The sequence below is a fragment of the Gordonia sp. LMA167 genome (genome assembly GCF_058130025.1).
Genome location: NZ_CM176708.1, coordinates 4,191,648 through 4,306,651 on the forward strand (window position 1 = coordinate 4,191,648; position 115,004 = coordinate 4,306,651).

103 protein-coding genes and 8 pseudogenes (1 of these 111 only partly in view) are annotated in these 115,004 nt (G+C 63.4%); 50 read left to right on the forward strand and 61 right to left on the reverse strand.

The genetic code is table 11. From position 1 onward, the window contains the following. Positions 1 to 787, reverse strand: partial view of a glycoside hydrolase family 25 protein gene (locus tag ACVT6V_RS19000; RefSeq protein WP_489895464.1) — the 5' portion only. 110 nt of this gene lie to the left of the window's left edge; only the first 787 of its 897 coding nucleotides appear in the window; it begins with the start codon at positions 785 to 787; the stop codon falls past the left edge of the window. Between the two features lie 306 nt (positions 788 to 1,093). Between ACVT6V_RS19000 and ACVT6V_RS19005 the strand changes: the two genes are divergently transcribed. Beyond that, on the forward strand, positions 1,094 to 1,876 hold the full coding sequence (locus ACVT6V_RS19005) for a DUF899 family protein (protein WP_489895466.1): 783 nt from the start codon (positions 1,094 to 1,096) through the stop codon (positions 1,874 to 1,876). Positions 1,877 to 1,923: 47 nt separating this feature from the next. Here the strand turns inward: ACVT6V_RS19005 and ACVT6V_RS19010 are convergent, their stop codons facing one another. Together ACVT6V_RS19010 and ACVT6V_RS19015 are read right to left on the reverse strand one after the other, a co-directional pair. Further along, positions 1,924 to 2,196 (reverse strand): DUF1918 domain-containing protein, encoded by a 273-nt coding sequence (locus ACVT6V_RS19010; protein ID WP_489895469.1) that lies wholly within the window; start codon positions 2,194 to 2,196, stop codon positions 1,924 to 1,926. A 145-nt stretch (positions 2,197 to 2,341) separates the two neighbouring features. Then, positions 2,342 to 3,172 (reverse strand): nucleotidyltransferase domain-containing protein, encoded by an 831-nt coding sequence (locus tag ACVT6V_RS19015; RefSeq protein ID WP_489895471.1) that lies wholly within the window; start codon positions 3,170 to 3,172, stop codon positions 2,342 to 2,344. A 228-nt stretch (positions 3,173 to 3,400) separates the two neighbouring features. Between ACVT6V_RS19015 and ACVT6V_RS19020 the strand changes: the two genes are divergently transcribed. Beyond that, positions 3,401 to 5,098: an HNH endonuclease signature motif containing protein gene (locus ACVT6V_RS19020; RefSeq protein ID WP_489895473.1), complete on the forward strand. Its 1,698-nt coding sequence runs from the start codon at positions 3,401 to 3,403 to the stop codon at positions 5,096 to 5,098. 50 nt (positions 5,099 to 5,148) lie between these two features. Here the strand turns inward: ACVT6V_RS19020 and ACVT6V_RS19025 are convergent, their stop codons facing one another. The 3 genes from ACVT6V_RS19025 to ACVT6V_RS19035 all read right to left on the reverse strand — a co-directional run bounded on the left by ACVT6V_RS19025 (position 5,149) and on the right by ACVT6V_RS19035 (position 7,996). Then, positions 5,149 to 5,781: a dihydrofolate reductase family protein gene (locus tag ACVT6V_RS19025; protein WP_489895475.1), complete on the reverse strand. Its 633-nt coding sequence runs from the start codon at positions 5,779 to 5,781 to the stop codon at positions 5,149 to 5,151. Positions 5,782 to 5,905: 124 nt separating this feature from the next. After that, positions 5,906 to 6,931 carry a YihY/virulence factor BrkB family protein gene (locus ACVT6V_RS19030; RefSeq protein WP_489895477.1) on the reverse strand — a complete coding sequence of 342 codons (1,026 nt, stop codon included), beginning with the start codon at positions 6,929 to 6,931 and terminating at the stop codon, positions 5,906 to 5,908. 156 nt (positions 6,932 to 7,087) lie between these two features. Further along, positions 7,088 to 7,996 (reverse strand): LLM class flavin-dependent oxidoreductase, encoded by a 909-nt coding sequence (locus ACVT6V_RS19035; protein ID WP_489895479.1) that lies wholly within the window; start codon positions 7,994 to 7,996, stop codon positions 7,088 to 7,090. Between the two features lie 186 nt (positions 7,997 to 8,182). On the opposite strand from ACVT6V_RS19035, the gene ACVT6V_RS19040 reads away from it, so the two are divergent. From ACVT6V_RS19040 to ACVT6V_RS19050, 3 genes are read left to right on the forward strand one after another with little or no spacing between them, the layout of a single operon-like run. Further along, a complete protein-coding gene (locus ACVT6V_RS19040) occupies positions 8,183 to 8,563 on the forward strand; it encodes a hypothetical protein (RefSeq protein WP_489895481.1) in 381 nt (126 codons plus the stop codon). Further along, positions 8,560 to 9,288 carry a hypothetical protein gene (locus ACVT6V_RS19045; RefSeq protein WP_489895483.1) on the forward strand — a complete coding sequence of 243 codons (729 nt, stop codon included), beginning with the start codon at positions 8,560 to 8,562 and terminating at the stop codon, positions 9,286 to 9,288. Before ACVT6V_RS19040 ends, ACVT6V_RS19045 begins: the two co-directional genes overlap by 4 nt. Then, the gene (locus ACVT6V_RS19050) at positions 9,281 to 10,135 is read left to right on the forward strand and encodes a hypothetical protein (protein ID WP_489895485.1); all 855 of its coding nucleotides are present in this window, start codon (positions 9,281 to 9,283) and stop codon (positions 10,133 to 10,135) included. Before ACVT6V_RS19045 ends, ACVT6V_RS19050 begins: the two co-directional genes overlap by 8 nt. A 40-nt stretch (positions 10,136 to 10,175) precedes the next feature. On the opposite strand, the gene ACVT6V_RS19055 is transcribed toward ACVT6V_RS19050, so the two are convergent. After that, positions 10,176 to 11,048, reverse strand: a complete 873-nt coding sequence (locus ACVT6V_RS19055; protein ID WP_489895487.1) for a D-hexose-6-phosphate mutarotase — start codon at positions 11,046 to 11,048, stop codon at positions 10,176 to 10,178. A 295-nt stretch (positions 11,049 to 11,343) separates the two neighbouring features. Here ACVT6V_RS19055 and ACVT6V_RS19060 point away from each other — a divergent pair, with 295 nt between their 5' ends. Then, on the forward strand, positions 11,344 to 12,183 hold the full coding sequence (locus ACVT6V_RS19060; RefSeq protein ID WP_489895489.1) for an HAD family hydrolase: 840 nt from the start codon (positions 11,344 to 11,346) through the stop codon (positions 12,181 to 12,183). Positions 12,184 to 12,310: 127 nt separating this feature from the next. On the opposite strand, the gene ACVT6V_RS19065 is transcribed toward ACVT6V_RS19060, so the two are convergent. The 13 genes from ACVT6V_RS19065 to ACVT6V_RS19125 form a co-directional block, all read right to left on the reverse strand. Then, positions 12,311 to 12,658 (reverse strand): hypothetical protein, encoded by a 348-nt coding sequence (locus ACVT6V_RS19065; protein ID WP_489895491.1) that lies wholly within the window; start codon positions 12,656 to 12,658, stop codon positions 12,311 to 12,313. Between the two features lie 220 nt (positions 12,659 to 12,878). Beyond that, on the reverse strand, positions 12,879 to 14,552 hold the full coding sequence (locus tag ACVT6V_RS19070; protein ID WP_489895493.1) for a UPF0158 family protein: 1,674 nt from the start codon (positions 14,550 to 14,552) through the stop codon (positions 12,879 to 12,881). Between the two features lie 68 nt (positions 14,553 to 14,620). Further along, positions 14,621 to 14,881 carry a PLDc N-terminal domain-containing protein gene (locus ACVT6V_RS19075; protein WP_489895495.1) on the reverse strand — a complete coding sequence of 87 codons (261 nt, stop codon included), beginning with the start codon at positions 14,879 to 14,881 and terminating at the stop codon, positions 14,621 to 14,623. 94 nt (positions 14,882 to 14,975) lie between these two features. After that, on the reverse strand, positions 14,976 to 15,596 hold the full coding sequence (locus ACVT6V_RS19080) for a dihydrofolate reductase family protein (protein ID WP_489895497.1): 621 nt from the start codon (positions 15,594 to 15,596) through the stop codon (positions 14,976 to 14,978). Next, positions 15,596 to 16,102, reverse strand: a complete 507-nt coding sequence (locus ACVT6V_RS19085; protein WP_489895499.1) for an SRPBCC family protein — start codon at positions 16,100 to 16,102, stop codon at positions 15,596 to 15,598. Before ACVT6V_RS19085 ends, ACVT6V_RS19080 begins: the two co-directional genes overlap by 1 nt. Before the next feature lie 3 nt (positions 16,103 to 16,105). Further along, the gene (locus tag ACVT6V_RS19090; RefSeq protein WP_489895501.1) at positions 16,106 to 16,447 is read right to left on the reverse strand and encodes an ArsR/SmtB family transcription factor; all 342 of its coding nucleotides are present in this window, start codon (positions 16,445 to 16,447) and stop codon (positions 16,106 to 16,108) included. A gap of 81 nt (positions 16,448 to 16,528) precedes the next feature. Continuing rightward, entirely contained in the window at positions 16,529 to 17,626 is a 1,098-nt protein-coding gene (locus ACVT6V_RS19095) for an alpha/beta hydrolase family protein (RefSeq protein WP_489895503.1), read from the reverse strand. Between the two features lie 146 nt (positions 17,627 to 17,772). Further along, complete coding sequence (locus ACVT6V_RS19100) at positions 17,773 to 18,672, reverse strand: SMP-30/gluconolactonase/LRE family protein (protein ID WP_489895505.1); 900 nt, start codon at positions 18,670 to 18,672, stop codon at positions 17,773 to 17,775. A gap of 53 nt (positions 18,673 to 18,725) precedes the next feature. Further along, on the reverse strand, positions 18,726 to 19,130 hold the full coding sequence (locus ACVT6V_RS19105; protein ID WP_489895507.1) for a VOC family protein: 405 nt from the start codon (positions 19,128 to 19,130) through the stop codon (positions 18,726 to 18,728). Positions 19,131 to 19,329: 199 nt separating this feature from the next. Further along, positions 19,330 to 20,655, reverse strand: coding sequence for a flavin monoamine oxidase family protein (locus tag ACVT6V_RS19110; protein ID WP_489895509.1), 1,326 nt, complete (start codon positions 20,653 to 20,655; stop codon positions 19,330 to 19,332). 24 nt (positions 20,656 to 20,679) lie between these two features. Beyond that, positions 20,680 to 22,029: a flavin monoamine oxidase family protein gene (locus tag ACVT6V_RS19115; RefSeq protein ID WP_489895511.1), complete on the reverse strand. Its 1,350-nt coding sequence runs from the start codon at positions 22,027 to 22,029 to the stop codon at positions 20,680 to 20,682. Positions 22,030 to 22,348: 319 nt separating this feature from the next. Further along, on the reverse strand, positions 22,349 to 22,966 hold the full coding sequence (locus ACVT6V_RS19120) for a TetR/AcrR family transcriptional regulator (RefSeq protein ID WP_489895513.1): 618 nt from the start codon (positions 22,964 to 22,966) through the stop codon (positions 22,349 to 22,351). A 105-nt stretch (positions 22,967 to 23,071) separates the two neighbouring features. After that, positions 23,072 to 23,446, reverse strand: a complete 375-nt coding sequence (locus tag ACVT6V_RS19125) for a VOC family protein (protein WP_489895515.1) — start codon at positions 23,444 to 23,446, stop codon at positions 23,072 to 23,074. A 113-nt stretch (positions 23,447 to 23,559) separates the two neighbouring features. On the opposite strand from ACVT6V_RS19125, the gene ACVT6V_RS19130 reads away from it, so the two are divergent. Further along, a complete protein-coding gene (locus ACVT6V_RS19130) occupies positions 23,560 to 24,294 on the forward strand; it encodes a DUF6319 family protein (RefSeq protein WP_489895517.1) in 735 nt (244 codons plus the stop codon). A gap of 112 nt (positions 24,295 to 24,406) precedes the next feature. Here ACVT6V_RS19130 and ACVT6V_RS19135 read toward each other — a convergent pair whose 3' ends face one another. Together ACVT6V_RS19135 and ACVT6V_RS19140 are read right to left on the reverse strand one after the other, a co-directional pair. After that, a complete protein-coding gene (locus ACVT6V_RS19135) occupies positions 24,407 to 25,192 on the reverse strand; it encodes an NAD(P)-dependent oxidoreductase (protein ID WP_489895519.1) in 786 nt (261 codons plus the stop codon). Continuing rightward, positions 25,107 to 25,451 carry a carboxymuconolactone decarboxylase family protein gene (locus ACVT6V_RS19140; protein ID WP_489900887.1) on the reverse strand — a complete coding sequence of 115 codons (345 nt, stop codon included), beginning with the start codon at positions 25,449 to 25,451 and terminating at the stop codon, positions 25,107 to 25,109. The genes ACVT6V_RS19135 and ACVT6V_RS19140 overlap by 86 nt, the downstream gene beginning before the upstream one ends. A gap of 56 nt (positions 25,452 to 25,507) precedes the next feature. Between ACVT6V_RS19140 and ACVT6V_RS19145 the strand changes: the two genes are divergently transcribed. Next, on the forward strand, positions 25,508 to 26,389 hold the full coding sequence (locus tag ACVT6V_RS19145; protein WP_489895521.1) for a helix-turn-helix domain-containing protein: 882 nt from the start codon (positions 25,508 to 25,510) through the stop codon (positions 26,387 to 26,389). A 97-nt stretch (positions 26,390 to 26,486) separates the two neighbouring features. On the opposite strand, the gene ACVT6V_RS19150 is transcribed toward ACVT6V_RS19145, so the two are convergent. Together ACVT6V_RS19150 and ACVT6V_RS19155 are read right to left on the reverse strand one after the other, a co-directional pair. Beyond that, the gene (locus tag ACVT6V_RS19150; protein WP_489900889.1) at positions 26,487 to 27,269 is read right to left on the reverse strand and encodes an MFS transporter; all 783 of its coding nucleotides are present in this window, start codon (positions 27,267 to 27,269) and stop codon (positions 26,487 to 26,489) included. Positions 27,270 to 27,403: 134 nt separating this feature from the next. Further along, positions 27,404 to 27,862, reverse strand: a pseudogene (locus tag ACVT6V_RS19155) (MFS transporter); the annotation flags it as partial. A gap of 253 nt (positions 27,863 to 28,115) precedes the next feature. Here ACVT6V_RS19155 and ACVT6V_RS19160 point away from each other — a divergent pair. Continuing rightward, the gene (locus tag ACVT6V_RS19160; protein ID WP_489895523.1) at positions 28,116 to 29,555 is read left to right on the forward strand and encodes a hypothetical protein; all 1,440 of its coding nucleotides are present in this window, start codon (positions 28,116 to 28,118) and stop codon (positions 29,553 to 29,555) included. 318 nt (positions 29,556 to 29,873) lie between these two features. Here the strand turns inward: ACVT6V_RS19160 and ACVT6V_RS19165 are convergent, their stop codons facing one another. Together ACVT6V_RS19165 and ACVT6V_RS19170 are read right to left on the reverse strand one after the other, a co-directional pair. Continuing rightward, entirely contained in the window at positions 29,874 to 31,220 is a 1,347-nt protein-coding gene (locus ACVT6V_RS19165; protein WP_489895525.1) for a permease prefix domain 1-containing protein, read from the reverse strand. Further along, the gene (locus tag ACVT6V_RS19170) at positions 31,220 to 31,579 is read right to left on the reverse strand and encodes a PadR family transcriptional regulator (RefSeq protein WP_489900891.1); all 360 of its coding nucleotides are present in this window, start codon (positions 31,577 to 31,579) and stop codon (positions 31,220 to 31,222) included. The genes ACVT6V_RS19165 and ACVT6V_RS19170 overlap by 1 nt, the downstream gene beginning before the upstream one ends. 211 nt (positions 31,580 to 31,790) lie before the next feature. Here ACVT6V_RS19170 and ACVT6V_RS19175 point away from each other — a divergent pair, with 211 nt between their 5' ends. Beyond that, positions 31,791 to 32,633 carry an SDR family NAD(P)-dependent oxidoreductase gene (locus tag ACVT6V_RS19175; RefSeq protein ID WP_489895527.1) on the forward strand — a complete coding sequence of 281 codons (843 nt, stop codon included), beginning with the start codon at positions 31,791 to 31,793 and terminating at the stop codon, positions 32,631 to 32,633. Positions 32,634 to 32,741: 108 nt separating this feature from the next. On the opposite strand, the pseudogene ACVT6V_RS19180 reads toward ACVT6V_RS19175, so the two are convergent. Beyond that, positions 32,742 to 33,755 (reverse strand): annotated as a pseudogene (locus ACVT6V_RS19180) (FUSC family protein); the annotation flags it as partial. 115 nt (positions 33,756 to 33,870) lie between these two features. On the opposite strand from ACVT6V_RS19180, the gene ACVT6V_RS19185 reads away from it, so the two are divergent. After that, positions 33,871 to 34,770, forward strand: a complete 900-nt coding sequence (locus ACVT6V_RS19185; RefSeq protein ID WP_489895529.1) for a LysR family transcriptional regulator — start codon at positions 33,871 to 33,873, stop codon at positions 34,768 to 34,770. Between the two features lie 133 nt (positions 34,771 to 34,903). Here the strand turns inward: ACVT6V_RS19185 and ACVT6V_RS19190 are convergent, their stop codons facing one another. Then, on the reverse strand, positions 34,904 to 35,626 hold the full coding sequence (locus ACVT6V_RS19190) for a flavodoxin family protein (protein WP_489895531.1): 723 nt from the start codon (positions 35,624 to 35,626) through the stop codon (positions 34,904 to 34,906). A gap of 160 nt (positions 35,627 to 35,786) precedes the next feature. Between ACVT6V_RS19190 and ACVT6V_RS19195 the strand changes: the two genes are divergently transcribed. Together ACVT6V_RS19195 and ACVT6V_RS19200 are read left to right on the forward strand one after the other, a co-directional pair. Then, the gene (locus ACVT6V_RS19195; protein ID WP_489895533.1) at positions 35,787 to 36,710 is read left to right on the forward strand and encodes a dienelactone hydrolase family protein; all 924 of its coding nucleotides are present in this window, start codon (positions 35,787 to 35,789) and stop codon (positions 36,708 to 36,710) included. Positions 36,711 to 36,791: 81 nt separating this feature from the next. Beyond that, a complete protein-coding gene (locus ACVT6V_RS19200; RefSeq protein ID WP_489895535.1) occupies positions 36,792 to 37,127 on the forward strand; it encodes a glutaredoxin domain-containing protein in 336 nt (111 codons plus the stop codon). 547 nt (positions 37,128 to 37,674) lie between these two features. Here the strand turns inward: ACVT6V_RS19200 and ACVT6V_RS19205 are convergent. The 3 genes from ACVT6V_RS19205 to ACVT6V_RS19215 form a co-directional block, all read right to left on the reverse strand. Continuing rightward, entirely contained in the window at positions 37,675 to 38,265 is a 591-nt protein-coding gene (locus tag ACVT6V_RS19205; RefSeq protein ID WP_489895537.1) for a hypothetical protein, read from the reverse strand. A 74-nt stretch (positions 38,266 to 38,339) separates the two neighbouring features. Then, positions 38,340 to 39,269, reverse strand: coding sequence for an exodeoxyribonuclease III (locus ACVT6V_RS19210; RefSeq protein WP_489895539.1), 930 nt, complete (start codon positions 39,267 to 39,269; stop codon positions 38,340 to 38,342). 103 nt (positions 39,270 to 39,372) lie between these two features. Then, the gene (locus ACVT6V_RS19215) at positions 39,373 to 39,846 is read right to left on the reverse strand and encodes an SRPBCC family protein (RefSeq protein ID WP_489895541.1); all 474 of its coding nucleotides are present in this window, start codon (positions 39,844 to 39,846) and stop codon (positions 39,373 to 39,375) included. 111 nt (positions 39,847 to 39,957) lie between these two features. Between ACVT6V_RS19215 and ACVT6V_RS19220 the strand changes: the two genes are divergently transcribed. From ACVT6V_RS19220 to ACVT6V_RS19235, 4 genes are all read left to right on the forward strand, one after another. Then, on the forward strand, positions 39,958 to 40,422 hold the full coding sequence (locus tag ACVT6V_RS19220; RefSeq protein ID WP_489895543.1) for an SRPBCC family protein: 465 nt from the start codon (positions 39,958 to 39,960) through the stop codon (positions 40,420 to 40,422). A 172-nt stretch (positions 40,423 to 40,594) separates the two neighbouring features. Next, entirely contained in the window at positions 40,595 to 41,530 is a 936-nt protein-coding gene (locus ACVT6V_RS19225) for an NADP-dependent oxidoreductase (protein ID WP_489895545.1), read from the forward strand. Positions 41,531 to 41,636: 106 nt separating this feature from the next. Continuing rightward, on the forward strand, positions 41,637 to 41,972 hold the full coding sequence (locus ACVT6V_RS19230; RefSeq protein WP_489895547.1) for a hypothetical protein: 336 nt from the start codon (positions 41,637 to 41,639) through the stop codon (positions 41,970 to 41,972). Positions 41,973 to 42,089: 117 nt separating this feature from the next. Next, complete coding sequence (locus ACVT6V_RS19235; RefSeq protein WP_489895549.1) at positions 42,090 to 43,517, forward strand: carotenoid oxygenase family protein; 1,428 nt, start codon at positions 42,090 to 42,092, stop codon at positions 43,515 to 43,517. A 187-nt stretch (positions 43,518 to 43,704) separates the two neighbouring features. Here ACVT6V_RS19235 and ACVT6V_RS19240 read toward each other — a convergent pair whose 3' ends face one another. After that, positions 43,705 to 45,381 carry a PHA/PHB synthase family protein gene (locus ACVT6V_RS19240; RefSeq protein WP_489895551.1) on the reverse strand — a complete coding sequence of 559 codons (1,677 nt, stop codon included), beginning with the start codon at positions 45,379 to 45,381 and terminating at the stop codon, positions 43,705 to 43,707. 293 nt (positions 45,382 to 45,674) lie between these two features. Next, positions 45,675 to 45,890, reverse strand: coding sequence for a PIN domain-containing protein (locus ACVT6V_RS19245; protein ID WP_489895553.1), 216 nt, complete (start codon positions 45,888 to 45,890; stop codon positions 45,675 to 45,677). Positions 45,891 to 46,427: 537 nt separating this feature from the next. On the opposite strand from ACVT6V_RS19245, the gene ACVT6V_RS19250 reads away from it, so the two are divergent. After that, positions 46,428 to 47,009 carry a dihydrofolate reductase family protein gene (locus ACVT6V_RS19250; protein WP_489895555.1) on the forward strand — a complete coding sequence of 194 codons (582 nt, stop codon included), beginning with the start codon at positions 46,428 to 46,430 and terminating at the stop codon, positions 47,007 to 47,009. A gap of 43 nt (positions 47,010 to 47,052) precedes the next feature. Here ACVT6V_RS19250 and ACVT6V_RS19255 read toward each other — a convergent pair whose 3' ends face one another. Then, complete coding sequence (locus tag ACVT6V_RS19255) at positions 47,053 to 48,555, reverse strand: protein adenylyltransferase SelO (protein WP_489895557.1); 1,503 nt, start codon at positions 48,553 to 48,555, stop codon at positions 47,053 to 47,055. 922 nt (positions 48,556 to 49,477) lie between these two features. Further along, complete coding sequence (locus tag ACVT6V_RS19260; RefSeq protein ID WP_489895559.1) at positions 49,478 to 50,242, reverse strand: class I SAM-dependent methyltransferase; 765 nt, start codon at positions 50,240 to 50,242, stop codon at positions 49,478 to 49,480. A gap of 421 nt (positions 50,243 to 50,663) precedes the next feature. On the opposite strand from ACVT6V_RS19260, the gene ACVT6V_RS19265 reads away from it, so the two are divergent. Beyond that, complete coding sequence (locus ACVT6V_RS19265; protein WP_489895561.1) at positions 50,664 to 51,302, forward strand: LysE family translocator; 639 nt, start codon at positions 50,664 to 50,666, stop codon at positions 51,300 to 51,302. A gap of 84 nt (positions 51,303 to 51,386) precedes the next feature. Here the strand turns inward: ACVT6V_RS19265 and ACVT6V_RS19270 are convergent, their stop codons facing one another. Next, positions 51,387 to 52,094 carry a GntR family transcriptional regulator gene (locus tag ACVT6V_RS19270; RefSeq protein WP_489895563.1) on the reverse strand — a complete coding sequence of 236 codons (708 nt, stop codon included), beginning with the start codon at positions 52,092 to 52,094 and terminating at the stop codon, positions 51,387 to 51,389. A 281-nt stretch (positions 52,095 to 52,375) separates the two neighbouring features. Between ACVT6V_RS19270 and ACVT6V_RS19275 the strand changes: the two genes are divergently transcribed. From ACVT6V_RS19275 to ACVT6V_RS19330, 12 genes are all read left to right on the forward strand, one after another. Continuing rightward, positions 52,376 to 53,449: an LLM class flavin-dependent oxidoreductase gene (locus ACVT6V_RS19275; RefSeq protein WP_489895565.1), complete on the forward strand. Its 1,074-nt coding sequence runs from the start codon at positions 52,376 to 52,378 to the stop codon at positions 53,447 to 53,449. A 74-nt stretch (positions 53,450 to 53,523) separates the two neighbouring features. After that, positions 53,524 to 54,141: a cysteine hydrolase family protein gene (locus ACVT6V_RS19280; protein WP_489900893.1), complete on the forward strand. Its 618-nt coding sequence runs from the start codon at positions 53,524 to 53,526 to the stop codon at positions 54,139 to 54,141. A gap of 44 nt (positions 54,142 to 54,185) precedes the next feature. After that, positions 54,186 to 55,298, forward strand: coding sequence for an alcohol dehydrogenase catalytic domain-containing protein (locus ACVT6V_RS19285; RefSeq protein WP_489895567.1), 1,113 nt, complete (start codon positions 54,186 to 54,188; stop codon positions 55,296 to 55,298). A 197-nt stretch (positions 55,299 to 55,495) separates the two neighbouring features. Continuing rightward, positions 55,496 to 56,902: an MFS transporter gene (locus ACVT6V_RS19290; RefSeq protein ID WP_489895569.1), complete on the forward strand. Its 1,407-nt coding sequence runs from the start codon at positions 55,496 to 55,498 to the stop codon at positions 56,900 to 56,902. Between the two features lie 7 nt (positions 56,903 to 56,909). Then, complete coding sequence (locus ACVT6V_RS19295) at positions 56,910 to 58,736, forward strand: FAD-dependent oxidoreductase (RefSeq protein ID WP_489895571.1); 1,827 nt, start codon at positions 56,910 to 56,912, stop codon at positions 58,734 to 58,736. Positions 58,737 to 58,781: 45 nt separating this feature from the next. Further along, positions 58,782 to 59,726: a 3-carboxyethylcatechol 2,3-dioxygenase gene (locus ACVT6V_RS19300; RefSeq protein WP_489895573.1), complete on the forward strand. Its 945-nt coding sequence runs from the start codon at positions 58,782 to 58,784 to the stop codon at positions 59,724 to 59,726. Positions 59,727 to 59,782: 56 nt separating this feature from the next. Next, the gene (locus ACVT6V_RS19305) at positions 59,783 to 60,649 is read left to right on the forward strand and encodes an alpha/beta fold hydrolase (protein ID WP_489895575.1); all 867 of its coding nucleotides are present in this window, start codon (positions 59,783 to 59,785) and stop codon (positions 60,647 to 60,649) included. A 22-nt stretch (positions 60,650 to 60,671) separates the two neighbouring features. Further along, positions 60,672 to 61,475, forward strand: coding sequence for a 2-keto-4-pentenoate hydratase (locus tag ACVT6V_RS19310; protein ID WP_489895577.1), 804 nt, complete (start codon positions 60,672 to 60,674; stop codon positions 61,473 to 61,475). A 16-nt stretch (positions 61,476 to 61,491) separates the two neighbouring features. Further along, complete coding sequence (locus tag ACVT6V_RS19315) at positions 61,492 to 62,439, forward strand: acetaldehyde dehydrogenase (acetylating) (protein ID WP_489895579.1); 948 nt, start codon at positions 61,492 to 61,494, stop codon at positions 62,437 to 62,439. Further along, positions 62,436 to 63,506, forward strand: coding sequence for a 4-hydroxy-2-oxovalerate aldolase (gene dmpG, locus ACVT6V_RS19320; RefSeq protein ID WP_489895581.1), 1,071 nt, complete (start codon positions 62,436 to 62,438; stop codon positions 63,504 to 63,506). The genes ACVT6V_RS19315 and dmpG overlap by 4 nt, the downstream gene beginning before the upstream one ends. Before the next feature lie 550 nt (positions 63,507 to 64,056). Further along, the gene (locus tag ACVT6V_RS19325) at positions 64,057 to 64,242 is read left to right on the forward strand and encodes a WhiB family transcriptional regulator (protein ID WP_489895583.1); all 186 of its coding nucleotides are present in this window, start codon (positions 64,057 to 64,059) and stop codon (positions 64,240 to 64,242) included. 165 nt (positions 64,243 to 64,407) lie between these two features. After that, complete coding sequence (locus ACVT6V_RS19330; protein ID WP_489895584.1) at positions 64,408 to 65,685, forward strand: MFS transporter; 1,278 nt, start codon at positions 64,408 to 64,410, stop codon at positions 65,683 to 65,685. A 63-nt stretch (positions 65,686 to 65,748) separates the two neighbouring features. Here ACVT6V_RS19330 and ACVT6V_RS19335 read toward each other — a convergent pair whose 3' ends face one another. Beyond that, entirely contained in the window at positions 65,749 to 66,645 is an 897-nt protein-coding gene (locus tag ACVT6V_RS19335; protein WP_489895586.1) for a LysR family transcriptional regulator, read from the reverse strand. Between the two features lie 152 nt (positions 66,646 to 66,797). Between ACVT6V_RS19335 and ACVT6V_RS19340 the strand changes: the two genes are divergently transcribed. The 8 genes and pseudogenes from ACVT6V_RS19340 to ACVT6V_RS19375 all read left to right on the forward strand — a co-directional run bounded on the left by ACVT6V_RS19340 (position 66,798) and on the right by ACVT6V_RS19375 (position 76,422). Beyond that, complete coding sequence (locus ACVT6V_RS19340) at positions 66,798 to 68,111, forward strand: MFS transporter (RefSeq protein WP_489895588.1); 1,314 nt, start codon at positions 66,798 to 66,800, stop codon at positions 68,109 to 68,111. A gap of 204 nt (positions 68,112 to 68,315) precedes the next feature. After that, positions 68,316 to 68,360: pseudogene (locus ACVT6V_RS19345) on the forward strand (hypothetical protein); the annotation flags it as partial. 62 nt (positions 68,361 to 68,422) lie between these two features. Next, positions 68,423 to 70,489 (forward strand): sulfatase-like hydrolase/transferase, encoded by a 2,067-nt coding sequence (locus ACVT6V_RS19350; protein ID WP_489895589.1) that lies wholly within the window; start codon positions 68,423 to 68,425, stop codon positions 70,487 to 70,489. A gap of 481 nt (positions 70,490 to 70,970) precedes the next feature. After that, the gene (locus ACVT6V_RS19355) at positions 70,971 to 71,456 is read left to right on the forward strand and encodes a hypothetical protein (RefSeq protein WP_489900894.1); all 486 of its coding nucleotides are present in this window, start codon (positions 70,971 to 70,973) and stop codon (positions 71,454 to 71,456) included. 318 nt (positions 71,457 to 71,774) lie between these two features. Then, the gene (locus ACVT6V_RS19360) at positions 71,775 to 73,862 is read left to right on the forward strand and encodes a CocE/NonD family hydrolase (protein ID WP_489895591.1); all 2,088 of its coding nucleotides are present in this window, start codon (positions 71,775 to 71,777) and stop codon (positions 73,860 to 73,862) included. Between the two features lie 41 nt (positions 73,863 to 73,903). Then, complete coding sequence (locus tag ACVT6V_RS19365; protein WP_489895593.1) at positions 73,904 to 74,533, forward strand: TetR/AcrR family transcriptional regulator; 630 nt, start codon at positions 73,904 to 73,906, stop codon at positions 74,531 to 74,533. A 4-nt stretch (positions 74,534 to 74,537) separates the two neighbouring features. Further along, positions 74,538 to 75,833, forward strand: a complete 1,296-nt coding sequence (locus ACVT6V_RS19370; protein WP_489895595.1) for an alpha/beta hydrolase — start codon at positions 74,538 to 74,540, stop codon at positions 75,831 to 75,833. A gap of 331 nt (positions 75,834 to 76,164) precedes the next feature. Next, entirely contained in the window at positions 76,165 to 76,422 is a 258-nt protein-coding gene (locus ACVT6V_RS19375; RefSeq protein ID WP_489900896.1) for a HepT-like ribonuclease domain-containing protein, read from the forward strand. Positions 76,423 to 76,431: 9 nt separating this feature from the next. Here ACVT6V_RS19375 and ACVT6V_RS19380 read toward each other — a convergent pair whose 3' ends face one another. Next, positions 76,432 to 77,154, reverse strand: coding sequence for a hypothetical protein (locus ACVT6V_RS19380; RefSeq protein WP_489895597.1), 723 nt, complete (start codon positions 77,152 to 77,154; stop codon positions 76,432 to 76,434). A 289-nt stretch (positions 77,155 to 77,443) separates the two neighbouring features. Here ACVT6V_RS19380 and ACVT6V_RS19385 point away from each other — a divergent pair, with 289 nt between their 5' ends. Next, positions 77,444 to 77,605, forward strand: coding sequence for a hypothetical protein (locus tag ACVT6V_RS19385; protein ID WP_489895599.1), 162 nt, complete (start codon positions 77,444 to 77,446; stop codon positions 77,603 to 77,605). 176 nt (positions 77,606 to 77,781) lie between these two features. Here ACVT6V_RS19385 and ACVT6V_RS19390 read toward each other — a convergent pair whose 3' ends face one another. The 10 genes and pseudogenes from ACVT6V_RS19390 to ACVT6V_RS19435 all read right to left on the reverse strand — a co-directional run bounded on the left by ACVT6V_RS19390 (position 77,782) and on the right by ACVT6V_RS19435 (position 87,977). Next, on the reverse strand, positions 77,782 to 78,876 hold the full coding sequence (locus ACVT6V_RS19390; RefSeq protein ID WP_489895601.1) for an alkene reductase: 1,095 nt from the start codon (positions 78,874 to 78,876) through the stop codon (positions 77,782 to 77,784). 157 nt (positions 78,877 to 79,033) lie between these two features. After that, the gene (locus tag ACVT6V_RS19395; RefSeq protein ID WP_489895603.1) at positions 79,034 to 79,480 is read right to left on the reverse strand and encodes a pyridoxamine 5'-phosphate oxidase family protein; all 447 of its coding nucleotides are present in this window, start codon (positions 79,478 to 79,480) and stop codon (positions 79,034 to 79,036) included. A gap of 798 nt (positions 79,481 to 80,278) precedes the next feature. Further along, positions 80,279 to 81,043: a class I SAM-dependent methyltransferase gene (locus ACVT6V_RS19400; protein WP_489895605.1), complete on the reverse strand. Its 765-nt coding sequence runs from the start codon at positions 81,041 to 81,043 to the stop codon at positions 80,279 to 80,281. A gap of 116 nt (positions 81,044 to 81,159) precedes the next feature. Beyond that, positions 81,160 to 82,143 (reverse strand): ornithine cyclodeaminase family protein, encoded by a 984-nt coding sequence (locus tag ACVT6V_RS19405; protein ID WP_489895607.1) that lies wholly within the window; start codon positions 82,141 to 82,143, stop codon positions 81,160 to 81,162. Positions 82,144 to 82,166: 23 nt separating this feature from the next. Beyond that, on the reverse strand, positions 82,167 to 82,397 hold the full coding sequence (locus tag ACVT6V_RS19410) for a hypothetical protein (RefSeq protein ID WP_489895609.1): 231 nt from the start codon (positions 82,395 to 82,397) through the stop codon (positions 82,167 to 82,169). Positions 82,398 to 82,418: 21 nt separating this feature from the next. Further along, positions 82,419 to 83,504 carry an IS630 family transposase gene (locus tag ACVT6V_RS19415; protein WP_489895452.1) on the reverse strand — a complete coding sequence of 362 codons (1,086 nt, stop codon included), beginning with the start codon at positions 83,502 to 83,504 and terminating at the stop codon, positions 82,419 to 82,421. A 45-nt stretch (positions 83,505 to 83,549) separates the two neighbouring features. After that, positions 83,550 to 84,245, reverse strand: a pseudogene (locus ACVT6V_RS19420) (ABC transporter permease); the annotation flags it as partial. Next, positions 84,242 to 85,366 (reverse strand): ABC transporter permease, encoded by a 1,125-nt coding sequence (locus tag ACVT6V_RS19425; protein WP_489900897.1) that lies wholly within the window; start codon positions 85,364 to 85,366, stop codon positions 84,242 to 84,244. The pseudogene ACVT6V_RS19420 and the gene ACVT6V_RS19425, both read right to left, overlap by 4 nt. 62 nt (positions 85,367 to 85,428) lie before the next feature. Further along, a complete protein-coding gene (locus ACVT6V_RS19430; protein WP_489895611.1) occupies positions 85,429 to 86,970 on the reverse strand; it encodes an ABC transporter ATP-binding protein in 1,542 nt (513 codons plus the stop codon). Between the two features lie 8 nt (positions 86,971 to 86,978). Then, complete coding sequence (locus ACVT6V_RS19435; protein ID WP_489895613.1) at positions 86,979 to 87,977, reverse strand: BMP family ABC transporter substrate-binding protein; 999 nt, start codon at positions 87,975 to 87,977, stop codon at positions 86,979 to 86,981. Between the two features lie 168 nt (positions 87,978 to 88,145). On the opposite strand from ACVT6V_RS19435, the gene ACVT6V_RS19440 reads away from it, so the two are divergent. Further along, a complete protein-coding gene (locus ACVT6V_RS19440; RefSeq protein WP_489895615.1) occupies positions 88,146 to 88,877 on the forward strand; it encodes a GntR family transcriptional regulator in 732 nt (243 codons plus the stop codon). Between the two features lie 50 nt (positions 88,878 to 88,927). Here ACVT6V_RS19440 and ACVT6V_RS19445 read toward each other — a convergent pair whose 3' ends face one another. The 3 genes and pseudogenes from ACVT6V_RS19445 to ACVT6V_RS19455 form a co-directional block, all read right to left on the reverse strand. Further along, positions 88,928 to 89,422 (reverse strand): nucleoside deaminase, encoded by a 495-nt coding sequence (locus tag ACVT6V_RS19445; protein ID WP_489895617.1) that lies wholly within the window; start codon positions 89,420 to 89,422, stop codon positions 88,928 to 88,930. Positions 89,423 to 89,772: 350 nt separating this feature from the next. Further along, entirely contained in the window at positions 89,773 to 90,369 is a 597-nt protein-coding gene (locus ACVT6V_RS19450) for a hypothetical protein (RefSeq protein ID WP_489900898.1), read from the reverse strand. Between the two features lie 129 nt (positions 90,370 to 90,498). Further along, positions 90,499 to 91,000, reverse strand: a pseudogene (locus ACVT6V_RS19455) (transposase); the annotation flags it as partial. Between the two features lie 316 nt (positions 91,001 to 91,316). On the opposite strand from ACVT6V_RS19455, the gene ACVT6V_RS19460 reads away from it, so the two are divergent. Next, a complete protein-coding gene (locus ACVT6V_RS19460; RefSeq protein ID WP_489895619.1) occupies positions 91,317 to 91,547 on the forward strand; it encodes a toxin-antitoxin system protein in 231 nt (76 codons plus the stop codon). Continuing rightward, positions 91,537 to 91,890 (forward strand): type II toxin-antitoxin system PemK/MazF family toxin, encoded by a 354-nt coding sequence (locus ACVT6V_RS19465; protein WP_489895621.1) that lies wholly within the window; start codon positions 91,537 to 91,539, stop codon positions 91,888 to 91,890. Before ACVT6V_RS19460 ends, ACVT6V_RS19465 begins: the two co-directional genes overlap by 11 nt. Positions 91,891 to 92,128: 238 nt before the next feature. Here the strand turns inward: ACVT6V_RS19465 and ACVT6V_RS19470 are convergent, their stop codons facing one another. Then, positions 92,129 to 93,010 carry an aminoglycoside 6-adenylyltransferase gene (locus ACVT6V_RS19470; RefSeq protein ID WP_489895623.1) on the reverse strand — a complete coding sequence of 294 codons (882 nt, stop codon included), beginning with the start codon at positions 93,008 to 93,010 and terminating at the stop codon, positions 92,129 to 92,131. Positions 93,011 to 94,035: 1,025 nt separating this feature from the next. Here ACVT6V_RS19470 and ACVT6V_RS19475 point away from each other — a divergent pair. Continuing rightward, on the forward strand, positions 94,036 to 98,664 hold the full coding sequence (locus tag ACVT6V_RS19475) for a B12-binding domain-containing radical SAM protein (RefSeq protein ID WP_489895625.1): 4,629 nt from the start codon (positions 94,036 to 94,038) through the stop codon (positions 98,662 to 98,664). A gap of 70 nt (positions 98,665 to 98,734) precedes the next feature. On the opposite strand, the gene ACVT6V_RS19480 is transcribed toward ACVT6V_RS19475, so the two are convergent. Then, positions 98,735 to 100,510 carry a tetratricopeptide repeat protein gene (locus ACVT6V_RS19480; protein ID WP_489895627.1) on the reverse strand — a complete coding sequence of 592 codons (1,776 nt, stop codon included), beginning with the start codon at positions 100,508 to 100,510 and terminating at the stop codon, positions 98,735 to 98,737. A 345-nt stretch (positions 100,511 to 100,855) separates the two neighbouring features. Then, positions 100,856 to 101,209, reverse strand: a complete 354-nt coding sequence (locus tag ACVT6V_RS19485) for a hypothetical protein (RefSeq protein ID WP_489895629.1) — start codon at positions 101,207 to 101,209, stop codon at positions 100,856 to 100,858. A gap of 1,083 nt (positions 101,210 to 102,292) precedes the next feature. Between ACVT6V_RS19485 and istA (ACVT6V_RS19490) the strand changes: the two genes are divergently transcribed. Continuing rightward, positions 102,293 to 103,819: an IS21 family transposase gene (gene istA / locus ACVT6V_RS19490; RefSeq protein WP_489895631.1), complete on the forward strand. Its 1,527-nt coding sequence runs from the start codon at positions 102,293 to 102,295 to the stop codon at positions 103,817 to 103,819. Further along, positions 103,816 to 104,598, forward strand: a complete 783-nt coding sequence (istB, locus tag ACVT6V_RS19495) for an IS21-like element helper ATPase IstB (RefSeq protein WP_489895633.1) — start codon at positions 103,816 to 103,818, stop codon at positions 104,596 to 104,598. The genes istA (ACVT6V_RS19490) and istB overlap by 4 nt, the downstream gene beginning before the upstream one ends. A gap of 569 nt (positions 104,599 to 105,167) precedes the next feature. Here istB and ACVT6V_RS19500 read toward each other — a convergent pair. Then, positions 105,168 to 105,521: a hypothetical protein gene (locus ACVT6V_RS19500; protein ID WP_489895629.1), complete on the reverse strand. Its 354-nt coding sequence runs from the start codon at positions 105,519 to 105,521 to the stop codon at positions 105,168 to 105,170. A 358-nt stretch (positions 105,522 to 105,879) separates the two neighbouring features. On the opposite strand from ACVT6V_RS19500, the gene ACVT6V_RS19505 reads away from it, so the two are divergent. Beyond that, positions 105,880 to 106,362 carry a hypothetical protein gene (locus tag ACVT6V_RS19505; RefSeq protein WP_489895635.1) on the forward strand — a complete coding sequence of 161 codons (483 nt, stop codon included), beginning with the start codon at positions 105,880 to 105,882 and terminating at the stop codon, positions 106,360 to 106,362. Between the two features lie 503 nt (positions 106,363 to 106,865). Here ACVT6V_RS19505 and ACVT6V_RS19510 read toward each other — a convergent pair. Beyond that, positions 106,866 to 107,073, reverse strand: a pseudogene (locus ACVT6V_RS19510) (ATP-binding protein); the annotation flags it as partial. Positions 107,074 to 107,149: 76 nt separating this feature from the next. Here ACVT6V_RS19510 and ACVT6V_RS19515 point away from each other — a divergent pair. From ACVT6V_RS19515 to ACVT6V_RS19525, 3 genes are read left to right on the forward strand one after another with little or no spacing between them, the layout of a single operon-like run. Next, positions 107,150 to 108,217, forward strand: coding sequence for a tyrosine-type recombinase/integrase (locus tag ACVT6V_RS19515; protein WP_489895637.1), 1,068 nt, complete (start codon positions 107,150 to 107,152; stop codon positions 108,215 to 108,217). Next, entirely contained in the window at positions 108,214 to 108,525 is a 312-nt protein-coding gene (locus ACVT6V_RS19520) for a helix-turn-helix domain-containing protein (protein WP_489895640.1), read from the forward strand. Before ACVT6V_RS19515 ends, ACVT6V_RS19520 begins: the two co-directional genes overlap by 4 nt. A 22-nt stretch (positions 108,526 to 108,547) precedes the next feature. After that, positions 108,548 to 110,173: a tyrosine-type recombinase/integrase gene (locus tag ACVT6V_RS19525; RefSeq protein WP_489895642.1), complete on the forward strand. Its 1,626-nt coding sequence runs from the start codon at positions 108,548 to 108,550 to the stop codon at positions 110,171 to 110,173. Between the two features lie 65 nt (positions 110,174 to 110,238). Here the strand turns inward: ACVT6V_RS19525 and ACVT6V_RS19530 are convergent. The 5 genes and pseudogenes from ACVT6V_RS19530 to ACVT6V_RS19550 form a co-directional block, all read right to left on the reverse strand. After that, a pseudogene (locus ACVT6V_RS19530) lies at positions 110,239 to 110,475 on the reverse strand (ATP-binding protein); the annotation flags it as partial. After that, positions 110,454 to 111,963 (reverse strand): annotated as a pseudogene (istA, locus tag ACVT6V_RS19535) (IS21 family transposase); the annotation flags it as partial. The pseudogenes istA (ACVT6V_RS19535) and ACVT6V_RS19530, both read right to left, overlap by 22 nt. A 326-nt stretch (positions 111,964 to 112,289) precedes the next feature. Further along, the gene (locus tag ACVT6V_RS19540) at positions 112,290 to 112,655 is read right to left on the reverse strand and encodes a helix-turn-helix domain-containing protein (protein ID WP_489895644.1); all 366 of its coding nucleotides are present in this window, start codon (positions 112,653 to 112,655) and stop codon (positions 112,290 to 112,292) included. Then, positions 112,652 to 113,722 (reverse strand): tyrosine-type recombinase/integrase, encoded by a 1,071-nt coding sequence (locus ACVT6V_RS19545; RefSeq protein ID WP_489900900.1) that lies wholly within the window; start codon positions 113,720 to 113,722, stop codon positions 112,652 to 112,654. The genes ACVT6V_RS19540 and ACVT6V_RS19545 overlap by 4 nt, the downstream gene beginning before the upstream one ends. Before the next feature lie 614 nt (positions 113,723 to 114,336). Next, a complete protein-coding gene (locus ACVT6V_RS19550; protein WP_489895646.1) occupies positions 114,337 to 114,978 on the reverse strand; it encodes a nucleotidyltransferase domain-containing protein in 642 nt (213 codons plus the stop codon). Positions 114,979 to 115,004 lie beyond the last annotated feature (26 nt).

The following is a 115,004-nucleotide window of genomic DNA, read 5'->3' on the forward strand; positions in this document are numbered from 1 at the left end:
CGCGGGCCGCGCGTTCCACGTATTCCTCGTGGATACGGGCGTCGATATTGAGCACGAACCCGGCCAGCGTGTCGATCGGCTCATCGGTGGTGCGGTACTTCGATCGGCTCGGGAACTTCATGCCGAGTTCCTCGTCGGCCATGGACATGGTGGCACCTCCGAACATGCGGTTGAACTCGTCTCCCGAACCTCGGAAGGCGTTGACGTCGACGGATTGCCCCGACACGCTGCCGGTATCCGAGAACTGAAGGATCTGAACAGGTTTGCCGCCGACATCCGCCCAACCCGCATGCCCGTCGCCGGGGTAGAGGTTTCGCGGTGTGTTGTGTCCGAACACGTAGTGGCTGTTCCAGATCGAGACCGGCAGTCCGGTCAACCGTGGTGCCCCCATCCACTCACGCCAATACCAGCGCGGTAGATAGATGGGTAACAGACGGGTGAATCCGGCTGCCCGGTAAGCGGATATGCGGTGGTAAAGGTCGTCGAGAGAGCCTGCGTTCGCGGTGTCTTCGTAGTCGATCTGCAGTGGGAAGTCCGTCGAACCGGCGTGTGATCGCAATAATCGTGCTTCGGCTTCGGGGTCGGTGTGCGTGCGGCAGAAGACATAGCCGCCCCATCGTCCGGGGAACCAGCGTCGCATCTCCGCCTGTGCGCGTGGCCAATACGGGTCACGATAGCTGTCACCTTCGGTGACCTTGTGCGTGGCGAAGGTGATGCCTTCGCCCTTGGCACGAGCGAAGTCGAAGTCCCTCTGGTGGTTGGAGACATCAATCCCGAAGAACGTCACCGTTGGCCTCCACAGAGCACTCGTGCACCCGCCGATCGATGGTGAGGACGAACCCGGGAGTGGATCGGCGGGCAGATCCTCTCGTCACGGCCGGAAGTAGACGAAAGCATGTTCTGCTGCTGAGGCGTGTGGTCAGCCTCCCTGCGTACTGAAAGTGCCGTCGCAGCGACATCATTCGGTACAAACAATCCTACGCTCTGACAAGCAGTCGCAGCCGCGATGAGTTTTCGCCTGGTCGTGGGTCTGTCCCGCTGAAGGGCTTCGGCGCCGCATGCCGTCGCCTGCACGAGCCACCCGGAGGAGACCATGACGACCACACCGAACGATCCGGCGGCTGGAATGCGCGGCCGCCCACCCATCGTCGACCGGACCACCTGGCAGAGTGCCCGCGATGATCTGCTGGTCCGCGAGAAGGCTCACACCCGCGCGGGCGACGCGATCGCGGCAGCACGTCGACGACTGCCGATGGTGGAGTTCGACCCGGCCGTCGACGTCGTCGGACCGGACGGTCCGATCCCGTTCCTGGACCTGTTCGGCGATCACGACGAGCTCGTGGTCTACAAGCACATGTGGTACGACGGTGCCCCGCATCAGGGCCAGTGCGAAGGCTGCACCACGACGGCTTGGCATCTGAAGGACTCCGTGTATCTCGATGCGCGCGGAGTCTCGTTCGCGATCCTGACAACCGGACGGTGGGACGAGGTCGCTACCTATGTCGCCTTTCTGGGCTACGCCCAGCCTTGGTATTCGGTGCGCGACGTGGACGACCCGATCGGCGGCGAGATGGGCTATCTGACCTGCTATTTGCGAGACGGCGATCGCGCGTTCCTCACCTACTCCACGACAGGCCGCGGGAACGAGCGCGTCAACGGCTCCCTGGGCCTGCTCGACATGACGCCCTACGGACGCAGCGAAGAGTGGGAGGACACTCCCGACGGCTGGCCCGAGGGTCACAGCCCGTGCTGGTCATGGCGCTCGGACGTGGATGGGAACGCAACCTGGGGGCCGACCAGCCGACCGGTGCCGCAATGGAGTCGACCCGGCGCGACAGCGGTGGATACACTCGGAAGGCCGGGCCACCCTCACTGACGTGTCGGCGCCGATCGACGACGGCGCGTCGACGAGCTCATCGTCTGTCAGTTGTCTCCGTGCTGCCGATGCGCGAGCTCTTCCTGCAGGTGCGTCGCTCGTTCTGCCCGAGCCGCATTGTGGGCGTCGACCTCGTCAGCGGTCCAGACGATCGAATCCGGCCCCGGATAGACAAGTGCGGTGTGGCCGGAGCCTTCCCACCGGACAAGGTAAGGAGGCGACCCATCGGCCGACCTCACCTCGAGGATCAGACCCATCTCCGGTTCCTTGCCGAGCACCGCCTGCTCGACCACGAGCCAGTTTCCCGGTTGCGCATGCATCACGCCTCCTTGTCCGAAATGACTGATGAGACCAGCTTCCCGCACACTCTGCGGCGACATGCCGCAAACAAGCAACAAATGCCGGAACGAGGGGGTATGCGAGCCGGCGCCGGAGTGTCCGAGCGATCGGACGACCGACGTTGGACTACCTTGCGTGCCTCACCACCAGCGTCTGGACCTCACCGATGATCGTGCGCGTGGCCGCGATCGCGGACCGCAACTCCTCGTCCGACGAGCCCAACGAGCCAAGGATCTGTGCCGACCTGCCGGCAAAACCCGGCGGAGCCAGCTCGAGGCGCGCCACAGCCGGTATCAGCCCCTTCTCGTTCGTCACCCATCTCCGGTTGTGTGCATGAAGCACATGCGCGCACAGCATCAGCGCCCTCGTCAGGCACAGGCAGACGTAACCGGTGTCCTCGCGAGTCGTTGCCTTCGCAGCGATCGCCACCAGGAAATCCGCCTCCCACAGCAGGTGGCACATGGCGTCCCGCAGGGCTCGCGGATACCGCTGCATCTCGCGATGCAACTCGGTCAGGACTCCTGACGGATCGACGAGAACGACGGCGAGCGCGAGCTCACCCGCGTAGGCAACGTCGAGGAAGCCGAGTGGGTGGCCGACCTGCATGTGAAAGGCGAAGTCGCCGTTCTGCGCTCGTGTCCACTGCTCGCGAACCCGGCAGACATTCCGGAGCAGCCAGTCGACCGGAACCTCGTCCACGCGGAGCCAGCCACCGCCGTCGACCCACGGCCCCCACCCTCCGGGACCCACGATCTCGGCATCGGGTCCCGACCATCGTTTGCCGACAGCTCGTAGGGCGGTGAGGTCGAGCGAGGCGTCGTAGTAGATGCCGAGATCGACGTCAGAAGACGGGAGAGCGTCGCCGCGAGCGCGACTTCCACCAAGGGTGACGCCGACGACCCCGTCGACGGCGATGATGTCCTCGACCATCTGTCGGACAACCGCATCGGACAACATGGGCAACCTCGCCGGGTCGGAGTTCACGTAGCGCACAAACTACCGTCCGCTTGGACCAGGCTCCACGGATTTTGTTCCGCACTAGGCGGTCAGCGAGATCGGGTGCTGCAGTCAGCCGGCAGCAATTGGATCTGAAATCGATCGTGAAAGCCTCTTGCACATCCCCTCCGGATGCCATAGACTCGAACGTACGTTCGACCGCGAGCCGATCAGGGGGAGGTGTAGCTCATGGATTCCGACCGACCGACATCCGACGATTCACACTCCGACGATTCCCACTCCGAGGTGGTGGCGCTGTACCGCGAACTGCACGACGTCCTGGATCGGATCGCGCAGGTCGACACCACGCCGGCCTCGGATGTGGAGGTCGTGGAGGTGGCCGACGCGCACGAGCGTGCCGTTCGTCGGATGAGCGGCCTGGGCCATCACCGCTTGATGGATGTCTCCGATCGAGGCGCCTTCACCAAGTTCGGGTATCGAAACCTGACCGATTTCCTCGGCGACCGCCTCAAGATCAGCGAGCCGCGCGTGCGACAGCGACACACCGCCGCCCTGGCACCGAGATTTTCGATGCAGGGCGAGAAGATGCCTCCCACCTGCCCGAACACCGCCCAAGCGCTGATCGACGGCGCGATCAGTGTTGATCACGTCGACATCATCCTCAAGACGTTGCACCGGATTCCGGCCGCGCTGCCGGTCGCGGTCAGCGCCGCCGCCGAAGCCGAAATGGCCGACATGGCAACCAAATACTCCACCGATGCACTCATCGAGATCGGCAAACGCATCCTCGGCCACGTCGACCCCGACGGCACCCTCACCGACGACCGCGACCGCGCCCGGCAACGTCGACTCGGTGTGGGCAAACAAGACATGCAGGACATGAGCAAACTCGCCGGCCTGCTGGACCCGAAGACCCGAGCCATGCTCGACGTGGTCTTGGCCAGCTGGGCGGCTCCCGGCATGAACAATCCCGCCGACGACACCCCACTGATCGGCAGCACAGACGACGTCATCGATGCCGAACAACTACGCCAAGCCGTCGAACGCGACCACCGCTCCCAGCCGCAACGCAACCACGACGCACTGGCCGCGCTGCTGCGCCACGCCCTTGATGGCGGCATCCTGGGGAACAGCCACCGCGGACTGCCGCCGCACCTGATCATCAAGATCACCGAATCCGAACTACGCGAACGCGCCGGCGTCGCCACCACCACCAGCGGCGCACGCCTGCCGATCAGCACCCTGATCGAACTGGCCGCCCACTCCCAGATGCACCTGGCCGTGTTCGCCGACCACACCGGCGAACCGCTCTACCTCGGCACCGCCAAACGCCTGGCCAACCAAGCCCAACGATTCATGCTCTTCGCCCACGGCGGCGGCTGCTCCTGCCCAGGCTGCACCCGCGCCTTCGACACCGTGGAAATCCATCACGCCGAACGCGACTACGCCGACGGCGGCACCACCGACATCAACACCCTCACCCCCGCGTGCGGACCCCACAACCGCATGGTCGGCACCAAACCCGGCCAATACACCACCGACATCATCAAAGACGGCCCCAACACCGGCCGCGCCCAATGGACACTGAACACCGACGGCACCACACCACCAAACCCACCACGCATCAACGAACTACCCTTCATCGGCGAACTCTTCGAACGACGCCTCCGAGAACACACACCCGACCGAAACCACCCGGGCACCCCACTGCAGACGATCATCGACGAGATCAACCAGACCCGACCCCAGACAGACCAACCTGCACGCACCCCCACTCACCGCACGGCCGAACAGACACTGGCCGGGGCCCTTCTCGACCAACTCCTCCAACGCGACCCCATCAGCAACGCCGTCGCACACGGATGGACGATCACCGACTTCGGCCCCGAAGGGTACGACCTATCCGACCTCGAACTCGCCGGATGACCGGTGGAACCGAGCAGGGCAGCAAGACGTGACGTGGTCCTCCCGCGCCGTCAGATCCCCCGATCGGGCGCACTCATGTCGCCTGTGCCGGGCGTCCCGTCGGCAAGCGCGTAGCGCAGTAACACGACACCTCGGGGCGAGGTGACGGCCGGCTCGACGAGAGTGAGATTGGTGGGGACGCTGCCGCCGTCGAACACCTTCTTACCCGTGCCCAGAACTATCGGGTGCACCCACAGGTCGAGAGTGTCGAAGAGCCTCTCGCGCAGTAACGTCTGCACCAGGTTGAGGCTCCCGGCAACGCTGATGTGCTCGTGTCGCTCTCGCAGTTCGCGCACTTCGGCGGACAAGTCGGGCCCGAGCTGACTGGACCCGGCCCAGTCCAACGTCGGCCGCCCACGCGACGCGACATACTTCGGGATGCTGTTGAACAACGTCGCGATCTCGTTGTCCTCGTCACCCTCGTATGCCGGCCAGTAGCCGGCGAAGATGTCGTAGGTCCGGCGGCCCAGAAGCAGAGCGTCGGTCCGCTCGTACGCTGCGCCGACCTGCGCTCCGGTGACCTCATCCAGCAGCGGCGCCTGCCAGCCACCGAAGCCGAATCCGACCGGGTCCTCGTCCGGTCCGCCCGGAGCCTGCCCGACGAGGTCGAGGGTCGCGAACAGCTCGATCTGGATCAGGCCCATCGTTCCTCCAAGAATCGTGATGGTCGCGCCGCCGCACGCGTGGTGCAGATCTCGCCAGGATAGGCGCGACGCCATGGAGCGCGGCAGGGAAACAACGATTCACCGGCCTCGTCCGGACGGACTCTCAGCGGCTCCCGTCGTCTCGGTCGTCGGTGTCGTCTGTGGCACGACCTTCCTCGGGCGATCCACCGTCGGCAGGGTTGTCGAAGGTCACGTCGATCTCCTGAAATCCCTTGCTGCGCTGCGCTCGTGCCTGCGCCGAATATGCAGCCTCGTCTCCCGGCGTGAGAATGACGTTGTCCGTGAACGGCGTGAGCAGCGACCGTGGGTAGAGGTTGTCCACGCGCACCGCGTTGAACTCGAGACACACGACGACCATCACGGCGGCCACGTAGAGGAAAGCGAGGAGCCCCAGCACCACCGCGAACACACCGTTGGTGGCGCTGGCATTGGCGATGACCCGTTGCACGAAGACACTGCCGAATGTCTGCAACGCCTGCCACCCGACGGCGGCAACCAACGCTCCCGGGAGAACATCCCGGATGCTGACCGGACGCGCGGTGCCGAATCGGAAGCCGACCACAAACACCGCGCTGTAGAGGATCACCGGTCCGATGAGCGCCAACAGTCGACCGTTGCCGGGGAGGTCGAGTGCAGCAGTCACGCCGTTGAGAATGGTCAGTCCGAGGATGGCCAAGCCCACCGTGGACAACAGCATCGCACCCTTGATCCGCACCTGGATGGGATTGGGTCGGTCGTTGCGCGGCACCGTCCACACGATGTTCATCGCGTTCTGGATCGCGACGGAGACACCCAGCGCGCCGTAGATCGCACTCACCACGCCGATGGTCACGGCGGTGACGCTGCCACTGAGCTGTCCTGCTTCGCCCAGCTGCTCGCCGACGACGGGTATCTGGGACAGCGCCGAATCGACGATGCGCTCCTGGAGTTCGGGGTTACCTTCGAGCAGCAGACCGAGCACCGAGGTGAACACCAACAGCAGTGGGAAGAGCGAGATGAAGCCGTAGTAAGTGATGAGTGCGGCGAGGTAGCCGCCTTGATCGTCGAAGAACTTGTAGGCCACGGCCAGTGGGAATCCGCTCCGCGGGTGCCGGCGCTGGAAGTCGTCGATGCGGTAGGACAACGACACCGGCGCCACCTTCCCTCGAACACGCGCGAACTGAACGCCGCACCGTCTGACCGGCACCGTCACGGATGCCGTCGCAGCGCCGAGTCTACGGCGCTTTGCCACCCTGAACGCTCAGTACACACCTGGCATCTGACTGACCCACAGATCACGACTGACTCAGGAGAGGTAGGGGACGACCGAAGTCCCGAAACGGTGCAGCTGATCGATCGGATCTCCGACAGGCCAGACGAACACCGCATCGACGCCGGCGTCGGCGTATCGCGCCAAAGTGCCGAGGCATTCCTCGGCCCGCCCGATCAGCACTTGTCCGGCCAAGATCGCCGGGTCCCGGCCGAGCATTCGCGCCACGGCATCCAGCTTCGCCCGGGCCTCTGGCGCCGACTCGGTGACCCAGGTCCACATCGTCGCGAGGACGATCGGAAACTCCTCGACGTTCCGCCCCAGCGAGGCCAACGAATCGTGGATGATCCCGCGTCCGACGGATATCCGCTCGGGCGTGGTGTTGTACGCCGAGGCCAGCCATCCGTCACCGAGACGGGCGACCCGGGCAAGTCCAGCTCGCGAACCCCAGCTACCGATCCAGATCGGGAGCGGCTGCGGCGGCCGAGGTACCAATACGGGGACGTCGTAGAAGTGTCCCGAACCCATTGCCGGCGCGTCGGACAGGGAGGCACGAAGGACGCGCACCGATTCATCGAACCGGGGCCAGCGCTGGTCGAACGGAATCCCGACCGCCGCGTAGTCGGCGCTCGAGGAGCCCGGACCGACACCGAGCACGAACCGACCACCCGACAACGAAGCCAGTGCCGACGCCGCTTTCGCCACCATCGCCGGTCCCCGGATCACCGGAAGCGTCACCGTCGTCGCCAACGTCAGACCGGCACTCTCCTGAACAACACTCGACAACGCGACGAGTCCGTCAAGCCAAGGCCGAGCGAAGACCACATGATCGTTCGCGCTGATCGCCCGGAAGCCCGCATCGCGTGCGGCATCCACGAAGCCCGTCAACGAGGGACGCTTCGAAATGTCGAGGTCGATCAGCGGCAGGTGCGCACCGAACCACACCGTCAAAGGGTAACGGAGGCAGCCTCAGCAGGTTCCGAGTTATGCGATCGCTACCCGCAACACGGGTATCAGCCCGATACCGGATTCGAGTAGGGCGCTACTCGCGTAGAGAGCATGATCTCCTGTCACGCTCAGACACAGTGGAGCGCTCGGCCAGACCGGGCGCGGAGAAGGATCGTGGTGACCATGACCGCTGCCCAGATATCAACGCGCCGAGATGAACTCGAGCTCGCTCTGCGGCAGGAGTTGCCGATCTCGATGCGCCACGCCGACCTCGCCGTGCTCACCGACCAGGAGCTGGTCGGCGGCCGGCGCATGCTCGCCGCGCTGCGCACCGAATGCGGCTGCCGAGCAGGCGAATTCACAATGATTGCGGCCCTCGCAGTAGCGCTCGGCCACATAGCGCTCGGACACGGCTCGAGCACGGCGGCGGGCGTGGTGGCCGCGGTGGGCGAGGTCGTGCTGGCGCTGGTCGCCGGTGGCGGAATCGGCAAAGCCGCCGGGATCCTCACCGCTCGTATCCGATACGTGCACCGCAGTCGCCACCTTGTTGGAGGTCAACGATGAGTTTCTTCACCGACGTCCTACGCGCCGTCTTCGACAGTTCCTCGATCGGCCCGCATACGACTGCCGAGCGTGATCGCGCGGTCGTGGTGCCGGATGATCTGGCGCGATGGGTTCGTGCGGCATTCGCGGCGGACGGCGAGGATGAGGAACGGCGTCTGATCGATCATCTCGCCGCGGATGCCGAGCGCACCATCACCGACGTTGCTCGCCTCTACTGGCGGCTCGGCGACGAGGACGCTTCGCTTCGGTGGGCGTTGGTTCATTGCGCGGCACAATTGCGTTCACGCTCTGCCACAGGGTTTCTGACCGATGTGCTCGACACCGATATCCCATCGGAACAGTCGACGGATGTGCATCTGTACTCGACCGTGGCCGAGGAGGTGGCCCAACGGATGCGAGCGATCGAGGGACTGGCGGATCTGCTCGACACGGACGACCGGGCCGTCGAAGGTTTGTTGCGGGCGCTGCGGCACCCCGTTTTCGCGATCCGCGCGACGACGTACCTCGCGGTACGCAACCGGGTGGATCCGGCGCGGCTCGACGACGCGGTCGCCGAATCCGATCGCGAGGAGTTGAACGGGCTGCGTCGGATTCGCGTCGCTGAGCTCAGCGATTTCGGCGAACTCGAGCGCGTCGACCTGCCACGTCTACCGGGACCGTCGGAGCACGTGCGCAGCACCGGACCCAGACGCACACCGACGATCAGAGGAGGCGATCATGGCTGACTGCAAATACACCGTGGGCGATCTGGACGCCAGCGGCGACAACCTGTACGGCACCCGGATGGCGAATCAGCCATTCATCGACTGGGCGTGGCCCACCTGGCAGTTCGCCTACCCGTGGTGGCAGGACGGTTGGGGTTGGGACGACTGCACCAACCGGCGCAAGCCGCTGGGCCGTACCTTCGCCGCACTGCATGCGCTGACATACTCCACCGCGAACAACTGGTCGGCCACATTTGGTCCGAACATGCTGGAGTGGGGTGCGCGCTGGGCGGCCGGACAGATCCAGGGCTACGAACTACGAGCGCGCTGCGGAACGAAGGTCGCCAGCACGACCGGTCAACAATGCGCCGCCGGGCACACCGCGAGCAGTCGGGTCTGCGACGCCGTCGAGCAACAGGCCCGACGTGAGTGCCGCAGCTGGTTCTTCCTGTTCAGCTGGATCTGCCACCTGTTCGTCACCGTGTGGGTGTGGGTGTGCACGGCCTGGAGCACCATCACCACGTGGATCTGCGACGCATTCACGGCCAAGCACATGGATCTGCAGAACACCGCCTACTTCTACGGAAAACCGGTGGTCGGACGCGCATCGACGTTCATCCACGAATGCCGTCATATCTCCGGCAAACCACACAACGCCAACTTCCCATCAGGATCGGTGTACGGGAAGGGATCTGGTGCTGACGCGGACTGGGAGTACGAAGGTGCGTGGCGCTGGCAGGCGATCTGGCTCGCGTGGTACGCCGAGACGGCGATCGACTCGACGGCGGCGCTCCGGACGCGGGCGCGCGACGACGCCAACGTGATCATGCTCGGCGCCTTCGCCAAGAGCCCGGGCTTCACGTTCTGACCGCGGTGCCGCGGGCAGGGAAGTATCGGCGGGGCCGATCTCACTCGAGCGCCGACACCGCGATCGTCTGCCACAGCGTGCGGTCGGCGCCGCCGGGTATTTCGAGGAGATCGGGTCCGACGTTGGCGGCCTCCACGCACACGAACTCGCGCCAATGCGGACCCACATCGGCCATACCCGACGCACCGTCCTCGCCCGGATTCCACACCACCGCGCTCCGGCCGCCGCGCACGGAGACCTCGATCGCGCGGCGTAGACCCGGATCGACGAGTCGGTAGTTCCCGCCCGCTCCCGGGTAGACCCGGTCGCTGCGCGGGTCGTCATCAGGCAGCGTCCAATCGCCGTGCTGAGTCTTGGTTCTCAAGCCGTCGAACTTGTCCAGGTAGGTCAACCCGCCGAGCCCTTCGACGCGGACCTCACCGACGTCGGAGACACGGAAGTAATTGTGGAACGCCTCGGTCATGATGACGCTCTCGTCACCCGGGTTATGGGTGTGCAGACCTTGTTCGAGGGTGGCGCCGACACGAACTGTCATCCGTGGCCGCAGAGGTAGGCGATCGAGGCCGTCGGGTGTGAACTCCAACTCGATGACGCCGGATTCGGTCGTCCGGCCGGCGGTCATGCTCCATCGAGCAGTGCGCGCGTACCCGTGCGACGGAACGTCACCGACCTGTCCTTCACGCCCGAAATATGGCCAGCACAAGGGTATTCCGCCGCGGATCGGAGTCGGGGGAGACGCGAGGAGAGGAGACACCCAGAGCGTGTCCACGGCCGCGTCCGCCGGGATGAACGACAGCACTTGGCCGCCGAAAACAGAGATCGCGGCCGTGGAGTGCGGGGTCGTCACGATGATCGCGTCGAGTCCGTGGACCGTGCCGTGCCGCACGCCGTCGATGTCACCAGATGCCGTCACGGTCCCAGCATGGCACAGCACGGACGCGACAGGCTCGCAGCGTGAGCGGTCACTTCGACGAGGCGGCCGGCGCGAATGGCGATCTCCACCCCCCTCAGGCCGGAATCTGTCGAGGTCGCCTGTCGGGCCGGCGTACCCCGGCTGAACACTGCCGCACACTCTGGGACAAGGCAGAGGTAAACGGACCGGTGAACGGGCTCGCCGCTGGGCAGTTCGCGACCGATCCGGCCCGCGTTCACACGGCAACACGACGATCCTTCGCTGCCGACGCAGCCCTCTGCGATGATTGTCAGCGATGAGTACCCCTCTGCCGCCCGTACCCACCGACGTGCGTCTCGTCGTCAGCGACATGGACGGCACACTGCTCGACGAGTCAAAGCGCATCCCTGAGTCACTGTGGCCGTTGCTCGACATCCTCGGTGACCGCGGAATCGTGTTCAGCCCGGCCAGCGGCCGGCAGGCGGCGACACTGCTGCACCAGCTCGGCCATGCGGTTCCCGGTCTCGTGGTCATAGCGGAGAATGGTGCGGTTGTCGCCCGCGACAGCGAAACGCTTCGCGTCACCCCGCTTGATCACGAAGCCGTCGGCACCGTGCTCAACCGCGCACGTGAGCTGGTTGGCATGGGTGTCTCTGATCTCGGAATCGTGTTGTGCGGACCCGACGGCGCATTCATCGATCGAGCCGACGACGCCTTCCTCGAGCAAGTCGTGCCCTACTACTACGCACACGAGATCGTGGACGATCTGAGCGCCGTCGACAGCGAACTCGTGAAGGTCGCGGTCTACGACTTCGGCAACATCGAGGACGTCACCGCGCCGGAGATCGCGGCGTTGGGTGGCGCCATGGAGGTGGTCGTCTCCGGCCGAAACTGGCTCGATGTCATGGCACCCGGCGTCGACAAGGCCGCTGCGGTGCGCGCCGTCCAGGAGCGACTCGGCATCTCGCCGGCACAAACCATGGTCTTCGGTGACTATCTCAACGATCTCGCGATGCTCGACACCGCCGACTGGTCGTACGCCGTCGCGAATGCGCACCCCGGCATCGTCGAAGCGGCCCGCTACCTGGCTCCCTCGAATGCGGAGAACGGGGTGGTGCGGACGGTGCGTGCCGCGCTGGGGTTGTCGGACCTGTGATCACTGGTCCGACCGCCGCATCTCGACGTCCACCCACGGTGTCGTTCACATCCGCTTGAGCCAGATCCGGTAGAGGTGGCCCTCGCCAATTCGCATTGACGGTCCCAGCCGTCGCAAACAGCGCATGTCAGTCGACAAGCGACACCGGCGTTGACACGGGTGGGGTAGCGGGGCAGCCGACGTCGTTCGGAGACTGCGACTTCCGAGATCCTGTGCGGCCGTGGTGGCGGAGATACCAGACCAGCATCAGACCGGACGACGTGCCGTGAAACCCGTGGAGCACCCAGATCGGACCGGGCGGCAGGCTGAACACGTAGATCGCGTAGACGGCGTTGCCGACGTTGGCCAGCACGATGTTGCCGATGCTGTAGGAGGACAGGTCGCGGGTGGTACCCGCTTTCCACAACATGGGCAGCGTCGAGACGACGAATACGGCCGTCGAGACGCTACCGGCGAGTGTTGCCACGGCCATCATGGCCGGGCTCCGGTCACCGGATTCACCGCAATCTGGTCGGCAAACGCTGACGTGTTCATGCCTGGGACTCCCATCCGATGTGTGCGTGGTGTGGCGGTACGTGATGACAGACCCAGGATCGGTCGTCGTACGCCACCCCGACATCGGGAGCCGTTCCCCATTTATCGTCAGCGTGGGAGAACCCCGTCGCGACCCTAAACAGGGAGCCGGCATGCTGACGTCACTCGTCAGAGCGAGGGAGTTGCACACGGTAGCCCTGTCTCGTGAGCCACTCGCGGGCTCGGCCGCGCTGCCGTTCGTCGGAGAACATTTGGTACCGGGAGAATTCGTCCGGCGACTCCCACAGAACATCCTTGAAACGTCGGAACGCCCCCTTACCGATCAAGGCGTTGCGCAGGTGTTCCACCAACGCCGGATCGGCCACCGAAGCGACGAAGTCCTCCATGTCGCGGTAACCGTCGCGCGACCCGATGCACTCGACCTCCAACCAGCGGTCAGGGTCCTCGAGATCGTCCTCGCTGAATTCATCGGTGACGCCAAAGTCCAACAATTCGTCCGGCCAGGTCTGCCCGGTCTGGAGGTCTATGCGGCCGCCGCCGTGCGCGATGTCACCTTCCAGCGACGACGAAAGTTCCTCGAGATCGATCGGCAACGGACGCAACATCAGGGTGGTCGAGTTCAGCGTGGATTGCATCTGCTCGGCCAGTTCGGCGTCGCCCTCCCAGCCACGGACCTCGAGGGCCGCCACACACTCGCCGGCCACCTCCCGGGCCCCCGCGACGTCGTCCTGGACGGCCTTCATCAGTGCGTCGCCGACGTGTTGGAGCGCGGCATGAAATGGTCTCGACCGCAACAGATCAACGAGCTCGGCACCACCGGAGTAGATCGCACCTCGCAGCGCCGTCACCGACGCATCATCCCAGGGCGGCGACTGTGCGGAGCCATCCCGTGACCCTCCGGTGGCTCCCGGGTATCCGTTTTCCGCGTCGGCGATCCGTTGGTCCAGCCATGTTTCGATGTCGTCGACGGCCACCGCGGCCACCGGCGTCGGATGCGCGGTGAAGCCATGTGGTGCGTCCGGATACACGCGGAGGTCGACGTCGCAGCCGGCGACCGAGAGCCGGGTCGCCATCGCCATGTTGTCCTCCAGCAAGATGTCTCGCTCCCCGATGACCAGCAGCATCGGCGGCAGCTCGTGGAGGTCGGCGTAGATGGGGGAGACGTCGCCGACGGTGCGGTCAGACACCTCACCGGCGTATGCCTGCAGGAAGTACTCATCGGCTATCCGACGTCCCGCGGGTGTGGTGCCGCTCAGATCCCAGGTGCCGAACTGCAGTGCAGCACCGACGATCTGATCCGCCATCCCCGCGTCGCGCAACCTCACCAGCGTGGTCATGGCCAGGGTGGCCCCGGCGGAGAATCCGCCGAGTGTGACGGTCGGAGTCCCGAATCGAGTCTCGGCGAGGTTGACGACCCAGAGCGCCGCCGTGCGGCAGTCATCGGGGGCGGCCGGCCACGGGTGTTCGGGTGCCAGTCGGTAGTCCACGCTTACCACGGCGATCCCCAGCGCCTCGGCCAGCTTCCGGTTGCGCGTGTCGTCGTCGGCCGCGGCACCCATGTAGAAGCCACCGCCGTGAAAGTCGAGGTGCACGGCACGGGCCGGCCCGCTGCGAGGTGTGATGATCCGGATCGGCACACGACCAGGTCCGACCTCAGCGATCTCTTCTACGACCTCGTCGTCGGTCGCGGTCGATGTTCGCCGCGCTCGGGCCTCTCGGAGCTCATCTGGGCCGTCAGGTCCACGGCCCCTCGGTGACGTGCTGTAGAAGGTTCTCGTCTCTTCCAGCGCCGGGTCAGACACGGGTACCATGACGTCGTTCAGCCTCAACCGCATGTGTCCTCCTCGCTGTTCCACGGTACTCAAGAACCCCTCGAGATCGAAGGCGACCCGGGCCCGCGCCGTCATACGTCGGGCGCAAACCGACGGTAGATGAACCAGGAAGACGCCCCCACGATAGGCACCACGATGATGACCGTCATCCACAGCGCGCGCCGCGACCCGGGCATCTCCTTCTTGGCAAGCGAAAACATCGCCGAGGTGGCAGCCACAATCCACATCAGGAGTGCGATCGGTCCGAAGAATAAACCGATCAGGAATGTGCCGAAGCCCGGCATACAGTTGTCCATGCCGGCGTCGACGCAGTCCTGTATCCCCGCAGCCACCTGCTCATGCTACTGATCTCCACACCGACTACCGTGCCGCTTCGGACAGATGGTGACGTCGACGGCACCGCGGAACCGCAGTAGCTTGCCTCGGCTACCGACGGCTGACCGCGTAGGTCAGGTGGGTCACCTGCCGCGTCGCCTCGGCGCGGACCTGCTCGAGGGCAAGACTGTTCGCCTCCACGTGCTCGAACAAGCGTATCCCGGAGCCGAAGAGCATGGGGGAGAGCGCGATCGAGAACTCGTCGATCCGGCAGGCGTTGAGGTACTCCACGATCGTTGCGCCTCCGCCCGCAATGCGGACGTCTCGCTCAGCGGCGGCGTCGCGGGCCTGATCGAGCGCGGTCTCGATGCCGTCGTTCACGAAGTGGAAGGTGGTCCCACCCGCCCGCACCCAGGGCTCACGCTTGTCGTGCGTGACGACGAAGACCGGTGTGTGGAACGGCGGCTCCTCCGGCCACGCGTGCTCACCGGCATCGAACATGCGTTTACCCATCACGCTTGCTCCGGTGCGTTCGAATGTCTCCTGCAGGATGTCGTTGTCGCGCCCTTCATCGCCGCCCTCGCCGAGCTTCAGATTCTCCCGGAAGAACCGCTGCGGGAAGATCCACTGCTGCAGTTCCATCCACTGTGGGCCCATCAAGTCCTCGGCGGACTCGGGCGCCACGAACCCGTCCACCGACATCGTCACGCTGAAGAAGACCTTTCCGGCCATCAGTCGTCACCTACTCGCCGACCGATCACGGCGACATAGTCGGCGAGGTGACGCAGGGTCTGCTGACCACCCTCGATTGCGTGATACTTCTCGACTGCCTCGTCGCGCGACTCCTTGGTGGGAAACACCGTCCGCATCTCGATCCGGGTCGCCGGTCCGTCGGATGCGAACGTGAGAACGGACTCGAACGCGTTCGGGTCATCACGGAACTCACCGTGGCGCAGTGTGATCCGCTCCGGTGAGGAGATCTCGATCCAGGAGATCCACTCCGGGTAGTCCGTCCCGTCCGGTCCATGCATCACGAACTCCCACTCACCCCCGACGCGGAACTCGAATGCCCGGGTGGTCGTGGTGAACCCGTCCGGTCCCCACCATTGCGCCAGATGCCTGACTTCGGTGAACGCCTCGAACACCAGCTCTCTCGGGGCACTGATGACCCGAGAGATCACGACCTCGCGGTCCGCTGTCGCCGATTGTGCCGGCGCGTTCCGTGCAGTTGCTGCCATCGGTCACTCCTGTTTCCGTGATTGCTTGAGGTCTTGTACGTACGCGTCCAAGCGGTCGAAACTCTCGTTCCAGAACTGCTCGAACCCTCCGGTCCACTCGTGCACCGGGCGTAATCCTCGTGCGTCCAGGCCGTACAGGCGTTGTTTGCCCACCTTGCGGTCCCGCACCAGCCCGACCTCACGGAGCACCCGGAGATGTTTGGACGCTCCCGGCTGCGCGATCCCCAGCTGCTGGGCCAACTCGGTCACCGGTCGCTCACCCGCACGCAGCAGCACGAGGATCTCCCGACGTTGCGGCTCGGCGATCGCGTTGAAGACGTCCGATGTCGTCGCTGCTCGTGCCATTCTCCCATCATATTCCCATATCGGAATGCGTCAAGCCCGGATCGCCGAACGGAGGACCGGATGTGGCCGCGTCGGGAACCGTCAGGTCAGCTGATCGACGAACCAGTCAGCGGTGAGCGCGTCGCGTTCCTCGGCGTGGTTGTGCAGGGCGTGGTCGCCATCGGGCCAGATCTGCAGATCTCCCTGACCACCGGCCGCGTCGACGAAGGGTTGCTGGATGTCGGGTGAGACGACCAGCGGGTCGCTGCCGCCATGGAGGACGCGGACCGGACAACCGATCGGGTGGGCATGCGGGTCGAAACGCAGTTCGGTGAGCACGCGATCAACCTCGTCGGGGTCGGAGGTGCCCAGGGCGGCCGCGAATTGTTCACGGATACTGCGGAACTCCGGCAACGTCGGCGCGGCGGGCGCACCGTTGACCACGCACGCGCGGATTCGGTCGTCGGCGGCGGCCAGGTGGGCGGCGAAGAGGCCTCCGGAGCTGTTGCCCTGCAGGCCGATCGCGCCGCCGAGCCGCGGGTCGCGTGCCACGACCTCGACGAACCTGGCAAATCCTTCGACGACCTTCGCGTCGATGAACAGTCCGTCTCGCAGACGTGGTTCCCCTTGGCCGGGCCCTTCGGCGAGCAGGCACGCAAGTCCGCGCTCGGCCAATGCGTCGGCCGACCGCAGATACAGTGCACCCCAGCCACTGAGTCCGCCCCACATGATCACCGTGCCGTTGGCGGTGCCGGTGTCGGGTAATCGCAACCAACCGACGAGATGGCCATTACGGTAGGGCGTTTCGATCCGCTCCAGTACGGGGGGCCGCAGCGAAACCAGCTGTCGGACATGATCGACGTATCGGCCGTAGAGCGAGCGCTTGAGGTCGGTATCGGCGTTCTCGGCCATCTGGGCGAATGCCGCGGCGCCGACAGCCCATCGTTGCATCAGCTCCGCTGTGCGGTTCTGCCCTCGGGCCAGAGCCTCCGCTGCCGCGCCGGCCCGCCGGTCCGCCAGGCACGATGCCGTTTCGGACCAGTCCGTGCCTGACGCGGTTTCGGCGAGCAGCGTGCGTGCGTCGGAGGGGTTCATCCCGCCATCGGTCAGCCGGCTGTACGACATCGCCCGATGAAGCGCGGCGGTGGCCGCACCCATGTCCTCGATGGCCGCCCCGCTGCGCTCACCCGGCGAGGTCATGGCGACACCCCCGTCGTCGGCAACTCGTCTCGCGTGGCCACCGCGCGAATTCTACGGCTCGCAGACCCGACCTCGAGCCGGAATGCGGGGGTTGATTCGATGGCGACCTGGTCACCTCCCTCTCGGTGATAGCTATCGACGACCGCCTACGGTCGCCCGGCATGCCCGACCGGGACCTCGACGGCGCGGATCGTCGCCTCCCGAGCGGCCGACCGTGCATGCTCATCGAAATCCGGTGCGCAGCAGATGAACAACGTGGTATCCGCGCTTCCACCGAGCATGCACGCAAAGGCGCCGGTGTCGAGTGCGACCTCATCGACGATCTCACCGCCCTCGCGGACCCGGATCACCCGGTTGCCCACGGCATCGGCGGCCCACAGGCACCCGTCGGCATCCAGACCGCAGCCGTCAGGCGCGACCACAGCTCCCGCCAGCACGTCGCCGAGTACGTTCGTCGCCGGTGGATCGCCGAAGGTCGCCCAATCGCGCCGGGAACCCAATGAACCGTCCACTGCGATGGCGAACGCACTGATCCGGTTGCCGAGGGTCTCGTCGACCAACAGGGTGGCGCCGTCGGGCGTCACCACGCTGCCGTTCGGGAAGTAAAGCCCTGCCGCAACCGTAGTGACAGTTCCGTCCGGGTCGATGCGCAGCAGATCGGCGGCCTCGAGGTCGGCGCCGGCCATGAGGTCGAAACCGAAATTCCCCAGCCATGCACGGCCCTGTTCGTCGACGACCATGTCATTGGGGTGTCCGGTGACGTGGCCACTCACGTCGGCATGCACCGCGACCGCGCCGTCGGGTTCGACCCGCAGAACCTTCCGGTCCTTCATCGACACCACCAGCAGTCGACCATCCGGAAGCCACCCGAGCCCCGACGGCTGTGCCGGCACGTCGAGCTCGGTGCGCAGATCCGTCCCGTCGGCGTTCACCGAATTCACGGTGTGGGTGTAGAAGTCGACAAACCACAGACGATCGTCATGCCAGCGTGGGCATTCGGTGAAGGACATGCCGGAAACCACGGTGCGGATCTGCGATGAACTCATGGAGCGACCATAGGCAGGCGTGGCGGCCGCTCGATGGTCATTCGACCTGGTTCTCAGTCCGCCGCCATCACTGTCTGGTCCATCCACATGATCTGCCATGAGTGACCGTCGAGGTCGTCGTAGCTGCGGCCGTACATGACCTCGTTACCCTCGGCGTCGCCGGGCTTGCCTCCCGCGGCGATTGCTCGGTCGACGAGTCGATCGACGGCCTCGCGACTGTCGACGTCGAGGCAGACAACGCACTCCTTGCTCATGGTGGCGTCTGTCGTCTGCACTGGGTGGAACGTGTCGAAGAAATCGCGCTGCAGAAGCATTGCGACCAGATTCTCACCGAGTACGACAGAGACCGCTCTGTCGTCGGAGAAGTTCTCGTTGAACGTATATCCGAGCTCGGCGAAGAACGCGCGCGAACGCGCGACGTCGGCCACGGGCAGGTTCACGAACATCATGGTGTGCATCGGGTTTCTCCTGGGGTCTGCGACGTCCGCTGGTGAACATCGTCAGTGAGGTGGACACCGGACTGCGGCGAAACTCATCGGAGTTGTCGATCGTCGGCTCACGACAACGGGCGGCGATCGGCGGCGAATGCGATGCCCGCACGCATCATCGCGAGTTCTGCATGGATTCGCGGTCGCCAGGGTCGATCAGTGAGCCGGCTCAGCGATCGCTCTGTTCGGACCGTGTAATCTCGGCCACCACACGCTGCGCGGACTCGAGGGCGCCTTCGATATAACCGGCGTGTTCGGCGGCGGTCTCGGTTCCCGCCCAGTGGATGTCACCGACCGGGAAATGCTCGACGGCGTAGAACCCTTCGCGCGTCCCCAACCGAGGCAGGGACGCGTATCCGCCACCGACGAACGGGTCCAGATGCCATGCCTTGTCGTGCCAACCAATGGGCCGCCGTATACCTGCCCCCAGGGAGCTTTCGAGTCGGTCGAGCAGCAGGCTCATGCGTTCGTCGACGGGCAGATCGCCGACACGGCGGGCCCCGGAGCCACCGACGAGCAGGGTGAGATGACCCGGACCGTCCGGTGGTGAGGAATCGAAGACGGCGCAGCCCGGATCGCCCGACACGATCATTTCGGCTTCGGTGTGATCGCGCCAGAACGGCGTGTCATACACCGCGAGCGCTTTGTACACCGCACCCATGTAGGTGTTGCGGTGCAGTCGGTTTCGGCTGTCCGGCAGCGGGGGATCGAACGTTATCCGGGCTGCGATCGGCGGAGGAACCGTCACGACGACCTTGGCGGCGGTGATTGTCGCATCCGCCGTCGCAACGGAGACTCCGCGGTCGTTCTGCGCAATCGCGGTCACCGCACTGTTGAGGTGCACCCGGTCGCCCAGCCTTTCGGCGAGTCGGCCGGCGAGTTCACCCGCACCCTCGACGAGTAGCGAATCCTGAGCACCGCCAGTTGTTTTCATCATGGTCATCAGACCACCCTGGAAACGGATGAGCTTGAGGAACGCCGTCAACGACAGCTCGTTGGTATCCGCGCAGCAGGTGACCGCGATGACGACGTCGAGTATTCGTCGCGCACGGGCCGACGGAATGCGGTCCAGCCACTGCCCGATGGTCATCGTGTTCTGTTTGTCCCCGGTCGGCAGATGCGAGGCCAACTCGAACCCCACCAGAGTCGCGTTGGCTGCCAGCATCGCCGGGGAGATTGCGCTGATCGCGCCGTCGTCGTCGGCCACCATCGGCGACTTCGGACTACGCATCTGATATTGCGTGACGCCCAGCTCAGCGGCCAGTTCTTCAAACCGGTGGTGACCCTTGCCGACCCACTGGCCCCCGAGGTCGACAGCCGAGCCGAGGGCAGTGGTCTCCACCATGACACGCCCGCCGACCCGGTCAGCCGCCTCGAATACGACCACATCGATGCCCCTGTGGTGCAAGTCGTCGGCAGCGGTGAGACCGGCGATGCCGGCGCCGACCACCACCACCTCAGCGTGCCGGGGGAGTGGCGAACTCGCGGAATCCATCAGTGCTTCCCGGTGCCGGCGCGGTCAGTTGCTGCCGTCGAGGATCTCGGCGGCAGCGCGATAGCCGGATCGGACGGCGCCGTCCATGTAGCCATTCCAGATGTCGGAGGTCTCCGCTCCGGCCCAGTGGATACGACCGACCGGAGCGGCGACGGCCTTGCCGTAGTTGGTCCACACACCGGCAGCGAGTCGGCCCCCATAGCAGCCTCGGGTGAATTCCTCGGCATTCCAGTCCAATTCGATGATCTCGATCGGATCCGCAGCCCGCTCGCCGAAGTACTTGACCAGATCGCCGAGGATCAGTTCGCGACGCTGCTCCGCAGTGAGCTCGGCAGCAGCACGGGCGTGGCGGCCTTCGAGGAACCCGACGAGCACGCCACAGGAGTCGTCGTGCGGCGAGTTGTCGAGTACCACATTGAACGAGTCATCGAGACTCATCACCAGTCCGTTGAGGCCGTCCTCCCGCCAGAACGGCGTCGGGTAGGCGATGTTGACCTTGATGACCGACCCGGCGGGAAACTGTTGGGTGACCCCATCCCGGGCGGCGGGCAAGGGCGGCGAGTACCGCAACCGCCCTGCGAGGGTCTGCGGGATGGCGACGACGGCGTGGTCGGCGGAGACCTCGCCGCCATCGAAGGTGACGATCACACCGGTGTCGGTCTGGGCGACACCGGTGACCACAGTGCCCAGGTGCACCGCATCGCCGAGGTCGGCGGCCATGCGTTCGGAGATCTGGTGGGTTCCGCCGACCACGCGAGACTCCTGGGCGCCGCCGGTGGTGGAGAGCAGGACCTCGAGGCTCGTCCCGGACTTCATATAGAAGAGAAAGTGCAGCAGGGACAGTTCGTGTGATTCTGCGGAGAACAGGGCGGGTACGACCAGGCGGAAGAAGCGGATGACGACGTCGTTGGCGGTTTCGGCGACCAGCCACTGGTCGAAGGTCTGCCGGTCGAGGTCCTCGGCGCCAGTGGTGGTCCACGGCGTCGCCAGCTCGACACTCTCCGCGAGTACTGTGATCGTCTCCCAGAGCCGGCCGATCTCGGTGACGTCGGCTTCGGCCAGACCGAAGCTTTCGTCGGTGTATCGGTGGGCTGCCCCGTCGTAGTAGGTGATGGCCGCACCGGTGTCGTAGGACTGATAGGTCTTCAGCCCGAGTTCGGAGATCAGCGCCAGAACGGTGTCCTGCGTGGGGCCCACCCACTGGCCGCCCATCTCGATCGGGACGCCGTTGCCGAAGGTGGCGCCGTGGTTGCGCCCGGCGACGCGGTCGCGTGCTTCGAGCACCGCGACGGTCTTTCCCGCCCGCGTGAGTCGGCGGGCGGCCGACAACCCGGACAGGCCGGCTCCGACAATGACTACATCGACGTGATGCATGGTGAATCTCCTTATACAACAAAGTGGTTGAGTGGCGGATGACTCGCGACTGGAACTGTCGATCCTGGAGCCTGGGTGATGCCGCCGCCCGTCTCGTGCATGCCCGATGGCCGCGGGCGGTATCCGGCTCGCCGCGATGAACCTGTTCTCAGTCATACAACCGACTGAAAACTAGACTAAGGGAGGTTCAGGTGATCTGCAATACTCTTGGCGAAATTTGCCGATGCTCTCGCCCACCGACGTCCGGGGTTTGTGCCGGCACCATCGGGACGGCACGCCGCGCGCCTGGGCGCCGCACCGTTCGGCGGTGCCGATTGGGTCAGTGCTTGTTCGTCGTCGCCGATCGCGGTGCCGCGAGTCCGACGAGCATCTCGGTGATCGTGTCCAGGTCTTGGTCGGCACGTTCGTCGTCAGGGTCGCACACGTATTGCAGGATGAGCCCGTCGATACAGGCCACGATGATGCGCGCCAGTTGGGGGAGCGGTATCGCAGACACTTCACCAGCCGAGGTGGCCGCTTCTGCACACCAATTGGCCACGACGTCGGCATAGGACTCGTACTGCCATCGGGCGAGTTCCTCTTGCCCCTCGGTCCGCAGCGAGTAGGTCGTCAGTTCGTACTGCATGACCTGCAGATCTCGATTGGACACCAGTCGCTTCCAAAAGGCCCGCACCCCGTCGCGAATCGCATGGGCGAGCCCATCACCGGTGTGCGCAGAATCGGCGAACACGTGGCCGATCTCGGTCACCACGTCCTCGATCACTGCGCGTAACAGCAATTCCCGGGAGGGGAAGACATACTGCAATGTGCCCAGCGGAACGTCACCTTCGGCGGCGACCGCGCGCAGCGGCGTGTTGGCGACACCGTCACGAGCCAACACATCACGCGCTGCTGCGACCAGTTGTCGGCTGCGAACCGCCGCCTCGACACGCGCCATCGGCTGCCCTTTCGCCCGGTGACCTGGCTGTTTCAGTCAGTTGTATGACTGCGAATGTAGGCCCTCGGAGCGCCCGCCACAACTCATCGGTACTTCAATCCAGCGTCAGCCCCCGCCATAGGGGCGCGTGATGATCTCGAGGCTGTGCCCGTCGGGATCACTCCAATAGAGGCCTCGGCCACCGTCGTTGGTGTTGATTGTGGCGGGTTGTCGGTGAAACGGATCGGCCCAATAGTCGAGACCACGATCGACGATCCGGTCGTGGATCGCGTCGAATTCGGCCTCTGTGACGAGGAAGGCGTAGTGCTGGGGAGTCACCCGCTCGGCATCGGCGTAGTCGAGCGAGAGTCGGCCGACCTGGACAATCTGGAACGGCCCGAACGGTTTCGGCGTCGGCAGGTCGAGGATGTCGGCGAGGAACCGGGCGGACACGCGACTGTCGCGTGCGTACACGATCGTGTGGTTGAGTTCGACGGTCACGGACGACACCTCGCTCGGGGATCTGGCGATCAGACCTGCTCGTGGTGGCACCAGTTTACCGGCACCTCCGTTCCTGATGGCCACATGTGCGATTCTCGCACATGTGTGCGAACATGGTCAGCGTGAATTCGCGCAGACCGATCGGTTTGACTCCCGACGACCTCGAGTCTCTGTCCGCGGGACTTGCCGCCGGCAAACGCGTCACCGTCTATCTCCGTGATCCGATGCCGTCGTTGGACCTCGATGCCGGCGCGTCGGCGCGCGTCGTGTCCATCGAGGGATCCACGGTCACGGTGAGCCCGAAGGGGGTCGACGATCAATTGCCGTTCGAGCCCGACGAACTGCTGAGAACACGTGCCGCAGCAACGTCCGCCACGTCGGCGAGACGGCGACCGGCCAAGGCGGCGTCCACGTCTGGGCCGATCGCCAGGTCATCAAGAACCGTTGTGACCGAACCGAAGCCGACGCCCGAACCTGCACCGCCCACCGCACCCGCACCCGCACCGCCGAGACCAGTGAAACCGAACCCCGTCCAGGCGAAAGCGCCGCGACGTTCCAAGGCTCCGGGCGCGCCGGTCAGTGTGACCGTCACATCGACAGGGGAGAGCACGTGGACGGTCTCGGTATCCCACGGCGCCAAGAAGCATGGCAAACCCACCGAGGTGACCGCCGACCGGGTCGCGCGAGCTATGCGCGAGCTCGGCGACGACGCCGCGATCACCGCGGTCGACGGGGCGATCGAGTCGGCGCGTGCGGCCGCCCAGAAGAGAATCGACGAGCTCAGCCGCGAACTCGAAACTGCACGAGCAGCGCTGGCTCATCTCGACAGCAAGGTCACCGATAGCTGACAGCGGCGGGTGCAGCAGAGCCGGATCGCGTTACCTGATGCGCACCCCTTGCGGGCTGCGCAGGTGTCGATCGGGCAGTTGTCAGACGAGACCCTTTGTCAACGTAGCCCTTTCACGACGTCACGGACGCCAGCAGTGAGCGTGCACCAAGGATTGCTCCCTCTATGTCGTCACCGAGAGTGTTGTCGGGCAGCGCCCCGATCTCATCACTCAAGAGATCGACATCCTTCACGAGTAGGTCGTACTGGACATCGATGAAGTTGTCGCTCATCCAACTCTGGCCTGTCGAGGCACCGATCACGTCGAGAAGACTCGTCGCCGGCGTCCCCAGTTTCTCCGCGAGACTCAGCATTCGTGCTGTCGCCGCGAGATTGCACGTTGCCAACGCGTTGTTGAGCAATTTGACCAGTGCGGGCTGTCCGTAGGATTCCAACCGGAAGGTGCGGCCCGAGATGTTCTGCAGGAGAGCATCCTCGGCAGCGGAGGTCGGAGGGCCACTGAGAAATATCGACAGGGTGCCTTCGCGAGCACCTCGCGGTCCGCCCGATACGGGTGCTTCGAATACGCGCCAACCTTCGGGTGCGCACGACATGATTCTCCGCGCGTCGGTGGGAGCGAGGGTGGTGTGGACGAACACTGTCAGCGGTCGCGCGGTATGTGCGGTCAGCGCATCCACGACGGCGCTGACCTGATCAGCCAGGCGCACTGCGATGTGGACGCTGTCGACCGTCGTCCACTCCACTTCTGCCACACTGGTGGCTGCCGGCGACCCGGTTTCCGCGGTCCACTCACGGACCCGCTGAAGGTCGAAGTCACAGCCATAGACCGGCTGTCGCTGTTCGGCAAGATGTGCGCCGATGTTCCCGCCGATGGGGCCGAGACCGATGATGAGATGCATGTGCCTCTCCGATTCTGTAGATGCCCAGCCCTCGCTCGGCCATCACCTGCTGCAGGAGCGTGAGGGCGTTGAGCACGCGGGGAAAGCCGACGTACGGGATGCAGTGAATGAGAGCACCGACGATTTTCTCTCTCGTCAGACCCACGGTGAATCCCGTGTTGATGTGCAGTTTCAGTTGCGGCTCGGTCCCCAATGCCACCAACGTGGCGATGGTGATGAGCGTTTGTTCCTGTTGGCTCAGACTCTTTCGCGAGTAGATGTCGCCGAAGGCGCCGGATCCTCGACCAGTGGCAGACCAATCTCAGCGACTCGCGAATGACACTCTTCCTCGCCGATGGCGATGGCCGGATCGTGTCTCGCCGAATCGTGGACGCCCAAGACCAGAAGGCACTCGACAAAGCCAATGCCGCAGAGGGTTTCGACTTCTCCGAACAGGCTCTCGGTACCAATGGCCTGGGTACACCCATCGAATCGAGAGGAGTCGTCTTCGTCCGTGGCAGCGAACACTTCAACGACGGCTTGTCCAGCCTGGCCTGCGCCGGCGCACCGATCAGACATCCGATCACCGGCCGAATAGTGGGTTCGCTGTCCATTGCCTCCCACGTCGACTCCGCAAGTCCGCTCATGGTCGCCATGGTCCGCCAGGCCGGACACGAGATCTCCGAGGCGCTCGAATCGATGGCGGATTCGCGAGACCTCGAACTCGCCCGCACGTATCGCAGTTTCCGGTCATCCACGCACCCCGTCCTGGTCATGAATTCGGGAACGGTGATGACTGACCTTCCGGCGCTCGCCCACTTCGACGCCGATGCTCACGCCCGCCTCTGGGACACGTTCCGCAGGCAGCACTGGGATCAGGACCGTCTCCAGCTCGAACTCCCGTTGCTCGGCGCGCAGGCTACCGTGCGCCGACTGGGTCGATCGGGAGCCGATGCGATCTTCGCTCTGGAGTTCACCGAGACAGACGACGGAGCGGACCGACAAGACGCCGATCATCAACCAGTCCGGCTTGGCTCCCTGACGGACGAATCCGATGCCCGCCCCACCCCGTTCAGCCGCTACGAACAGGCCGAGCGGGATGCAATCAGTGCCGCGCTCAGCGACGCCGGCGGTAACAGATCCCGTGCCGCAGAGTTGCTGGGAATCGGTCGAACAACCCTTTACCGGAAAATGCGTGCCCTGAAGATCAACTCGTAAGAGTTGTCACAGGTCAGTATGCGCCCGCCATGGCCGCGCGACGCGAGCTCCGACAGCGGGAAGCGCTGCCGGAGCTCTCGCATCACGATCGGGCGTATCAACCTCTGAGCGCAGAAGCGGGGCCCTCGACCGGCACGACAACCGAATCGGCTGCCGCCTCGCCGAGCAGTTCGGTCCTGCTCCGCCCACCGAGTAGTTCGGTTGGAGTCAGGTATGTCTCGCGCATTGCAGCGACTGCCAGAGCTGCGATCGCTGTGGCGACGGCTCCGAACACTGCGACCGGCACCCATCCGGAAGGGCCCTCTGCGAGGATGACCGCGGCGATCAGCGGTGCGAATCCGGCGAGGAGGTTGCCCAGTTGGTTGCTGACGGCCATCCCGGTGAATCGTACTGGGGCCGAGAACTGTTCGGGGAAGAACGACGTCCAGACACCGTTGTAGCACGTGAAGAACAGTGTCATGTTGATGAAAGCGAACACCGCGATCAACGGCACGTTTGCCGACGAGATTGCCCACAGGTACCCGAAGATGCTCAACCCGCATCCGCCACAAGAGATCAGCATCGCCGGCTTCCGGCCGATCTTGTCCGACAGATGCCCGGCCGCGGGAATCCCGATGATGGTCAACGCGATTGCAGCGGAGATGATCGCAAGCATCGCTCCCTTGTCCACGCCTGCTGATGTTGCGTACGAAAGGCTGAACACCGAGAACAGCGTTTGAATCGAAGCCATGAGAGTCGCCCCGGCAACGCAGATCACGTCGCGACGATGGTATGCGAAGACGTCACGGAGTGGTCGTCTGCGCACCTGATCGGCACTCTTGGCCTCGACGAACGCAGGGGTTTCATCGAGGCGGCTGCGCACGTAGTAGGTGATGACCACGACAGCTGCGCTGAGCCAGAACGGAACACGCCAGCCCCAGGCGTAGAGCGCATCATCAGGCAACAGTGCACAGGCAGGAAGACCACCGTTGCCAACGAATTGCCCACCGCGTAGCCGACCATGACGAAGCTCGCGAAGAAGCCACGGCGGCCCGCCGGCGAATGCTCCACCGTGAGCGTCGATGCCCCTGCCGATTCGGCTCCGGCCGAGAAGCCCTGCACGAAACGTAGTGCCACCAACAGCGCAGGAGTGAGAGCTCCGACCTGACCGAAGGTCGGAAGGCAGCCGATGGCGAAGGATGCGGCACCCATCATCAGCACCGTCGCCAGCATGACTCGTTTGCGCCCGAGACGATCTCCGTAGTGACCCATCACGACCGCCCCGACCGGCCGGGCGACGTATCCCACCGCGAACGTGGCGAATGACGGGATCAAAGCCACCGCGGGGTCACCCGAGGGGAAGAACAGCACGTTGAACACCAGGGCGGCTGCAGCGCCATAGATGAAGAAGTCGTAGTACTCCAGCGCACTGCCGAGCAGTGCGGCAGTCGCAGCGCGCCGGGGAGTCATCACCGGCGACGATGAGCTTTTCATTGATTCTCCTAGTTGTAACGGGGGTGATTCAAAGCTAGGAGTGAGGGCCCGGTCACAGTTGTTCCGATCTGAAACAGGTCCTCGTCGATTGGGAACCAGATGGCGCCATGGCAACGTATATCGATTGGCTACTTCACAAGATGGTTGGTCAGTGCCACGCTGGAGAGTGTTTCGAATTTCTCAAATACGAACGGTAGAAAGGTTTTTTCAGCGTAATCAACAAGAGCACGACTGATCTGTTGAGGAGGAAGTCATGGCTCGTGTGGAAGGTTTCGAACCAGCGCACAGTGGACAATCACCCACCGACCCCTGTGGGGTCTGGGGTGACTCCGACACTGGCGCAGGAGTTTTGGGTACGAGCGGAGTTCTCCCGGCGGGGGAGTTCAACCCGCCGACCGGCACCGCCGGCGTGGAAGGACATGGTGTCGACAGTCTCGGAGTGTACGGCCGCAGCCAGAACGCGACCGGCATCCTCGGCGTCACGTTCTCGCAGGAGGGCGGAGCCTCGGGGGTCTTCGGCTCCAGTGTCGCCGAGGGTAACGGGGTGACGGGTTTTGTCGGCAGCGCCACGGGAGTCCGTGGATCGAGCGTTCGCGGCGGTGGCGTGCACGGGAGTGGCGCCACGTACGGTGTGCAGGGCGAGACCTTCGGCGGCCGCAACGCGGTCGCCGTCGAAGGCCGCGCCGGCAGCGGCCTGGGCGTACGCGGAAAGAGTCAGTCCAACAGCGGCGTCGTCGGCGTCACGACCGGCTCGGGTTACGGCACCTTCGGGCTCCACTTCTCGGAGGACCCGGGTACCGGGGTCTTCGGCGAAAGCGTCCTGGGCGACGGCGTGGAAGGTCACAGCTTCACCCGCTTCGGTGTGCGCGGCGAGGGAAGAGGTGGTGGGGTCCACGGGGTTTCCACGTCCACCGACCCCGCCGCCGCCGGGATCGTCGGCGAGAACCCGAGCGGCTATGCCGGGACCTTCTTCGGCGACGTCCGCGTCACGGGCTTCGTCTCCAAGGCGGGCGGCGGTTTCGAGATCGACCATCCAAGCGATCCGACCAACAAGTACCTCAGGCATTCGTTTGTCGAGAGCCCGGACATGCTGAACGTGTACAGCGGCAACATCAGCACCGACGACGACGGCGCGGCCAGTGTCGAGCTTCCCGACTACTTCGAGGCACTCAACGAGGACTTTCGGTACCAGCTGACTGTCATCGGCGAATTTGCGCAGGCCATCGTGGCGCAGCAGATCGCGGACAACCGATTCGTCATCAAGACCGACCGACCGAAGGTCCGGGTCTCCTGGCAGGTGACCGGAACACGAAAGGACAGGTGGGCCGCCGCTCACCGACTCACCGTGGAGGGTGACAAGCCCGCAGCGGAGAAAGGCCGCTACCTACATCCGGGATTGTGGGGACAACCCGAACACGGGACCACCGATCCAGAGTCCAAGCTCGAGAACCATCAGCGGCAACTGACCCAACTGATGCCCGAACATCTTCGACACCGCGTTGAACCGGCTCTACGAGAGGCCGAGCACAGCGATGGCAGCGCGTTGCGGCGGCTCGTGGCGGACATGGTGGCGGAACTGCATCCGCAAGCGAGTGAAGAAAGGGAGCGCGTTCTGCGTGGTCGTGTCGAGGAGGAGCTGCGGAGGGTCCACGAGGGACTGGGCGGGGTGACGCCTGGTGGATCCGGCGCCTGACCGATGAGTTCCGCATTCGTATGAATCCATTTCCGATCTAACTGCTGCGTTCGTACGAGGTCGGCGTTCTGCCTGATGTTCGCCCGAAGCCCGCGACCCGCTGACTCGGTGGAGGCCGCGCCCGGCACGGTCGTGCTGTGCCGAGCGGCCGTAGCCGGACGTGGGGTTGACCATCGTCTGGGGTAGCCATCACGCCTCGTGGTGGTCGGCGAACTGCGGGTCAGGCGTCTACGAGACCACCGACAGCAAACATCGCCGATGCAGTGGAACGGCGGTTCGCGCGATCATTGACTGACTCTGTCCCCGTTCCGACCTCGTTCACACAAAGTCGAAGATCGGTGGGAGACAAGCCACCACGAGCGCCGCCCAGATGCAGAAGACCGGCAGATAGCGCGTCTGCCAACCTTCCATCGCGCTGAATCCGCAGCGGCCGCGGAGGAAACCGAGGAGCAGCCATGCCGACCAGCTGAGGTTGACCAGCAGGACGACGTTCATGCCGAGTGCGGCCGCCTTGTTGGGGGTGAAACCCCACTCCGCGATCCTGCTGAGCATGACGACCAACATGAGCGCGTCGACCGCCAGAGCACTGCCGACCAGGACCAGTTGCAGACGGTCGAACACATTGGGCGCCAGCAGCGGGTCGCGGGCCGAGATGGCGTACAACAGCAATCCGAAAACGAGAACGAGGATGACGTCCATCAGGATCAGCAGGTTGCGGTCGACATCGACGACGCTGCCCTTCATCGCGAGCGCGACCAGTAACACCAGCAGCATGAGAGTCGTCAGCGGGGTGAACACTCGTGTGAGCACGGGGGCGATGTTCTCCACCACATTCTGTTTGGCCTCCACCAGCCATGCGGCGATGATCATCGCGCCTGCCGCGCCGAACGGCACGATCCAACCCTCGGCCGCCCACTCGACATCCATGCCGAGAGCGTCGAAGGCCTGGATCGTGAGCGCGATCAAGACCCCGCCGCCGAGACCGAGCAGGACGAGATAGACCAGCCATTCTCCGGTGAATCGAATGAAATCCATTCGCCGCCGGTCGGATCGCCATTGGCCACCGACATACGCGATACCGACGACGAACCACAGCGCGATCGGCGCGTGCAGCGCCGCAATCACTTCCGTCGCACCCTCCGCGGCGAAGGGGTACACGTTCAGTACGATCGCGGCAACCGCGAACGGCAGCAGCAACGCCGCGGCGCCGCGCGGTGTCATCTGCCGCTTCCAGGCGAAGTATGCCGCGAGGAAGGGCAGCACGAAAAGGCTCGCATTGCGGGCGAATACGTCGTCTGCGAGTGTCGCCGAACCGATCTTCAGAGCGATCGCCGCAGCGCCTGCGAGCCCGATTGTCACCATCAGTTCGCCCTTGGGACGGCGGCCTTCGGCGTCGGCAGGCTCGGGCATCAGCACGAGCTGTTTCCAGAGGCGATCAGAATGCTCGCGCGCGAACTCACGCGATATGGCGTTGACGTCGCCCATGCGTTTGACCGCGACGAGAAACGCCTCATCGGCCATCAGCCCGCCGGCGGACAAGTCTGAGATCTGGTCACGCAGATGGTCTTCCATCTCGTCGACGTCATCGGCCGATATCGCACGGTGACGTTCGACGAAGCCGCGCCACTGTCCGATCTGCGATTCCAGGCCGGAGTCAGCTTCCATCAGGTCCACCCCTCGGCAGCCGGTGGCAGCTGGACGCTCCGCCACACCTGATCGAGGGCATCGGCCACGACATCCCACTGAGCGCGCCGTTCGGCCAGCATCTCGAGGCCTGCGGCGCTGATCGCATAGTGTTTGCGGCGACGGCCGCTGTCCGAGACGCCCCACGACGCCGACACGAAGCCCAGCCTCTCCAAGCGATGCAGCAGGGGATACAACATCCCATCCGTCCACTGCATCTGCCCGCCGGAGAGTTCGTTGACCCGCTTCAGGATCGCATAGCCATAAGACTCGCCGTCGGCGAGAATTCCGAGCACCAGCGGGGTCGCCGAGGCCGCCACGAGGTCCTTGTCGATGAACATCTGCGCTCCCATACCTAGAACAGTGAGGGTAGCAGCTCTAGGTATCGGTCGTCACGGACCCTGGCCATCGGCGACGAGGTGCGGTGGGATGGCCGATGTCGACCGGTCGGTTCCGAACTTTTCGGTCATGACACTCAGTCGGGAATGCTGGTTAGTGTGAGGATGCCGGCTCGGGTGCCGGTGGACGCCGATGCCGGATCAGGGGACCACGATGACGAAGACCGCGGTGATCACGGGTGGCGCCGGTGGGATGGGACTGGCCACTGCAAAGTTGATGGGCGGCGACCATCGGATCGTGATCGCCGATGTGGACCAAGAACGCCTCGACGCCGCGGTCGAAGAGCTGACCGCGCTCGCTATCGACGCGAGTGCGGCGAAATCCGACATCACCGACCGCGCATCGGTGGACGCCCTGTTCGATGAGGCCGAGTCCGGTGGTCATGTTCGTGCGGTCGTCCACGCCGCCGGCGTCTCGCCCCAGATGGGCGATGCAGCGTTCATCGCCCGCATCAACGCCGTCGGTACGGTCAACGTCTGCGAGTCGTATCTCCGGCTCGCCGGGGATACAGACGCGATCGTCAACGTCGCCTCGATCGCCGGGCATATGACCCCCGGGTTTCTCCAGCCCACCCGGACCTTCAAGCTGGCCCTGACCGATGTCACGAAGTTCGCCGAGAAAATCGAACGGTCGGCGAATCTGTTGCCCAACTCGGCCCGTCCAGGGGGCGCGTACAGCACGAGCAAGGCGTTCGTCATCTGGTATTCCCGGCAGATGGCTGCCGCTTTCGGCGCGAAAGGCGCACGCATCCTGTCGGTCTCGCCTGGATCATTTGATACCGCGATGGGGCGGCTCGAGGAGAAGTCCGGCTCCGGCAAACTCGTCCAGTACGCCGCACTCAAACGATTCGGCACTCCCGAGGAGGCCGCCGCCGTTCTGGCCTTCACGGCGAGCGAGGAACCGGGGTACCTCACCGGCACCGACATCCTCGTCGACGGAGGCGCCACAGCCGGTCTGACCCTCAAGGGCATGATTGCCATGGCTCGCGGCGACTGACGCGCGACGACGGAAGGTCGCTCGGTCGGCCATCCGCCTTCCACTCACCGGCGGTCGCTTCGCGTTTTGCCGATGCCCGCGAACGAGCACTGCGGCCGCCACTCCCACCACGACACCGATCACCGTATCGATCCCGCGCGCCACCAACAGCGCTGTTGCGTCGCCGGGATCAGCGAGTTCAGTCATCAGCATGACGACCGGGGTGAAGAAGCCGATCGCCACGGCGTAGTGGCGTGTCATGAACAGTTCGGTCGGGAACAGCAGCGTCATCATGATCGCAGCGATTGTGCTCGGCCCGAGATCACAGGTCAGCAGGATGGCAGTCGCGACCAGACCCGCGAACGTCCCTTCGGTACGGTGGATCGCGCGGACCAGCACGAGTCGAACCTCGCGTTCGGACGGGCGCCCGACGTCCATCGCCCCCAGCGGGACGGCCGCCGACGCCATCGCCCAGTTCACGTGATCGAAGCCGAAGAACATTCCGAGCCCACCCGCGGCACCCACCGCGACGGCGTATCGCGCCGCGTGCACGAGCGAACCACGCGGCAGTCGCCGACGTGCGCGGTGCGTCGTGTGGGCGTTCCGAGGCGCCCCGACGAGTCCGATCACCAGCGACAACGCCGCCGCGGCCACGCAGATCCCGATCGCGGAGGGCGGAGCCGCCAGAGACGGCGGAACGGTGGCAGTGGCACCGAGCGCGAAAAGGAAGAAGAACGGCCCGGCCGGCCGCAGCTCCAGTGCGTCGGCGATCACCGAGGCCGAAGCGGCGAACACGACGCCGACGACAACCACCACCCACATCAACGCCGACGACGAGCCCAGTAGAACGCCGAGCGACACCCCCGCGGTCAAGAGCACCGCTGCCCGGACCTGCTGGCCGATGCGTTGCCCACCGGTGCAGGATCGTCCGTACATTCCCGCAAATGATCCGAACGCGGCGTAGACCATCAGCTCTGGGCGCCCCGCGGCCAGCAACGCGACCCCGGGGACCGCGAGTCCGACTGCGACGCGCATGGCATGGCGTCTGTCGGCGGTGTCGGGCCGAATGGCCGTGGGCATCGTGAGTGCTTCCACGAGATCGTCGTTCTCCCATCCGGCGTCACCGATGTGTCTGCGGCTCATGTGCGCCCGATGCGCAACTCCTCGACAAATGTTCCGCCATCAGGCGACACCACGTCCAAGTGATAACCCCACTGAGCCGATCGGCGGCGCCTATCGCCCGTGGTAGAACGGTTTCATGCTGTTTCGTCAGCTCGAATACTTCGTCGCGCTCGCGCGGGAGCAACATTTCGCCCGCGCCGCCGCTGCCTGCTATGTGTCACAACCGGCACTGTCGGAGGCCATCCGCAAACTCGAACGGGAACTCGGGGTGCCGCTGGTGCGGCGGGGATCGAGTTTCGAGGGCCTGACTCCCGAGGGAGAACGGCTCGTCCTGGGTGCTCGGCGCATCCTCGCCGAACGTGATTCCCTCGAACACGAGGTGGCGGCAATGCACACGGGCCTCACGGGCGAGATACGGATCGGCGCGATTCCGACCGCGACCACCAGCGTCGCCGACCTCATCGGACCATTCTGTGCCACGCATCCACTGGTGCGTCTGCGACTGGAAACAGCGTTGCGCTCCGACGAGATCATCGAGCGGATAAACCGATTCGAGCTCGACGCGGGGGTTGTCTACATCGACGGTACCGATACCGCGGGTCTGGTCACCACAAGCATCTACGACGACCACCACGTGCTCCTCGTCGCCGAGGATCTGATCGCCGGGGTGACCGGACCGGTCACCTGGCGGGACATCTGCGAGTTGCCGATGTGCCTGCTGCACAGAGGGATGCGCGGCCGCGATCGTATCGAGGAGGTCGCCGCGCAGCATGCGGTGACCATCTCACCGCGTCTCGAGGCCGATTCGATCGCCACGCTGCTTGCCATGGTCGACCACGGCGGGTGGGCGACCATCGTCCCACGCGCCTGGGCCGATGCCCGGTCCACAGAGGGCACCCGGCGCGTCTTCGAACTCGACGGCGCCCCGCTCGGCGGCCGCATCGCGCTGGTCCGGGCCGCCGGAGACCCGGCGTCGGTGCTGGTGAAGGCGCTCGAGGAGGTCGCCGTGGCCACCAGGTTGTCCCCGCCGGGGTGAGTCACGCCTGCCCGTGATCGGAATCGCCTATCGTGACGTCGAAGCCATTTCTCAGACGAACGCTCTCGACGAATCGCGAATGAAGGACCTTCATCCGCGATTCGTCGGCGTTGCGGTGACCGGCGCGCTCGGCCTACCGGTATTCCGGATTCTGGAAATCGTAGCGGCACCCCGCGTCCCAGCCCGAACGGATATTCCCGTACGCGGGGACACCGCCGGCATCTTTGAGCACCCGCGCGAGGTGGATCAGGTTCCAGGTCATGAATGTCGTGTTGCGATTGGTGAAATCGTTCTCCGGGCCACCAGAGCCGGGGTCGAGGTAGGAGGGGCCGGGGCCGGCCTCACCGATCCAGCCGGCGTCGGCCTGGGGCGGGATCGTGTAGCCGATGTGCTGCAGCGTGTACAGCACGTTCTGTGCGCAGTGCTTAATGCCGTCCTCGTTGCCGGTGATGAGGCACCCGCCCACTCGGCCGTAGTACAAATACTGTCCGGCATCGTTGAGTAGATGTGATCCGCCGTAGAGCCGTTCGTGCACTTTCTTCATCACGGAACTGTTGTCGCCCAACCAGATCGGTCCAGCCAAGACGAGGATCTCCGAGGCGAGCACCTTCTCGAAGATCGGGGGCCAGTCGTCGGTCGCCGCGCCGTGCTCGCGCATATCGGGCCAGACCCCGGTGGCGATGTCGTGGTCGACGGCCCGTACGACCTCGACGTCAATGCCATGGGCGGCCATGATCCTCGTGCTGATATCGATCAGGCCCTGAGTGTTGCTCAACTCGGGCGACGGCTTCAGCGTGCAGTTGATGAACAGCGCCCGCAGGTCGCTGTAGTCGGCGGGCGGATTCGGCTCTGACATGGTCCCGATTGTCCCGCTCCGGGACGCGCGACATGCCAGTATTGCGGAGATAATTCCGCTGCCGGGGCCCGAGTCCGGACCGACACTCGTGCACTCGCCAGAAACCGGGCCGCTGCGCAAATCGGGCACGACGGCCGACGCGCGAGAGAATACTGGGGTTGTGAGCCCGCTGCATCGCTACATCGCCGAGGAGATCGCCACCGATCACGCCGACGGTCTGCTGACACGTCGCGAAGCGCTGCGCCGATTAGGACTGATGGGCTTGTCGGCAGTCGCCGCATCGTCGCTGCTCGCGGCCTGCGCCGGCGACGACAACGGCGGATCTGCGTCGCCCAGCAGCCCGGCGCCCAAGGCCACAACGACCGGTAGTCCCCGCGCGGACGCACCTGGAATGGATACCGCAGTGGCCACCGAGCCGATCACCTGGGCAGGACCGCGCGGTGAACTGCAGGGCGCATGGGCGGCCGCCGCCGATCCGCGCGGCGGCGTGGTGGTCATCCACGAGAACAAGGGCCTCAACGACTGGGTCCGCTCGGTCGCCGGCCGGCTCGCCGGTGTGGGTTACTCAGCCCTGGCGGTCGACCTGTTGTCCGAGGAGGGTGGCACGGCAACCTTCGACGACCCCGCGGCGGCGACGGCCGCACTCGGCAACGTCGCCCCCGAACGGCTGATCGCCGACGTCGGGTCCGCCCTCGGCGAGACCGCCAACCGCTTACCCGACAAACCGCTCGCCGTCGTCGGCTTCTGCTTCGGCGGTGGAGTGACCTGGCAGCTGCTCGCGGCCGGCGAACCACGCGTCGCGGCCGCCGTGCCGTTCTACGGCCCTGCCCCGGACAACCCCGATTTCTCCGGATCCCGTCAGGCTGCGGTTCTGGGTTTCTACGGCGAACAAGACGCCAGGGTCACCGCCACCCAGGCCACCGCGCAGCAGGCCCTCGACAACGCCGGAATGGTGAACGATCTCGTGGTGGAGCCGGGCGCCGGACACGCCTTCTTCAACGACACCGGGCCGCGCTACAACCCGACGGCCGCCGCCGATGCGTGGCAACGGCTCCAGGATTGGTTCGCCGAGCACCTGGGTTGAGGGTCGTTGTAGACCGCAGCACGGCTGCCGACGACGGAACGGTAGTCGTTTGGTCGGGGTCGAAATGAGAAAGGACGACCTGTGCACAGCACTGATCATGTCGACGGCATCGAGGTCCTGTGGCGTCCCGGCTGCCCTTTCTGCGTGCGCCTGCGGAGGGGTCTGCGTCGGCGCGACATTGCGACCACGGAGTTCAACATCTGGGACGACGAGAACGCCGCCGGACGCGTCCGCGACGTCACCGGCGGTGATGAGACGGTTCCGACAGTATTCGTCGGGACGGTCGTCATGGTCAATCCGAGTGTCCGGCAGGTCGTCGCCGCCATCGAATCGGAGTTTCCCGATCGCACCCACGAGTTCCTCGGCGAGCAACGAGGCCCAACACGAAAGTCGTGGTGGACGCTACTGCAGCGCTAGGGGCAGCCGAATCAGCGCGCCGTACAAATGATTCGATGATGAGAACACTGGCAGATCACCAGGTGGAGTACGCGTCAGACAGGTCGACGCGCGGCACACCGTCGTCGCGGGAAGCAAACCCACCGATGGCGGTTCGGGACGCGCGGTGGTCGCAATTGGCGGCGTTCAGAGATTGATCTGTGGGATGCAACCGAGGCTGCCGAAGAAGAAGTAGCCCGGAGGCAGAGCGGGTCCGGAATCAACGGGCTCGCAGGTGATTGTGAGTGCGGATGCGGGTGCCGCTCCACAGACGAACAAGGCACTTGCGGTCAGCAAGACAGTGGCGAGAGCGCGCTTCATGTGACATCTACTCCTGCGTGATGAGAAGAAATGGTCGGCGCCGGTGCCGAGTGGTGCCTAGATTAGAGCATTGCGCGGCGCAATTTCGTCGTCCACATGGGCGACTCCGGCATCGCCTCGGCGATGCCGGGTGCTGACGCACGGCCGCAGATGTGGGAAGTGATCGATGCGAATCTCGGCCGATGGGTCGGACACAACATCGACGACTTCAGGCCGGCTCCAGCGCGCGCTTGGCCTTCTCCAACGCAGCGAGCGTCCGCAGCACGAACTCACGTTTCGCGGTCAGCTCGGACACCTTGGCCTTGCCGCCCAGACCGGCGTCCTTCTGCGCGGCAGCAAGTCGGTCCTCGATCTCGGTGAGCTGCGCCAACAGGCCCTCGGCCCGGCTCGCGAGCTCGGCTCGGTCGGGCCGAGAAATGTCCGACGGTCGAGTCGCCGTCGACGTGGCCTTCTGCGCCCTGCCGGTCGCCGCCTTCACATCGGCCTTCGGGGCGGTGGGCGCGGATCCGGGGGAACGCTGCCCAGACCGCGATGTGCGGCGCGGGGGAGTGTGTGTTCGGATCCGGGTGAGCTCCGCCGACGCCTCGCGAGCTGCGACCCGATGCTCGCGCTCTTCCTCGTCGTCGGACTCCACGGACCCGCCCAACGGTCGCAGACCGTAGTAGCCGACGAACTCGCGCGCCGCAGCGATGGTTTGTTCCGCGGTGCGGCAGCGCGCGCACCGCGGTTCATTGCGAAGGTCCGCGACGTCGTCGTCGGACGAGCACCACACGCATATCCGGGAAGTGACGTCGGTCATGGGGGCATCGGCAGCGCGGGGGATCACGGGTGAAGAGAGTACGACACAAAGCTTTTCACATCGAAATCGGGGCTTCACTCACACCGGTGTTCCGGTGTGAGATCGGTGGGCTCGACGTCAGCCGTGCGCTCCCGGTAGGTCACCACGAGCGGGGCGTGATCGGACAGGCGCTCGGCCGGGAGCGGTTCTTTGTCCACCACGACCTCGGTCGCGCGGCGAGCGAGATCGGGTGTGGCGAGTTGGTGGTCCACGCGCCAGCCCACATCCTTGGTGAACGACTGTCCCGCCCAACTCCACCACGTCAATGGCCCCGGACGATCTCCATGCACCCGTCTCACCACGTCGACGAGCCGACGGCTGCCCAGGATCGAACTGAACCAGTCACGGTCTTCGGGCAGGAAACCGTCCATGGTCCGAGCGGCACGCCAGTTGGTCACGTCGTGCTGTGTGTGCGCGATGTTGAGGTCGCCGACCAGGAGGAACTCGCGCCCCTGGCGCAGCGCCACGAGACGGTTACGGTTCAGTTCGCGGGTGAACGAGGTCAAGAACCGCTGTTTGCGCGCATACTTCACGCCGCCGTCCGGCTTGTCACGCATCGCTCCCGACCGCTGGCGGTCCGCGGGCAATCCGCCCTTGGGGAGGTAGAGGCATGCGACCGTCACGGGTCTGTCGGCGAGGTCGACCTCGATGTATCGGCCGTGCGTGGCGAACTCGCGGAGCCCGCGTGCTCGCGGCGGATCGGTCACCCACGTGCGCACCGCCACGGGAGGCAGTCGTGTCAGCACGGCCACACCATTGCGGCCGGCCACGGATCCGACATCCGCCGCCACCGAATAGCCCGGGAAGTCACCGAGCTCGGACTCGCGACAACGCAATTCCTGAATCGCGATGACATCAGCCGACCGCGCTGCCAGCCAACGATCGAAACCGCGACGTCGCGCCGCCCGGATCCCGTTGACGTTGAAAGAAACGACCGTGAACGAATCGGTGGTTGCGGGACTCACACCGAAACTGTGCCGGATTCAATAGAATGCCGAACATTGAGGGGCTCTCAGATCCTGCGGGATACCGCCGAACGACGTCAGTCGTGAGGCTCGCGCCGCCAGGTTATGTCGCTGGATTCTCGACCGTCCGTGCCAGGATTCCGAGCGTCGCACGCAACGCTGCTTCGGGGATGATCGGGAAGATGTCCATGTCGCGGTAGCGGCCGTCGATCTGGCTCCAGTCGTAGTACGACGTCGCGCGGGTCCCCTCCTCGGTGGGTTCGAGTCGATAGCCATAGATGTGTTTGATCGGCGGTTGAATGGCTCCCGAGATCGTCCACTCGAGGAGTGAATCCTGTTCGTACTGCGTGATGATCACGGTGACGTCGTATTTGCCCATCGGGATGTCGTTCAGCGACTCGCGATCCATGTGAACGACGAATGTGTCGCCGGCGGCGCGCACCGGCTCGCCCTCGGCCGATTGCAGCATGCCCGAACTGTCGATCTGGACGTGGCCTTCCGGCCGAGTGAGAAGGTCGAACACCGCTGCGGGTGGTGCGGCAATCTGTCGGGCAACCTCGAACCGTTCATTCGTCATTGCACCGACCCTGCCAGATCCACGGTTCGCACACGAGCGAATGCCCACCGATGGCGGCCGCCACGTCGGAGCGTCGTTGCCAACGCTCACATCTTTGGGCACGGTGGAGGGATGAGTGGACAAACGAGCGTCACAGTGGAACGTGTCATCGACCTGCCGGTCGACACGGTGTTCGAGGTGTTGAGCAACCCGGAACATCACCCTGAACTCGATGGTTCGGGATTCATCCGCGGGGTTGATCACGCGGACCGAATTCAGCACGTCGGCGATGTATTCACGATGAACATGAACGGCCCGCACATGGGCGGCGACTACCAAACCGACAACCACGTCACCGGTTACGCCAAGGACAAGCTGCTGGCCTGGCAGACCGCGCCGGCCGGTACCGAGCCGCCCGGATGGGAATGGGTGTGGGAACTCGAGTCGCAGAATCCCGACAAAACGCTGGTGCGCCACACCTACGACTGGTCCAAGGTGACCGACAAAGATCTGCTGGCGCAGGTGAAGTTTCCGTTGGTGACCAGAGATCAGCTCGAGGAGACACTGGGCCGCTTGGCCGCCGCCGCGAACGGATAGTTGCCCCGCCCACGTCCTGACGGCGAGAAGCGTTCGATAACTGCGCCTTTCGCGCACGAATCTGCGACACCTTGTGCACAGTGGTCGGCAGGCCGGTTCGCCGATGACGGACGCCGAAAGCCGTTCCGGTCACAGTGGGAATCGATCCGGTGGCGGCGCCGTTGGTGCCACCATGCGAGCAATCACGTACTCCCGCTTCGGCGGACCCGAGGTCCTGGCGCTCACCGAGCTCCCCACGCCCAAGGTGGGGCCCGACTCCGTCTTGGTGCGCGTGCAAGCGACCAGTGTCAACCCGGTGGATTGGAAGGTCCGCGGGGGCTACCTCGACCAAGTGCTGGACACCGTGTTTCCCGCTGTCCCCGGCTGGGACGTCGCGGGCATCGTCGAGCAGGTCGGCCTGGATACACCCGAGTTCGAGGTCGGCGACGAGGTGTTCGGCTATGTCCGCAAGGATCTCGTGGGCGGGACCGTCGCCGGCGGCACCTTCGCCGAGTTCGTCGCTGCGCCGGTACGCACCCTGGCCCGTAAGCCGGCTGCCTGGACGTTCGAGGAAGCCGCCGCGGTTCCACTCGCCGGACTCACCGCCTACCAGACCATTCGCCGGGCCGGCCTGCAGCCGGACCACACGGTGCTCGTCCACGCCGCCGCCGGCGGTGTCGGATCGTTCGCGGTGCAGGTGGCCCGGTCAATCGGTGCACGGGTGATCGGCACGGCCTCGGGCAACAATCACGACTTCCTGCGCGGGCTCGGCGCCGAACCGGTGACCTATGGCGACGGACTCGCCGATCGCGTGCGCGCGCTCGCCCCAGACGGTGTCGACGTGGTCCTCGACTACGTGGGCGGTGACGCGCTCGACTCGGTGCCCGACGTGGTGCGCGACGGCGGCACGGTCGCCTCGATTACCGATGCCCGGGCCCGTGATGAGTTCGGCGGCCACTACGTGTGGGTCCGCCCCGACAGCAGCGACCTCGCCGAACTCGCCCGCCTCGGCGATGCCGGCAAGCTGAAGCCCGAGATCGCGGAGGTGTTCGACCTCGCCGATGCCGCCGCCGCCCACGAGCGCAGCGCGTCGGGTCACGTGCGCGGCAAGATCGTCGTTCGGGTGTGAGTTCACGAAGTCGTGGTCGCGCCCGCCGCCCCAGGCCGGTAACACGCATCGGCCGGAGAGCGATCACCTGGTCACATGACAACCTCGACGATGGGCAGGGCCGACGGTGGGTAACGGCAGAAGAATCGCGGCCGGATTGTCCACGCTGGCAATAGTTGCGGGTGCGGGTGCCGTGACGGCGGCACAAGCTGCTGCAGCACCCATGGGATGTTCGGTCTACGACTATCGACACGGCGTGTCCGCCAACTGCCCGCCCGGGCGGCCATACGTGGTGGAGCTGGACTGCCTCGGTCTCGGCCGCAACACCGGGGAGACCACCGGCGTGCGCATTCTCTACCACCGCACCAGCAAACCCGCCGACCGGACCGGGTTCGCGGCAGTGGACTGTGGTCAGGGTAGCTACATCGGGATCGGCCTCGTCTCGAGGGCGTGGATCCGATAGGGCAGACGTGGCCCTGGCAACTGCATCGCCGGGTAGCTCACACCGGAGTAAAGTCCGGGAAAACAAGCCCGTCCTCGTCTGTCACCAGAGTGTGACGGTTCCGCCGAGGAGTCAGCCATGTCCACCGCCGTTCCCGGGTCCGCCGCCTCGTTCGCCGACGTCACCGACTACGTCTCCGGCCCCTATGCCCCGGTCGCCGACGAGATCACCGCCTTCGACCTTGCGGTCGACGGCGAGTTGCCGGCCGAGCTGAACGGACGCTACGTCCGTAACGGGCCGAACCCCGCCGATCTGAGGTCTGTTGATCTGCGCGCGCACCACTGGTTCGTCGGCGACGGAATGGTGCACGGCGTCCGACTGCGCGACGGCCGCGCGGAGTGGTACCGCAACCGTTTCGTCGGGTCGGCGAAGCTTTCCGCCGCCCGCGGTCAGCCCGATATCACCGGCCCCGACTGGAGCGGAAATCCACTCGGCCCCAACACGAATGTTGCCGGTTTTGCCGGCACGACGTGGGCGGTGATGGAAGCCGGCGCCTGCCCGGTCGAACTCGACTACGACTTGGAAACCCTGGGTCGCAATGACTTCTACGGCACACTGCCAGGAGCGTTCACGGCACACCCGAAGCGGGATCCGCGCACCGGCGAGTTGCACACGATGGTCTACGCGTGGGCGCAGTGGATGGATCACGTCCAGTATGTCGTCGTCGGCGTTGATGGGAGAGTGCGGCACACGCTCGACATTCCGCTACCGGGTATGACGATGCTCCACGACATGTCACTCACCCCACACTGGACGATCATCTACGACCAGCCCTGCACCGTCGACATCGACGTGGCCATGACCGGTCGTTTTCCGTTCCGATGGAATCCCGATTACGGCAACCGAATCGGCCTGTTGCCACGCACCGGGGACGGCGGCACGGGAGCCGGCGCAGCCGACATCGTCTGGGTCGATATCCCACTTGGCTACGTCTTCCACCCCATGAACGCGTTCGAGCGCGATGACGGCACTGTGGTGATCGATGTCTGCAACTACCAGAAGATGTTCGCGCGAGATGTCTTCGGACCGTTCGGCGACGGGCTCAGCCGACTGGAGCGCTGGGAGGTCAACCCTCGCCGACGATCCTGCTCCGTCTCCGTCGTCGACGACACGGCAAACGAGTTCCCGGTGCACCGCGGATCGGTCGGACTTCACGAACACCGGTACGGCTACTGCTCAGCACCGTCCCTCGACCGTTCGCAGGGCTGGCCCACCCTCAAGCACGACCTGCTGACGGGCGAACGGCGCGTGTTCGATCACGGCCCGGGACGGGCCGCCGGAGAACCCGCCTTTGTGGCGCGGTCGGAGGGTGACGGCACCGAGGACGACGGATGGCTCATCACCTTCGTCCACGATGTCGCGGCTGGCACGGCCGAGTTCGTCGTGATGGACGCCCAGGAGTTCGACCGCCGCGGGTACGTGGCGCGAGTTGCGCTGCCACAACGCGTTCCGTTCGGATTCCACGGCAATTGGATCAGCGACGAATCGGTTCCGCCGCCGGATTGAGGTGCGCATCTGCTATCAGCGGCATCGGGGCAATTGAGACGAGACCGGAAGCGACACAAGGTAGGTCGAGTCGCTGTATCAAACAGCGGCCGTGACCCCGGGGTGGCGATGGGCAACTGTTGAACTACAAGTGCGTCCACCAGGCATGCGAGCAGAGCGCCGTCGCTGTCCGCGACGACTGTTAGATCTAGTCGCGGACATACCGCCCAGGGGCCGGATCGAGTACCGGGTGTAAGGAACTACCGAGATCCTCGCCGGCACTCACCCGCGGGCCACCTCGCTGGCTTACCCAATCGGCCCAGACTTCCCACCAGCTGCCTTTCTCACGGGTTGCCTCATCGAACCACGCTTGCGGGTCGGGGCCAGGTCGCTTGCCAGTCCAATAGTGCGCCTTGGGGTTTCCAGGCGGATTCACCAGACTGGCGATATGTCCGGAGTAACTGAGAACGAATGTGATGTCGTCACCACCGAGTAACTGAGTGGTGCTATAGCACCCCCTCCACGCGGTGAGATGATCGGCGATCGCCCCGGATACGAAAGTGGGTATCTCGATGCGGGACAGGTCGATCGGAGTGCCGAGCACCGTGAGAGCTCCTGGGGTCGCGAGCAGATTGCCGCTGAAGATGTCCAGGAATTGACGATGCAATGCGCCCGGCAGATTGGTGCCGTCCGCGTTCCAGGCCAGGATGTCGAAGGGTGGTGGTTTCCGGCCCATCAGGTAGTTGTTGACCACGTAGTTGAAGACAAGTTCGTCCGGACGCATCCAGGTGAAGGCACTCCCCATGTCGCGAGCGCTGATCAGTCCCTTGCGGCGCGAGCGGGATTTGGCGAACGCGAGCAGTGCTGAGGAGCGGTAGGTCGAAAGCTGCTCGCTGTGGCCGAAATCAAGCATGGTGACCGCGTACGAAATGCTGTTCACCCGGTTATCGCCCTCGGCGGCGAGATGGTTGAGCAGCAGGGTGGTGATCAGACCACCCGCGCAGAATCCGATGAGGTTGACGTCATCGCTGCCGGTGACCTCACGGACTTCGTCGATCGCCCGTGACACCCGCCCGGCGTACGTGTCGAGGTTCCAGTCGCTCTGCTCTGCCTGCGGATTACGCCACGACAGCATGAATGTCTGCAGACCCCGCGAGACCGCGTACTCGACAAAGCTGCGCCCAGGCCGAAGGTCCAAGAAGTAAAAGCGACCGATCGGTGGCGGCACCACCAGTACCGGCCGTTCGTGCACGGTCTCGGTGGTGGGTCGGTACTGCAGGACCTCGGCGATCTCATCACGGGCGATCACGGCACCGGGAGTCAGCGCCAGGTCGGCACCAACGGCGAACGCACCGGGTTCTATCATCGACGGCATACCGCCGTTGTACCGCACGTCGGACACGTAATGACCGATGCCACGCGCCAGGCTCAGGCCGGCCGTGTCGAACGCTTCCTTGAGCGCGGCCGGATTGGATGCCAGGAAGTTGGTTGGCGCGACAGCCGAGGTCAGTATCGAGGCCGCGAACTTCGCCTGCTGGCCGCGTGCAGGCTTGTCACCCTTATCGGCCCATTCGTCGACAACCTCACCCAGCGCGCCCGTCGAGGCCAGGTAGGTCTGCACGATCCGGTGAAAGACCGGGTTTGTCTTCCAGGCGGGATCGGCGAAGCGTCGATCTCCCTTGGCCGGCGCCACCGAGGAGCGCCCGACGGTGATCTTTGCCAACTCACCTCCGAGTCGCAGCCCGGTGCGAGCCACCACTCTGCCCTGTCCCATCGCGCTGGCGAGGGCGCGCCACACCTCCGACGACCCGGGGGGCAGACCGACGTCGTCGCCTCCACCAATGGCTTCCTCAGTGCGAGAATCTATTTCGGTCACGGTGCCCATGGCGACTTTCCTTTCGGGCGTACTGATCGTGGGGTTGCGCCCTCCTTGTGAAGGCTACCGTCGGCAACCGGGCAGCTGCGGCGTTTCCAGACCCTCGGCACCTCCAAACTCTTTCGAAGAAGCCGCGTACAGTGCTGGGCGATCATCGACAACCCTCGAGCGAGTGGAAGCGAGCAGGGGAGTGGCGAACCGCAAGTCTCTGACCTGCAGCTCGCCAATTCGGGTGAAACAGGAGGAACCTGATTCTCGCCACGGATCGGTCGCGAATGTTCGACAGCCCGTTCACGGAACGATCAATGGTGGAGAACCGTCGCTGATCTGGGGACGGTGAAGTGGCGATGATCGAGAGTGGCGACCGTCCTGGTCCGGTACACATCGGCCGAGACGATGTTCGACGCGTCGGCGAGTCCCACGGGTTCGTCGGATGCATCGATCAAAATCGAGACGGCCTCATGCTGCGGTTCAGCTGCGTCGAAGTAGGCCAGCACTGCGCTCGTGTCGACGATCACTCGCCGAAACCCCCCGCAAATCGTCGACACGCTCGGGCAATGGGTTCATTGCCCGAAACAACGCACCTCGAGGCCGAGGGGTGTTCCCGCTCAAAATTTTTCGCAATGCCTGAAGCGCGATCTCGGCCTCCGGAAGCGATCGCCGGGACGCTTCGAGCTCGATGGCCCGCTTCAAGTCATCCGTGAGGTACGAGGTCGTTTTGACCTTTCCCTACATGGTAGTACCTGCGGTTTACCGCAGACGCTGAATTGAGTCCCATCCACCCGGACATTCCCATTCACACGGTTAGACTGTCGGAGGACATCGGGAACTGCCCACGGGCTGGATTGAGGTGCGCAAAGCATCGACCATGCGGTACACCCGGTCGGGCATGGCGGCGGCCGCGGTGGGTGTCACCGAGCACTTCACGCTGCTCAGTCACCGTCCGGTTGGTGGCGGTTCACCGGTGACTGTCCGACTTGCACGATCCAGCTACTCCGATGCACCGGCGTGCAGCCACGTACCGCTGACAGCCGACGAAACTCGAGGAGTGTCCCATGGGCACAGTAGTCATGTACGGCTCGGTGTCGGTCGACGGTTTCATCGCGGACGAGAACGACCAACCCGGCCCACTGTTCGAGTGGTTATCCGCCGGCGATGTTCCCCTCGACGGGAGTGGCATGTTGAACGTGTCGCAGACGTCCTACGACTACATTCGACCGTACTGGGATCAGATCGGGGTCACCATCGTCGGCCGCCACGTCTTTGACATCACCGATGGCTGGGACGGGGTGCCTCCGAGTGGCATCGACCACGTGGTCGTCGTGACGCATCGACCGGCGCCTGACGACTGGAACCTCGAGGCGCCCTTTCACTTTGTCGACGGCGTCGACACGGCCGTGGCCACAGCACAGGAACTTGCCGGTGACCGGATCGTCGAGGTTGCCGCGGGCGAGGTCGGTGGCCAGGTGTTTACCGCGGGCCTCGTCGACGAGGTGCGCATGGACGTGGTACCCATCGTCCTCGGGGCCGGCAAGCGGTACTTCGGGTCGGTCAACGCGCAGCAGCTACTGGAGGATCCCGACGCGGTGATTCCGGGTAACCGGGTGCTGCACCTGCGCTATCGGGTACGCCGCTGACGCAGGTCGACGCCGCGACACCGTCTGATCGTCCGAGGGAACATCACGTTCCGCAGAACGTCTGGAATGTGTTGGTGAACGATTCGGGCGCCGGCGCAGCGAAAGCTTCCCACTCGCCGCGATGCTCGAAGGGGTGAGTTACCGCCGCCAAGAGTAGCTCGAACGGGGCCATATCCCCGTGTGTGGCCGCGCTCAGCGCAGCGTCGAGGTGGTGATTGCGTGGAATGTAGAGCGGGTTGATGCGGTCCATCGCGTCCGCGGTCTGATCACGGTCGCGACCGAGACCATCCAGCGCGGTGTGCCACCGGTCCAGCCACGGCGCACTGTGCTCACTCGGTATCAGCGCCGCCAGAGGGGAGTCGTCACCGCGCAGTTCGTCGGCGAGCGCGCGGAAGGTTCCGGTCCAATCTGCGCGGTCATCCCTCATCAAGAGCAGCAGATCATCGATCAGGTCGCTGTCACCGACGACGCCGGCCAGTCCGATCTTCGCATGCAGGCCCTCAACGAGGTGTCCGGTGTAACGATCATCGAACGTGACCAGGACTGCGGTCGCCGCGTCGATCGCCTCGTCCGGTTCGGCACCGATGAGGGTCAGCAGTGTCTCGGCGAAGCGTGCGAGATTCCATTTCAAGACGGCCGGCTGATTGCCGAAGGCGTAGCGGCCGCCGTGATCGATCGAACTGAACACCGCCGAGGGGTCGAAGGCATCGATGAAGGCACACGGGCCGTAGTCGATGGTCTCGCCGGAGATCGTGGTGTTGTCAGTGTTCATGACACCGTGGACGAAGCCGACCAGCATCCACTGCGCCACCAAGGCAGCCTGCCGATCGAGCACCGCGTCCAGGAACCTGAGGTACCGATCGCCGCCCTCGGGGAGGTCGGCGAGCTCGGGATAGTGGCGCGCGATCGCATAGTCGGCGAGTGGCCGGAGAAGCTCGGACTGGCGGGCCGCGTACTCGAAGGTCCCGACACGCAGATGGCTGGCCGCGACCCGGGTGAGCACCGCGCCTGGTTCGATCCCCGTGCGGTGGACACCACGTCCGGTCGCCACGACCGAGAGGGAACGCGTCGTCGGAACTTCCAGCGCGTACATGGCCTCGCTCACCAGGTACTCGCGCAGCATCGGAGCCACCACCGCGAAGCCATCCCCGCCCCGGGAGAACGGCGTCGGCCCGGAACCTTTGAGCTGCAGGTCAACTCGATGTCCGCCGGCGTTGACGATTTCCCCCAGCAGCAGGGCCCGCCCGTCGCCGAGTAGCGGCGCGTACCCGCCGAATTGATGTCCGGCGTACGCGGTGGCCACCGGTGTCGCGTCGGCGGGCGCTGCCGCGCCGGACAGGATCGCCACACCGTCGGCGGACCGCAGGGTCGCTACATCCAGACCCAACGTGGCGCCGAGTTCCTCGTTGACGACGAGAAGCGTCGGCTCGGGTACCTCGGCGCCGCGCCAGGGCACGCTCAGCGGCGACAATCGGTCGGCAAATGTGCGCTCGAGACCGGTGATGGCCGAGCTGGTGCGGGTGGGGGAGTCGGACGGTGCTGGCACAAGTTCGAGGGTAACCCTGGACTGGGAGGTTCGGTCCAGCCGCGCGAGTTGTCGTTCGCAACGAGCGGTGACGCATGCCAGTTGCGGCGTTTAGAAACTGATCTGCGGAACGCGACCGAGGCTGCCGAAGAAAAGGTAGCCCGGCGGCAGCGCGGGTCCGGAAGTAGTGATCTCGCAGGTGACTGTGAGTCCAGATGCGGGTGCTCCACCGAAGACAAACAAAGCACTTGCGGTCAGCAGGGCAATGACGAGAGCGCGCTTCATGTGGAATCAACTCCTGCGGAGGCGAACAGGTCGGCGCCCTGCGCCGAGTAATGCCTAGGTTGGTGCGGTGCGCGGCTCAGTACAGCAACCACGCCTGCGCAGACACGCTACCGCTGACACTGAGCACCCCTGCGATGTGCAGGTCGGCGAGTCAGACGGTCGCATCGCGAGCAAGCACCTTCAGTAGCTGTTTGTGTCGTTGTCCGCCACCGAAATCGCAAGCTACAAATAGGCGGCCTACGCGTTGTCCGGGTGAGGGGTATTCGAGTGCTGAACAGCATGATTGAACTCTGCAGTGGTTTCGCAAGGAACGGTCAACAATCCTTGATCTCGAGCAATGATTTCAATTTACAGTTCACCCACTTCACCATGGTAAACATGTTCCATCGGGGGTTCTTCCGCTCTGGATTGCACGAGTACGTCTCCGCCGACTGTGCGCTTCGGTCGATCAAAGATGTTGCAGTGCAATCCCCTTGGAGACGTGCTGGGCTGCCGATGCAAGTGCGCAATCGTTCATCATCGAGAAAGGCACCCCATGCTCATCCAAATCGTCGAGGCGATCAAGACCCTTCACGTCGGCGCCTATGACCTACTGCTCGCGGTCCTCTCCACCGGTAGCGCCGGTAGCAGCTAGACCTTCATGTACTGGCCGGCACGATCAGCCGGTCACCGATCCGCACGCGCCGAACGCCACAGCCCGGATCTCGAAGGGGCCCAAGCCCAGTCGTTCGACACACGCCTCACGCAGCTGCCGGCGTTGGCCGTCGTCGAGCGCCGCAATTGATTCACCTATAGGTCCGACGGCATGCTGGTATGGCTCCCACCATTCCTCAAAGTCCTGATAGCCGACGGCGACCGGGAACTCGGTCACCTCGACACAACACAAGCCACCGTCGGCCAAAATCCGCTCCAGATCTCCTGTCGCACCACCGGGTAGGCGAGTCTCGTCACGTAGCGGAAGGTCCTGCTCAGCAAAGGCCGACCACAGTGGCGCCATAGGGGCGCGGCGACCGGCAAGGTCCCACACCGTCACAGCCACCAAGCCACCCGGGCGGGTCACCCGAGCCATTTCCACCACACCCGCCACCGGATCAGGCATGAAATGAACCACGAGACTGGCGCCGGCCAGGTCGAACGTGTCGTCGGGAAAGGGCAGTGCGCTCGCCGTCGCCTGCCGCACATCGACACCGGGTATGGCATCCCGGCACGCCGCGACAAACGACGGCGACGGATCCACCGCGCAGACTGCCTCAACACCGAGCCGACGGGCCAGCACTTCGGTCCACTGCCCCGGACCGCAACCGACATCGAGCGCCCGCTGCCCGGGCGCCAGCGGTAACCAAGCGGTCAACGCATCGGCCAGTGGCCGCGAATAACGGCCCATGAACTGGTCATACGCCTCCGCAGCGACGTCGAAGCTCATGCAGAACACGCTACGCCCGCGCACCCGAATAGGACAGAACGAACGCACCGCACTACGAGTGCGGAGAGCATCACCGAGGCGACCAGGACTGCGGGAGATACGTGGCCACCTCCGCATGGGAGCGATGCTCGAGCGCTGGGCCCATGACGACAACGCGTACGAAAGGGAAGGCGTTCTTGCCGATTGGACGGCTACAACGTAGCGACCCTCCGGTGACGCGCATTCCTCGCGACTGATCGCCGGGGGAGCACTCCGGCCTGCACGACGGTCGTACGGGGAATCACGTCGGGTTCGAGCATATGGATGGCCGGTCGAGCATTCCTGTTCTTACCGATCGACACCGGTGGCCGCCCATGGTGCTTGCCGGCGAGCGGAATACGCTTGCCCTCACTCACTTGCACGAAACGAAAGCAGATGCAGAATGATCACTGTCGCAACTGCGGCCGCGTTCGCCCTAGCGTCGCTCGCGCTCATTGCTGTTCCATGCCCCAGTGTTCTGTTCACCATCAGCCGCTCCCTCGCCTACGGCCGGCGCGGAGGTCTGCTGAATGTCCTTGGCAACGGACTGGGACAAATTCCTTTGGTCATCGCGGTCGCCGCAGGGGTCGGCGCGATTGTCGCAAACTCCATCGTCGCACTGACAGTCATCAAGTTTCTGGGCGCCGGATACCTGGCATACCTCGGCGTGCAAACCATTCGACACCGGAACCGAACGGTAGCAGTGAGCGACGACGAGCCGCCGGTTGTGTCAAAGAAGAGGCTTCTGCTGCAGGGCTTTATCGTTGGAGTCACAAACCCGAAGTCGATCGTTTTTCTCGTTGCAATCCTCCCACAATTCGTCGACCCATCCCGTGCGCAGGTGCCACTCCAACTGATTGCGCTTGGAATCATCTTCGTATTGGTCGCCATCGCAATCGATACGATCTGGGCTCTCTTGGCAGGCGGAGCGAGAGCGTGGTTCGCCACGTCCCCTCAACGCACGTCGCGCATGACAGGCATCGGTGGCGGCCTGATGATAGGCCTGAGCGCAGCGCTTCTGTTCTCCGGTAACAAGCGGTAGCACGAGAAACACATGCGGCCGCGACTGCCGCGAAGAAACAATGATTGGCCACAGTGCAGGGTGGTGGCGGAGGCAGCGTTCCGGTCAGGCCGACTCAGTATGCCGCTCGCCGTCGATGATCTCAACGGTACCGATGATATGTCGTCGCATAGCATCGCGCGCCTTCTCCGAATCTCGATCGGTGATCGCCGCCGCAATCTCGTCATGGTCGCATTGACGCTGTGGCAATGCGCTCGACAACGGGTTGGCGATGCCGCCGGTGTTGATCAGGAAGTCGGACAAGTCCCACATGCGTTGGCTGGTTTCTTCCATGATGCGCGAGTGGGCCATGGAGTGAATGACCCTGTGAAACTCCCTGTTGTGGATGCGGTAGCCATGGGCCCGAGTGTTCGGGTCGTTCGAGCTCAGCAAAGCATCGACCTCGGCCGAGACTCGCTTGAGGGCGTCGAGCTGGGCATCGGTGCGCCTGGTCGCGGCCACGGCGGCGATTGTGCCTTCGAAATCACCAAAGAGGAGGTAGAAGTCTTCAACCTCGCGGTGAGAGTAGCTGATCACCTCGATGCCGCTCTGGGGGATGATCGCGACGAGCCGGTCAGCAGCCAGTCGTCGTAGTGCGTCCATGACGGGTTGCTTGCTGACGTCGAACTCCCGGCGGATCTGCTCGACGACGATGCGTTCACCAGCGGCATACGTGCCTTCGAGGAGGCGGGTTTTCAGGACGTCGTAGAGAACGCTCGACAGGCGGGCACCCGACAGACGAGCGGCGGTCGGGTCGTGTGGCGGCGTGGACATTGCGCTGGCCTCCTCGCTGGATGAGCGGTCGATGTCGCCAACGGTAGCGGCTCGGTGACGTACCTCGAGTACACCATCGGTCAGCGTGGCGAATAACTGGCATTCTAGCCACTTGTGGTGCCGGTCACTATGAGTTACCGTCGTCTAGAACGCTAGCATTCCAGATTCGCAGGCTAGCGGTTCAATCCCGTCGCCGCTCAGGGTGATGGTCAATACACCCGCGGACGATCGCTGATTCGGTTCTCCGGCGTCGAGCCGCTTCACCTATCGAAGGAGAAGCCATGCAGTTCAGCATCGGAACCTGCGCAAAGATTGATCAGGTCGCCATGGTGCGACAGGCCGAGGACCTCGGGTTCACTCACTTCGGCGTGGGGGAGGGCCCGCTGCTATTCAGTGACCCATATCAGTTCCTGGCGTTGGCGTCGCAGCAGACCTCGACGATCCAGCTGGGCACGATGGTCACCAATCCTTTGACCCGGATCCCGCCGGTGACGGCGAACTCGATGGCCACTCTCAATGCCCTGGCACCAGGTCGCACATTTCTAGGTATCGGAACCGCCAACAATGCATTGCGTTCGATGGGCAATCGGCCGGCAACGATCGCTGAAATGTCGCATTCGATCGAGGTGTCGCGCGAGTTGATGGCAGGCCGTCGGGTGGTGCACAAGTGGCTCGGTCAGGATCGTGAGGTGGAGTTCCTGGACAAGGAGAGCGGCTTCTACAACGTCACTGACCACATTCCGATCTGGGTGGCCGCGGGCGGCCCCCGCGGGTTGGCCGAGGCCGCCAAGTATGCCGACGCCGTGGTGTATTGCCTGGGTCCCAACGTCGACATGATCAAGCTGATCCGAAGCAAACTCGACAAAGCCGTCGCCGACGCCGGGCGCTCACCAGGTTCGGTGAAGCTGGTATCGCTGTCGTGGTTTTACCAGTTGGACAAGGGTGAAACGTGGGAAGACGGTGTCACCAACGGGTTCGGATCCGGCCCGATCAGCTCGTGTATCACCAACGCCGGGTTGATGAACGAGCATCGTGACCAGCTCGGCGATGCGATCGTGAACGCCTCGATAACTGCCGCCCAGCAGTACCTGGGCGACCCGACGGCTGCAGATCAGCCGCACTACCTCGAGGTGTGGGCGAAGTACCTGCGCGGGCTCGATCCGCGTCACCGCCCGATCATCACCAAGGAACTCGTCGACTACTGGTGCCTGTACGGCTCGCCGGCCGAGCTGCGCGAAAAGAGCGCCCTGATGCTCGAAGCCGGCGTGGATGTCTTGCAGGTGTTCTTGTCCAACCCGTTCACCGCGGTCCGCGACATCGACAACATCGGCAACTCGATCATCGCCCACGCCTGACTTCTGCGGCGGTTACCGATTCCTCGAACTCAGTTCACGTCGAACAACTCTCGAACAGGACACCTTTCATGAGTATTGACCTCGATCCCCGTTCCACCGCACTCCTCGCGGTACACCTACAGGGCGACGTCGTCGGCCCCGACGGTGCATTCAGTAACTTCTTTCACAGCCAGGTCGTCGAGCGCGACGTGCTGGCGACGATTGCCTCGTTGGCCGAGACATTCCGCTCGGCGGGCAGCCCGGTCGTGTACACGCGGGTCGCCTGGAAGCCGGATTTCTCTGACCTGCAAGTTAATTCACCGATCCTGGGCATCGTTTCGCAGTCGGGCTGCCTCAAGGACGGCAGCGATCTGGCCGCGATAGTCGAACAGGTCGCGCCGACCGCCGGCGACGTCGTGGTCACCCACACTCGCGTCGGAGGCTTCCAGGACTCCGATCTCGATCAGGTACTCAAGCAGCGAGGCATCGACACCGTGGTCTTCGCCGGTGTGGCGACGAACTTCTCGGTGGAGGGAACAGCACGCACCGCCAGTGATCTGGGCTATCGCGTGGTGATCGCCGAGAATGCATGCTCGGCCGCCGACGAGGCCACCCATGCCGCCAGCATCGCCTCGCTCGGGTTGCTCGCCGAGATCGCGAGCACCGGCGAGGTTGTCACCGCGCTCAACGCCAATAGCTCTACGTCCACCTGATCCCGATCGCGACCGTTCCCCACTGACATAAGGAGATTGTCCGCATGACCGAAACGATGCTGGCCGCCCGACTGCACGATCACCACGCCCCCATGCGCGTTGAATCGTTGCCGGTGCCCGAACCCCGGGCCACCGACGTGCGGGTCGAGGTCAAAGCCTGCAACGTCGTGCCCAACTTGCGCAACGTGTTGGCCACATATGCCGAGTGGTTCCCGTACCTGCCACTGCCGCAACTGCCCGCGGTATTCGGCCTCGACTCGGCTGGCGTGGTCAGCGCGGTGGGCAGCCACGTCACCGACGTAGCCGTGGGCGACCGTGTCTATGTCAACCCGGGTCTGAGCTGCGGGGCATGTCGCGCGTGTCGCGCGGGCTCCGACCAGAACTGTGACAGCTACACCTTCATGGGCTACTTCGCCTTCGGCGAACGGGGCCAGCAACTCTTCGACGCCTATCCCTACGGGGGACTCGCCCAGTACCTGACTGCACCACAACGCAATCTGGTGAAACTGCCGGATTCCGTGTCATTCGAGGAGGGCGCACGCTTCGGCTATCTGTGCACCGCCTATTCGGCCCTACGCAAAGCCGATGTCGGCGCGGGATCGACCGTGCTCATCGATGGCATCTCCGGAACCCTCGGCCTCGGCGCCTGCCTCAACGCCCTTGCCCTGGGTGCGACCCGCATCTTCGGAACCGGCCGCAACGAGGAACTACTCGCGGACGTCAAAGCCATCGCACCCGAGCGGATCGTCGTCACCAACGACCACACGACCGGCGAACTCGCCCGATGGGTTCGCGAACACAACCACGGGGAGGGCGTCGACGTCGTGATCGACTGCCTCGGCCCGGGTGCCGCGGTTACCTCGTTCACTGAAGCGCTGAGCGCGCTGCGTCGCGGCGGCGTGGCCGTCGACATCGGCGGCATGATGGAGCGAGTCGAGGTCGACATGTTCGCCATGATGTGCGCCCAACAGAGCCTGCTGGGCAGCCTCTGGTTCAGCACGGCCGAAGCCCAGGAGATGGCCGAGCTCGCCGGCGTCGGCCTCTTGGACCTGTCGGTGCTCGAGCATCACCCGTTCCCGCTGGAGAAGGTCAACGAGGCCCTGGACTCACTCCCTGAGCGTCACGGCGGCTTCACCAATTTCATCAGCGTCCCTTAACACCATCCGCCGATCCAAGCGCGGAAGCGGCACCGGTCTCACTCACCTCACGTCAGAGACTTGCATCACGCATTACGAGCACGTAGCGTGATTACTAACCGGCTAGCATGCTAGTTATCAAGGAAGGCCACCATGGCAACTCACATTCTTTTCGATGTCAAGGCAGACGGCGTCGTCCAGCTCGTAGGGAATCTCCGATGACCGCGACATCATCCTCGTCACCGTTGAAGGTGGCGATGGCGAGCTTTATCGGTACGACGGTGGAGTACTACGACTTCTTCATCTACGGCACCGCCGCCGCACTGGTGTTCCCGAAACTATTCTTCCCCAACACTTCTCCGGCAGTGGGCGTATTGCTGTCGTTTGCGACCTTCGGTGTCGGCTTCCTCGCCCGCCCACTCGGCGGGGTGATCTTCGGCCATTTCGGCGACCGGGTAGGCCGCAAACAGATGCTGGTCATCTCGCTGGTTGGCATGGGCACCGCCACCGTGCTGATGGGTTTGATGCCCACCTATGCCCAGATCGGAGTCGCTGCCCCCATCCTGCTCACCGTGTTGCGCTTGCTGCAGGGCCTGGCGGTGGGGGGAGAGTGGGGCGGTGCCACATTGATGGCCGTTGAACACGCACCGAGTGCCCGCAAGGGCTTCTTCGGCTCTTTCTCGCAGATGGGCGCGCCGGCAGGCACCGCACTGGCCACTCTGGCGTTCCTCGCGGTCGCGCAACTTCCGGACGATCAGTTCCTGTCATGGGGCTGGCGGGTTCCCTTCGTGTTCAGTGCCGTACTGATCGGGATCGGCCTGGTCATTCGCCTGTCGTTGACCGAAAGCCCTGACTTCGCGAAAGTCCGCGACAAAGCCGCAGTGGCGAAGATGCCCATCGTCGAGGCCGTGCGTCGGCACTGGCGCCAGATTCTCTTGGTGGCGGGCACGTACCTGAGTCAAGGCATCTTCGCCTACATCTGCATGGCATACCTGGTCTCCTACGGGACCGCTGTCGCCGAGATCGACCGTACCCAGGCCCTGCTCGGCGTCTTCGTCGCCGGCGTGGTCGCGGTGGCCCTCTATCCAGTGTTCGGCGCTCTCTCGGACACCTACGGCCGCAAAACCCTGTACCTGATCGGTGCGGTGGCGATGGGTGTGGTGATCGGACCGGCCTTCGCACTGATCAACACCGGCAACCCGTGGCTGTTCATGGTCGCCGAAGTCCTGGTGTTCGGCATCGCAATGGCTCCGGCAGCCGGGGTCACGGGATCGCTGTTCACGATGGTGTTCAGTGCCGATGTCCGCTACAGCGGGGTGTCCATCGGTTACACCCTGTCGCAGGTACTCGGCTCAGCATTCGCCCCGATGATCGCAACCGCCTTGTTCGCGGCCACCGGGACCAGCACGGCGATCGTCGCCTATCTGATTGCCGCATCGCTCATCTCGATCGTCTCGGTGTGCCTGCTGCCCGGCGGTTGGGGACGTGACGGCGCCCGCCGCCAACTTCAACATGACCGTCAGGTCAACACGGTGTCTCCTTCCGGCCTGCCGGACGCCGAGGCCGCCTTACCCGCTCGCTCAACCGCATCAAGTCCCGCCCTGTCCCTCCCCACAGAGAAGTGATCTCGTCATGAATTCTCCGAACACCAGACCGGCCGACGGTTTCGATACCGACGTACTCGTGGTGGGCACCGGCCCGATGGGGTCGGCGACCGCGCTGGCCCTGGCCACCTACGGCGTGCGGGTGCACGTGGTCAACCGCTGGAACTGGCTGGCCAACACCCCCCGCGCTCATATCACCAACCAACGCGCCGTCGAGGTCTTGCGTGACCTACAGGTCGACAAAGAGGCCGAGAAGTACGCCACTCCATGGGAACTGATGGGCGACACGCTGTTCACCACCAGTCTCGCCGGCGAGGAGATCGCCCGGCTGCGTACCTGGGGGACCGGCGATGACCGGGTCGGAGACTACATCCAGCACAGTCCGTGCAGTCTGCTCGACATCCCGCAGCTCTACATGGAGCCAATCTTGTTCAAGAATGCCGTCGAGCGTGGGGCGACAGCGACGTTCAACACCGATTACGTCTCGCACACTCAGGACGAGCAGGGTGTAACCGTGCAGCTCGTCGACAACGTCTCCGGACGCGAATACAGCATGCGGACCAAGTATCTGGTCGGCGCCGACGGCGCCCGTTCGCAGGTCGCCGAAGATATCGGCCTGCAAATCGAGGGCGAGATGGCCCGGGCGGCCACTGCCTATGTGCTCTTCCACGCCGACCTCAGTCGCTATGTTGAGCATCGGCCCAGCATCTTGCACTGGATCCTCACCCCCGGTGGCAGTTTCGGTGAGATCGGTATGGGTCTGCTGCGCGCTATCCGCCCGTGGGACACGTGGATCGCCGGCTGGGGATTCGACATGGCCGACGGCGAACCCACGTTCGAGCCTGACGACGTGCTGGCCAAGGTTCGCACCCTCGTCGGAGACCCGGACCTGCAGATCGAGATCGAGTCGACCTCGGTGTGGTACGTCAACCAGGCAGTCGCTACCACCTACTCCAAAGGTCGGGTGTTCTGTGGCGGCGACGCCGTGCATCGCCACCCGCCGAGCAGCGGACTCGGATCGAACACCTGCATCCAGGACGGATTCAACCTGGCCTGGAAACTGGCATTTGTCCTCAACGGCTATGCCGCACCGAGTTTGCTTGACACCTACAGCGACGAACGCCAGCCGGTGGGCGCGCAGATCGTCGCCCGTGCGAACCAGTCCCGCAAGGACTACGGACCCCTCAACGCGTGTTTCGCCACCGATGGCACCGACGACCCGGTGGCCGCCGGACTGGCAAAGGTCCGCGACCCAGGACCGGACGGCGTCGCCGTGCGAGACGCACTGGCCGATGCACTCGAGGTCAAGAACTACGAGTTCAACGCACAAGGCGTGGAACTCAACCAGCGCTATACCTCGGCGGCCGTGGTACCCGATCGCGACGCCGGTGAAGAGCAGTGGCTGCGCGACCCCCAACTGCACGTCCAACCCACCACGCGTCCGGGTGCCAAGATCCCACACGCCTGGCTCGTCGACGACCGAGGACAACGAGTGTCCACCCTCGACGTCACCGGCCGAGGCAAACTCAGCCTGGTCACCGGACTGGCCGGTACTGCGTGGGCCAACGCCACGGCGAAGCTTGACCTGCCATTCCTGCGGACGGTTATCATCGGTGCTCCCGGTACCGCAGACCCCTACGCCGCTTGGCATAAGGTGCGCGAGATCCACGAGGCCGGAGCTCTTCTCGTCCGGCCTGACGGTTACATCGCCTGGCGACACAACGCCCCGGTCTGGGATGACCACGACGCGTTCGAGCTCCTGTTCACCGCGCTGACCGCCGTGCTGGGTACCAGCCCCGACGACACCACTCCGGATCTACACCTCACTGTCGACCCACCTCTGGCCGTTACGTAGTCCCTCCTGAGCAGATCGAATTCAGTAGCCGGAAAGGAATCCTTCATGTCTGTCGCGTTGTGCGCCTTGTCGCACTCCCCGCTGATGGGCCGCAATGACCCTGCCCGCGAGGTGATCGCCGAAGTCGACGCCGAACTCGCCGCGGCGCGGCAGTTCGTCGCCGACTTCGACCCCGAGGTCGTCGTCATCTTCGCTCCCGATCACTACAACGGCGTCTTCTACGACCTGCTGCCGCCGTTCTGTGTCGGGCGGGCGGCGCTGTCGGTAGGTGATTACGGCACCCAGGCCGGCCCTCTCGATGTTGACCGCGTCATCGCTCACCACATCGCCGAGCACGTCCTCAACCGTGGTGTCGATACCGCTCTCTCGGAGCGGATGCACGTCGATCACGGGTTCGCTCAGCCGCTCGAGTTGCTGTTCGGCTCGATCGCTGCGGTGCCGACGGTGCCCATCTTCATCAATTCCGTCAGCACCCCATTGGGCCCTGTGCAACGCATCCGGCTGCTCGGCGAAGCGGTAGGCAGCGCCGTTGGCGGCCTGGATAAACGGGTCTTGCTCCTCGGTTCGGGGGGACTGTCACACGATCCGCCGGTCCCGCAGTTCGACACCGCGACAGAGGAGGTACGACAGCGCCTCATCGACGGCCGCGATATTACCGACGCGCAACGCGCTGCGCGTGAGGACCGGGTCATCACCGCCGGACGCGACTTCGCCGCCGGCACCGCGACCCTACAGCCGCTGAACCCGTTGTGGGACAACGAACTGCTCGACATCCTCGCCGGGGGCGACCTGACCCCGATTGACGCCTGGAGTGTCGCCGACTTCGTCGCGGCCGCCGGCAACTCCTCCCACGAAGTGCGCACTTGGATTGCCGCCTATGCCGCTCTCTCGGCCGTCGGACCCTACGAGATGGTCTCGCGCTACTACCGCGAGATCCCCGAGTGGATCGCCGGGTTTTCCATCACCACCGCGACCCCAACCCACCCCTGACACCACCAGCAGTGACACCCGGCATTCGGCGGGAACGCACAGCAAGGAGCATGATCATGACAAGCACCGTCGACATCCCCGAGTACACCACCGATGCCTTCTTCGGTCTCGCCGACAAATGGCTGCCCACCGCCCCGGGCGAGCTGACCCACTACCACGAATTGGGCACCGGAACCCCGATTCTGTTCCTGCACGGTTCAGGTACCGGGGTGACCGCGGCCGCCAACTGGTGGTTGAATCTGCCGCAGCTCAGCCAGTATGGGCGCTGCATCGCCATCGACTCGATCGGCTACGGCCAATCCGTTGTTGCCGAGCACACGGAGTACGGCATCCGCGAATGGGTGCGTCACGCTGTGCGGGTACTCGACGCCCTCGGCATCGAGAAGACCTGGATCGTCGGCAACTCTCTCGGCGGCTGGCTCGCGTTCCAATTCGCCATTGACTTCCCCGAGCGCCTGCTGGGCATCGTGTCGATGGGCACCGGCGGCGCCAAACTAACCGGCGCACTCAAAGGCCACTCCACCCCAGATCTGTCCGAAGCAGGTGTGCGCCGCACCCTCGAGCAGTTCGTGGTCGACAAGTCATTGGTCACCGACGAGCTGGTGTCGCTGCGCTACCAATCCGCACGCAACGACACTGCGACGGATCGGCTCAAGGACGTTGTCGCCGCCCGTGACCGCGACCGCACCCAACTTCCGTTGGACTTCGACGTGCTCGCGCGCCTCGACATCCCAGTGCTCCTCATCCACGGTGTCCAAGACGTGGTCATCCCCGTCTCACGCACCTGGGAGTTGCTGAACGTCATCCCGCACGCCGACGCTCACATCTTCAGCCAGTGCGGACACTGGTCGCAGGTCGAACGTGCCGACGAGTTCAATGAGCTCCTCGGCCACTACCTCACCCGCCACCTCGCCGACCACTGACCGCCGTCCAGAAAGCGCTGCCATGACTGTCAACTCCAAGCCGCCCATGCGGGTACGTGCCGCCGCAGATCGCCTCAGCGAGGCGGAAGCCACCCGGGTGCCGTGCGCCCCGATCCGCGACCTCATCGACATCAACGAGATCGACGCCGCCTACACAGTGCAACAGGTCAACGTCGCCGCCGCCCGCCGCGCCGGGCGGCGGGTCGCCGGCCGCAAGATCGGATTGACCTCACCAGCGGTGCAACGCCAGCTCGGTGTCGACCAGCCCGACTTTGGGGTGCTTTACGCCGATATGGATGCTTCCGACGATGCGCACATCCCGATCAGCCGGCTGCTACAGCCCAAGATCGAGGCCGAGGTGGCGTTCGTCCTCGGTGACTCCGTGACCGTCCCCGTCACCGCGGACACCGCACGGAACTACGTGTCAGAGGTCATTGCCGCGTTCGAGATTGTTGACTCGCGCGTGGCGGACTGGGACATCACCTTGGCCGACACCATCGCCGACAATGCCTCCTCCGGTCTCTACGTGCTCGGCGACCGTCTCGGCGTCGCCGTCGCCCCGGATCTGGCCGCGGTCACCATGACCGTCGCCGACAGCACCGGCACCACTGTGTCGCAGGGGAGCGGTGCGGACTGTTTGGACAGTCCCTACAACGCGTTGGCGTGGCTGGCCAACACCGCGCTGCGCTTCGACGACCCGCTGCTGGCCGGCGACGTCATCCTCTCCGGCGCGCTCGGGCCCATGGTGCCGGTGACCGCCGGAGAGCGCTACACCGCCACCATCAGCGGCATCGGCACGGTCACCGCCGCCTTCTCCGGCAACTGACAAAAGGAACATGCTCATGACGAAAACCAAAGTCGCCGTGATCGGTTCGGGCAACATAGGCACCGACCTGGTCATCAAACTCAAGCGCATCGCCCGAAACGTCGAGATCGCCGTACTGGTCGGTATCGACCCTGCATCGGACGGTCTGGCTCGTGCCCGCCGCCTCGGCATAAGCACCGTCGACAGCGGCGTGGCAGGACTGATCGAGCACCCCGACTTCGACCACATTGACATCATCTTCGATTCCACTTCGGCGAAAGCCCATCTTGCGAACGCTGAAGCGCTCAAGCCTTACAACAAACGACTGATCGATCTGACCCCGGCGGCGATCGGACCGTACGTGGTGCCGCCGGTCAACCTCGAGCAGCACCTCGACGCACCGATCGTCAACATGGTCACCTGCGGTGGACAGGCCACCATCCCGATCGTGGCCGCGATCGCCGCCGTCACCGACGTGCACTACGCCGAGATCGTCGCCTCCATCGCTTCGAAGTCCGCGGGACCCGGCACACGAGCAAACATCGATGAGTTCACCGAGACCACCGCCAAAGCCATCGAAGTCGTTGGCGGCGCAGCACATGGCAAGGCCATCATCGTGCTCAATCCAGCCGACCCGCCATTGATCATGCGCGACACCGTCCTGGCCCTGGTCACCGATCCCGACCAGGACGCCATCCGCGCTTCGGTCGACACCATGGTGGCGCGGGTCGCCGAGTACGTGCCCGGTTACCGCCTCAAGCAACACGTCCAGTTCACCGAAGTCGACCCTGCCGACAACCTGACCACGCTCACCGGCGGTCACCCCATCGACGAACCGGTGTGGAAGGTAACCGTCTTCCTCGAAGTGGAAGGCGCCGCACATTATCTGCCTGCCTATGCCGGCAACCTCGACATCATGACCTCTGCGGCACTACAGGTCGCCGAGCGGATCGCCGAACAACAGTCTCTGGAGCTGACACGATGACCGCCACTTCCGCCACCGACACCGGCACTGGTGCGACCGCCGACGACGGCACCGCCCTCTATATCCAGGACGTAACCCTGCGCGACGGCATGCACGCCACCCGCCACCGCATCACGCCCAAGCAGGTCGCTGCCGTCGCCGCGGCGCTGGACGCCGCCGGCGTCGACGCCATCGAAGTCACCCACGGCGACGGTCTGGCCGGACACAGCCTCACCTACGGCCCCGGCAGCAACACCGACTGGGAATGGATCGAGGCCGCCGCCGAGGTCGTGCACCGCGCCACCCTGACCACCTTGCTGCTCCCCGGCATCGGCACCGTCGCCGAACTCACCCGCGCCCACCAGATGGGAGTCGGATCCGTGCGGGTGGCCACCCACTGCACTGAAGCCGACGTGGCTGCCCAACACATTGCCACCGCCCGCGAACTCGGCATGGACGTGTCCGGCTTCCTGATGATGTCGCATCTCGCAGAGCCCGCCGAACTCGCTCGTCAGGCCAAACTGATGGAGTCCTACGGCGCCAACTGTGTCTACGTCGTCGACTCCGGCGGCCGACTCACCATGAACGGAGTACGCGAACGGGTGCGCGCCTACCGAGACACCCTCGACGCCGATACCCAGATCGGCATCCACGCGCACCAAAACCTGTCACTGTCGGTGGCCAACTCAGTGATCGCCGTCGAAGAGGGCGCCATCCGCGTCGACGCCTCGCTGGCCGGCCACGGAGCGGGAGCTGGCAACTGCCCGATCGAACCATTCATCGCCGTCGCCGACCTGCATGGCTGGAAACACGGTTGCGAGCTGTTCCCGCTGCAGGATGCCGCCGACGACATCGTGCGTCCGCTGCAGCGTGACCGCCCGGTTCAGGTCGATCGTGAAACCCTGACCCTCGGGTATGCCGGTGTCTACTCGAGCTTCCTCCGCCACGCCGAGAGTGCCGCCCGCACTTACGACCTCGACACCCGCGACATCCTGATCGCCGTGGGACAACGGCGTCTGGTCGGTGGCCAGGAAGACCTCATCACCGACATCGCCCTCGACCTCGTCGCTCAGGGCCAGCAGGATTGACCCTGTCCAGATGAGCATCAACGCGGACCTGGGGGCGGGATTGCGGCCACGCTCGGCAGAGCCTAACTGGCTCCCTCCGCTCGGGCCGGAGTCGCGATCGGCGTCCCGCTCACCGTCGCCATGGTGAACGGCTGGCAACAGTGGGTCGCCTATCTGACGCTGGGCACGCTCGTGGCACTGTACGGCAAGAATCTTGCGTACCGGGAAACGCGGCGTCCTATTGACCGGAATCGGTGCGGCACTGAGGTTGCCGTGATGATCGGTACCGCCACCTCAAGCCTGTCCAACGGCTACCTGCGGCTACTGAGCGGTGCGCAACATCAGTCTGTCCGGCACGGCAACCGACCCGAAGATCTGATGCGCGTTGCGGCCGTCGGTCAACAGCACTTCGAGACATGGAGAACACTGCGCATGTTATCCGGCACGGCCCGTCCGCCTGGGATGAGTACTCGACAGTTCGAGACGATAACTCAGCGGTATCAGCGCGGAGTGAACGATGTACCGCCAGCCGCAGTCAGCGCCAATTGGGAGTGGCACAACTTGACGCGGCGTGTCGCGCGGTCTACCCGTACAGAAGTTCTTTCCCGCATCTGGCCTGAAGGGCTATCAACGTCGGCGCGCAGACTACGCCGCCAAGCGCATCTGCCACACGTGTCCGGTGATCGCGGACTGTCGCGCGCACGCCCTCAGTGCCCGCGAACCGTGCGGCATCTGGGGCGGATTGGCGCCAAACTAGCGCGCTGTGATCACCGAGCATGCCGTCCCCGATGGGCAGTCGACGACCTCACCTGTTCGCCCTCAGATGCACGGAGGAGGACCCTCCCGTGACTACAAATCCCGCATCGCGACGTCAGCTGGTTAGAGCCATCGGCGCGTACATCGTCGAGGATCGATTGTGCCGATGACCGGCGGTGACCCCGCAGCGGTCACGACACCAAATGGTGATCGATTGCCGGCTCGCCGGCGGTGGGTGATACAAGCCGCGACGTTGCTCGCGGTCGTCGGTTTGAGTTTGACGTTGAGATCACCGATCAGCAGTCTGGCGGTTGTGCTGCCTGACGTTCAACAATCGCTTGAATTGTCGCCGCTGTGGATCAGTGTGCTCACCAGCATGCCCGTGTTGTGTTTCGCCGGCGTCGGCCTGTGGTTGGGTGCACGTATCATCCGAATTGGTGTGCACCGCTCGGCCATCGTGGTCCTCGGTGTGATGAGTTTCAGCCTCGCCGTGCGGGCGATGGCCAGCAATGGTGCGGTCATGGTAGGAAGCACAGTGCTGGTTCTATCGGCCATCGCCGTGGGCAACGTACTGATACCCGCAGCGGCCAAAGAGTACTTTCCCCGACGCGCCTCAACCGTCAGCTCGGTGCTTGCCGCTGCCATCATCGGCGGATCGACGCTGGGCGCCGCCCAAGCCGGGTGGATACAGCAGATCTGGGGGTGGCGACTTGCGCTGGCCAGTGTCGCGGTTATCACCGCAGCGACCCTTCTCCTGTGGGTTCCGCTGGCACGGAAGGGTCGTCAAGAGTTCGTAACACGACGTGTGGCCACCCGAACTCGCGAGCTCACTTCGCTGAGACCTGTCTGGCTGCTCACAGTGTGCTTCGGAATGGTGACCGCCCAGGCCTATGCGCAGCTGGGCTGGTACCCGACCATGTTGATCGACATCGGCCTCGACCGCGCCTCGGCGGCCGGCCAGCTTGCACTGTTGACCGGGATCGGTATCCCGACCATGGCGTTGCTACCAGTTATCACCCGGCTTATGGGCCAGCGCGCTACCATCGTGTTCCTGGCGACTTCCACCTGCGCTGGATGGCTCGGCATCCTCTGTGCGGCAACTACGGTCACATGGCTCTGGTCGATGTTCATCGGGTTCGGAGCAGGCAGTTTTGCGTGGACGTTGACAATGATCAGCCGCCACACCGAATCTCCCGAAACCACGGCGCTCCTTTCCGGTTTCGTTCAAGGCGTGGGGTTTCTCATCGCCATCGTCGGGCCGTTCGGGGTCGGGCTACTGCACGGCACTACGGGAGCATGGACTGCGGCACTGTGGCTGCTTGTGGTGATCGGGGCCGGTATCGGCGTGACGGGAGTAGGAATAGTCCACAAGTGGTCTGTGGAGGACTTGTTGTCGCGACGTTCGACTGGCATGGCTGTTTCGTCTGGGCAGCCGGACATCTGACGAGAATGAGGCTTCGCTGTCAGAACTCTCGCGGAGGTAGCTGCTCCGTCATCGGCGTCGACCTCAGCGGCCGGCGAACGCGGTCGTTGCCCACGCCACCAGAGCGTCGACCTTCGGAGAACCAACGTGCAGCGGAGCGTGAGCGACCACAACGGAGTTCTTCGGGAGCGGGTCCGTGATCGGTAGATACACGAGGGGGAGGCGTTCACCTGAGGAGTCTATAAATGGCCTGCCCATCAGGAGCGAGAATCCTTCCTGCCGTGCCACCAATTCTCGGACCGTTTCGACGTTGTTGCTCACAATCCGTACTCGTGGCCGCACGCCGACTTGTCGCAGCAGTGATTCCGCAATCTCACGCGTCGGGTCGAATCCGAGGAGTACCGCCGGTTCGCCGTCGAGCATACGTAGATCGATCGATGCGAGTCCCGCGAATCGATGGTCCGCGTGGACCACCACATGCAATCGAATCGGAAGCATTTCGTGGGTGGTCACTGCCGGGAGTGCCTGGGCAGCGTGAAGGAAGCAGACATCCAGCGCGCCATCGAGTATGCGTTCCTGAAGGACTGCCGGGCCGGATTCGGTGAGCTCGATGTCCAGTGCCGAGTGCTTCGACCCGAAACCTTCGACGAGCTCGGGGATCAGCCATGGTGACAGTGGGTCATAGCAACCAACTTTCAACGTACCGATCAGTTCACCACGCATTTGCTGCTGCGCGAAGCTCAGCGCCTCGGCATCAGCGAGAATACGGCGGGCTCGTTCAACAACCCACGCACCCGCCGGTGTCAACTTGGTGCCGCGCGCTTTCGACCGAAGAGCCACTTGCACCTGGAGACTCCGTTCGAGCTGGTCAAGTGCGATCGAAATCCCACCGGGCGACACGTGGCATGTGCGAGCCGCCGCGCTCAACGAACCCGTGTCCGCGAGTGCCACCAAGTACTCCAGTTGACGCAACGTAACCATCTTTTCAATATTCCTTAAGAGTGAGCCGACTTATTGCATGTTTTCGAAAAGAGCGATCTGCGCCATAGTCAGTTTGGCAACGAGATGGACACCATAGGACAGGGATTGAACTCATGCTCCGGACTTCACAAGCGCCCGCCCCTGGAAACGATTTGACCGACACCCCAAACGACGAGAGTCTCAACACCGCTCACATGCGGAAGATCCTCGCGTCGAGCTTCATCGGCAGCGTGGTCGAGTATTACGATTTCCTGCTCTACGCAACCGCAGCCGCGATCGTGTTTGGTCACGTCTTCTTCAGCGATCTGTCGCCGGCGGTTGCGACGTTCGCGTCCTTCGGGACTCTGGCGGTCGGGTATCTCGCGCGCCCACTCGGTGGTGCGATCTTCGGCCATTTCGGCGATCGGGTCGGGCGCAAGAAGATGCTCGTCATCTCGATGCTGACCATGGGAATTGCGACCACCTGTATCGGCCTGCTCCCCGGAAGCGCGACGATTGGAGTCGTCGCGCCGATCCTTATGGTGGTGCTACGGCTTGTCCAGGGCATCGCCGTCGGCGGTGAGTGGGGTGGGGCCATGCTGATCGCGCTTGAGCATGCACCGAAGAGTAAGCGAGGGTTCGCGGCCAGCTTCGCAAATATGGGCGCTCCGGTCGGAACTATGCTGGCTACCCTCGTGGTAAGTGCGATGACATTGTTGCCTGATGCGCAGTTCATGTCGTGGGGTTGGCGAATCCCGTTCCTACTGAGCATCGTCCTTGTCGGGATCGGGCTCGTGGTGCGGCTTTCGGTTGCTGAGTCCCCGTTGTTCCGTGAGATCGAGCAGGAGCACAAGCTACGAAAGCAACCGTTGTGGGACGTGGTCACCAACTACCCCCGAAACCTGTTGCTCGGCATCCTTGCCGGTATCAGCATCTGGTCAACCGCCGGAATGGTCACGGTGTGGGGGGTCACCCTCGTCGTCGACGCAGGTGCAGACAAGACAGGCGTGCTCAATGCCAAGGCGCTTGCCGCAGTGGGTGCATTGGTCACCGTGTACATCGGCGCCAAGCTCAGTGATCGTTTCGGCCGCAAACCAGTGATGATCGCCGGCGCCGTTGCGGGAGCCGTACTGGCACTGCCGATACTCTTGCTCCTGAATGCCGGAACGGTGGGGTCGTACGCTGCGGCCGTCGGCCTCGGGCAGCTGGTGCAAGGCCTGATCTTCGGACCGTTTGCCGCGTTCACCGCCGAGCTGTTCCCAACCCGTGTCCGTTACACCGGGGCCTCGATGGCATTCCAGACCGCTTCCACGGTCGGCGCGGGGTGTACACCTGCGATCGCCGCGGCAATCATGCTCGCAACCGGAGGCAACATCACTGTGGTGGCCGGCGTGTGGATTGCGAGTTTCGTCCTCACCATCGCCGCGGTCTTCATTGCCGGCGAAGGCCGAAACCGAGACTTGGAATCAACTGCCGGCTACCGGTGACGGTAGAAACAGGAAAGAAATCAGGTATCTCACATGACCAGCAGCCATAGCGCGCCTGACTCCGTCCCCCCAGTTGGCAGCCGCGGCTACGAATCCTTCACCGGGATCGTCAATGAACTCGCCTCCCAATCGCAGCCGGCCTGGCCGGCCGACGTCCGCACTCCGTCCGGTACCCCTAACATCATCATCGTCCTTCTCGATGACATGGGCTTCAGCGATATCGCCCCGTTCGGCAGTGAGATCGACACGCCGTCGGTCTCCGAGATCGCCGCGAGCGGCTATCGACTCACCAACTATCAGACGACACCGGTATGCTCGCCGGCACGCGCAGCCCTGCTGACCGGACTCAACCCTCATCGAGCCGGCTTCTGGTCTGTCGCACACTCCGACCCCGCTACCCTGGTGCCACACTGGAACTCGGCGAGAGCGTCCCGACGCTCGCCGAGTCTCTGCGGGCGCATGGCTACGCCACCTTCATGGTCGGAAAATGGCACCTCACCAAAGAGTCGAAACTCCATGACGCAGCCGACAAGTCGTCGTGGCCGATCCAGCGCGGCTTCGACCGCTACTACGGCTGTATGGACGGATTCACCCAACTCCACCACCCGCACCGCCTTATCAGAGACAACCACGCGGTACAGATCGACGAGTTCCCCGACGACTACTACCTGACCGATGATCTGACAGACAACGCCCTACAGATGATCGACGCACTCCGCGCCAACGACCCGTCCAAACCGTTCTTCCTTTACTTCGCACACCAGGCCGTGCACGGACCGCTGCAAGCGAAATCAAGCGACATCGACAAGTATCGGGGGACCTACGCCGCGGGTTGGGATGCCATCCGCGAGCAGCGGTTTAACCGCCAGATCGACGAAGGGCTGTTCCCACCCGACACCACCTGCGCGCCACGGAACTCCGAACCCGGAATGGATATTCCAGCATGGGACGACCTCACTGACGAACAACAAGATCTATACGCGAGGTACATGGAGGTCTACGCGGGCACGGTCGACAATGTCGACCAGAACCTCGGACGGTTGATCAGCCACCTCAAGGAGATGGGGGAGTACGACAACACGATCATCGTCTTCACATCCGATAACGGTGCGACCGGAGAAGGTGGCGAGGAAGGCACTCGCAGCTACTTCAGTCGTTTCGGCCAAAACGCCGGTGTACCAGCCGACTGGCGCGTCGACGTGCCGCGTGACCCACAGTTGATCGGTGGACCACAAACCTGCGTGCACTACCCGCGGGGTTGGGCGTACGCCTCGAACACGCCGTTCCGGCTGTACAAGGGGCACACCTATGCCGGAGGTATACGGGTGCCGATGGTGCTCTCGTGGCCCAAAGGCCTACCGCGCGATCCCAGCGATAGCGGAGTCCGTGACCAATACGCCTACGTGTCAGATCTAGGACCGACTTTGATGCAGTTGGCGGGGGTGAAGCCGTTGTCCGAGCGGCATGGTCATGCAGCCCCCGAGATCGACGGTGTGCCGTTCGATGAAACCCTGCGAGACAGCGAAACGACGACCGGCCATCCGGTTCAGTACACCGAATACATGGGCCGGCGGGCTCTGCTCGATGACAAATGGAAAGCCTTGACCGCTAAGGGTTACGGTCCGGGTTGGTCAGAGGACAGATGGGAGCTGTACAACGTACAGGATGATCCGACCGAGACCATGGACCTTGCCGACCGCCATCGCGAGATTGTTTCAGAACTCTCCGAACGGTGGCGCGAAGCAGCCTGGCGCAACACCGTTTTCCCACTCAACGATGACGGATCCATGTCGAGGCAACGGCCACATACCGAACTGCGGCTTGAGGAGCCGGTCACGCTCTACCCCAATACACCAACCCTGGAACGATTCCGCTCAGCCAAGCTCATCAAGCTCCGTTCGTTCGACATCATCGTGGAGTTCGAAGCCGACACCACATCGCGCGGCACGCTCGTCGCACACGGTGACCAAGGCGGCGGATACAGCCTTGCCGTCGAGTACGGTCAGGTTACCTTCTCCTACAACGAATACGGTCGGATGACCTATCGTCAGATCCCACTTGACGGCGGCGGCGTCCACACGTTGTCGGCCTCATTTCAAGCCCAGCCCGACCTGACGTGGCAGGTGATACTCAGACTCGGCACCCGCACAGCGAAGGTGGACAGGGTGTTTCAGCTGTGTGGAATGGCACCATTCGCTGGGATCAGCGTCGGAGTAGACCGAGGAGGACCCGTCGACTGGAACACATACACACGGTTTCGCAGCTTCCCGTACACTTCCCGAATCCATTACGTGCGCTATGTTCCGGGCCCCAAAGCCGACTACAACCCCGAGCAGATCGTAGAAATCGAGCGTGCCTCGATTTCGATGTACGAGTGATGCCTATCGCAGGGCAGTCTCATGGCCGTACCGCCGGGATGAAGATAAAGCCGGTGGTCTGTCGAACGCTATGCCGGTGATGAGCATGCCCACAAAAGAGAAGGCCCTGGTTCCGAGCTCATCGATCGTCAGAACTCGGCCGACCAGTGGGGCGGGACACCTGCCTGCAGCGCTCCGATCCACGTCGTCACATCTCCGCGGAACGCCCGGACTCTCGATCAGCCGACAACCGAACCACACGCGCCGAACGCTACAGCCCGGATCTCAAAGGGCCCCAAGCCCAGTCGTTCGACGCACGCCTCACGTAGCTGCCGACGTTGGCCGTCGTCTAGTGCCCGAAGTCAGTTCATCGAGCACAACGCGATCGAGGTGAGGGCCACGGTGAGTCACCACGAGGTAGTCGAGGTCCGCCAGGATATAGGGTGGTACGACCAGCGATTCGGAGGACTGGCTCACAGACAGGAGACATGACGTGGCCGACATGCAGTTGCCGACCGAATGGCCGTCGAAGGCTCGAGTCATCGCACAGGCCACCGAGCTCGGCATCGGTGCGGCGCGCGCACATGACCTCGACGGTTTCGCAGAAGCAGTCAAGTCGCTCGAACTCCACCCGGAAGCACGAGACATACACGCTCACATGATCCGGGAGCTCGTCGAGACCCAGTATCAGGACGGTGTGAGCGGTGATGACCTTTCCGAGGTACTGACCCGCACGGCCCGCGATGCCGGTGCCTGGAATGCGCCCGTCGATCCGTCGGCCGTGGTGGTGGTACTCACTGGCAGTCTCGCTGTGGGCCAACGTTCTGACGATGACGGCCCGGCAACCGACATCCCGCCGGCACGGCTCAACAGCGCCGCGCTCCTTGTGATCGCCGATCTGGCGGCCGGTGCAGCACTCGATCATCGTCCGTATCTGATGCGCGCCATCGAAGAGATCCGCCGCGCCCAGACGGTGGAGATGCCCTGAGTGGTCGCCCGCGGTCTTGGCAACCACGTCCTGTCAGCAAATCTGCAGGATGCGCCACGTCAATAACTCCGCGACTCAACGGCTCGATCCGAGAGTCTCGGCGACTGATCCTCGGAATCCCGTTGTCTAACAGGCAAAAGGCTCGTCGATCAGGTCACGCAGATCGCGGCCGCCGATGACGCCGCGGATGACCCGGCGCAGTAGCGGCGAGCTCGCAGGCATTCGGTCACGAATCCCTCGGGCGAGTGGCTGAAGCCAATTCCTTCGCACTTGTAGGAAATTCCTACGCTACTGAAGGAATCGAGCTACTGTCAGACAGTGACCACCACGCGTGGGCCTGACACCGGGAAAGGGCAGCGGCCCCGGGCCGCGGGCCTCTTGGCGATGAGCCTCGTGACGATCAACTTCATCATGATTCATTTGACGACGGCGCCGGCCCCGTCGCAGGCCGCGCCATCGGCCGCTGATACCGACCTCGCGGCACAGTGGACCGCGACCGCGGACCGGCCCCAACAATATCCCGGGGTTCACGTCGACTGGGATGTGCCGATCCGGATGAGTGATGGAACCGTCCTGAAGGCCAACGTGTATCGACCGATGGACACGTCCGGACGCGTGGTCACCCGGCAACTGCCGACGATCATCACTATGACGCCGTACACCAAGCTGCTCTATATGGTGATGGAATCGGCCACGTCGATCCCTGGTCTGTACGATCCGATCACCCAGGTGGTCAATCGGTTCGACCTGTTCAATCTTGGTGGCACCCCTCTCTCTGGGATCGGCGAGCAGATTCGCGTACTCACCGGCGGCGTGGCCCGCACCGTCGCAGTGGATCGTCAATTGGTCAGATCCGGTTATGTGCAGGTCGTGATCGACGTCCGCGGGACGGGATTCTCACAAGGAGTGTGGAACGGCGCGGGTGAGCGAGAGCAACGCGATGTCGCCGAGGTCAGCCAGTGGGCGGCACATCAGCCGTGGTCCACGGCGACGGTAGGAGCAACGGGCCTCTCCTATGGCGCAATCAATGCGCTTCAAGGTGCCGAGCAACCGAACTCGGCGATCAAGGCGGTATTCGCAGCGGCGCCCGGTAGCGACATACTCCAGGATGTCATCGCGCCCGGCGGCGGAATTGCTGTCGGCTTCATTCCGATGTGGGTGGGCGCGGTCAACACCCTCAAGTGGTTGCCCGATCTTCAGTCGATGGTGACCGGACGATTCGATTGGAGATGGCTCGCCGATCGCGTGTCGAGCCCGATCACCTTCTTCGATACCTTGCTGCGCGCATTCTTCACCGCAAGCGTCAAGAACATCCCACCCGACGTCGAACACATCATCGACCCCAACCGTCCGTTTCGACAGGGGATTCTCGGACATCCGGAGCGGATAAGCGTACCCACGTTCCTGGTCGGGGGGTGGCATGACCTGTTCACCAATTCCGAACCCGACATCATAGCGGCCATGGGGTTGCCACCGACACAGAAGAAACTCCTGATGGGCGACTGGTACCACTCGACCATAGGCTCGGGCCTCGGTTCCCCTGGCGCCCCGCCGCGTCTGGATGTCCTTCAGCGCGCTTGGTTCGACAAGTGGCTCAAGGGCATTGACAACGGAATCGACCGATACACCCCGGTCACGCTTTACCAGCAGGGCGGCGCTTGGACGAGTTCGTCGAGCTATCCGCGGTCGGGAATGACCTACACGCGACACTATCTGAGCGGCCTACCGAGCAAGACCACCGGCATTGTCGCTTACGACGGATCGCTCTCGCGGACGAGACCCGGCCATCGTGCGCGTGTGGTCGTGTCACCGGGATTGTCCACCCTGTGTTCCCGCGATGCGGCTCAGGGCACCGCTGGCGCGGCCGGTTTCGTGGACGGGTGCGCCAAGGATGCCCGCATCTCCGAAGTGGCCGCGGCAACGTTCACGTCGAACCCCGTGACCGCACCGACGCTGATCTCGGGACCGGCGAGCCTGCACCTGAATACCCGTCTGGAGACCACCGACGGCTACTTCACCGCCACTCTGAATGATGTCGCACCCAACGGGCACTCCACCGTCGTGACATCGGGTCAGCTGACCGCATCCTTGCGTGCGATAGATGATGCACGATCGACGCGATCGGCAAGTGGTGACTTCACCAAACCGGTGCCGTATACGACACTCGCGGATCGGCAACCGGTTGTACCCGGTCGTCCGACGATCCTCGACATTGCCTTCAATCCAACCGATCTCGTCCTATATCCGGGTCATCGTCTACGAGTGGACGTGTTCGCCTCCAATTTTCCGAAGGGAATGATGATCCCCGCACTTCTCCTCGAGTCGCAACTGCGCCCGCAGACCATCGTGATCGATCCCCGTTCACCGAGCTTCGTCAATCTCCCCACCAACCGTCCGATCGCCTAAAGCCCCAAATCACCGCAGGAAGGATTGGTGAACTGCTCTCCATGACAAGTCGAACCACCGCGCCCCGACAACGCGCTGCACACCTTGGCCCAGAACGTCGGCGTCCACTCGTCCTCGACGCTGCGCTCGAGATCGCCTTGGAACAAGGCCTTCCTGCAGTCAGCATCGCGGAGGTGGCAGCAAAGATGGGTGCCACACGACCCGTGGTGTACGCCTGCTTCCCTGGCCGCGAGGAGTTGCTCGACGCCTTACTGGACCGCGAGAAGGGTGTGCTGGTGGACGAAACCCTTGCGGCCCTGCATGGTGCACGCGGCGACAATCCCGTGGATGCGTTCATCAACGGCTACCGGGCGCTGCTGACCGCTGTCGACAAGCGTCCGGCGGCTTGGCGTCTCATCTTCGATGCCCACCCGGAGTCCGCGGCCGGGAGGCGAGTGGCGGCCGGACGCAAGACCGTATTTGACGCCGCGACGGCGTGGATCGCACCCGCAATGACGCGTTGGTGGCACACCGAGCACATCGATCGCAAGCTGCCGGCGTTGATCGAGCTGTTCATGGCGTCCTGCGATGCCGCCGTCCGGGTTGTTCTGGACGAATCGAATGACCTCGACGTCGAGCAAACCGCTGACCTGTTCGGCACCATGATGGCCCACGGATTCGAAAAGGCTTGAGCCCATGACACACAGACGCATCGGCGCAGTAGCACGGTGGACGCCCTCATCACCTTTACGCGCGGGACGTCGACGCATCGGGACGGTGTCGTTGTTTCTGTTGGCGAGCCTCCTGGTGGTGGCCAACGGGGGAGCGAATGCGTTGGCCGCGCCGTCCGACCGCCTCATTGACATCACGATTCCGGGACAGCCAGGCCAGATAGCGGACGCATGGCTGGGATCAGTGCTGAATGCGGAACACGCAGCCCCTTACCCGGGACCTCCACGAGCCAAGGTCTTGTTGCCCAGCGGATACACGCCCGCAAAGAAGTATCCGCTTCTGATCCTGCTCGCCGGTGCCAGCAGTAACTATCGAACATGGTCGGACCCCGAGCTTGGTCGAATCGAGACCACCGCGGCCGGCTTTCCCGGCATCATCGTGATGCCAGAGGGAGCGACCGGGTTCTACACCGATTGGTGGAATGATGGCCGAAGGGGTCAACCCTCCTGGGAGAGCTACTACCTCGACGTGGTCATTGCGGAGATCCTGAAACGCTTTCCCATCCGCGAGGAGCGGCGGTGGCATGCGCTCGCAGGGGTTTCGATGGGCGGCCTCGGGGCCGCCTACCTCGGCGGACGTCTCCCGGGCTTCTTCGGTTCGATCGCGACCATCTCCGGGGTCACCGACCTCGAACTCTTCCCGGGTATGTCGAATGCTGCCGGCCTCGTCTCTCAGGTCAATGCGCGCAAGCCGTTCGACCTGACCCAGGTCTACGGCCCTTTCGGTGGGTTCTATGCGCATGGGCACAATCCCGTCCGGCTCGCGGCCAATTTGACGAACACACGCGTATTCGTCGCAAGCGGTGACGGTACCCCGACCAGCGACGGCGAGCCCAACGACAACAACATCCTGAGCGACTACCCGGGTGAGGTCGGATTGATCCGGCCCGGATTCGAGTCGTACACCAAGGAGTTGCGCGCGGCCGGCGTACCAGTGACGGCCCAATTACACTCAGGTATCCACGATTTCGCCAATTTCCGGCGGGAACTGCGCAATGCCATCGCGTGGGACCTCTTTGCACCCGTTCCAGAGAATCCGAGCGTCTGGGTGAACGACACCGTCGCCACGCGGGGAGAACTGTGGGGTCACACGTACCGATTCGACAAACACCCGAACCGCATCGTTCGTTTCGCGCGACACGAGAATCGATTGAGTATCTCGGCGGCCGGATCGCCGGTCACCATTACCGGTCCACGCGACTGTCGCATACACATACCGACACCGGCGTCGATTGACATCGCACGACTTGCGTGTCGCTGACGTCCGGTTCGAATGATCAGATCCGTCACGCCAGGGTCTCGAGCACAAAGGGTGTCGGATGAGTTCGCCCATATTCGAGCAATTCTTCCAGTCACAGTCTCCAACGTTGTACCTGTCGCCCTTCGGGATCGCGGGGAATGGACGCCGCAGAGCTCAGTAGACGCAGTCCCAACTGGCTGATGCGTGCGGGATGGCATACCTCTGTGACACCCGACGACAGCATGGGTGATCCACTACGCGAGCGGTATGGGGATCGTGTTGTCGACCGTCTCGACGACCTCATCGAATACTGCCGCGAAGCCCGGCATTTGGTCGACGACGGGAAACCGTTCTGCTCACACAGTGGCGTCAGCAGCGCGCCGCCGAAGCCGTCGTCGGACGGATCGGAGAGGCCACCAGCCATTTACCCGTGGAGTTCAAAAACGCCTACGCGGGACCGCCTTGGGATCTGATCATCGGAGTACGAATCGTCGTCGACCATCGGTACCGGATCCTGGACTACAACCAGGTCTGGACAGCGTTAGAAGCAGCCGACGCTCTGTGTCGATACATCGAAGACGACGTTCTAGGCGGCTCTCGCCAGATCTAGGACCAGTTCTCAGGCAGCGTCCAGCATGGCGATCGATCCGTCGACGCAGCGAAGACTCTTGTGCTGCAGCGCGGTTCCGATTCTCGCCAGCAGCGCGACACAGGGCCAGAGCGCTTCGTGTACATCGACGCCTCGGACTGCGGTGACGTCGAAACATGTCACCTCGGTGAGGGTGGACGTCCGCCATCCGTCGCCGCGCAGCCATTGCAGATCACGACTGCGCGTGAGTGGGGCCAGCATCAGTCGGCGCGGCTTGTCCGCCGTGTCCGCACGCGTGCCACCGTGCTCCGGTGTCTTCGTCCACCACAGCATGCCGTCGACGTCGACCTCGGGCATCGTCGGCCCGCCGGGAAGGCTCTCGCGAGCCCGGACCGGAGACTTGCTGAAGATGAACAGTCCGGACCCGCCTATGGCCATCAGGCCCCGCGCGTCTCCTGCCGAGACCTCGATCGAAGTGAGCGCGTCGTTGACTGCTTCGGGCACCCAAACCGGCGTCAGCTCACGCAGCACCTCAACCGCTGTGGTCGCGTGCAGCAGGTTCCCGCTCAGCATGCGGTAGAGCGAGTCGTTGTCCAGTTGCTGTGCTACGACCTCATCGAAATCGGCATCACCGGGACCGTGCCCGGCGTCGGCAAGTGCGTTCAACTCAGCGTCGTAGGCGGTGTCGCGCGCGCCGACCATACCCAGGTATGCCGACCATTCGAGAGACAAATCGCGGTATGCCTGTGCCAACTCTCGGTGTATCCGGGGCAGATTGCCGGACAACCACGGACGTGAGCGATCAACCTCGCGCGTGCCCTGCGTGCGACCTCGTCGGCCCGGTCTTGGTGTGCGGTGTTGCCTCGACATGTGCCAACAGTAGGTGCATTGATCATCGGGACCCTGGCTCTCTCCACAGGCCTGCCGTCTATCCACAGCACTGTGAACGAGCAGGGGAGAGGCCAACGGCGAGGCGCCGACCCGTCGGCGCGCCGATGTGTGCGGGGTTTGAGTCCGCCGGTGTGCGGGTACGAGTCTTCTCATGAGCGACAAGAAGACCGACCCACACACCGAAGACGTTGGCACCGGGCCGGAAGGCGCAGAATCTGACGTGCAGTCCGATCCAGCCGCAGGCGAAGCGTCCGGTGACTGGACCGGCGAAGGCGGCGCCACCGAGGATGGCCCCGCCACCGACAACGACTGACCGCAGGCATTGCAACACTCCGCGCAGCCGCGCCGAGCAAACCGCACCGGCCGCGGGCTAGGCACTTCTCGTTCTCAGCTATGCGGTGCGCACAGTCTTCGTGGCATTACCGCGGTCCTGGGCGGTTATGAACTGCGCTGCGCGGTCGAGCCGGCCGACGTGTGTTGCCGTTCGAGTCAGGCGTTCTGCCGCGTCAGCGTCGGGTAGTCGATGTACCCCTCGGGGCCAGGGGCGTAGAACGTGGCCTGGTCGGGCTCGGCGAGTTCCGCGCCCTGCTTGAGTCGCTCAACGAGATCGGGATTCGAGATGTACCAGCGACCCACGACAACCGCGTCGGCAACGCCGTCTGTTACGAGCTTCTCGAGCTGAGCAAAGTCGGATTCGACCGCGAAACCGGTGTTGATCAGGAACGGGGCCGTGATCTCCGGACGCAGCGTTGCGAGCACCGGGTCCTGCGGCTCGATGAGTAGGTGGACGAAGGCGAGAGGAATGCCGGAAATCGCCCGCAGCAGTGCTCGATGTACCGAGACGGTGTCGGCCTCGTGCATACCGTTGGCCTTGTGCCCCGGGGAGAGGCGGATGCCGGTGCGGTCGGCACCGATTTCGTCGACGACGGCGTTGACGATGTCAACGACGATGCGTGCCCGGTTCTCCGGCGCGCCGCCGTACCGGTCGGTGCGCTGGTTGGTGTCGTCACCCAAGAACTGGTGCAGCAGATAGCCGTTGGCGGCGTGGATCTCGACTCCGTCGAGGCCGGCGTCGACGGCACGTCGGGCTGAGCTGCGGAAGGCGTCGACGATGTGGGAGATCTCGTCGGTCTCGAGGGCGCGCGGCGTTACCAGCGGAACGCTTCCGTTGGGTCCGTGGGCCTTGCCAACGGCGGCGATTGCCGACGGGGCGACGGGATCGCCGCCGGGCAGGTCGGGGTGGGCCACGCGGCCGACGTGCCAGAGCTGCACGAAGATCTGGCCGTTCTCGCCGTGGACGGCATCTGCGATTTCTGCCCACTTGGCCTGTTGGACGTCGTTGTGGATGCCGGGGGTGTTCATGTAGGCGCCGCCGGCCGAGGCGCTCGACTGGGTGGCTTCGGCGATGATGAGCCCTGCGCCCGCACGCTGACCGTAGTACTTCACCTGCAGGTCGGTGGGCGTCCCGTCTGATTCGGCGCGCAGACGAGTGAGCGGAGCCATGAAGATGCGGTGTGGTGCACGGACGACGCCGGACGAGAACGGCTGGAGCAGGGGCGAATCAAGATTCAGGTTGTAGCTCATGAGTGAGTCAACACACCCGCGCCGTACCGCAATCCCTATTGAGGCACAGGTCACGCCGGCCGGTTCGCGCGCCTGGTACCGACGCTCGACGCGCTGATGTCACGGCTTCTCCGGCCTTGATCACATCGTGGCGCGCCTCCAACGCCTCCTCGAACGGTCAGAAGGTCACACGCCGGATGTGATCGGGGTGGATGACCACGCGGACGAAATCCTCGGCGAGAAGTTCCTCGAGGTCAGCGGCGCGGACGGGATCTTCGAGATTCCAATAGCGGTCGGCCAAGCGCGCAGCGAGTTCGTGTGCACCGTCGGACTCGATCGTCACAGACCCCGCAACAGAGACCCATCGTTCACGCTCGTCGGCGGGTGCCGCCACCACAAGCGAGGCGCGCGGATCACGCTGGAGACGGCGGACCTTGACCGAGTCGGGTGGTGTGAAGATCTCGACGGTGCCCGTGGCGGTGGCGTCGAACCAGACCGGACGCGGTTGGGGAGGGGTGGGCCCGGAGGCAGCGGAGAAGAAGCCAAGAAGTGGACGCGCGAGGAATTCAAGATCGTCGTCGGTCAGCGAGTCCGCGGCGTTATTGCTTTCGGTCGTGTCACTCATTGTGGTGTCAACAGTTCGGAGGATGAAGGGATTCCGTCGGGGCCGTGAGCTGCGCTAAGTCCGCGGGCGCGCCGCTGCGCGATTGCGGCAGAGGTCGATGGTGTTGGCCACCACTCCCCGTGGGGTGCACTCGACGATCGACACGTTCGGCTCCGCGGACCGCGCCGGAGTTCACCCGGCTGGTGATGATTCGTTCGGCAACTGCACTGACCGCATCGGCAGCGCGAGTCAACGGGTACTCATCAGAGGACACGATCGCAGCCGTGAGCCTGACAGGCGGGTCGAGCAGCATGGGTTGAGCCATCGTCGGTGTGCTGTCGTCGAGGTCGTCCTTTGGGATCAGGGTGACTAGTTGCCCGGATCGCGCCGCGGAGATTGTGTCGGAATAGATGGTGAGTAGTATTCGACTGCTGGACAGCAATATTGAACTCTGAAGTGGTTTCGCAAGGAACGGTCAACAATCCTTGATCTCGAGCAATGATTCCAATCTACAGTTTCACCCACTTCACTATGGTAAACATGATCCATCGGGGGTTCTTCCGCTCTGGATTGCACGAGTACATCTCCACCGACTGTGCGCTTCGGTCGCTCAAAGATGTTGCAGTGCAATCTGCTTGGAGACGTGCTGGGCTGCCGTGCAAGTGCGTAATCGTCCATCATCGAGAAAGGCACCCCATGCTCATCCAAATCGTCGAGGCGATCAAAACCCTTCACGTCGGCGCCTACGACTTACTGCTCGCGGTCCTCTCCACCGGTAGCGCCGGTAGCAGTTAGACCTTCATGTACTGGCCGGCACGATCAGCCGGTCACCGAGCCACACGCGCCGAACGCTACAGCCCGGATCTCGAAGGGGCCCAAGCCCAGTCGTTCGACACACGCCTCACGCAGGCGCCGGCGTTGGCCGTCGTCGAGCGCCGCAATTGATTCACCTATAGGTCCGACGGCATGCTGGTATGGCTCCCACCATTCATCGAAGTCCTGGTAGCCGACGGCGACCGGGAACTCGGTCACCTCGACATCACACAAGCCACCGTCGGCCAAAATCCGCTCCAGATCTCCTGTCGCACCACCGGGTAGGCGAGTTTCGTCGCGTAGCGGAAGGTCCTGCTCAGCAAAGGCCGACCACAGTGGCGCCATAGGGGCGCGGCGTCCGGCAAGGTCCCACACCGTCACGGCCACCAAGCCACCCGGGCGGGTCACCCGAGCCATTTCCACCACACCCGCCACCGGATCAGGCATGAAATGGACCACGAGACTGGCGCCGGCCAGGTCGAACGTGTCGTCTGGGAAGGGCAGTGCGCTCGCGGTCGCCTGCCGCACATCGACACCGGGTATGGCATCCCGGCACGCCGCGACAAACGACGGCGACGGATCCACCGCGCAGACTGCCTCAACACCGAGCCGACGGGCCAGCACTTCGGTCCACTGACCGGGACCGCAACCGACATCGAGCGCCCGCTGCCCGGGCGCCAGCGGTAACCACGCGGTCAACGCATCGGCCAGTGGCCGCGAATAACGGCCCATGAACTGGTCATACGCCTCCGCAGCGACGTCGAAGCTCATGCAGAACACGCTACGCCCGCGCGCCCGAATAGGACAGAACGAACGAACGAACGGCCAACACTTCATTCTGGTCACGGAAACCCCGAGGACTTCATCGGACCCGTCGATCCTATGGCTCAGACGTTGAGGGCTACGGACGTGCCGGAGCCTTGGCGTGTGGCTGCGTCGACAATGGTGCGAGCGGTGACAAGGTCTTGCAAGCCGATGCCCACTGAATTGAACAGGGTGATGTCGTCGTCGGTGCGCCGACCGCGATCAGAATGGACGATGACGTCTCCGAGTTCCACGTTGACGTTGTCGGCGCTGAGGTGCCCTTCGGCGATGGCCAACAGCGCGTCTCCCGATTTGCTCAGCGTGGTGGGGATGCTGTCGACAACGAGACGCGCGATAGCAATTCCGTGGCCGTCGATTTCGCGATGGTCGGGACGCGGCGGCGCCCCGACGGCGTTGAGGTGCAGGCCGGGTCGAAACCAGCCGCCTTTGACGATGGGGTCGCGTGAGGGTGTCAGGGTGCAGACGATGTCTGCTGCAGAGAGAATCCGTCGGGGAGACTCTGCATATTCGATCTGAACGTCGAGGTCATCTAGGCGTTCTCGGAACTTGTCGACCGTGGTGGTCGACCGTGACCACACGAGCACCTTCTCGATGTTGCGAATGCGACAGATTGCGCGGGTGTGTTCCACGGCAAGTGTTCCGGCGCCGATCAGCCCAAGACTCGAACTATGTTGGGGTGCAAGGTGCGCGGTGGCAACGGCGCTGGCGGCAGCGGTGCGGATGGCTGTGATGAGCCGTCCGTCGAGTACCGCCTCGCATTCGCCGGTCTCCGCTGACATGAGCAGGATGGTTGATCGTTGGGTGGGCAGACCGCGGGCGCCATTGTGTGGCATGTCGGAGAGCATTTTGACGACGCTCGCGCCTGAATGATCGGAAGCGGCAACCATCGGTAGGGCGGTGCCCTGGTGGGGTAGGGGAAGTTGTGCTGGGGCCGGGTTGGTGGCGGCGCCGGTGGTCAGGTCGGCGTGGGCTTGTTCCACGGCGGCGTATATCGCGCCGCGGTCGATGAGTGCGCTGATATCGGAGTGGGTGAGGAGCAGGGTCATGGTTCGTGCCTTCGATGGTTGTTTTAGGAGCGGCCGGCGTAGGGGACGGTGAGGCAGGACGGGGCGCGGCGGCCGCCGACGACCCCGCTGATGGCGACGATGGCGATGAGGTAGGGCAGCATGACGAGCACGGCGTAAGGGATGTCGACGCCGACGGCAGGCAACGCGAACTGCAAGGAGCGGGCGATGCCGAAGAACACGCACGACCAGACGATTCCGATCACTTTCCAGCGACCGGCGATGACGGCGACCACGGCTAGTGGTGTGTATCTGAATTAGTTGGCTACTCGTTCGAGTGTCGTGCGTGCGCGGGCGATTTTGGCCAGGATGGATTCGGCGGTGGCGGTCCACACGTAGGGTTTCGGATCATCGTTGTGGGCGTTGAGGAATGCCTCGATGCTGGCGATCAACTCGGGCACGCTGCCAAAAATGCCGCGGCGAATGTTCTTGTCGGTCAACTCCCGAAACCAGCGCTCGACCTGGTTGAGCCAGGACGACGATGTCGGGGTGAAGTGGAAGTGAAACCGTTTGTGCCGATCCATCCATCGCTTCACCTCGGGATGTTTGTGGGTGGCGTAGTTATCCAGAATCAGATGGACCTCCAACCCCGCCGGCACCTGCTTGTCGATCGTGTTGAGGAACTTGATGAACTCGTTGTGGCGATGACGCGGCAGGCACTGACCGATCACCGAACCGGTCAGCACATCCAACGCCGCGAACAAGGTCGTCGTGCCGTTGCGTTTGTAGTCGTGGGTCATCGTGCCGGCCCGCCCCTCCACCAGCGGCAACGACGGTTGCGTGCGATCGAGCGCCTGAATCTGGCTTTTCTCATCCATACACAACACGATCGCGTTCTCCGGCGGGTTCACATACAGTCCCACCACATCGATCAGCTTCTCCTCGAACCGCGGATCATTCGACACCTTGAACGAGTCGACCCGATGCGGTTTGAGGTCAAGATCAGACCAAATCCGTTGCACCGTTGAAGGACTCACACCCACCTTCTTCGCCATCGTGCGGCACGACCAATGCGTGTGCCCCGGCGGCGTGGTCGTCTTGGTCAACCTCACGATCTCGGCGATCTTCTCCTCACTGATCGACGAACGTCGACCGCGGCCCTTTCGGATCAACCCCAACCCCGCCAAACCGTCCTCGGCATACCGGTTGCGCCACGCCCGCACCGTGGCCGGGCGCACCCCGACCTCCTCAGCAATCCGAATGTTGGCCACCCCGTCGGCGGCCATCAACAACACCCGAGCCTGCAACACCTGCTGATGCGGCACCCGCTGGCTACGGGTCAACTTCTCCAACGTCTCTCGCTCACCGGCCGACAAAGCCAACGGTGCTGCAGGCGCGCTCATACCGAAATCATACCCAACGACCAGACGATTATTTACGATACACACCACTAGATAACCCAGCCCCGCCGTCATGTTTTCGCTGAAGGATTGCACCTCGGACAGGGCGAGTTGCGCTCCGGCCAGGCCGCCGGTTGCCGAGGCGAGTAGGACGCACATGGCTCGGATCTTGTTTACGGACAACCCTGTCCAGCCGGCGGAGGTGGCGTCTTCGCCGACGGCATCGACGCGGACCCCGGCCATCGTCTGTCCGGAGAACACCACCGCCAGGACGATCACGATGATCACGCAGAGATAGCCCAGCAGTGATTGTCCGAACAGGGCGCGGCCGACGATGGGGATGTCGGTCAGGAAGGGGATGTTGATTCCGGAGAATCCGGGGACGCCTTGTCCTTTGCCGTCGTCGAGGAGGATGCGGGCGCCGTAGGTGGTCAGTCCCAAGGCCAGTGCGTTGCTGGCGATGCCGATGACGATCTGATCGGCGCGGAATCGTACGGTGAGCAGGGCCTGGACAGCACCGAAGACGAGCGCTGCTGAGACGCCGGCGATGACGCCAAGCTCTGGCGATTCGGTGGTCGCTGAGCCCAGGACGCTGGCGAAGGCGCCGGTGAGCATCATCCCTTCCATGCTGAGGTTGAGTACGCCGGCACGTTCGCTGATGGATTCGCCGGTGGCGGCGACGATGAGCAGGATCGCGAAGGCTACTCCGCTGGTGAAGATCTGGGTGAGCATGTCGATGTTCATAGCGTTGCCTCTTCAGGGGCGGTGGTGCTGGTGGTGGTGGCGGGGTTGGGCTCGGTAGGGGGTGCTGGTTTCGATCGGGACGTGGTGGTCCACATCGCGGCGCCGGCGATCAGGATGATCAGGACGCTTTGGACCACGGTGACGGTGGAGGACGGGACGCCCGCGGCGAGCTGGAGATTGATTCCGCCGGCGACGAGGAACCCGAGGAACACCGAGACCGCTGCGACCGCGGTCATCGAGCCGCGGGCGAGCAGGCCGACGACCAGGCCGGTGAATCCGAACCCGGAGGAGAAGCCTTCGGCGAGGATGAACGGCGCGGATGCGACGAGGATGCCGCCGGCAAGTCCGGAGAATCCGCCGGCAGTGGCAAGGCTGAGAAACCGGACTCGATCGACCGGGACTCCGAGCCGTGCCGAGGCGGTGGGTGAGAGCCCGACCGACCGCAATCGAAGTCCGATAGCACTGTGTCGCAGTAGTACTCCTACGATAATGATTGCGATTATCGCCAGGACGATAGCGATGGTGGCGGGCGATTTGGTTAGGCCCAGGAGTGGGAGGTGGCCGGCCGGGCTCAATGACTCCGACTGCGGGAGTGTTTCTGAGGAGGTCATCGGTTGCCGGAGCAATGAGGGTTCTTGCACCATCAGTACGACGAGGGCAAGGCCGACGAAGTTGAGAAGCAGGGTGGTGATGATTTCGCTGGTTCCGCGGCGCACATACAGCCAGGCCGCGATCGCTGCCCAGCTGGCACCGGCCACGATGGCGGCCACGAGAGCCAGTGTGACTCCCAGCCAGATCGGCATGGCGTCAGGAAGATTGACCCCGACTGCGGTCGCGGCGATGCCGCCGAGGCACATCTGTCCTTCGCCGCCGACGTTGACGAGGCCAGCGCGGTAGGCGACGGTGAATCCGGCGGCGACGAACATGATGATGGCCGCGTTGTTCAGGGAGGTGCCGATCGCGAAGGGGGAGCCAAGAGTCCCCTCGATGAGTGCGTCGATCACCTCGGCGGGTCCGGCTCCAGCGCCGGCCGCCAGGGCCAGGCCGACGCCCCCGGCGAGAACCAATGCCACCGCGGCGATTGCCAGGGGGCTGCGGAGCCATTGGCATTGTGGTGTGATGCGGCGCAGGTAGTCCGACACGGTGGTCGAGCTCGGCTCCGTCTTGTTTCCGGTTGCTGTGTTCACGCGCTCATTCCCATCATGAGTTCACCGATCTGGGCTGTTGCCGTTGATGAATCGGCTTCGACCGATCCACGGATGGTGCCCCGGTACGCAACGGCTATGCGCGAACACAGGGCGACGAGCTCGTCGATTTCACTGGAGATGACCAGAACAGCGGCTCCGCTGGCAGCCGCCTCGCGTAGCCGGTCCAGGACGAAAGCGACCGCGCCGACGTCGAGACCCCGTGTCGGTTGTGCCGCCACGACAACACGAAGTCCCGGTGTCGACAGTTCACGTGCCAGCACCACTTTCTGCTGGTTGCCGCCCGACAGGGACCCGATGGGGGTGTCCGGCCCGTTGGCCCGGATCGAGTAGTCGGAGATTGCGTCCGTCGCCGTAGCTTTGATGCGGCGACGATCGAGCAGTCCCCACCTGCGGTAACTACTGAGCCGGCTCAACACCATGTTCTCGGCGATGGACAGTTCCGAGATGATTCCCTCGGCGTGGCGGTCCTCAGGGATCACACCCACGCCGGCAGCAGTGCGCTGGGCGGGGGAGTGGTCGGTGATGTCCGCGCCATCGACATATACCCGTCCGCTGTCGGCCGCGGTCGATCCCGACAAGATGGCCGCCAACTCTGATTGACCGTTGCCTTCGACTCCGGCGATGCCAACGATTTCGCCGGGGCGAACAGTCAGGTCGACCTCGGACAACGCGACGCTGCCGTCGGGTCTTGTGAGGTTGATGCCTTTGATGTCCAGGCATGCGGTGTCATCGGCCGGCCGTGGTGTGGGCTTGTCGGTGGAGCCGATCGGGCTGGCGCCGCCGAGCATCAATTCCAGTAGGGAGTTCAGCGGTGTGCTCGCCAGCCGTCCACCGCCGGCGACGGTACCGCCCCGGAGTACCGTCGCCGAGTCTGCTGCACGGCTGACTTCTCCGAGCTTGTGCGTGATGAGGACGACGGACTTGCCATCCGCCGCCAGTGCGCTACAGGTCTCGATGAGGGCGTCGATCTCTGCAGGGTCCAAGACGGCTGTCGGTTCGTCGAGCAGAATCAGCTCGGGTTCTCGAAGCAGCGCTTTGACGATCTCGACTCGTTGGCGGGCGCCGATGGGCAGGTCGCTGATGCGCGCCTGTTGATCAACGGTCAGCCCGTAGGTGTCGGCGATACGGTCCAGACCACGGGCGACTTCGCTGCGTGGTGGACGAAAGCCGGGGCGGCCCAGGAGCAGGTTGTCTCCGACTGTCATGGTGGGGATGAGGGAGAAGTGTTGGTGCACCATCGCCACTCCGGAGCTCAATGCCGCCGAGGGTGTCCGGGGACTGTAGGGTTCGCCACTGATGGTCATACTGCCCTGGTCGGCGGGGACGGTCCCGTAGACCACGTTGCAGAGGGTCGACTTGCCCGCGCCGTTTTCCCCGAGGATGCAGTGCACCGATCCGCGGTCGACGGTCATGCCGACCTGGTTGAGTGCGCGGACGTTACCGTAGGACTTGCCGATGCCGTCGAGTGTGAGCAACGGTGGTGTGTCTGTTGTTCCGTGTGCTGTGGTCATTGTCATGGCCGATTTCAGTACGGCTTGACGGTGCCGGAGGTCAGCGCCGTTTTTGCATCGGTCAGGGCCTTGGTCACGGCCGGGTCGTCGGAGCATGCGATGAAGTCGCTGGCGCCTTTGTCGGTGGTCAGGCCGAAGGGCACCTGTGCCGCTGTCCAGGTGTCGCCGAGTGTTGCGGTGACGGCGTATTCGATCTCGGTCCCGATGTCGGTACGTACGAAGCCGGCATAGACGGTGTTGGCGCAGTCGCCGGGAATGGGTCCGCTGATCATCCGGTTGCCGGACTCGCGGGCGGCCTGCTCGATGCCCTGTTTGCCCAGGTTGACGATCTGTCCCAGGATGTTCGCACCACCGGCGTAGGCCGTTCCGGCGGCTTGTTTTGCTTTCGCGGGATCGTTGAAGTCTCCGACATACTGTGGGTTCAACACTTTGACGTCGGGGCGAGCGAACTTGGCGCCGTTGGAGAACGCGTCTGCGGCGTTGACGATGGCCGGCAGTTCGACACCACCGACGAAACCGACGGTCCCGTTCGACGACGACGCGGCGGCCACTGCGCCGGAAAGGAATTCGGCTTCGGCCTGCTGCGGGTCGTAGTACGCGAGGTTATCCATCGGCTCGGCGTCTGAGGGCCCACCGATCTCGACGAACTTCACATCGGGGAACTGCGGTGCGACCTTGCGGACATCGGCATCAGTTTGCCCGCCGACCGAGATCACCAGTTCGTTCTCCGAGGCGAAGCGCTGCAAGGCCTGCTGGTAGTCGGCAGGTGCGACCTGCTCGACGTAGCTGAGATCCACCTGGTCGCCCATCGACTTCTCGATGCGCTGGTAGCCGAGATACCCCGATTCCATGAAGCCGGTGTCGGTGATCGAACCCGGGAAGAAGACACCCACAGAGAGAGTTCCGTCGTTGGCGTCCGCAGCGGAGCTACCGCAGCCGGACATGCCTACGGCGATGGCTCCGGCCGCAAGCAACGCCAGCGGTGCGCGAAGGGCGGTGGGACGAATGTTCATGGTTTTCTCCTGTCATCGGCCGCCGATTTAGCGGTATACCGTTAGAGAGAAGAGTGCGGGAATTGTATTTCCATCGGATTACGGTCCCGTTAGATGTTGGTATACCACTATCTCGGTCAGGGTTAGACTTACTGCAATCGACCCCATCGAGGAGAGGATTGGGCATTCATGTCATCGGAACAGGAGCAGAGCAGCTCCGCAACAGATCGAAAGTCACTGCGTCAGCACGCATATGACGGGATCCGGCAGCGAATCGTTGACTTGCAGTTGCCACCAGGGTCTCGTTTGATCGAACGTGACCTCGCCACCGAACTCGACGTGTCGCGAATTCCGTTGCGAGAAGCGCTGCAGTTGCTGCAGCAGGACGGTCTGATCGTGCTGGTCCCGCGTCAAGGTGCGATCGTCGCCCCGTTCACCGAAAGCGACGTTCGCGATCTGTTCGATGTCCGCGAGAGTCTGGAAGTCTTGGCAGCCCGACTCGCCGCCGAGCGTGCCGATGGTGCTGGTCTGACCAGGCTGGCCGACCAACTCGACGCGGCCAGAGCCGCGACCGAACGTCAAGACCGGCCCGCCATTGCCGCCGCGAACGCCAGATTCCATTCGATGATCGTCGATCTGGCCGCCAACCCTCTACTAGAATCCCTGTTACGCCCCCTCGAAGCGCGGACGCAGTGGCTGTTTCATCTGACCAAGGACCGCGATCCGGGCCGGCAATGCCAGGAGCACGAAGAGATTCTCACCGCGATCACCGACCACGATCCCGATCGTGCGGCCGAATCGGCGTTCCATCACGTACATTCCGGTCGCGAGGCCAGCCTGGCGATGGCCGCCCAATGGTCGGTCGAGTTCATTGATCCCGTCGAGGCAACAAAGGGGCGCCGGCGCTCACGAGTGAGTTGACCCCGGCAACAGTCGGGGCTCGATTGGAGCAAGACTCAGACAGGAAGCATCTACGTCGCCTGAGCCGAGGTGTTGAACTTTTGTGCGTACAACGCCTTCATTTCGTCGGTCAAGGCGTCGGCGGGTCCATCCACGGGCAGCGCCGGCGCGACGGTAGTAATCGACAGTCCTGCCACCGGCGAGGGCGGAGCGTCCCACTCGGTGAGCCACGCGGAGAACTGAGACGAGGACACCGCATAGACAATGCGCCCAAGCCCCACCCAGGCATGCGCCGCAGAGCACATCGGACAGTGCTCACCGGATGTATAGACAGTAGCCCTGGCGCGTTCGGCCGGGTTCAAGTTGTCGACTGCCCACAACGCGATCGTCAACTCGGGATGACGGGTGTTGTTGCCATCCTTGACCCGATTGCGATCTTCGAACAGCTGTCGTCCGGCGCCATCTACGAGTACCGAGCCGAACGGCTCATCACCCGCGGCTAGCGCTTCACGCGCCAACTCGACGCAACGACGCAAGTACTCCAAGTCACCGTCAGAAATGGCCACACCACAGACTACGACACAGGAAGCGAACGAGTTCGGCGACAGTCGCCCGCACTTACCTCGCATCTGCTGATGACTTACGAGTGCAACTTCACTGACCATGGCTCATCTCTCACAATCGCTTTCGCGACCATCAGAGCAGCTGCGTTACCCCAACTGGTGCATTCATCGAAAAGGTCCTCATCGAGGATTGGTGGTGATGGGGGAATGACGACGAAGTCGCTGGTCCACAGGCCAGTCGTCCATCCACAGCGGCAGTGTTCGCGAGCGAATCCAAGCCACTGTCTGGTAGTGAATGAGAAATTGCGCCACTGAGCCGATCGGCGCCGCCAGGCCGTAACGACGTGCGAAAGTCAGGCCGGCTCCAGTGCCCGCTTGGCCTTCTCCAATGCGGCCAGCGTCCGCAACACGGACTCGCGTTTCGCGGTCAGCTCAGACACCTTGGCCTTGCCGCTGAGACCGGAGTCGAGTTTCGCGACAGCGAGGCGCTCCTCTAGCTCGGTGAGCTGCGTAAGCAAGCCTTCGGCTCGGCTCGCGAGTTCGGCCTGGCCGGGCCGGGAAACGTCAGGGCGTCGAGCGGCGTCCGACTTGGCGGGGCGTGCTGCCCCAACCGCACCCCGCGCATCTGCCCTGGTGGCGGTAGCAGCGGGCCGGGCTACGGCGGCACTGCGCCCCGTCTGAGATGTGCGACGCGTCGGAGTGTGGGTACGAGTATTGGTCAGCTCCGCACTCGCCTCACGAGCTGCGACCCGATGCTCGCGCTCCTCCTCATCGTCGGACTCCAGAGACCCGCCCAATGGGCGAAGACCATAGAACGCGATGAACGCGCGGGCCTCCGCGATGGTCTGCTCCGCGGCGCGGCAGCGCCTGCACCGGGGTTCATTACGGAGGTCAATAACCTCCTCGTCGGACGAGCACCACACACATCTCCGCAGCGTGGCGTCGGTCACGGAAGCACGGGCAGCGAGGTTAGGCACGGGTGAAGAGCTTACGACACAAAGCTTTTCACACCGAAAGCGGGGGTCGATCGCACACCGGCGATCTGATGGCAAACCCGCGGCGGGTTCCAACAGTTGGTGGGCATCGGCAAACACGTACGCGAACTGCGTGTGGGCCAGTAAGCGCTCACGGAACCGCTTGATCTCGGTGTCGAGCGCACCGCAGATCCGTGACGCCTCAGACTTGGAGATCTCGGTATCCACCCCAAGCGCTTTGACCAGATCATCCACCGAGCGGGGTGGACACCACAGTGCGGAGGCGTCCATGATCACCGCATGCAGGGCCCTGTCGATGCGGCGTCGACGCTCGAGCAGCACTGGGAAGAACGATCCCGAGCGCAGCGTGCGGATCTTGATCTGCACGTCGCCGGCCGGCGTCGACGCCGTCGTGGAGCGGTGCCCGCCCGAGGTGAGTGGCGCGTTCGGTGGAACGCTCGTAGCGGCCGGCGCCGGTCTTCTCGGTGGCCTCAGCCTTGATCAGCGCCTGCAAACCAGCCCGCACCTACTCGGCGAACATCGAGCCGGACTCGGCCGAGGTGAGTGCATCCAGCTGGGCAAGCAAGGCAGAATGGTCGTGGGTCATCGCGTGGTGTGTCCTTGCTGTGAGTCACTGTGGTCGGTAACTCATTGACCACTACGCGATGGCCCACCCCAGCCCCTCACGACACGCCGTAGCAGGTGGTGCTGCCCGGGCTGACGTCAGCCCGAAACCCCACCACTCCACCAGTCGCGGTCTGGAGTTTCACTCGAGAATCGCCAGGACAAACTCAACCGGGCAGGGGAGTGGCGACTCCGCCCAGACGGCCGGCATCACCACGGCGAGCGATCACAGGGCGGTAATCATTGCGCATCGCCGTCGAGAGTATACCTTGCGGTATACCGAAGGGTAGCTTTGGGATATGACGACGACAACGATCAAGGTGTCCGTCGAACTTCGAGATCGCATCAACCGCGATGCCGAAGCAAACGGTGTCACCGCAGCAGGACTCATCGAAAAGCTGCTCGACGGCTACGAACGCCGGCAGCGCATGGAAGCATTTGGCCGAGCCGTGCGGGGGGCCGATGCCGAGTACTGGGATGAGTTCCGGGGCTGGGACACGGCTGCGAGTTCGAGTGACGATGTCGGATGATCTCCGGAGAGGCACGGTCGTGTGGGCCGGGCTGGATCCCGCTCGTGGGCGCGAGCAGGCAGGACGGCGCCCCGCACTCATCATCGCCAGCGACCTCTATCTAGAGCAGGCCGACACACTCGCGATCATCCTGCCTGCGACCACAATTGAACGGGGATGGCCAAATCATGTACTCCTACGCGGTCCTGGCTTCACGCCTACGCGACCGACATTCGCGATGACCGAGCAACCGCGCACAGTTACACGAGAGCGTCTTCACGACGTCATAGGCGTCGTCGACTCGAAAACCATGGTCGAGGTCGACAACTGGCTGCGCGACTTCCTTTCCCTGCCAGCACAGTGAATCGCGCCCCGAGCGTTCGCGCAGTAGCTGTACGCTGCGCAGCAACCCGGAACCGGCGACGAATCCTTGGATGAACAGGTCCGAAACCCCTGTCGAGAACAAGCACGCCAGCCGAGTGGATCGCGACGGCCCTCGGACGTGCCCGACAGAATCGCCTCGGTTTCGCCAACTTGATGAAACTTCGCCAATCTGGGCGGCGGTTCGGTGTCCAGGTGGCGGTCGGACATTCTGCCTGGATCTAGAACCGGGCCAGTATTCGATCAATTTCCCGTCGGGCGCTGAGGTGATCGAAGTCGGTCAGCTCGGCAGCGCAGGCGACCCGTGACGTGAGGTCGCTGAACAGATCGACCGAGGCGATGAGCGCGCCCGCCGTGTCGCCGTTGAATGTGGCCCAGCAACCGTCGAGGCGCCGTTGCACGTCTGCGTCCATCCACTGGCGCATTCGGGTTCCGTGGTACCGCACGTCACGTGCCGCGCCGTAGCGAAGACTGTGGTCCCACTCGATCATCCGCAGCAACTCGAGCTTGAGGTCGTTGTCACGCAACTTCACTGACCATGGCTCATCTCTCACAATCGCTTTCGCGACCATCAGAGCAGCTGCGTAACCCCAATTGGTGCATTCATCAAAAAGGTCCTGATCGAGGATGGGTGGTGATGGGGGAATTGCGACGAAATCGCTGGTGTCGCCGTCCTTGTCAAGGAGGACAGTGAACGGGCGATCGTACGTTCCGCGCTCACCGTCGACCCTGACCAAGGTGAAGTCGAGCTTCCCGCCGACGTAGTACACGAGGCGAGTCGGCTGGTCGTCGGCGTTCTCGAGTCGCTCGATCGCCAGAACTTGTCCGAGACTCGACCACCACACGTCGTCAATCTCAAGCGGAGTCGGATCGTAGACGTGGAGCTCGATATCGCGATCTGAAAGCGGATGATGCTTCTGAGCTGCCGCAGATCCGGTGAGTATCACTGCCCTGATGTTCGGATCCGCGGCGGCCACGGTAACGACCGCTCGTAAAGCCAGCTCGTAGTCCACGCGAGCAGTATGCACGATCCTTCGCCAGCCTTGGCGGCAGATTTCGCGCACCAGCGACGCGAGTTGCCGAACTTCGACAACCGAGTTCACCGAGCGCGAGGGCCGCGGCGTGAGAGTCGCCGACAGTTCATCGCATCTTGCTGAGGGAGAGCGATAATGGTCGTGTCCGGCATCGATTTGCCACCCTGGCGAGTCCAACACTTCGTCACAGTGACGTATTGCGGCTGACTATGCCCAATCGTAACAGCTGGGCGACCGAAGGTCGTGTCGGATGAAATCCATAACGGGGGCCGCTTAGTTGGCAAACGCCGACAAATCGCGTTTCGGACTCGCCATCGCGATGAAATTTCGCAATCTGGGCGACCATCGACATCTGCTGTGAACGAATAAGGGGAGTGGCGCACGACGACGCGCTGACCTACGGCTCACCACTTAGGGGAACACCGAGCGCCCTGGATCTTGTCAAAACGTGTGGCGAATGTTTGGGAAACGTACTGACCTGGCATCTTACGGCGTCCCAAAGGATTGCATAGGCGTTCAGCAGTGTCGTCGCCTCTTGTGGGCCACGGTAGCCGTTCAATCGCATATCGCACAACCGTTGAACGCTCGATGAGCGCTGTTCCACGGGCCGACATCGTCGGTCTCAACTCTGTTTGGACGCCTTGGCGAGCGCAGTGACCGAAGAAGATGCCCGTGTCGAGACGCAAATCGCCCGTGGGTTGCGCCTATCAACAGCTCCAAGCATGACCGCGTCCCCCGCTCTGGGATATCCAATCGGTGATGCTGGGACACTTGCTCGACCCCCCATCCGAGCGTGTGGGGTACGGGGACAGCAGGGAACACGATCAACGTGCCGCCTGCCAACGCTTCTGCTCTATGTGCCAGGTACGGAGGCCTGGCCGGCGTGTGTAGGCTTCAGCGTCATTGAGGGCGGAAGCTGCGCGGTTACACAAGACGGACCTTCTCTCCTCGCAGTCGCGCAGCCTGTACCGCAGGGCGAGGTGTCAACCAACGAAACAGCGTGGCGCGGTGCCCGCCCAAATCGCCACATCGTGAAAGAATCGCATAAGCATCTTCTCCCACCGTTCGAACAGGACGTACTCCCAAGGATGGAAATGACCGACGCGTTTCAGACACTGGTGAAAGCGGCACTTCAGTCGAACCCCACCGTAGACCCCGACAAGGCCATCATGGATGCCCTGCTGGACTTTACGAGCTACAAGGAGATGACGCCAGGGGAACCAAATCCATTCGACGATCCGTACGTAGGGGCCGCCCTGTTCGATGGCCACCAGCGCTTGATTGGCGCGTACCGCAAGAAGAGTCCGGGCGAGCGACATTCTGAACCCGAAGCTATCCTAAGTGCGCTCGCAGCAATCGATTCCAAAGAAGCTCAACTACTCTATCAAGATATCGACGGACAGTATCAGAAGAAGGTCTGGCTCGAAGGTGGTCAGAAGCAGACGAGGTTCGAGGAAGCATTCGCAACAGCCGGAGATCTATTGCGGCGCCACCACAAGTCCGAGACCCTCATCCTCTACTCGACGCTGGAACCATGCGGACTATACGAAGCTCAGCCAAGCTGCGCGAACATCATATCTGCCACTCGAATAGCGAAGGTTATATACGGTTCGGACGATATCAACCCAAAAGGCTTTGGTAGACCAGTGCTAGAGCGAGCGGGCGTTAGAGTCATTGGGAATACCAGTGTCGACAAGGCCATCCGAATGAACAACCTATTCTTTGCTGTCGCGGATATTTGTAATCGAACCTACTCAAATTACGATGGACGACGATTCTTCGCAGGGCCGCCGTACGCAATCTTTCGCCGCGACCTCGAACTCTTCGACCACTTCATACCCAAGGGAGAGTCGCGTCTTAAGCTTAGAAGTAGAGTCCCTATCGAAGTGAGCTACGTCGGCCCCGAGACACAACGGATCGCGTCCATCACCACACAAGCTGAAGTAAGCCACCTCTCTCAAAGAAACTACGATCCCGATCTGGTGTTCTTTTATGGCGGCGATTCGTTTGCAGAACTGTCAAAACTACTACACTACGAGTCCCGAACTCGCCTAGCTCTACCCGGAACGTTGATTTTCACCCGAGATCCGTTCTTGACCGCAGATACTCCGCGTCTGAGACAGATATCAGCGATACTGAGCGAAAAAGCGATAATCAGAAAGAATGCCTTTCGAAAACAAGATGAACTCTGGGAAGCGGTTCGACTCGTAGTGCTTTCTGATTTTAGATCAGAACTACGCGAGCACTTCGCAGTCGTGGTTAAGTGTCAATTGCCCGAAGAATACACAGAACACACCACCTCGGCCGACGTAGCGCCCTACGCTACTCGCTATGTGGACACTGCCGAAGCGGTCGAGTTCGTGCGCGAATACACGTCATTGTGTGCCGAGAGCGATGGATATGTGGCGCGGATTATCGTTCTAGCTCCGCCCCGCGCCCGTGACAAGATTGAGACCTTTCTAGAAGCGGTGCGACCGGAGCTGTCGGCAGATGGACCTCTCTCGCGAACTAGTCTCCAGGTGCGAATCGTCGCCGTGCCAGGATCGGAGCAGCAGGCGGAGTACGCAACCTCGGAGTTTCGAACATTTCAAGCGCGGTATCGGCATATGTCGCGATTAGACGTCCAACAACCACTCAGCGCCTCGCCTGGCTTGGACCTCACCGTCTTCGCACACGATGTGATTGCCGGTCTCCGCGACCCCAAATTCTTCGATCCCGATTACCTTGATCGGCTGGCCCGGAGCTCCATCTGGACTGATAGACGGAATGCAGGCGCAATCTATGCTCGACTTACCGCGGCAAGCGGCGATTACGCCGAACGAACATTTCTCACACGACTCAATGAGATCGCCGAGGAAGGTCTGCAGGACAGCAATTGGGCAGAATCTTGCAGCCGACTAAACGCGCTCCGTGATGCGGCAACCAGAGTTCCAGAAGACTTTGCAGTGGCCGCTGACGCAGCATTACAGGGTCTCGCAAAGGCGCTGCATCGAAGCTTGGACGCAGTCGAAAGTAACCCTTGGACACTCGATGTGATGTGGCGGTGGCTTGCTTGCTGGTTCAGCTATATCGACTCCGATAATCACAATGCACCTCCGCGCGAGTACGAGTCAGCACTCGGCACTCACATCGCATGCGACCCGTTCCTGTTGTCTGAAGCTGTTCAGTATTGCTATCGAGAAGACAGTGATCAGTCTAGAGAACGCCTTAACCGACTCCTCGCTGGAGCCGTAGATAGAACTGCCGTGCACGCCTGTGCTGTTCGACTAGCACGACTTTCCTCCGCCGAACATTCGAGTCATGAGTTGAACCCACTCCAGCTTCCACGATTGAAGTCATGGATCAGGATCATCAAGAAAATGGGTGGCCTTCCGGAATTTGAAGCAGAGTACAGACGTTGTCAAGCGGCACTCAAGAACGGGGTGGTCGAGTTCGGACGAATGCTTGCGGAGGGGGAGGGCGACCTATGGCATGAACCTGACACTCAAACAGATGCAGCCAATATGCTTCGTAGCTATGTTGGCCGTAGGGCCATCAGCAGGCTCAGTACGGATACGACTGAGAGTCAGAGACTACTTCAGGACTCCGATTTAGCGGAACACATTAAGTCATGGCGGGCCGACTACCGCGTGGTGATCGAGGATCTCCTGACGTTCGTCCCGACTAATAGGGTCGCGTGGTTCCTTACTCAACTCGCCGCCGACAGTGACGTTAGTGTCCGCTGGGCGGCAGTTTCAAATGCGTTCAATTCTCAGGTTAGCACGACCGCGTGCCGTGTTGAATACGGATCATCGTCCGATGCCGTTCAACGCGAGTTGCGTGCAAAAGTCGTAGAGAATGCCCGCCAGTATAGTCCCCACTATTGGATCGAAAGAGAAGTTCTCTGGGCGTTTCTTTCAGCCCACCAGGTCGATTCTGTGGACAACTCTAATGACCTACCTCAATACTCTGTGCCCTCAGCATCTAGGCTCGGACTCGACAAGTATCTCCGCGGAGCTTTGGAGCATTTGCACCCTGAATTGGCAAGTCTGACCCGCAAACTACGCAAATACTGCAAGAGAATCCTTCTCATCCTTCCTCCCGTTGAATGGCCTACACAAGGAGAGGCCATAGACGCGGCCAGAACCGGCGGCTCGCCTCCACTCGGTCTTGGGCAGATAGCGACAAGCTTGGCTGCGGACGGACATTACGTTGAAGTGATTGACGCGCATCGTTATGCGCTCACGGCCACAGAGGTCGCAGAACATGCCAAGCAATTTGACTTCGTCGGCATTTCGGTGGTCTTCTCTACTTTCAACTCGACGCAGTATTTCTTGAAAATTCTCGGAAGGCTCAGCCCCGACCTTCGGCCGCGAGTCGTTCTGGGTGGCCACGGCCCAACCCTCAACGAGGGTGCGTTCCTCGCTTCTCAGGCGATTTTTAACTACTTGGTAATTGGACCTGGCGAGCAGCCATTTCGACAACTCGTCCGAGGTGTTCCTGTCGCCACCATCGCTGGCCTTCGCGATATTTCCGCGATGAACGAGTCGAAGTTGTATAGCCGCACGCCACGAGCTCTTATCGAAGACGCTGGCCGCGACTACGCGTCGATGTGGGCTCGACAGCCAGTGCTCGATCGCTCAGTTTTTCGGACTCCCACCCAGGGATTCCGTGGTCTAGGCGCAGCCTATGAACCCGCGAGAACTCGCAATTCTAAGCATGTTGAAGCCCACGTCGTAACATCGCGCGGCTGCGATTGGGCTTGTTCATTTTGTACCGAAGCACTTGTCAATGGAAAGAGTGAGATTCGCCGGCCGGTCTCAGCCGTGATCTCAGAGGTGAGATATCTCATGAATCTGCGCAATGTCGACAGGATTCAGTTTATAGATGACAACCTGCTTCCTCCGATCGCAGTTCCTGGCCTCCCGCCTCAGGATATTGATTCTCGTACAAGTTGGTCCCGAGACTTTCTCTCAGACATGACTCGTCTTCGGGGCCGATCCTCAGATCGGATGGCCTGGAGAGGCCTTATGCGACTTGAGGATTACATTGCCTACGATGCTACATTTGCCGACTTCCCAGCGGCTCTCGCTGATTCTGGGTGTAACCTACTGGCCTTTGGAATCGAGTACGGAAATGAAGATTCGCGCGCCGCGGCCAAAGCAGGCGGAGATTCGAGTCCAAGCAATAGTGAAATAGAGGCTATTCTGGAGCATCTTCACCATGTTGGTATTCAATCAAAGGGATACTTCATGATCGGTGGCCCACACGATAGCCCAGAAGGCGCAAATGAGACAATCGACTTTGCTGTCTCAAGTGGGCTAGATCTCGCATATTTTGCCATCTTCAAGGATTTCCGCGCAATGGCCAGCGCTAAGACGTCGCTAAGATCTGATCCGCCTGGATTCAGACTCTTTGACTTCGATCTGGGCACCTTCGTCCTAAATACGGACGACAGCGAATCATGGACGACAGCGTTTGGGAGAACACATGGGAGTTCTGAGCGAGACGAATTTAGAAGAGTATTCGGTCGGCTAGTCAAACTTGGGTTCAAGTTCTCCGATCTATTCAAGTATAATGACTACCATTTGGCGGTGACTGACGATACCGGTCCGACATTTGCGCCACACGAAAAATCCGTCGATGGTTCATATTTTCAGACCCTGCGCCGCGCATATCTGGCCTTCTACGGTCGCGCCGACTGGGTGTCAACATACGAAAAACTAATTGATGCGGGCTACTGATCGCTTACCTAAGACTGCCAAACGAATTTAATATTCACAGATTGCGGCGGTCATTTGATCTTCCTCCCACTCATTCATGGTCCAATTCTGCGCGGGCTCGATCAATATCGCGCTGAAGTACAAAGTGAGGAGTCGATTCTATCGTATCCTGCGCACGGCTGAGTAGTTGCGCGGCCGCCGTCTTGTTGCCATCACGCATGTTGAGACGGACCATGTCTAATAGAACAGAAGTAATACCAATGGGGTTGCCTACGCTTTCGAACAATTCTAGGGCTTCGCCGAGTGAGGCCCTCGCCGTATCGAGCCTGCCTGTCTCCAATGCGACGGCACCCTCAGCTCGCAGTGCTGTAGCCTGACTATCTGGGGTTCCGAGTTCCTTGCCAAAGATGGAGCATTGATCTGCGTATTCTTTCGCGTCATCCAAATTGCCAGCCTTTAAGTGTACACGGGATAGTATGCCGTAATTTCCTGCGTTCCTGCTCGGAACTCTCTGTGGGCTAACAGCAATCGATCGATCCAATCGATCAATTGCCGACTCGTAATCCTCTCGTGCTTCAAATAGTTCTCCGAGGGCACCTAAAACTGCTGCTTGTCCATTCTCGTAACCTACTAACTCGAAAATCTCGAGCGCTTCTTCCAAGAGGACTTGCGCCTCTTCCAAAGCGCCTAGTCTTAGTTGGAGAGTTCCCTTATTTCGCAGTGTAAATCCTTCTCCGCGCCTATCTCCTGCTTGCTTTTGGCATTCGCGGGCCTCATCGAGCTTGCTCAAGGCCTCTTGAATTCTGCCCGGCATACGACGAAGTGTAAGTGATTGATTGTCGAGGAGGAACGCTTTGGTTCCGATAGCGTCGGAGCGCGCCCTTATGTCATTCTCTGGGAGAATATCCAAGAGTTCATTCGTCGCGATAATAGCTCTATTGAGGTAATCCATCGAAACTGAGTTCCTACCCTGATGCCTGGAAATTATCGAGAGGTTCGCCAAGGCCTCTACCTCTCCGATGTGGTCGTCACTGTCCTGTGCTATTTCAAGGAAAGTTCGCGCGGTAGTTTGCGCGGCGCTTAGGCGTCCATACTTGCGTAAGAATCTGACGTACTCGGTGTATGCCTCCCGGTTGTATTGGCCTTTCGTGGCCTGCGCATATAACTGCTCCGCGAGCGTCAACCGGCCTCGTCTTGCTGCCTCCTTAGCTCTCACGACTTCGCTTGCGGGCATGTCGGCGCGTGTAGCGACATCATCGCTGCGGGTGTCGGTTTCGGTGGCCCGGACCGCGACCGGGGGGCCCTCCGAGGAGGTCTTCTTGGGCGGCGGCCCGCCATGCCAGTCGCGGATCCACTGGTGCAAGTGGCTTCGAAAATCTTCTTTGAACTCTTCCAAAGAATCGAATGTTGAGTATAGGAGCGCACGCGATTTCTCGAGTTCCTCTTTGAACGCAAGAACCTTCTTAAGATCGTCACCAGGATCGGCAAGTTGACGGTCGTTCACACCCTTAAAAAGGACGACAACATCGCGCATCGGCAACTTTGGGTCTTTCAGGCACTCGATGGCAACGGAGTACTCTTCTTCTGTGCCAGAGGTGTACCCGCTATCCGCGGGAGGTTGACCCCACTGATCCCAGAGAATGACGATCATATAATCTGAGCTTCTAACCTGCTGGTTTATAATCTCTTGAGGCCTACCCATTCCGGAGGAGGCGTATTCCCAACCCCGGGGAACGAAGGTGATACCCATCGCATGAGCGTGCTCGTGGTTGACACGCTCGATAATTTCGGTGAAAGAGCTTCTCTCGGGTTTTAATCCACCTGGTGAGGCAATGAAGACTTCCAGACCGACAAGTTCTCTAGGCATCGGGGGGACCTTCCGCAGCACGGCTATTTGGATTCCGACCCTATCTGACGTGGCACGGAATCGCCGAAGCTTGGCCGAAGTAGCATGTGTTCCAATCGGGTTAATGTTTTCATCACAGTGACGTAGTGATCGCAGGGAGAGCACAGGCCCTGTCATCCGACTCTATCGAAGATCTCGACGCCAGGTCCGGACACTCTCAAGTGGTCTTGGATTACTTTCAGCTAGTTCTGGATCGGACAGGCAGCTGGAGGGTCGCAATCGCGCCTGCCATCGGGTCAGATGCAAACTGGTAACGGGACGTTTTGAAGTAGGTCGAGTTGCGAGAACAGGCCTGATCGACAAGGCCTATCCCAGGCCCCAATCGATCCACGCCCCGAGTAGCGCAATCATGCCGGCCGTTGCTCCAACCGCGAGCGAGTATGCCAGGCCAACCCGGCGGGTTCGCGACGGGATCATGAACGCGATCCCGGGAACGAGTAGCACCGCCCACGCCAGCAACCACGGAACCCAGTACGTGGTGAGGAACGGCCTATCCACCGGAAAGTCCAGGGGTGCCGCAGTGGGCTCCGGCAGTCCTAGCGAACTCCGCGACAGATGGGCGAGCGGGATCACAATGACTATCCCGACTACTGAGCCGACGATAGCGCCGGTGACGGTCCGGACCTTGCCTGCACGCGTTGCGGTGGACGTGGCGGGCATTGATTCAGCTTACGGTGAGTTCGACTGAGTGTGAGGTATCGAAGTCCGGTTAGTTGCATCTCGCATTCCAGAAACGCTGGTATAACTGACGGCGATCATCAAACTTCCCAGTGCCGTTCATCTGAAATCCCCACCCCGAGTGGCTCCAGCGTGGCCGACCGTACGATTAATACGGTGGGAATTGTTGATCACGAGATGCGGGTGCTGGACGATTTAGCCGTCCGCGGTGACTCACTACGAGGGAGGCTTACGACGTGCGCGCGGCCATCCACCCTTTCACCGCGAGGCCTTCGATAACCTCATCTACCTCGGCACCCGCCTTGCGTTCGACGAGGGCGGCTGGGACGCGTTCGGCTACGGGGCCACTAGATACCTGTTGCTGACTCGTGACAGCTCTGGCCTGACGCCGCAGTCGGTTCCAAGTGGAGTTCACGAGATGGTTGCCACGGCCCTCGATCACTGGAGTGGGCTCGACGAGAAGCGCCACGAGGCCAACTCGCACTTCCTTCCACCGCAAAGGCAACGATTCGCTGAAGGCCTAGTCCTAGCGATCGGAGGAGGCCACGGTGATCTCGACGATCACCGACTAGCGGTCTCGCTCGCAGGACGACGAGCGTTCAGCCGTATGATGTCCGCCCGTATCAGCGACGGAATGGTGCATCCAGTGATCGGCGCTCACATGTGGAGTGGAAACCCGGCCGAATCTGACCACCTACCGGGGACCGGTCCAGGACCTGAGGTACTTCGCGGCCTTGTTGACCGATGGGTGTCGGATGATCCAGCAGACCGCGTCCACACCGAGGAGATGATCGTCAACCATGCTCGCGGACTTGGCTGGCCAAGCTCAGCCGATCACTGCCCGAATGTCAGCGGACATGAAAAACTGCCCATGGGCGGTCACGAAAGTGCCCGCTGACGGCCAATAAGGACTGCCCACTGGCGGTCACGAAATTGCCCGTTGGCGGACACGATTTTGCCCGCACCTGTCTCATCCGACGGCGCGTCTGCGCTGTGCGGGCCTCTCCCGTGGTTTCGATGGCGATGCCTAGTGCGTATCGAACTCACGCACGGGAGAGACCCTTCTTGAAGTCTGACGGAGAACTCATGGACATACTCAATGCCTACGACCTGACGGGGTCGTATCGGGCTGCTGCGCAGTTGTGCGGGTGCAGCCATCACACGGTCAAGCGGGCGGTGGACGATCGTGCTGCTGGGCTGGCGCCGGCGGTGCGTCGCGCCCGGTTGATCGACGATTTCCTGCCGCATATCGAGGGGTGGGTGCAGGACACGAACGGAAAGATCCGCGCCGACAAGGCGCACGAAAAGCTTGTCACTCTGGGCTATAGCGGCACTGAACGTACCACACGTCGTGCGGTGGCAGAAGTGAAAGCTTCATGGCGACTGGGTAATACGCGGGTACACCGTCCGTGGATCACCGAACCCGGGTTGTGGCTGCAGTACGACTTCGGTGACGGGCCGGTTGTTGATGGCCGCAAGGTCGTGTTGTTGGTGGCGTGGCTGGCGTGGTGCCGCTACCGGGTGGTCATCGCGCTGCGAGACCGCACCGCGCCGAGTGTGTTCGCCGGCCTGGACCGGGCGTTCCGCATCATCGGTGGCGCACCGACCTATGTGTTGACCGACAACGAGAAGACCGTCACCACCGGCCATATCGCCGGGGTCCCGGTCCGCAACCGCGACGCGGTGTCGTTCAGCCGCTACTACGGCACCACCGTGCTCACCTGCGAGCCGGCGGACCCGGCGACCAAGGGCGGGGTGGAAAACGCGGTCAAGCTGGCCAAGGCCGATATCGTGCCGACCGACACCAATCTGCTCGAGGCCTACGACTCGTTCGCCCAGGTCGTGGCGGCGTGTGAGCAGTTCATGGTCGAGGTCAACGACCGCGAGCACCGCACCACCGGTCGGCGGCCGGTGGAGATGCTCGCCGCCGAACGGATGCGGTTGCATCCGATTCCGCAGCTGCCGCATACCGCCGGGTTGGGGGTGACCCGTCAGGTTCCCAAGAACACGCCGATAATCGCCTTCGAACATTGCCAATACTCTGTTCCGGCAACACTGTTGGGTCAATCGGTGTGGGTGCGTCATCATCCGCCCACCGACGAGGTGATCGTGTGTGCTCTCGATGCCGGCGGCCCGGTCGAGGTCGCCCGGCATGCCCGCGCCACTCGCGGGACCCCCGCGATCGACGACGCACATTTCCCCGGACATCAGCCGAAAACACCAGGCGACTATCGGATTCGGGCCCGCACCGCCGAAGAACAGACATTCCTGGCGATCGGCGAGGGCGCCGGGTTGTGGCTGAAAGAAGCCGCCTCCGTCGGTACCGAACGGATGCGGGAGAAGATGCGCCACGCCGTCTCCCTGGCCGCGCTGCACGGGGCGGCAGATGTGGACTGGGCACTGGGCAATGCCGCGGTGCATGGCCGCTTCGCCACCGGTGACCTCGACTCGGTCCTCGCCGCCAAAGGGCTCGACCAGACGCGGCATCACGCCTCAGAAACCACGTCCCTGGCCCAGGGAACGAAGGGATGGAACATGTTGGGCACCAACACTATCGATGAGAATGAGGCCACCGAGGAGGAAACACGATGACCGCCGCCACAACCGCACCCCACACCGTGCTGCCCCCAGAGGTCGAGGCATTGATGCGGCAACTGCGGCTCCCGCACGCCCGCGCCATCGCCGGCGATGTGCTCGCCACCGCCCGCTCTCAGCGCTGGGACCCCGCCGAAGTCGTCAAAGCATTGCTCGCCGAGGAATCGGCCGGCCGGGCCCGCTCCATGCTCGCCTCACGGCGCAAATCGGCGAACTTCCCCACCGGCAAGACCTTCGACGTGTGGGACGAGACCGCCTCATCGATCCCGGTACCCACCCAGCACGCCCTGCAAACCCTCGAATGGGTCCAGCGACGGGAGAACCTCGTCGTCTGCGGGCCCGCCGGCACCGGCAAAACATTCTTCCTCGAAGCGCTCGGGCAGAAAGTGATCGAAGCCGGCATGCCCGTGGCCTGGTTCAGCCTCGAGCAACTCGGCACCCTGGTGCGCGCGCACCGCGCCGACGACACCCTGGGCAAGGCCATCGCCAAGATCGTGCGTGCCGAGCTCGTCGTAATTGATGACGTTGGCCTGCTCCCCGTGGGTAGCGATGCTGCCGAGGGCCTGTATCGGGTCGTAGAAGCCGCCTACGAACGTAAATCCGTGGCGGTGTCCTCCAACCTGCACCCGTCGGGTTTCGACGAGCTGATGCCCAAAACACTGGCCACCGCAACAGTGGACCGGCTGCTGCACCATGCCCACTTGTGCCAGACCAGCGGCGACTCCGTGCGCCTGGCCCAAGCACTCGCCGGGAAGGGGGTCACCGCCCTGAACTGACCATCCCCGGTGGCGGATCTGTGGGCAGATTCATGTCCGCCACCGGGCACCCCTTCATGACCGCCTACGGGCAGTTTCCATGTCCACCTATGGGCACTTCCCGCTGTCCCTTGACACCCGAAGGCTCCGCGGCAGTAAACCCCTTCTGCGCAACGGATTTCAATTGGGTGCGTTCACTAATTCATGTCGATTATCGACACATATTGTGCGTAGGTCGCCGCTGAGGCCACCGCATGCCGCTCGATCGTCGCGGGGGAGTAGCCGAGGGCGTCGGCAAGGATTGCTGTGGGCGCGAGCGTGGTGAGCTCGTGCAGGGTTCCCAGGCGTGCGGCGCGTGCTGAATGTCTTGCGAAGCTGGTTTCGCAGGTGCGTCGGATTGATGCACCTAGATTGGACAGAACCGTGCAGCTGCGCCACGCCGCGGGAGGTAATCGAACTGCGTTCCCGCTGCTCCTGGCGCTTTACGAAAGATCTCGAGTATCCACCTGTTTGTGAACTCGATAGGTAAAACTGGTAGCGGGACGTGTTGAAGTAGGTCGAGTTGCGAGAACAGGCCTGATCGACAAGGCCTATCCCAGGCCCCAATCGATCCACGCCCCGAGTAGCGCAATCATGCCGGCCGTTGCTCCAACCGCGAGCGAGTATGCCAGGCCAACCCGGCGGGTTCGCGACGGGATCATGAACGCGATCCCGGGAACGAGTAGCACCGCCCACGCCAGCAACCACGGAACCCAGTACGTGGTGAGGAACGGCCTATCCACCGGAAAGTCCAGGGGTGCCGCAGTGGGCTCCGGCAGTCCTAGCGAACTCCGCGACAGATGGGCGAGCGGGATCACAATGACTATCCCGACTACTGAGCCGACGATAGCGCCGGTGACGGTCCGGACCTTGCCTGCACGCGTTGCGGTGGACGTGGCGGGCATTGATTCAGCTTACGGTGAGTTCGACTGAGTGTGAGGTATCGAAGTCCGGTTAGTTGCATCTCGCATTCCAGAAACGCTGGTATGACTGACGGCGATCTGTCGGCTGGCAACTGGTAGCAGGGCGTGTTGAAGTGGGAAGAGCAGCTGAGAAACCGGCGACCTGAAGGCACGGAGGAGGGGTAGTCGTCAGCCTGTCCGCTACATCTAAACCGCAGCAGGATGGCGCCGTACCGAGATCGGATGTTCATCTGATCGAGCCGGGGGTGTGGCCGTCCTGGCGCACTTGATCGATGCCCGCGCTGGCTGTAGACCTCGGCCGACGGGCTCGGGTCACCTTCGGGATGACACCATAGTCCCTATGCCCGACTGGCGCGCAGATCCTGACACCATCGACTGGGAGATCCCGTTCTCGCAGCACGAGATGCCGGCTGACCTCCCGTCGCAGTGGGTGGACGCTCTTGAAGCTGTCGCCCACGACCTGAACTACTTGCGCGTAGGCGCGGCGGTAGACGTCGACCGATTGGTCTGGCGGCTCGAACTCAACGGCAACTATTGGATCTCGATAGGGCTGTCTAGCCAGAACGCAGATCCTGACGGCTCAATCAGCAGTTTTGTCGTTGGTCGGGGCTTCGCCCTGGACGCCAGTGCGGCACAGTGCACGGTTTGGACGGCCGAAACCGTTCAAACCGAACTCGCGGGCTACAGCTACGTCCAGTGGCCGTCAACGGGAGGCGCGCTGTTCACGCCCACTCTCATCGAGGGTCTGCCCAGGTGGGTAACCCCAGTAGACCGCATCCAGATCCCGATAGGCGCGCTGAGCGATCGCAGTGAGCACAACTAGCGTCGCGCGTCTGGTCGTAGGCGCGTAGCCGATAGCGTCAGCGAGGATTGCTGCGGGTGCGAGTTTGGTGAGCTCGCGACTGAACAAGTTGTGGCTCAATCAGACTTGTCGATCTCGTCGATGACCGACACGTATCGCGCATATGTAGCTGCCGAGGCGATTGCATGGCGTTCGATAGTGGCAGGGGAGTAGCCGAGAGTACCGGCAAGGATCGCGGCGGGTGCAAGTTTGGTGAGTTCGTGCAGGGTGCCGAGCCTGGCTGCACGGGTGCTGAACGTCGACTTCAGCCGGTTTCGAAGGTGAGTCGGATTGACGTGCTGGCCGGGAATGTAGCCCCGGAATACCCAGGTTGTGGCCGGGTGGGCGGCGGTATTCGCGAGGTCGCGTTCCCCTGCGATGCATTTGCGGCACGCCCGTTGGCCCTTGATGATTCCCGGTTGTCAACGGCCAGTTTGATGTCCCCGCTGGTGGCCAGGTAAAAGTCCCCGCCCTGTGAGGTTGGTTTAGTGGTGGGGCGCCTCCGTTCGGTGGGTCATGCGGTAGGAATCGCCGTCGGTGATGACGGTGGTGGCGTTGGTGCAGTAGCCGGTCGAGGATGCTGGCGGCGGTGGTGTGTTCGGGCAGGAACCGGCCCCACTGATATGGGGCTGGCACTTGTTCGTCTCGGGGGAAATGTGCTGCTAGCTGGGCTTTAGGGCGCTCTGCGTGTCCTCCCTGTTTTCAAGGTGGGATCGAGATATGTTAGGTGCTACCTGAACCAGTTAAGTGGGAAGAAGGTGTGCCGGCGATGGAGGGTCTGCGGGTGATTTCCGGTGGCGCCGTCCCGGTCGAGCCGGTCGTGGCCGATCCTGCTGTGTTTCAACAACAATGCGTGGATGCGTTTGTGGCGTCGTGGCGGGCGCGGGGGTTCAGTCCGGTGACGATCGACAATGATGTCGGGTTGTTGGAGCGGACGTTGTCGGCGTTGGGGTGTCCGGCGTGGGAGGTCACCAGCGAGGACGTCGATCGTGTGGTTGGGGAGTTGGCGGTGGCGGGTCTCTCGGCGGCGACGCGGCGTGAGTACGTGCAGATCTTCAAGGGGTTCCATCGGTTCTTGCAGACCCGGAAGGCGGCCGAGATCGAGGCGGCGTTCGGGGTGCGGTTGGTGTGTCCGATCGACGAGTTCAACGCGTCGCGGCATGTGGGGGACGATTCGCCGGCGGTCGCGCCGCCGCCGAGTCCGGAACGGGTGGGTGAGTTCTTCGAGTTCTTGAAGTCCAGGATCGCCACGGCCCGCAAGTATGCGCCGGCGGCGCGGGACTACGCGATGTTCCGGACGCTGTATCACGCGGGTCTACGGTCGGAGGAGGCGTCGTTACTGGAGGTCGCCGATGTCCATTTCGGGCGGGGACCGTTCGGCAAGCTGCATGTGCGGTTCGGGAAGGGGGCGCATATGTCGGGTCCGCGGCCGCGGTGGGTACCGATGCTCGATGGGTTGGACGTGTTGTTGGGCTGGTTTCTGGCCGAGGTGCGGCCCAAGTTTCCCGACTCGGTGGTGCTGTTCGCTGACGAGTCGGGTGGTGCGTTGCATCGTGGCACGATCCGCAACCGGCTGCGGTATCTGATGGAGTTGGAGGGTCGGCCGGCGGTGGAACGGTTCAGCCCGCACGCGCTGCGCCGGGCGTGCGCCACGCACAATTACGAGCGTGGCGTGGATTTGGTTGCAATACAACAGCTTCTGGGTCACTGGACGGTCGGCTCGACGATGCGGTATGTGCGTCCGTCGGCGACGTTCATCGAGGACGCCTACCGGCGTGCGGTCACCTCGACGTTGGCCGAGCTCGGCGCGGAGGACGCGGAGGACGCAACGGTATGAGGATCCGGTGGCGGTTGCGGATGGCGGCGGCCCAGCGTGAGGTGTGGACCGCGACCGAGTTGCGGCGGTTGCTTGCGGAGCGAGCGGGGATGCAGATGTCGGCGGCGTCGGTGTCGGCGCTGTTCACCAAGGAACCCAGCCAGGTCAAGTTGTCGACGCTGATCGCGCTGTGCACCGCACTGCAGTGCACCCCCGATGACCTGTTCGAGATCGACACCGCGCCGGTCGAGCAGCCCGCTGAGGCGGCCCGACCGGTCAGCTCCGAGCCGGCGGCCACCGTGCGGGGCCGGTCGATGCCGCCGATGTGAGCACACGACCTGGAGCGCGGGAATGGGTAAGCGGCAACGTGATTGCGTCGAGTGTGGCGCCCCGGTCGGATACCGCGACCGCGAGCACTGCTGCCGCTGTATCCGCCGGATACGCGCGCAGCAGGCGAAGGAGCGATGCCCGGGCTGCGCCCGTGACCGGGTGCTGTTCGCGGCGACCGGCCGCTGCGCGGTGTGCTCGCGCCGCTGCGCTGCCTGCGGCAACCCGACCCGATTTCGTGACGAGCCGTTGTGTCGAGGGTGCCGCAGACGCGCCGAGCGCGCCGCCGCGAAGTCGCTGTGCCCGCGTTGCGGCAAGCCCGGCTATCTGCGGGATTCGACCGGGTGGTGCGGGCTGTGCTCACGTCCGGGCCCGGCCAAGGACCCGCCCCGGATCTGTGTGTCCTGCGGCCAGCTCCGTCGCCACGTCGGACATGGCCTGTGTTCTCGTTGCTGGCAGCGCAACCCGGACCGGCCGTTCGTGCGGGGCGAGACCCTCGCCGCCCGGCTCGCCGAGCCGCCGGACTGGCTCGAGGACTTCGTCGCGTATCTGGCCGCCCGGCATTGCCCGGCTCGCGCAAGCGGACTGATCACCACGCTGGCTCGGCTACTCGACGACGACCACCCCAACCATCCGCAGCGTGTGCTCGAGCGGGCCCGCCGGCCCGGCCGGTCGATGGGAACGCTGGCCCGCGCGCTGGAGACGTTCTTCACTGACCGCGGCCTGGCGATGGCCACCGACCAGCCCGAGCGACTCGCCGCCGACCGCCGGCAGAAACGGATCGATGCCGTACCACCCGGGATGCGTTGTGCAGCTGCAGATTTTGCCGAGTCGATGCTCCGTGCCCGCGAACGTGCGCGGCGGGCACATACCCGGCCCCGCGCCGACCACACCATCGAGACGGCGTTGGCGATCGTCCGAGATCTCGCGGTCTTCCTCGATTCCCAACGCGGCAAACAGGATTGGGCTCTCGTCGAGGTTGCCGACATCGAAGCGTTTCTCGCCGCCTCACCGAACAACCAAGCACGCCGGCTGACGGTTCTACGCCAATTCTTCCGCTTCGCCCACACCAGCCACGTGCTACTCATCGACCCCACCAGCGGCCTATCCGCGAAACGCTACCGAGCGTTTCGCGGCCCCACCCTGACGATCGACCACCAGCGGGACCTGTTTCGGCGCTGGAGCACCGATACCGACACCCACCCCCATGAGGCCCTGATGGGGCTACTGGCCCTGTTGCACGGCGCATCCAACCGCGAAGTACGCACACTGCAGATCGATCACATCGACGACGGTGCTCGATCGATCCGGCTCGGGCAGCGACCACACCCGGTACCACTGGACCCGGTCAGCTGGGCCGCTCTGCAACGCTGCCTGGCCCACCGCGACCGACTGCACACCGACAACCCGCACTTGCTCGTCACCCGCGGCACCAAGGCCGACCGACGACCCGCCTCCGAGGCCTACCTGACCCATTTGCTCGACCCGTGCGACGTGTCGCCCAAGCTGCTGCGCACCACCCGCCTGGCCGATCTGGTCAACACCCTCGACCCGAAACTCGTCGCCGCGGCCTTCGGCATGCGACCCGAAGGCGCGCTGATCTACCTCAACGACCACGTCGACCCAGACCGACTACCGCAGCACACCTGACGATCCACACCCGAACCCGTGCAGTTTCGGTGCCAGTGCGCACACGTTCGCGCGAACAAGTGCGCTTTCTCGAACGGCCAGTGGCTGGCGATGGCCAGCGAGCGGCGTTCGTAGGCGCCGGCGACGAGCCGGAACAACAGCTGGGTTCCGGTGTCGTCGAGCGGAGCGAACCCCATCTCGTCCACAATGAGGAGGTCCTGGCGCAGCAGGGTCTCGATCATCTTGCCGACGGTGTTATCGGCCATCCCGCGGTAAAGCGTCTCGACCAGATCGACCGCGGTGAAGTAGCGGACCTTGTGCCCGTGATCTTGTAGCGCCCCAGATCCCGCGTGGGGGCCTGCGGCAGTTCGGCGACCAACGCGTCGCCGGCCGGGCGGGGATTGGGTGTACCGGCCCCGGCGGCCAGGATCGACCGCACGTCGGCGGCTTTGAACCGCCGAAACGCTACCGCGCGGGTCAGTGCCGCGGTGAACTGCTCGCCACCGTGGGCGGTCCGCATCGCCAACAGTTCGTCGATCTCACCGCCGAGTCGGGTGTTACCGGCTGCCGCCGCACCCACCAGGAACTGCTCAGCGATCTCACCTATCGCGCAAAACTGTTTCTCCGTAACAGTTTTCGGTCGACCGGCTGGGAGGTTTGCGCGCCCCACCGTAGTGGGCATCGTCGAGTACCACCTCACCGGGAGTCCCCAGCTGGTGATCTGCCACCACCTCACCGGCGGCATCGACGATCAGCAACCGGCCCGCCTCCTGCACCAGCCCTACGGTGGTGCCGACCAGCCGGGTCGGCACCGAGTATCGCACCGAGGCGTACCGGATACACGAGAGCTTGTCGACCTTACGGGTGACCGGTGGCGGGCCCACCTCGGCGCGCAGAGATGGCAACGGCGCCAACACTTCCCGCTCCACCAACAGTTGTTCGACAGGAACGATGCAGGTGTCGGTGTGGCGGCGGGTGTTGACCTCCACGCACCAGTCCACGGCTGCGCGGTTGGCCTCACCCACGTCGAGTGCGATGTCGTCGCGGCCCGCGGCGATCTTCGCTTCGGTCCACAACGGCTCGGCCAGATCCGATTGCACATAGCCGCACAGGTTTTCCACGATCCCCTTGGACTCAGGGTCCTCGCCGTGGCAGAAATCGGGGGCGAACCCGTAATGGGTGGCGAACCGAATGTAGGTCGGGGTCGGCACGACCACGTTGGCGACCACCCCACCCTTGAGGCACGCCATCCGATCCGCAAGCACCCGCTGGGGTACCCCACCGATCCCATCGAGTGCTTGAGCGATGAAACCCAAAGTGGTGGTGACTGTTTCGTCGGTAGCGAACCGAACGAACCGCCAGCGGGAGAACGCCAGCACCGCGCAGAACACGTGCAGCCCACCCACGGTGGCCCAATCGATCACCAGATACTCGCCCGGGGTCCACACCGCCGGCCGGCGACCCCAATACTGGCTACGCCGCCACTGGGCCTTCGATCGCGACACCAGACGCCGGAAGTTGCGGTCCGAGCCGGTATACCCGGCCGCCCGCGCGATCGGCAGCAACCGTTTCGCAGTGGTCTTGCCGTGCGACTTCCTGACCCGCTCAGCGACCAGATCGGCCACCGATTCATAATTGCTGACCCGCTGTTTACGTGGCGGCGGCCTCAGGCCGGCCTGACCGGCCTCGAACCGCTCCACCACACGCTTAACGGTCTTGTGAGTGGTACCGCAGATCTCAGCGGTCCCACGATAGCTACCGACATCGCGGTAGGTCGAAATGATGTCCATTTGGTCCCTCGCAGTCTTCAATGGAACTCCCAGGCGGTGATGGTGATCGGTTGGCACCTTCACCGTCACCGTCTGGGCTTCCAATCCAGGTTCGACACGTCGAACACAGGGCGGGGACTTTTATCTGGCCACCACCGGGGACCTCGATCTGGCCACCAGTGGGGACTTTCTCATGGCCATTCACACCCGGTAACACTCCATCGTGACCGCACGCGCACACGCCTCGAGTTCGTTTGGCTGCCTGGTAGCAGTAGCCGCAAACCCCGAGGCCTTGCCAGGTGACGACGCATTCGCGATGCTCGCCGCAGCGGTCGCACGGAACTTCCCACCGTTGTGGGTCTTCGGGTTTACGTGGTCGTGCCATCGTCACCATCGCTGCGGACGACTCGGATGCGGCGGGCGACGGTGCGCTTCTCGCCGATGCCGAGGTCGGCCGGATTCGCCGGCGCCTCGGCGGTGGCCGCTGCGCGTATCTCAACGTACGGTTCGAACAGATCGTTGGGTGTGCAGTCGAGGATGTCGCACAGCGCCGCGAAGGTGCGGGCAGGGATCCGCTCAGGCGTGCCGGTCACCAATCGATGCACCTGTGCATTCGAGAGGTTGATGCCGCGTGACTTCAGCAACGGGATGAGTTCGGTTGTCTTCCATAGGTTGTGGTCAGCCATCCGCTGACGAAGATTCCAGTGGTACCCGATTCGACGTTGCTCGCTCACGTGTCTTTCCTAGCATTCTTTTCGTCACGTGTGACGATTCGTTGCTGGATCATCCGTTGGATAGTCTTCTGTTTGAAGTCTGCCGAGACCGAGGTGTAGAGCGCGGTGGTGGATGAGTAGGCGTGGCCAACCTGCTGCTGCACAAACATCGGATCGTATCCCGCCTCGAGGAGATGAGTGACGTAGGAGTGGCGCAGGCAGTGCATCTTCAGTTCTGCCGGTAGACCCGCGAGCTCGCGGACCGTGGTGAAGGTGCGATTGAAGTTGCGGATACCCGTGGCGCCAGCACGTTCGGACGGCCAGAGCGAGGCCGAACGATCGGCGGTGGCGAATTGCTCGCGACCTTGCGGCGAGAGCCAATGTTCGAGAAGATCGACCACCCAGTCGAATTCGGGCACTGTGAGGACTGTGCGTCGGCGTGGTCCCGATCCGGACATGCCCTTTGCGTAGCGGACTTGGACAGCGCCGTACTGCCTGAACTTCTCGACGTGCGGGTTCGGTCCGAAGTCATGGTAGTCGAGCATGGCAAGTTCGCGACGCCGCAGGCCGTAGGCGTAGCACACCTTGAACGCGGTGGAGTCTCGCATCAGTGGGAGCCAGCGCTTCGACCCCTTGGCGAACTCCCGGTCGACTAAGTCGTCGCATGCATCGAAGAACGTCTGCAACTCGGCTTGGGTGAAGCTGCGCCGGTCGGCTGGAATGGCGTCATCGGTCTTGTGGCGCGGGGTGTTCCACTCGAAAACGACTTGGGCGGGGACGTCATCAAATGCTTTGCTGCAGAACACAGCCCAGCCGTACCTTTCGTCAGTGACGTAATAGCAGAAGGCTCTGATCGTGCCGGCGTTCGCGCGCAGCGTCGACACGGAGACGGCTTTTGGGCCGGTTCGTCGATCAGCCAGGAACTCATCGACGTGGATCGGCTGCCAGGCCCAGGGGTACTCGTTGGAGTGTTCTTGGAAGCGAGACACCAGGTTGCACGATGACTGGATGAATGGCACACCGAGTCCACGGGCAAGCATTTGCGCTCGCCAGCGGCCCAGGAGGTCGCCGCCGGTCGCAGCCAGCAGTTTCGCTCGATACTCGCTAGGACGAGTTATCTCATCTGTCTTAACTCGTCTCCTTCACGCGCCGATAAGATACATTATGTCAAGTAAAGCTCTGGATATCACGCTGCCCGCAACACTATTCAGCAGCGGACCGTTGTCGGATGACAAGGTAGATGAGACTTTGACACCCAAGTTTGAGACTCGATGACACAGATCTGAGACTCCGAACTCAAAGAGCCGGCGTGTGCGCTATCCGCGAGCGGCTACTGCCAGTTTGGCCGACTCAACCAAGTGCTGCGCTGCGCGGATCATCCGCTTTAGCTCCGCGGAGGTTAGGTTCTGATGCGTGTACGCTGCCTTATTCTTCAGGTTCAACAGCGTGTTCAGGTGTCGCTCGGATCCGCTGTCCGCACGCTTCAGGAGGGCTGCAGCCTCGGCGTGGTTGCCGGTATTGGAGTGCACACCAAGGCGAACACAGCAGATAACGTCTGAGGCTGCGATGCCAGCGTCGACGTACAAGTCCCCAGCGGCGTTGGGGCATCTCCTCCCCGAGATGGTCAGCGGCATCCAAGAACTCGTTCGCCTTCGACATCCGCCTGCGATGACCGCGGAGTCACAGTCGCGCTGCGACGCCATCAGAACCTCCCCGACGCGGGGCGCAGCTGCGCGTTGAACCAGGACCGCGTACCCGCAACGGTGAGGCCTTGCTTCGCCACGTCACGAAGCAGAGGTTCACCCGCGGCAGCCGCGGCGCGGAATTCGTCCGCAGCGTACTCGACTATGCGGCCGTCGTTGCCGGTCCACGCTGTGATGAGCCGGGCAACCTCGGTCACCCGATGCCCCCACACGTCGTCGCCATCGCGGCCCCAGTCCCCGGCGCGCACCAGGATCAGGTCAATGTCGCTGTCTCGCCGCATATGCCCCGTCGCCGCCGACCCGAAAACCGCAGCGTACCGCAGCGTCTTACCCCACTCTCGTAGGTGCTCTTCGAGACGGTTCAGAAACGCGGAGTTCAGACGTGCCAACGCCATAATCGGCTCAGCGGCGAGGTGTTCAGTGTTGAGTCGATAGGTATTCGTCCTACCCACCTGGTCGTGCAACACCACGCCCTGAATGGCGAGTCGGTTGAGGACCTTGCGGATGCCCTCAGCCGACGCCGTGGTGAGAATGCGATGGACCTGGCTGATCGTGAACGTAGCGTCGGCGGACGCCAACACCGCGAGTACGTCTCCGTCCAGGGTCGGCGTTACCGTGGCAAATGGTTTGTTCAATTGCACGCCCGACACCTCCTGAGATTGCAACT

Bases quoted from the DNA above. Each gene is read 5' to 3' on its own strand.
- ACVT6V_RS19005 (WP_489895466.1), top strand. From the start codon at position 1,094: ATGACGACCACACCGAACGATCCGGCGGCTGGAATGCGCGGCCGCCCA.
- ACVT6V_RS19010 (WP_489895469.1), bottom strand. From the start codon at position 2,196: ATGCATGCGCAACCGGGAAACTGGCTCGTGGTCGAGCAGGCGGTGCTC.
- ACVT6V_RS19015 (WP_489895471.1), bottom strand. From the start codon at position 3,172: ATGTTGTCCGATGCGGTTGTCCGACAGATGGTCGAGGACATCATCGCC.
- ACVT6V_RS19020 (WP_489895473.1), top strand. From the start codon at position 3,401: ATGGATTCCGACCGACCGACATCCGACGATTCACACTCCGACGATTCC.
- ACVT6V_RS19025 (WP_489895475.1), bottom strand. From the start codon at position 5,781: ATGGGCCTGATCCAGATCGAGCTGTTCGCGACCCTCGACCTCGTCGGG.
- ACVT6V_RS19040 (WP_489895481.1), top strand. From the start codon at position 8,183: ATGACCGCTGCCCAGATATCAACGCGCCGAGATGAACTCGAGCTCGCT.
- ACVT6V_RS19045 (WP_489895483.1), top strand. From the start codon at position 8,560: ATGAGTTTCTTCACCGACGTCCTACGCGCCGTCTTCGACAGTTCCTCG.
- ACVT6V_RS19050 (WP_489895485.1), top strand. From the start codon at position 9,281: ATGGCTGACTGCAAATACACCGTGGGCGATCTGGACGCCAGCGGCGAC.
- ACVT6V_RS19060 (WP_489895489.1), top strand. From the start codon at position 11,344: ATGAGTACCCCTCTGCCGCCCGTACCCACCGACGTGCGTCTCGTCGTC.
- ACVT6V_RS19065 (WP_489895491.1), bottom strand. From the start codon at position 12,658: ATGATGGCCGTGGCAACACTCGCCGGTAGCGTCTCGACGGCCGTATTC.
- ACVT6V_RS19070 (WP_489895493.1), bottom strand. From the start codon at position 14,552: ATGCGGTTGAGGCTGAACGACGTCATGGTACCCGTGTCTGACCCGGCG.
- ACVT6V_RS19080 (WP_489895497.1), bottom strand. From the start codon at position 15,596: ATGGCCGGAAAGGTCTTCTTCAGCGTGACGATGTCGGTGGACGGGTTC.
- ACVT6V_RS19085 (WP_489895499.1), bottom strand. From the start codon at position 16,102: ATGGCAGCAACTGCACGGAACGCGCCGGCACAATCGGCGACAGCGGAC.
- ACVT6V_RS19090 (WP_489895501.1), bottom strand. From the start codon at position 16,447: ATGGCACGAGCAGCGACGACATCGGACGTCTTCAACGCGATCGCCGAG.
- ACVT6V_RS19095 (WP_489895503.1), bottom strand. From the start codon at position 17,626: ATGACCTCGCCGGGTGAGCGCAGCGGGGCGGCCATCGAGGACATGGGT.
- ACVT6V_RS19100 (WP_489895505.1), bottom strand. From the start codon at position 18,672: ATGAGTTCATCGCAGATCCGCACCGTGGTTTCCGGCATGTCCTTCACC.
- ACVT6V_RS19105 (WP_489895507.1), bottom strand. From the start codon at position 19,130: ATGCACACCATGATGTTCGTGAACCTGCCCGTGGCCGACGTCGCGCGT.
- ACVT6V_RS19110 (WP_489895509.1), bottom strand. From the start codon at position 20,655: ATGGATTCCGCGAGTTCGCCACTCCCCCGGCACGCTGAGGTGGTGGTG.
- ACVT6V_RS19115 (WP_489895511.1), bottom strand. From the start codon at position 22,029: ATGCATCACGTCGATGTAGTCATTGTCGGAGCCGGCCTGTCCGGGTTG.
- ACVT6V_RS19120 (WP_489895513.1), bottom strand. From the start codon at position 22,966: ATGGCGCGTGTCGAGGCGGCGGTTCGCAGCCGACAACTGGTCGCAGCA.
- ACVT6V_RS19130 (WP_489895517.1), top strand. From the start codon at position 23,560: ATGGTCAGCGTGAATTCGCGCAGACCGATCGGTTTGACTCCCGACGAC.
- ACVT6V_RS19135 (WP_489895519.1), bottom strand. From the start codon at position 25,192: ATGCATCTCATCATCGGTCTCGGCCCCATCGGCGGGAACATCGGCGCA.
- ACVT6V_RS19145 (WP_489895521.1), top strand. From the start codon at position 25,508: ATGACACTCTTCCTCGCCGATGGCGATGGCCGGATCGTGTCTCGCCGA.
- ACVT6V_RS19160 (WP_489895523.1), top strand. From the start codon at position 28,116: ATGGCTCGTGTGGAAGGTTTCGAACCAGCGCACAGTGGACAATCACCC.
- ACVT6V_RS19165 (WP_489895525.1), bottom strand. From the start codon at position 31,220: ATGGAAGCTGACTCCGGCCTGGAATCGCAGATCGGACAGTGGCGCGGC.
- ACVT6V_RS19170 (WP_489900891.1), bottom strand. From the start codon at position 31,579: ATGTTCATCGACAAGGACCTCGTGGCGGCCTCGGCGACCCCGCTGGTG.
- ACVT6V_RS19175 (WP_489895527.1), top strand. From the start codon at position 31,791: ATGACGAAGACCGCGGTGATCACGGGTGGCGCCGGTGGGATGGGACTG.
- ACVT6V_RS19185 (WP_489895529.1), top strand. From the start codon at position 33,871: ATGCTGTTTCGTCAGCTCGAATACTTCGTCGCGCTCGCGCGGGAGCAA.
- ACVT6V_RS19190 (WP_489895531.1), bottom strand. From the start codon at position 35,626: ATGTCAGAGCCGAATCCGCCCGCCGACTACAGCGACCTGCGGGCGCTG.
- ACVT6V_RS19205 (WP_489895537.1), bottom strand. From the start codon at position 38,265: ATGACCGACGTCACTTCCCGGATATGCGTGTGGTGCTCGTCCGACGAC.
- ACVT6V_RS19215 (WP_489895541.1), bottom strand. From the start codon at position 39,846: ATGACGAATGAACGGTTCGAGGTTGCCCGACAGATTGCCGCACCACCC.
- ACVT6V_RS19220 (WP_489895543.1), top strand. From the start codon at position 39,958: ATGAGTGGACAAACGAGCGTCACAGTGGAACGTGTCATCGACCTGCCG.
- ACVT6V_RS19225 (WP_489895545.1), top strand. From the start codon at position 40,595: ATGCGAGCAATCACGTACTCCCGCTTCGGCGGACCCGAGGTCCTGGCG.
- ACVT6V_RS19235 (WP_489895549.1), top strand. From the start codon at position 42,090: ATGTCCACCGCCGTTCCCGGGTCCGCCGCCTCGTTCGCCGACGTCACC.
- ACVT6V_RS19240 (WP_489895551.1), bottom strand. From the start codon at position 45,381: ATGGGCACCGTGACCGAAATAGATTCTCGCACTGAGGAAGCCATTGGT.
- ACVT6V_RS19250 (WP_489895555.1), top strand. From the start codon at position 46,428: ATGGGCACAGTAGTCATGTACGGCTCGGTGTCGGTCGACGGTTTCATC.
- ACVT6V_RS19260 (WP_489895559.1), bottom strand. From the start codon at position 50,242: ATGAGCTTCGACGTCGCTGCGGAGGCGTATGACCAGTTCATGGGCCGT.
- ACVT6V_RS19265 (WP_489895561.1), top strand. From the start codon at position 50,664: ATGATCACTGTCGCAACTGCGGCCGCGTTCGCCCTAGCGTCGCTCGCG.
- ACVT6V_RS19270 (WP_489895563.1), bottom strand. From the start codon at position 52,094: ATGTCCACGCCGCCACACGACCCGACCGCCGCTCGTCTGTCGGGTGCC.
- ACVT6V_RS19275 (WP_489895565.1), top strand. From the start codon at position 52,376: ATGCAGTTCAGCATCGGAACCTGCGCAAAGATTGATCAGGTCGCCATG.
- ACVT6V_RS19285 (WP_489895567.1), top strand. From the start codon at position 54,186: ATGACCGAAACGATGCTGGCCGCCCGACTGCACGATCACCACGCCCCC.
- ACVT6V_RS19290 (WP_489895569.1), top strand. From the start codon at position 55,496: ATGACCGCGACATCATCCTCGTCACCGTTGAAGGTGGCGATGGCGAGC.
- ACVT6V_RS19295 (WP_489895571.1), top strand. From the start codon at position 56,910: ATGAATTCTCCGAACACCAGACCGGCCGACGGTTTCGATACCGACGTA.
- ACVT6V_RS19300 (WP_489895573.1), top strand. From the start codon at position 58,782: ATGTCTGTCGCGTTGTGCGCCTTGTCGCACTCCCCGCTGATGGGCCGC.
- ACVT6V_RS19305 (WP_489895575.1), top strand. From the start codon at position 59,783: ATGACAAGCACCGTCGACATCCCCGAGTACACCACCGATGCCTTCTTC.
- ACVT6V_RS19310 (WP_489895577.1), top strand. From the start codon at position 60,672: ATGACTGTCAACTCCAAGCCGCCCATGCGGGTACGTGCCGCCGCAGAT.
- ACVT6V_RS19315 (WP_489895579.1), top strand. From the start codon at position 61,492: ATGACGAAAACCAAAGTCGCCGTGATCGGTTCGGGCAACATAGGCACC.
- dmpG (WP_489895581.1), top strand. From the start codon at position 62,436: ATGACCGCCACTTCCGCCACCGACACCGGCACTGGTGCGACCGCCGAC.
- ACVT6V_RS19330 (WP_489895584.1), top strand. From the start codon at position 64,408: ATGACCGGCGGTGACCCCGCAGCGGTCACGACACCAAATGGTGATCGA.
- ACVT6V_RS19335 (WP_489895586.1), bottom strand. From the start codon at position 66,645: ATGGTTACGTTGCGTCAACTGGAGTACTTGGTGGCACTCGCGGACACG.
- ACVT6V_RS19350 (WP_489895589.1), top strand. From the start codon at position 68,423: ATGCTCGCCGGCACGCGCAGCCCTGCTGACCGGACTCAACCCTCATCG.
- ACVT6V_RS19355 (WP_489900894.1), top strand. From the start codon at position 70,971: ATGCAGTTGCCGACCGAATGGCCGTCGAAGGCTCGAGTCATCGCACAG.
- ACVT6V_RS19365 (WP_489895593.1), top strand. From the start codon at position 73,904: ATGACAAGTCGAACCACCGCGCCCCGACAACGCGCTGCACACCTTGGC.
- ACVT6V_RS19370 (WP_489895595.1), top strand. From the start codon at position 74,538: ATGACACACAGACGCATCGGCGCAGTAGCACGGTGGACGCCCTCATCA.
- ACVT6V_RS19385 (WP_489895599.1), top strand. From the start codon at position 77,444: ATGAGCGACAAGAAGACCGACCCACACACCGAAGACGTTGGCACCGGG.
- ACVT6V_RS19390 (WP_489895601.1), bottom strand. From the start codon at position 78,876: ATGAGCTACAACCTGAATCTTGATTCGCCCCTGCTCCAGCCGTTCTCG.
- ACVT6V_RS19395 (WP_489895603.1), bottom strand. From the start codon at position 79,480: ATGAGTGACACGACCGAAAGCAATAACGCCGCGGACTCGCTGACCGAC.
- ACVT6V_RS19400 (WP_489895605.1), bottom strand. From the start codon at position 81,043: ATGAGCTTCGACGTCGCTGCGGAGGCGTATGACCAGTTCATGGGCCGT.
- ACVT6V_RS19405 (WP_489895607.1), bottom strand. From the start codon at position 82,143: ATGACCCTGCTCCTCACCCACTCCGATATCAGCGCACTCATCGACCGC.
- ACVT6V_RS19415 (WP_489895452.1), bottom strand. From the start codon at position 83,504: ATGAGCGCGCCTGCAGCACCGTTGGCTTTGTCGGCCGGTGAGCGAGAG.
- ACVT6V_RS19430 (WP_489895611.1), bottom strand. From the start codon at position 86,970: ATGACAATGACCACAGCACACGGAACAACAGACACACCACCGTTGCTC.
- ACVT6V_RS19435 (WP_489895613.1), bottom strand. From the start codon at position 87,977: ATGAACATTCGTCCCACCGCCCTTCGCGCACCGCTGGCGTTGCTTGCG.
- ACVT6V_RS19440 (WP_489895615.1), top strand. From the start codon at position 88,146: ATGTCATCGGAACAGGAGCAGAGCAGCTCCGCAACAGATCGAAAGTCA.
- ACVT6V_RS19460 (WP_489895619.1), top strand. From the start codon at position 91,317: ATGACGACGACAACGATCAAGGTGTCCGTCGAACTTCGAGATCGCATC.
- ACVT6V_RS19465 (WP_489895621.1), top strand. From the start codon at position 91,537: ATGTCGGATGATCTCCGGAGAGGCACGGTCGTGTGGGCCGGGCTGGAT.
- ACVT6V_RS19475 (WP_489895625.1), top strand. From the start codon at position 94,036: ATGACCGACGCGTTTCAGACACTGGTGAAAGCGGCACTTCAGTCGAAC.
- ACVT6V_RS19480 (WP_489895627.1), bottom strand. From the start codon at position 100,510: ATGCCTAGAGAACTTGTCGGTCTGGAAGTCTTCATTGCCTCACCAGGT.
- ACVT6V_RS19485 (WP_489895629.1), bottom strand. From the start codon at position 101,209: ATGCCCGCCACGTCCACCGCAACGCGTGCAGGCAAGGTCCGGACCGTC.
- istB (WP_489895633.1), top strand. From the start codon at position 103,816: ATGACCGCCGCCACAACCGCACCCCACACCGTGCTGCCCCCAGAGGTC.
- ACVT6V_RS19500 (WP_489895629.1), bottom strand. From the start codon at position 105,521: ATGCCCGCCACGTCCACCGCAACGCGTGCAGGCAAGGTCCGGACCGTC.
- ACVT6V_RS19505 (WP_489895635.1), top strand. From the start codon at position 105,880: ATGCCCGACTGGCGCGCAGATCCTGACACCATCGACTGGGAGATCCCG.
- ACVT6V_RS19515 (WP_489895637.1), top strand. From the start codon at position 107,150: ATGGAGGGTCTGCGGGTGATTTCCGGTGGCGCCGTCCCGGTCGAGCCG.
- ACVT6V_RS19520 (WP_489895640.1), top strand. From the start codon at position 108,214: ATGAGGATCCGGTGGCGGTTGCGGATGGCGGCGGCCCAGCGTGAGGTG.
- ACVT6V_RS19525 (WP_489895642.1), top strand. From the start codon at position 108,548: ATGGGTAAGCGGCAACGTGATTGCGTCGAGTGTGGCGCCCCGGTCGGA.